General features: G+C 52.3%; 115 protein-coding genes (1 of these 115 running past the window's edge). 64 read left to right on the plus strand and 51 right to left on the minus strand.

All coding sequences use genetic code 11. The features are described 5' to 3' along the window. Positions 1-90: 90 nt before the first annotated feature. The 3 genes from FYJ64_RS02335 to FYJ64_RS02345 are packed head-to-tail and all read right to left on the minus strand — an operon-like array spanning position 91 to position 2,721. Positions 91-234: a hypothetical protein gene (locus FYJ64_RS02335; protein ID WP_154573655.1), complete on the minus strand. Its 144-nt coding sequence runs from the start codon at positions 232-234 to the stop codon at positions 91-93. Beyond that, a complete protein-coding gene (locus FYJ64_RS02340; protein WP_154573656.1) occupies positions 231-1,724 on the minus strand; it encodes a B12-binding domain-containing radical SAM protein in 1,494 nt (497 codons plus the stop codon). The genes FYJ64_RS02335 and FYJ64_RS02340 overlap by 4 nt, the downstream gene beginning before the upstream one ends. A 55-nt stretch (positions 1,725-1,779) precedes the next feature. Further along, a complete protein-coding gene (locus FYJ64_RS02345; protein WP_154573657.1) occupies positions 1,780-2,721 on the minus strand; it encodes a LysO family transporter in 942 nt (313 codons plus the stop codon). A gap of 376 nt (positions 2,722-3,097) precedes the next feature. Between FYJ64_RS02345 and FYJ64_RS02350 the strand changes: the two genes are divergently transcribed. Next, positions 3,098-3,736 (plus strand): LytTR family DNA-binding domain-containing protein, encoded by a 639-nt coding sequence (locus FYJ64_RS02350; protein WP_206045510.1) that lies wholly within the window; start codon positions 3,098-3,100, stop codon positions 3,734-3,736. Positions 3,737-3,754: 18 nt separating this feature from the next. Here FYJ64_RS02350 and FYJ64_RS02355 read toward each other — a convergent pair whose 3' ends face one another. Together FYJ64_RS02355 and aroB are read right to left on the minus strand one after the other, a co-directional pair. After that, a complete protein-coding gene (locus FYJ64_RS02355; RefSeq protein ID WP_154573659.1) occupies positions 3,755-4,138 on the minus strand; it encodes a RidA family protein in 384 nt (127 codons plus the stop codon). 57 nt (positions 4,139-4,195) lie between these two features. After that, positions 4,196-5,251 (minus strand): 3-dehydroquinate synthase, encoded by a 1,056-nt coding sequence (aroB, locus tag FYJ64_RS02360; RefSeq protein ID WP_154573660.1) that lies wholly within the window; start codon positions 5,249-5,251, stop codon positions 4,196-4,198. Positions 5,252-5,343: 92 nt separating this feature from the next. Between aroB and FYJ64_RS02365 the strand changes: the two genes are divergently transcribed. The 5 genes from FYJ64_RS02365 to FYJ64_RS02385 all read left to right on the plus strand — a co-directional run bounded on the left by FYJ64_RS02365 (position 5,344) and on the right by FYJ64_RS02385 (position 9,144). After that, positions 5,344-6,081, plus strand: a complete 738-nt coding sequence (locus FYJ64_RS02365; protein ID WP_321040746.1) for a SanA/YdcF family protein — start codon at positions 5,344-5,346, stop codon at positions 6,079-6,081. Between the two features lie 394 nt (positions 6,082-6,475). Further along, entirely contained in the window at positions 6,476-6,631 is a 156-nt protein-coding gene (locus tag FYJ64_RS11765; RefSeq protein ID WP_407928755.1) for a hypothetical protein, read from the plus strand. Continuing rightward, on the plus strand, positions 6,612-6,977 hold the full coding sequence (locus FYJ64_RS02375) for a type II toxin-antitoxin system HicB family antitoxin (protein WP_465250605.1): 366 nt from the start codon (positions 6,612-6,614) through the stop codon (positions 6,975-6,977). The genes FYJ64_RS11765 and FYJ64_RS02375 overlap by 20 nt, the downstream gene beginning before the upstream one ends. Before the next feature lie 103 nt (positions 6,978-7,080). After that, on the plus strand, positions 7,081-7,383 hold the full coding sequence (locus FYJ64_RS02380; protein WP_154573662.1) for a hypothetical protein: 303 nt from the start codon (positions 7,081-7,083) through the stop codon (positions 7,381-7,383). Positions 7,384-7,635: 252 nt separating this feature from the next. Further along, positions 7,636-9,144 (plus strand): DUF438 domain-containing protein, encoded by a 1,509-nt coding sequence (locus tag FYJ64_RS02385; RefSeq protein WP_407928756.1) that lies wholly within the window; start codon positions 7,636-7,638, stop codon positions 9,142-9,144. 47 nt (positions 9,145-9,191) lie between these two features. Here the strand turns inward: FYJ64_RS02385 and FYJ64_RS02390 are convergent, their stop codons facing one another. Then, positions 9,192-9,860, minus strand: a complete 669-nt coding sequence (locus FYJ64_RS02390; RefSeq protein ID WP_154573663.1) for a Crp/Fnr family transcriptional regulator — start codon at positions 9,858-9,860, stop codon at positions 9,192-9,194. A 154-nt stretch (positions 9,861-10,014) separates the two neighbouring features. On the opposite strand from FYJ64_RS02390, the gene eno reads away from it, so the two are divergent. Continuing rightward, complete coding sequence (gene eno / locus FYJ64_RS02395) at positions 10,015-11,340, plus strand: phosphopyruvate hydratase (protein WP_154573664.1); 1,326 nt, start codon at positions 10,015-10,017, stop codon at positions 11,338-11,340. A gap of 138 nt (positions 11,341-11,478) precedes the next feature. Here the strand turns inward: eno and trxA are convergent, their stop codons facing one another. Genes trxA through FYJ64_RS02410 form a run of 3 tightly spaced genes read right to left on the minus strand, consistent with a single transcriptional unit; the run spans position 11,479 to position 13,837 of the window. Further along, entirely contained in the window at positions 11,479-11,787 is a 309-nt protein-coding gene (trxA, locus tag FYJ64_RS02400; RefSeq protein WP_075713275.1) for a thioredoxin, read from the minus strand. Between the two features lie 17 nt (positions 11,788-11,804). After that, positions 11,805-12,557 (minus strand): lysophospholipid acyltransferase family protein, encoded by a 753-nt coding sequence (locus FYJ64_RS02405; protein WP_154573665.1) that lies wholly within the window; start codon positions 12,555-12,557, stop codon positions 11,805-11,807. Continuing rightward, positions 12,554-13,837 (minus strand): M20 metallopeptidase family protein, encoded by a 1,284-nt coding sequence (locus tag FYJ64_RS02410; protein WP_154573666.1) that lies wholly within the window; start codon positions 13,835-13,837, stop codon positions 12,554-12,556. The genes FYJ64_RS02405 and FYJ64_RS02410 overlap by 4 nt, the downstream gene beginning before the upstream one ends. 191 nt (positions 13,838-14,028) lie before the next feature. Between FYJ64_RS02410 and FYJ64_RS02415 the strand changes: the two genes are divergently transcribed. From FYJ64_RS02415 to FYJ64_RS02430, 4 genes are read left to right on the plus strand one after another with little or no spacing between them, the layout of a single operon-like run. Further along, positions 14,029-14,340, plus strand: coding sequence for a YbjQ family protein (locus FYJ64_RS02415; RefSeq protein ID WP_154573667.1), 312 nt, complete (start codon positions 14,029-14,031; stop codon positions 14,338-14,340). Then, a complete protein-coding gene (locus tag FYJ64_RS02420) occupies positions 14,315-15,025 on the plus strand; it encodes a phosphatase PAP2 family protein (protein WP_154573668.1) in 711 nt (236 codons plus the stop codon). Before FYJ64_RS02415 ends, FYJ64_RS02420 begins: the two co-directional genes overlap by 26 nt. A 2-nt stretch (positions 15,026-15,027) precedes the next feature. After that, on the plus strand, positions 15,028-16,197 hold the full coding sequence (locus FYJ64_RS02425) for a PucR family transcriptional regulator (protein WP_154573669.1): 1,170 nt from the start codon (positions 15,028-15,030) through the stop codon (positions 16,195-16,197). A gap of 11 nt (positions 16,198-16,208) precedes the next feature. Beyond that, positions 16,209-16,799, plus strand: a complete 591-nt coding sequence (locus FYJ64_RS02430; protein WP_154573670.1) for a flavin reductase — start codon at positions 16,209-16,211, stop codon at positions 16,797-16,799. A gap of 411 nt (positions 16,800-17,210) precedes the next feature. Here the strand turns inward: FYJ64_RS02430 and FYJ64_RS02435 are convergent, their stop codons facing one another. Beyond that, a complete protein-coding gene (locus tag FYJ64_RS02435; RefSeq protein WP_154573671.1) occupies positions 17,211-18,137 on the minus strand; it encodes a hypothetical protein in 927 nt (308 codons plus the stop codon). 432 nt (positions 18,138-18,569) lie between these two features. Between FYJ64_RS02435 and FYJ64_RS02440 the strand changes: the two genes are divergently transcribed. The 6 genes from FYJ64_RS02440 (at position 18,570) to rpsR (ending at position 22,496) form a co-directional block, all read left to right on the plus strand. Beyond that, positions 18,570-19,490, plus strand: coding sequence for a sugar phosphate nucleotidyltransferase (locus tag FYJ64_RS02440; RefSeq protein ID WP_154573672.1), 921 nt, complete (start codon positions 18,570-18,572; stop codon positions 19,488-19,490). A 234-nt stretch (positions 19,491-19,724) separates the two neighbouring features. After that, on the plus strand, positions 19,725-20,060 hold the full coding sequence (locus FYJ64_RS02445) for a PadR family transcriptional regulator (protein ID WP_154573673.1): 336 nt from the start codon (positions 19,725-19,727) through the stop codon (positions 20,058-20,060). Further along, positions 20,057-21,319: a DUF2812 domain-containing protein gene (locus FYJ64_RS02450; RefSeq protein WP_154573674.1), complete on the plus strand. Its 1,263-nt coding sequence runs from the start codon at positions 20,057-20,059 to the stop codon at positions 21,317-21,319. The genes FYJ64_RS02445 and FYJ64_RS02450 overlap by 4 nt, the downstream gene beginning before the upstream one ends. 157 nt (positions 21,320-21,476) lie before the next feature. Further along, the gene (gene rpsF / locus FYJ64_RS02455; RefSeq protein WP_154573675.1) at positions 21,477-21,767 is read left to right on the plus strand and encodes a 30S ribosomal protein S6; all 291 of its coding nucleotides are present in this window, start codon (positions 21,477-21,479) and stop codon (positions 21,765-21,767) included. A 32-nt stretch (positions 21,768-21,799) separates the two neighbouring features. Then, a complete protein-coding gene (locus tag FYJ64_RS02460; RefSeq protein WP_154573676.1) occupies positions 21,800-22,243 on the plus strand; it encodes a single-stranded DNA-binding protein in 444 nt (147 codons plus the stop codon). A 19-nt stretch (positions 22,244-22,262) separates the two neighbouring features. Further along, positions 22,263-22,496 (plus strand): 30S ribosomal protein S18, encoded by a 234-nt coding sequence (gene rpsR, locus FYJ64_RS02465; RefSeq protein ID WP_075713248.1) that lies wholly within the window; start codon positions 22,263-22,265, stop codon positions 22,494-22,496. Positions 22,497-22,715: 219 nt separating this feature from the next. Here rpsR and FYJ64_RS02470 read toward each other — a convergent pair whose 3' ends face one another. Next, positions 22,716-23,279, minus strand: coding sequence for a ferredoxin domain-containing protein (locus FYJ64_RS02470; RefSeq protein ID WP_154573677.1), 564 nt, complete (start codon positions 23,277-23,279; stop codon positions 22,716-22,718). 98 nt (positions 23,280-23,377) lie between these two features. Here FYJ64_RS02470 and FYJ64_RS11615 point away from each other — a divergent pair, with 98 nt between their 5' ends. The 7 genes from FYJ64_RS11615 to FYJ64_RS02500 all read left to right on the plus strand — a co-directional run bounded on the left by FYJ64_RS11615 (position 23,378) and on the right by FYJ64_RS02500 (position 31,280). Then, positions 23,378-23,509, plus strand: coding sequence for a hypothetical protein (locus FYJ64_RS11615; protein ID WP_268891384.1), 132 nt, complete (start codon positions 23,378-23,380; stop codon positions 23,507-23,509). Between the two features lie 266 nt (positions 23,510-23,775). Further along, the gene (gene hutH / locus FYJ64_RS02475; RefSeq protein ID WP_154573678.1) at positions 23,776-25,317 is read left to right on the plus strand and encodes a histidine ammonia-lyase; all 1,542 of its coding nucleotides are present in this window, start codon (positions 23,776-23,778) and stop codon (positions 25,315-25,317) included. 12 nt (positions 25,318-25,329) lie between these two features. Beyond that, positions 25,330-27,354, plus strand: coding sequence for a urocanate hydratase (locus tag FYJ64_RS02480; protein WP_154573679.1), 2,025 nt, complete (start codon positions 25,330-25,332; stop codon positions 27,352-27,354). Between the two features lie 8 nt (positions 27,355-27,362). Beyond that, a complete protein-coding gene (gene hutI / locus FYJ64_RS02485) occupies positions 27,363-28,601 on the plus strand; it encodes an imidazolonepropionase (RefSeq protein ID WP_154573680.1) in 1,239 nt (412 codons plus the stop codon). Beyond that, positions 28,598-29,224, plus strand: a complete 627-nt coding sequence (locus FYJ64_RS02490) for a cyclodeaminase/cyclohydrolase family protein (RefSeq protein ID WP_154573681.1) — start codon at positions 28,598-28,600, stop codon at positions 29,222-29,224. The genes hutI and FYJ64_RS02490 overlap by 4 nt, the downstream gene beginning before the upstream one ends. Positions 29,225-29,449: 225 nt before the next feature. Beyond that, the gene (ftcD, locus tag FYJ64_RS02495) at positions 29,450-30,358 is read left to right on the plus strand and encodes a glutamate formimidoyltransferase (protein WP_154573682.1); all 909 of its coding nucleotides are present in this window, start codon (positions 29,450-29,452) and stop codon (positions 30,356-30,358) included. 253 nt (positions 30,359-30,611) lie between these two features. Then, complete coding sequence (locus FYJ64_RS02500) at positions 30,612-31,280, plus strand: GntR family transcriptional regulator (RefSeq protein ID WP_154573683.1); 669 nt, start codon at positions 30,612-30,614, stop codon at positions 31,278-31,280. Positions 31,281-31,593: 313 nt separating this feature from the next. Here the strand turns inward: FYJ64_RS02500 and FYJ64_RS02505 are convergent, their stop codons facing one another. From FYJ64_RS02505 to rffA, 13 genes are all read right to left on the minus strand, one after another. Continuing rightward, the gene (locus FYJ64_RS02505) at positions 31,594-32,022 is read right to left on the minus strand and encodes a DUF4430 domain-containing protein (RefSeq protein ID WP_154573684.1); all 429 of its coding nucleotides are present in this window, start codon (positions 32,020-32,022) and stop codon (positions 31,594-31,596) included. 9 nt (positions 32,023-32,031) lie between these two features. Further along, the gene (locus tag FYJ64_RS02510) at positions 32,032-32,892 is read right to left on the minus strand and encodes an amidohydrolase family protein (RefSeq protein WP_154573685.1); all 861 of its coding nucleotides are present in this window, start codon (positions 32,890-32,892) and stop codon (positions 32,032-32,034) included. Between the two features lie 199 nt (positions 32,893-33,091). Beyond that, the gene (locus tag FYJ64_RS02515; RefSeq protein ID WP_154573686.1) at positions 33,092-33,865 is read right to left on the minus strand and encodes an HAD-IIA family hydrolase; all 774 of its coding nucleotides are present in this window, start codon (positions 33,863-33,865) and stop codon (positions 33,092-33,094) included. A 214-nt stretch (positions 33,866-34,079) separates the two neighbouring features. Further along, a complete protein-coding gene (locus tag FYJ64_RS02520; protein ID WP_206045511.1) occupies positions 34,080-34,877 on the minus strand; it encodes an EcsC family protein in 798 nt (265 codons plus the stop codon). A gap of 307 nt (positions 34,878-35,184) precedes the next feature. Then, positions 35,185-35,736, minus strand: a complete 552-nt coding sequence (locus tag FYJ64_RS02525; protein ID WP_154573688.1) for a 2-oxoacid:acceptor oxidoreductase family protein — start codon at positions 35,734-35,736, stop codon at positions 35,185-35,187. Further along, entirely contained in the window at positions 35,736-36,560 is an 825-nt protein-coding gene (locus FYJ64_RS02530) for a 2-oxoacid:ferredoxin oxidoreductase subunit beta (RefSeq protein WP_154573689.1), read from the minus strand. Before FYJ64_RS02530 ends, FYJ64_RS02525 begins: the two co-directional genes overlap by 1 nt. Position 36,561: 1 nt before the next feature. After that, the gene (locus FYJ64_RS02535; protein WP_154573690.1) at positions 36,562-37,704 is read right to left on the minus strand and encodes a 2-oxoacid:acceptor oxidoreductase subunit alpha; all 1,143 of its coding nucleotides are present in this window, start codon (positions 37,702-37,704) and stop codon (positions 36,562-36,564) included. 2 nt (positions 37,705-37,706) lie between these two features. Continuing rightward, positions 37,707-37,901 carry a 4Fe-4S dicluster domain-containing protein gene (locus FYJ64_RS02540; RefSeq protein ID WP_075713219.1) on the minus strand — a complete coding sequence of 65 codons (195 nt, stop codon included), beginning with the start codon at positions 37,899-37,901 and terminating at the stop codon, positions 37,707-37,709. An 888-nt stretch (positions 37,902-38,789) separates the two neighbouring features. After that, a complete protein-coding gene (locus tag FYJ64_RS02545) occupies positions 38,790-41,582 on the minus strand; it encodes a sulfatase-like hydrolase/transferase (RefSeq protein ID WP_154573691.1) in 2,793 nt (930 codons plus the stop codon). A 247-nt stretch (positions 41,583-41,829) separates the two neighbouring features. Further along, positions 41,830-42,849: a dTDP-glucose 4,6-dehydratase gene (gene rfbB, locus FYJ64_RS02550; protein ID WP_154573692.1), complete on the minus strand. Its 1,020-nt coding sequence runs from the start codon at positions 42,847-42,849 to the stop codon at positions 41,830-41,832. Between the two features lie 128 nt (positions 42,850-42,977). Then, positions 42,978-43,850, minus strand: a complete 873-nt coding sequence (gene rfbA, locus FYJ64_RS02555; protein WP_154573693.1) for a glucose-1-phosphate thymidylyltransferase RfbA — start codon at positions 43,848-43,850, stop codon at positions 42,978-42,980. A 121-nt stretch (positions 43,851-43,971) separates the two neighbouring features. Continuing rightward, positions 43,972-46,869: a YfhO family protein gene (locus FYJ64_RS02560; RefSeq protein WP_154573694.1), complete on the minus strand. Its 2,898-nt coding sequence runs from the start codon at positions 46,867-46,869 to the stop codon at positions 43,972-43,974. Then, complete coding sequence (rffA, locus tag FYJ64_RS02565; protein WP_154573695.1) at positions 46,838-47,974, minus strand: dTDP-4-amino-4,6-dideoxygalactose transaminase; 1,137 nt, start codon at positions 47,972-47,974, stop codon at positions 46,838-46,840. The genes FYJ64_RS02560 and rffA overlap by 32 nt, the downstream gene beginning before the upstream one ends. Before the next feature lie 166 nt (positions 47,975-48,140). Between rffA and FYJ64_RS02570 the strand changes: the two genes are divergently transcribed. From FYJ64_RS02570 to FYJ64_RS02580, 3 genes are all read left to right on the plus strand, one after another. Continuing rightward, positions 48,141-49,214, plus strand: coding sequence for a glycosyltransferase (locus tag FYJ64_RS02570; RefSeq protein WP_154573696.1), 1,074 nt, complete (start codon positions 48,141-48,143; stop codon positions 49,212-49,214). Then, entirely contained in the window at positions 49,211-50,422 is a 1,212-nt protein-coding gene (locus FYJ64_RS02575; RefSeq protein ID WP_154573697.1) for an ATP-grasp domain-containing protein, read from the plus strand. The genes FYJ64_RS02570 and FYJ64_RS02575 overlap by 4 nt, the downstream gene beginning before the upstream one ends. 65 nt (positions 50,423-50,487) lie before the next feature. Further along, on the plus strand, positions 50,488-51,156 hold the full coding sequence (locus tag FYJ64_RS02580; protein WP_154573698.1) for a hypothetical protein: 669 nt from the start codon (positions 50,488-50,490) through the stop codon (positions 51,154-51,156). Between the two features lie 28 nt (positions 51,157-51,184). Here FYJ64_RS02580 and FYJ64_RS02585 read toward each other — a convergent pair whose 3' ends face one another. From FYJ64_RS02585 to FYJ64_RS02615, 7 genes are all read right to left on the minus strand, one after another. Next, positions 51,185-51,946, minus strand: a complete 762-nt coding sequence (locus FYJ64_RS02585) for an ABC transporter ATP-binding protein (protein WP_154573699.1) — start codon at positions 51,944-51,946, stop codon at positions 51,185-51,187. After that, a complete protein-coding gene (locus tag FYJ64_RS02590) occupies positions 51,946-52,320 on the minus strand; it encodes a hypothetical protein (protein WP_154573700.1) in 375 nt (124 codons plus the stop codon). The genes FYJ64_RS02585 and FYJ64_RS02590 overlap by 1 nt, the downstream gene beginning before the upstream one ends. Before the next feature lie 9 nt (positions 52,321-52,329). Continuing rightward, entirely contained in the window at positions 52,330-53,172 is an 843-nt protein-coding gene (locus FYJ64_RS02595; RefSeq protein WP_154573701.1) for a carbohydrate ABC transporter permease, read from the minus strand. After that, positions 53,165-54,013 (minus strand): carbohydrate ABC transporter permease, encoded by an 849-nt coding sequence (locus FYJ64_RS02600; RefSeq protein ID WP_154573702.1) that lies wholly within the window; start codon positions 54,011-54,013, stop codon positions 53,165-53,167. The genes FYJ64_RS02595 and FYJ64_RS02600 overlap by 8 nt, the downstream gene beginning before the upstream one ends. Positions 54,014-54,025: 12 nt before the next feature. Continuing rightward, entirely contained in the window at positions 54,026-55,009 is a 984-nt protein-coding gene (locus FYJ64_RS02605) for a hypothetical protein (RefSeq protein ID WP_154573703.1), read from the minus strand. Positions 55,010-55,063: 54 nt separating this feature from the next. Continuing rightward, a complete protein-coding gene (locus tag FYJ64_RS02610) occupies positions 55,064-56,365 on the minus strand; it encodes a hypothetical protein (RefSeq protein ID WP_154573704.1) in 1,302 nt (433 codons plus the stop codon). Positions 56,366-56,428: 63 nt separating this feature from the next. Next, positions 56,429-57,433 carry a hypothetical protein gene (locus FYJ64_RS02615; RefSeq protein ID WP_154573705.1) on the minus strand — a complete coding sequence of 335 codons (1,005 nt, stop codon included), beginning with the start codon at positions 57,431-57,433 and terminating at the stop codon, positions 56,429-56,431. Positions 57,434-58,149: 716 nt separating this feature from the next. Between FYJ64_RS02615 and FYJ64_RS02620 the strand changes: the two genes are divergently transcribed. After that, a complete protein-coding gene (locus FYJ64_RS02620) occupies positions 58,150-59,442 on the plus strand; it encodes an ATP-binding protein (RefSeq protein WP_154573706.1) in 1,293 nt (430 codons plus the stop codon). A gap of 295 nt (positions 59,443-59,737) precedes the next feature. Beyond that, positions 59,738-60,106, plus strand: coding sequence for a DUF6054 family protein (locus tag FYJ64_RS02625; RefSeq protein WP_154573707.1), 369 nt, complete (start codon positions 59,738-59,740; stop codon positions 60,104-60,106). 94 nt (positions 60,107-60,200) lie between these two features. Here the strand turns inward: FYJ64_RS02625 and FYJ64_RS02630 are convergent, their stop codons facing one another. Both FYJ64_RS02630 and FYJ64_RS02635 read right to left on the minus strand, forming a co-directional pair. After that, positions 60,201-61,490: a phenylacetate--CoA ligase family protein gene (locus FYJ64_RS02630; RefSeq protein ID WP_154573708.1), complete on the minus strand. Its 1,290-nt coding sequence runs from the start codon at positions 61,488-61,490 to the stop codon at positions 60,201-60,203. Between the two features lie 130 nt (positions 61,491-61,620). Continuing rightward, entirely contained in the window at positions 61,621-63,003 is a 1,383-nt protein-coding gene (locus FYJ64_RS02635) for a hypothetical protein (RefSeq protein ID WP_154573709.1), read from the minus strand. Positions 63,004-63,380: 377 nt separating this feature from the next. Between FYJ64_RS02635 and FYJ64_RS02640 the strand changes: the two genes are divergently transcribed. After that, positions 63,381-64,973 (plus strand): L,D-transpeptidase family protein, encoded by a 1,593-nt coding sequence (locus FYJ64_RS02640; RefSeq protein WP_154573710.1) that lies wholly within the window; start codon positions 63,381-63,383, stop codon positions 64,971-64,973. 90 nt (positions 64,974-65,063) lie between these two features. After that, positions 65,064-66,077 (plus strand): NlpC/P60 family protein, encoded by a 1,014-nt coding sequence (locus FYJ64_RS02645; RefSeq protein ID WP_154573711.1) that lies wholly within the window; start codon positions 65,064-65,066, stop codon positions 66,075-66,077. Positions 66,078-66,128: 51 nt separating this feature from the next. Here FYJ64_RS02645 and FYJ64_RS02650 read toward each other — a convergent pair whose 3' ends face one another. Together FYJ64_RS02650 and FYJ64_RS02655 are read right to left on the minus strand one after the other, a co-directional pair. Beyond that, positions 66,129-67,424: a lipopolysaccharide biosynthesis protein gene (locus FYJ64_RS02650; RefSeq protein WP_154573712.1), complete on the minus strand. Its 1,296-nt coding sequence runs from the start codon at positions 67,422-67,424 to the stop codon at positions 66,129-66,131. A gap of 112 nt (positions 67,425-67,536) precedes the next feature. Further along, the gene (locus FYJ64_RS02655) at positions 67,537-68,907 is read right to left on the minus strand and encodes a fibronectin type III domain-containing protein (protein ID WP_154573713.1); all 1,371 of its coding nucleotides are present in this window, start codon (positions 68,905-68,907) and stop codon (positions 67,537-67,539) included. 304 nt (positions 68,908-69,211) lie between these two features. On the opposite strand from FYJ64_RS02655, the gene FYJ64_RS02660 reads away from it, so the two are divergent. Genes FYJ64_RS02660 through FYJ64_RS02685 form a run of 6 tightly spaced genes read left to right on the plus strand, consistent with a single transcriptional unit; the run spans position 69,212 to position 73,908 of the window. Further along, positions 69,212-69,409 carry a hypothetical protein gene (locus FYJ64_RS02660; protein ID WP_154573714.1) on the plus strand — a complete coding sequence of 66 codons (198 nt, stop codon included), beginning with the start codon at positions 69,212-69,214 and terminating at the stop codon, positions 69,407-69,409. 9 nt (positions 69,410-69,418) lie between these two features. Beyond that, the gene (yfcE, locus tag FYJ64_RS02665) at positions 69,419-70,036 is read left to right on the plus strand and encodes a phosphodiesterase (protein ID WP_465250607.1); all 618 of its coding nucleotides are present in this window, start codon (positions 69,419-69,421) and stop codon (positions 70,034-70,036) included. Continuing rightward, positions 70,033-70,824, plus strand: coding sequence for an HAD family hydrolase (locus tag FYJ64_RS02670; RefSeq protein ID WP_235897092.1), 792 nt, complete (start codon positions 70,033-70,035; stop codon positions 70,822-70,824). The genes yfcE and FYJ64_RS02670 overlap by 4 nt, the downstream gene beginning before the upstream one ends. Then, the gene (locus tag FYJ64_RS02675; protein ID WP_154573715.1) at positions 70,814-71,521 is read left to right on the plus strand and encodes a response regulator transcription factor; all 708 of its coding nucleotides are present in this window, start codon (positions 70,814-70,816) and stop codon (positions 71,519-71,521) included. Before FYJ64_RS02670 ends, FYJ64_RS02675 begins: the two co-directional genes overlap by 11 nt. Next, complete coding sequence (locus FYJ64_RS02680) at positions 71,514-73,208, plus strand: HAMP domain-containing sensor histidine kinase (protein WP_206045512.1); 1,695 nt, start codon at positions 71,514-71,516, stop codon at positions 73,206-73,208. The genes FYJ64_RS02675 and FYJ64_RS02680 overlap by 8 nt, the downstream gene beginning before the upstream one ends. Then, the gene (locus FYJ64_RS02685; RefSeq protein WP_154573717.1) at positions 73,177-73,908 is read left to right on the plus strand and encodes a beta/alpha barrel domain-containing protein; all 732 of its coding nucleotides are present in this window, start codon (positions 73,177-73,179) and stop codon (positions 73,906-73,908) included. The genes FYJ64_RS02680 and FYJ64_RS02685 overlap by 32 nt, the downstream gene beginning before the upstream one ends. Here the strand turns inward: FYJ64_RS02685 and FYJ64_RS02690 are convergent. From FYJ64_RS02690 to FYJ64_RS02705, 4 genes are all read right to left on the minus strand, one after another. Continuing rightward, a complete protein-coding gene (locus FYJ64_RS02690) occupies positions 73,905-74,516 on the minus strand; it encodes a hypothetical protein (protein WP_154573718.1) in 612 nt (203 codons plus the stop codon). The genes FYJ64_RS02685 and FYJ64_RS02690 overlap by 4 nt on opposite strands. Positions 74,517-74,605: 89 nt before the next feature. Next, positions 74,606-74,995 (minus strand): DUF6120 family protein, encoded by a 390-nt coding sequence (locus tag FYJ64_RS02695; protein ID WP_268891385.1) that lies wholly within the window; start codon positions 74,993-74,995, stop codon positions 74,606-74,608. 228 nt (positions 74,996-75,223) lie between these two features. Beyond that, positions 75,224-75,613, minus strand: a complete 390-nt coding sequence (locus tag FYJ64_RS02700; RefSeq protein ID WP_154573720.1) for a DUF6120 family protein — start codon at positions 75,611-75,613, stop codon at positions 75,224-75,226. Beyond that, on the minus strand, positions 75,610-75,966 hold the full coding sequence (locus FYJ64_RS02705) for a PadR family transcriptional regulator (RefSeq protein WP_154573721.1): 357 nt from the start codon (positions 75,964-75,966) through the stop codon (positions 75,610-75,612). Before FYJ64_RS02705 ends, FYJ64_RS02700 begins: the two co-directional genes overlap by 4 nt. Positions 75,967-76,120: 154 nt before the next feature. On the opposite strand from FYJ64_RS02705, the gene FYJ64_RS02710 reads away from it, so the two are divergent. Beyond that, positions 76,121-77,182 (plus strand): alpha/beta hydrolase, encoded by a 1,062-nt coding sequence (locus FYJ64_RS02710; protein ID WP_154573722.1) that lies wholly within the window; start codon positions 76,121-76,123, stop codon positions 77,180-77,182. A 36-nt stretch (positions 77,183-77,218) separates the two neighbouring features. Here the strand turns inward: FYJ64_RS02710 and FYJ64_RS02715 are convergent, their stop codons facing one another. The 4 genes from FYJ64_RS02715 to FYJ64_RS02730 form a co-directional block, all read right to left on the minus strand. After that, positions 77,219-77,488 carry a type II toxin-antitoxin system RelE family toxin gene (locus tag FYJ64_RS02715; protein WP_328596979.1) on the minus strand — a complete coding sequence of 90 codons (270 nt, stop codon included), beginning with the start codon at positions 77,486-77,488 and terminating at the stop codon, positions 77,219-77,221. 3 nt (positions 77,489-77,491) lie between these two features. Beyond that, positions 77,492-77,716, minus strand: coding sequence for a type II toxin-antitoxin system RelB family antitoxin (gene relB / locus FYJ64_RS02720; RefSeq protein ID WP_154573723.1), 225 nt, complete (start codon positions 77,714-77,716; stop codon positions 77,492-77,494). 130 nt (positions 77,717-77,846) lie between these two features. Beyond that, positions 77,847-79,208 (minus strand): NCS2 family permease, encoded by a 1,362-nt coding sequence (locus tag FYJ64_RS02725; protein WP_154573724.1) that lies wholly within the window; start codon positions 79,206-79,208, stop codon positions 77,847-77,849. Positions 79,209-79,456: 248 nt separating this feature from the next. Then, positions 79,457-80,386 (minus strand): DMT family transporter, encoded by a 930-nt coding sequence (locus tag FYJ64_RS02730; protein WP_154573725.1) that lies wholly within the window; start codon positions 80,384-80,386, stop codon positions 79,457-79,459. Between the two features lie 151 nt (positions 80,387-80,537). Between FYJ64_RS02730 and cobT the strand changes: the two genes are divergently transcribed. The 12 genes from cobT (at position 80,538) to FYJ64_RS02790 (ending at position 91,211) form a co-directional block, all read left to right on the plus strand. Next, positions 80,538-81,680 (plus strand): nicotinate-nucleotide--dimethylbenzimidazole phosphoribosyltransferase, encoded by a 1,143-nt coding sequence (cobT, locus tag FYJ64_RS02735; RefSeq protein ID WP_154573726.1) that lies wholly within the window; start codon positions 80,538-80,540, stop codon positions 81,678-81,680. Next, complete coding sequence (locus FYJ64_RS02740) at positions 81,680-82,216, plus strand: bifunctional adenosylcobinamide kinase/adenosylcobinamide-phosphate guanylyltransferase (protein WP_154573727.1); 537 nt, start codon at positions 81,680-81,682, stop codon at positions 82,214-82,216. The genes cobT and FYJ64_RS02740 overlap by 1 nt, the downstream gene beginning before the upstream one ends. Then, the gene (locus tag FYJ64_RS02745; RefSeq protein ID WP_154573728.1) at positions 82,213-83,010 is read left to right on the plus strand and encodes an adenosylcobinamide-GDP ribazoletransferase; all 798 of its coding nucleotides are present in this window, start codon (positions 82,213-82,215) and stop codon (positions 83,008-83,010) included. Before FYJ64_RS02740 ends, FYJ64_RS02745 begins: the two co-directional genes overlap by 4 nt. A 151-nt stretch (positions 83,011-83,161) precedes the next feature. Continuing rightward, a complete protein-coding gene (locus FYJ64_RS02750) occupies positions 83,162-83,554 on the plus strand; it encodes a bifunctional adenosylcobinamide kinase/adenosylcobinamide-phosphate guanylyltransferase (protein ID WP_206045513.1) in 393 nt (130 codons plus the stop codon). Beyond that, positions 83,554-85,272, plus strand: coding sequence for an aldo/keto reductase (locus tag FYJ64_RS11710; RefSeq protein ID WP_154573730.1), 1,719 nt, complete (start codon positions 83,554-83,556; stop codon positions 85,270-85,272). Before FYJ64_RS02750 ends, FYJ64_RS11710 begins: the two co-directional genes overlap by 1 nt. A 313-nt stretch (positions 85,273-85,585) precedes the next feature. Further along, positions 85,586-86,674, plus strand: coding sequence for a DUF883 family protein (locus FYJ64_RS02760; RefSeq protein ID WP_154573731.1), 1,089 nt, complete (start codon positions 85,586-85,588; stop codon positions 86,672-86,674). Between the two features lie 439 nt (positions 86,675-87,113). Next, positions 87,114-88,001, plus strand: coding sequence for an SPL family radical SAM protein (locus FYJ64_RS02765; RefSeq protein ID WP_154573732.1), 888 nt, complete (start codon positions 87,114-87,116; stop codon positions 87,999-88,001). A gap of 393 nt (positions 88,002-88,394) precedes the next feature. Beyond that, on the plus strand, positions 88,395-88,739 hold the full coding sequence (locus tag FYJ64_RS02770; RefSeq protein ID WP_154573733.1) for a hypothetical protein: 345 nt from the start codon (positions 88,395-88,397) through the stop codon (positions 88,737-88,739). Further along, positions 88,679-89,152: a UPF0236 family transposase-like protein gene (locus tag FYJ64_RS02775; protein ID WP_268891387.1), complete on the plus strand. Its 474-nt coding sequence runs from the start codon at positions 88,679-88,681 to the stop codon at positions 89,150-89,152. Before FYJ64_RS02770 ends, FYJ64_RS02775 begins: the two co-directional genes overlap by 61 nt. Then, entirely contained in the window at positions 89,116-89,517 is a 402-nt protein-coding gene (locus FYJ64_RS11770) for a UPF0236 family transposase-like protein (protein WP_154573735.1), read from the plus strand. The genes FYJ64_RS02775 and FYJ64_RS11770 overlap by 37 nt, the downstream gene beginning before the upstream one ends. A gap of 86 nt (positions 89,518-89,603) precedes the next feature. Further along, positions 89,604-90,080 carry an IS1096 element passenger TnpR family protein gene (locus tag FYJ64_RS02785; protein ID WP_154573736.1) on the plus strand — a complete coding sequence of 159 codons (477 nt, stop codon included), beginning with the start codon at positions 89,604-89,606 and terminating at the stop codon, positions 90,078-90,080. A 213-nt stretch (positions 90,081-90,293) separates the two neighbouring features. Further along, a complete protein-coding gene (locus FYJ64_RS02790) occupies positions 90,294-91,211 on the plus strand; it encodes a S66 peptidase family protein (RefSeq protein WP_206045514.1) in 918 nt (305 codons plus the stop codon). Between the two features lie 156 nt (positions 91,212-91,367). Here FYJ64_RS02790 and FYJ64_RS02795 read toward each other — a convergent pair whose 3' ends face one another. The 5 genes from FYJ64_RS02795 to FYJ64_RS02815 all read right to left on the minus strand — a co-directional run bounded on the left by FYJ64_RS02795 (position 91,368) and on the right by FYJ64_RS02815 (position 98,078). After that, positions 91,368-92,135: a gamma-glutamyl-gamma-aminobutyrate hydrolase family protein gene (locus tag FYJ64_RS02795; protein ID WP_154573738.1), complete on the minus strand. Its 768-nt coding sequence runs from the start codon at positions 92,133-92,135 to the stop codon at positions 91,368-91,370. Positions 92,136-92,198: 63 nt separating this feature from the next. Beyond that, positions 92,199-93,329: an alanine racemase gene (alr, locus tag FYJ64_RS02800; protein WP_154573739.1), complete on the minus strand. Its 1,131-nt coding sequence runs from the start codon at positions 93,327-93,329 to the stop codon at positions 92,199-92,201. A gap of 121 nt (positions 93,330-93,450) precedes the next feature. Next, entirely contained in the window at positions 93,451-95,079 is a 1,629-nt protein-coding gene (locus FYJ64_RS02805) for a sigma-54 interaction domain-containing protein (protein ID WP_154573740.1), read from the minus strand. 150 nt (positions 95,080-95,229) lie between these two features. Beyond that, the gene (locus tag FYJ64_RS02810; protein WP_154573741.1) at positions 95,230-96,624 is read right to left on the minus strand and encodes an MATE family efflux transporter; all 1,395 of its coding nucleotides are present in this window, start codon (positions 96,622-96,624) and stop codon (positions 95,230-95,232) included. Positions 96,625-96,644: 20 nt separating this feature from the next. Further along, positions 96,645-98,078 (minus strand): serine hydrolase domain-containing protein, encoded by a 1,434-nt coding sequence (locus FYJ64_RS02815; RefSeq protein ID WP_154573742.1) that lies wholly within the window; start codon positions 98,076-98,078, stop codon positions 96,645-96,647. A 435-nt stretch (positions 98,079-98,513) separates the two neighbouring features. Here FYJ64_RS02815 and FYJ64_RS02820 point away from each other — a divergent pair, with 435 nt between their 5' ends. From FYJ64_RS02820 to FYJ64_RS02855, 8 genes are all read left to right on the plus strand, one after another. Beyond that, the gene (locus tag FYJ64_RS02820; RefSeq protein WP_154573743.1) at positions 98,514-99,452 is read left to right on the plus strand and encodes an ABC transporter permease; all 939 of its coding nucleotides are present in this window, start codon (positions 98,514-98,516) and stop codon (positions 99,450-99,452) included. Then, on the plus strand, positions 99,452-100,300 hold the full coding sequence (locus FYJ64_RS02825) for an ABC transporter permease (RefSeq protein ID WP_154573744.1): 849 nt from the start codon (positions 99,452-99,454) through the stop codon (positions 100,298-100,300). Before FYJ64_RS02820 ends, FYJ64_RS02825 begins: the two co-directional genes overlap by 1 nt. Before the next feature lie 13 nt (positions 100,301-100,313). Continuing rightward, positions 100,314-101,291: an ABC transporter ATP-binding protein gene (locus FYJ64_RS02830; protein ID WP_154573745.1), complete on the plus strand. Its 978-nt coding sequence runs from the start codon at positions 100,314-100,316 to the stop codon at positions 101,289-101,291. Further along, positions 101,288-102,304, plus strand: coding sequence for an ABC transporter ATP-binding protein (locus FYJ64_RS02835; RefSeq protein WP_154573746.1), 1,017 nt, complete (start codon positions 101,288-101,290; stop codon positions 102,302-102,304). The genes FYJ64_RS02830 and FYJ64_RS02835 overlap by 4 nt, the downstream gene beginning before the upstream one ends. Positions 102,305-102,337: 33 nt before the next feature. Beyond that, positions 102,338-103,975 (plus strand): ABC transporter substrate-binding protein, encoded by a 1,638-nt coding sequence (locus tag FYJ64_RS02840; protein WP_154573747.1) that lies wholly within the window; start codon positions 102,338-102,340, stop codon positions 103,973-103,975. Between the two features lie 79 nt (positions 103,976-104,054). Next, on the plus strand, positions 104,055-104,849 hold the full coding sequence (locus tag FYJ64_RS02845) for a M55 family metallopeptidase (protein ID WP_154573748.1): 795 nt from the start codon (positions 104,055-104,057) through the stop codon (positions 104,847-104,849). A 27-nt stretch (positions 104,850-104,876) separates the two neighbouring features. Continuing rightward, positions 104,877-105,725, plus strand: coding sequence for a diaminopimelate epimerase (dapF, locus tag FYJ64_RS02850; RefSeq protein WP_154573749.1), 849 nt, complete (start codon positions 104,877-104,879; stop codon positions 105,723-105,725). A gap of 255 nt (positions 105,726-105,980) precedes the next feature. After that, entirely contained in the window at positions 105,981-107,843 is a 1,863-nt protein-coding gene (locus tag FYJ64_RS02855) for a sigma-54 interaction domain-containing protein (protein ID WP_154573750.1), read from the plus strand. Between the two features lie 6 nt (positions 107,844-107,849). Here FYJ64_RS02855 and FYJ64_RS02860 read toward each other — a convergent pair whose 3' ends face one another. Continuing rightward, positions 107,850-108,425, minus strand: a complete 576-nt coding sequence (locus FYJ64_RS02860) for a M15 family metallopeptidase (protein ID WP_206045515.1) — start codon at positions 108,423-108,425, stop codon at positions 107,850-107,852. A 111-nt stretch (positions 108,426-108,536) separates the two neighbouring features. Between FYJ64_RS02860 and FYJ64_RS02865 the strand changes: the two genes are divergently transcribed. Both FYJ64_RS02865 and FYJ64_RS02870 read left to right on the plus strand, forming a co-directional pair. Continuing rightward, entirely contained in the window at positions 108,537-109,499 is a 963-nt protein-coding gene (locus FYJ64_RS02865; RefSeq protein ID WP_206045516.1) for a dipeptidase, read from the plus strand. Positions 109,500-109,512: 13 nt separating this feature from the next. Beyond that, complete coding sequence (locus FYJ64_RS02870) at positions 109,513-109,743, plus strand: hypothetical protein (protein WP_154573753.1); 231 nt, start codon at positions 109,513-109,515, stop codon at positions 109,741-109,743. Positions 109,744-109,825: 82 nt separating this feature from the next. Here FYJ64_RS02870 and FYJ64_RS02875 read toward each other — a convergent pair whose 3' ends face one another. Then, positions 109,826-110,335 (minus strand): hypothetical protein, encoded by a 510-nt coding sequence (locus FYJ64_RS02875; protein ID WP_154573754.1) that lies wholly within the window; start codon positions 110,333-110,335, stop codon positions 109,826-109,828. Between the two features lie 15 nt (positions 110,336-110,350). Continuing rightward, positions 110,351-110,950 carry a hypothetical protein gene (locus FYJ64_RS02880; protein WP_154573755.1) on the minus strand — a complete coding sequence of 200 codons (600 nt, stop codon included), beginning with the start codon at positions 110,948-110,950 and terminating at the stop codon, positions 110,351-110,353. Positions 110,951-111,382: 432 nt separating this feature from the next. Between FYJ64_RS02880 and FYJ64_RS02885 the strand changes: the two genes are divergently transcribed. The 4 genes in view from FYJ64_RS02885 to lysA are tightly spaced (at most 30 nt apart) and all read left to right on the plus strand, a layout consistent with a single transcriptional unit that may run on beyond the window. Then, positions 111,383-112,150, plus strand: coding sequence for a nucleoside recognition domain-containing protein (locus FYJ64_RS02885; protein ID WP_154573756.1), 768 nt, complete (start codon positions 111,383-111,385; stop codon positions 112,148-112,150). Positions 112,151-112,162: 12 nt separating this feature from the next. Next, positions 112,163-112,699 carry a spore maturation protein gene (locus tag FYJ64_RS02890; protein ID WP_154573757.1) on the plus strand — a complete coding sequence of 179 codons (537 nt, stop codon included), beginning with the start codon at positions 112,163-112,165 and terminating at the stop codon, positions 112,697-112,699. 22 nt (positions 112,700-112,721) lie between these two features. Continuing rightward, complete coding sequence (locus FYJ64_RS02895; protein WP_154573758.1) at positions 112,722-113,645, plus strand: S66 peptidase family protein; 924 nt, start codon at positions 112,722-112,724, stop codon at positions 113,643-113,645. A 30-nt stretch (positions 113,646-113,675) separates the two neighbouring features. Continuing rightward, positions 113,676-114,464, plus strand: the 5' portion of a protein-coding gene (lysA, locus tag FYJ64_RS02900; RefSeq protein WP_154573759.1) for a diaminopimelate decarboxylase. The gene runs 489 nt beyond the window's last position; 789 of the gene's 1,278 nt are visible here — the first part of the coding sequence; it begins with the start codon at positions 113,676-113,678; its stop codon lies beyond the right edge, outside the window.

A 114,464-nucleotide genomic window follows, 5' to 3' on the forward strand; every position in this document is an offset into this window, starting at 1 on the left:
AATGGTGGTTTCCACCGCCGGAACGGCGGTGCCGTTGAACCGGAATACACGTATTTATGATTTCCACCGGCCGGACTGGTGATTTCCAGTTCACCGGATTTGCGCTTTCAGCGCACCGGAATATTCATCATATTCTCGGGGGTCGATGCAAAATTGCTTTTTAAATGTATTGTCAATATCGCTTTTAATATGTTCATCAATATAATGTGTTTTCTTCTCAAACAATGCTTTCATAATAAATTCTCCTTTTCTCTTCGTTTGTCGTATTCATTTGCAACGGCCATTAACGCATACTCCCACAGAGCGTAAATGTGATCAGATGATAATTCTTTTGTTTCAACTGCTGGTCTGCTATATCCTAACTCATCTGAATTCATCCAGTATTCGCTGAAGTTTTTACTAATAATTGATAAGCCATAGTTATCGGGAGCATACCATATTGGCGATCCGGGATAAGGGACAGGGACTCCTATATGAGACACTTCTGTTAGATTTTCTCGGACAAAATAGCATATTCTATTAATAGTTGAAACAGCCTCTTCAAAATTTCTGTCACCAAGTCCCATGATCCAATATGTTATAGGTTCTAATCCACATTTCCTTATCAATTTGCATTGAACTTCAGCCTCATCTGCTAATATTGGCTTGCCCATCCTATCAAGATTTCTTTGAGTACCATTTTCAACACCTAGACCAACCTGTTTGCATCCTGCACGTTTCATTAATGTAAGATCTTCTTCGTCAAGACTGCCAACTGTTGTTTGACACCACCATTTTACATGCGATAAGCCTCTTGCAATTAGTTCTTTGCAAATTGCATGGACATGAGATTTTCGGGTCATAAAGGTCAAATCACCAAAACAATAAAATGGCATCTCATATTTTTGATATGTATATTCGATTTCGTCAACGACTTTGACAGGATCTCTATAGAACACATCATAGTTATCATATGCGTGGTTATAGAATGCATCACAGGAGCAAAATGCACAATGAAATGGACATCCTTTGCTTGTAAAGAATCTTGGCATGAGAGGAAGTGACTCTGAGCACATTAGACTGTAAGCAGGGTAAGGGAGAGCATCAAGATCCACTTCGTCTATCTCTCTCTTTGACGTTCTTACGACCTCGCCATTCTCATTCTTGAAGTATATTCCTTTTATCGCAGATAATTCACCGTTGCCGATGATGATTGTATTAGCCAAGTCTACAATAGATTTGTTTCCTTCACCTAACAATATAGCATCGACATTTTTTTCCAGAATAAAAGCTTCTCCATATAACGTTGGATGCATTCCCCCATAAGCAACTATAGAGCGCGGAAAGAGATTGTGTATAATTTCACCAATATTTAATGCATTTGCAACAGCGACCGTTATAGTTGAAATCCCGTATAGTTTAGCTCTATTACAAGCTATTGCTTTTTGGATGTCAGATTTATCAATCATTCTGCTTTCAGTTCTTCTAAGGAACATGTCATACGCTTGAAAATCCAAAACCTCTACAGAAAACTTCGCCTCGATTAATGATGCAGCCAGACTAAATAAACCGTGATTTACCTCGTTTGGAGTATCACCTAATGGCTCTTTATTCTCCATCGAAGCCCAGTATGAACGAACGACCTCATTTTGTTCGCTCGAAAGGATTCTCATCAGAAAATTAGGTTGGATTAATACAACATCAACGTCCTTGGGGGTAAATAGAATTTCATTAATACTCCGCATAATGTTCCTCCTCTTAGTTCTTAACTTCACAAAACAAAATACAACAATACTCGAATCATAATGTTATAATAAAGTTAGACATTATAGGCAATAATATAGGAACGATGAAAGTCAGCACAGTTCCCGTCAGCAAAGTTACAATACTCAAATTGATACCAACAAACTTAGTAACAGGAGCAAGCATTGTATCCATATCTCCTGCTGCACCTCCGGCTATAGGGCTTCCGGGGCTGATTCTTATTAGTAATGGCATTATCAGTACCGTGATAAATTCTCTTAGTAAATTGACTATGAAACCATATGCGCCGGGCGCAAGTCCATAGGTCTGCGTCATGTATGCACCTGTTATACTATAGAAGCTCATCCCACAAGCGGAAACTACAGGTATTTCCATTGGTATATCAAGAAACAAAGATGAGAAGAAACCACCGGTAATGCTGCCGACAAGAATAGCAAATGGAAGCCATAAAATGCGGAATCCAAGTGTTCGCAAATTATGAAAAACTTCCTTATTGCTTCCCTGAGATATTCCTACACAAACATAGAGGATAATCAAGGCGATTGTAAAAGCAGCGTTTGTAAATGATGAAGATATTGTGCTTCGCATAATAATTCCGGTTATTAGTCCTGCAATCAGACAAGCGGGCATGAGCCACACCAAATGACTGGCAGGGTGATTGCTGTCAACATCCGACGTATCCATATGATCCGATGAGGAACTATAGTTTTCGAGAGATAAAACTGTTTTCTCACAGATGAAAGTAAGAAGAACACTGAAAAAAATTGCAGAGAGTGCAATTACTATGCAATTGGCACCAATTTTCGGAAATTCGCGCACAACTGACTCATCTATACCTATCCCAATGCCAATACACAGCATCAGCAGAACTAAGGCAGTAGTCGATATGATGTCTGCAAGTTTTTGAAATTGTGGATATTTTATCAGCAATCCCAGGACTGTCCCAGCGCCTAAACTGATGAATGGTAATACTGTCAAATGAAGCACCTCCTTTTTAAAAGAAAATATCACATGAATTTATAGAGTTCAATTAATGATACCTGAAATGCAGTTATCTGTACTTGAAATGCAAGGTTCCGAATATTAAAATGATATAAAGTAAAAAGAAAGGTAGACGATATACCGATTGCTCCATCATTATACAGCTTAAGCAACAAGATGGATAATTCCTTACTAGCTGTAAGGACTATTAACCATAAATATATTGTAGTAGATTGGAGGAAATATTGTGATAAATATTCTGATTCTTTGTAACCGTTTCCAGGAGCTGATAGAAGCCTCCAACAATATAAGGAGATGTACGGATAACTCTATGTGTATTATTTCGACCACTAATGTTCAAGAGGCAAAATCTATGGTAGAAAAACAGTCGTTTATCATTGATATTTTCGTAGTCGCTATGTACTTAAAATCAGGTAGCGGATACAGTTTTGAGAAAGAAGTTCGAAAGAATACTATTTATACCAATACTCCGTTCGTGTTCCTTACAAGCAATGAGCAGGACCTCAGTTTATATTCAGGACTGTTTTCGTATGAAGCGCATAAAAAGCGCGTTTTTTCATCTCTTCCAATAGACGCTCTCGATATTCAAAGCAAGTTTTGTTTATACCTGGACGCTATTATTGCTAAACAGATTAAAAGAGATTCGGCGAAAGAGACAATACGCTTGGAAGGTATAGCAGGTTCTGTCAACATCCCGATTAGCGAGATAGTATATATGGAGATCCAAAACAAACTCTGTACTATATACACATTTACAGGTAAATATCTCTTGCATAGAACCAGTTTGACAAAGGTGCTTAATGAGATAAATTCAGAAAATATTATTCGTGCACATCGATTTTATGCAATAAACCTCAAACAGATTAAACATATTGAGTATATTTCATCGAGAAAACATATTGCCCATTTCAGGAAGAGTTCATTGACGTGTCCCATTAGTAGTAAATATATGGAAAACGAGATATTGCGGAATAAAAAAACCACCGGCTGAGCGGTGGTAGTAATGCTGCTATCTGATGACAGCAATTGCTTCGATCTCGATCAGTGCGTCCTTCGGCAGTCTGGCGACCTGAACCGCGGAGCGGGAAGGGAACACGCCGCCCGGGAAATAGGTGGCGTAGATCTCGTTGACCGTTGTGAAATCATTCATATCCGCAAGGAAGCAGGTGGTTTTCACCATGTTCTCCAGGCTGCTTCCGGCTTCTTCCAATACAGCTTCCAGATTAGCGAAGACCTGCCGGGTCTGCGCTTCAATGCCGCCCTCCACAATCTGACCGCTGTCGGGATCAAGCGGGATCTGACCGGATGTGAAAACGAAATTGTCAATGATGTTTGCCTGCGCGTAAGGGCCGATGGCCGCAGGCGCTTTCTTTGTTGCTACTACTGTGCGCATTTTTACCTCCTCGCGGTTCTTCAATGGCATACGAAGTGTATATAAGGGATTATTGCGTCATCCCGGGTAATCCTCCATCCCCAGACGCAGGAACCTGCCCAGGTCAGACAGGGAAATTTTCTGCAGACGGCATTTGCCGATGGATTCCGGAATGACCATGGCGATACTGTCGCCGTGGATTTTCTTATCGTTCAGCGCGTATTTATAGAGCTCTTCGGCGGTGTACGGAATCGAAAGGTCGAAGCCGAAGCGGCTCAGGGTTTCCCGCAGGAAACCGCTGGCGTCGAAATCGGTCAGTCCCATTTTGTAAGCGGCGTATGACTCCATGACCATGCCCTTCGCGACGGCCAGACCGTGAGAGGTGTTATAGGAACTGAGCCGTTCAATGCTGTGTCCGACGGTATGACCGAAATTCAGCAGCTGGCGGATTCCGGTGTCACGCTCGTCCGCCTCCACGATGGATTTTTTTATAGATACGCAGCGCTCGATGACACTGCCGTAATCCTTTTTCAGAACTTTATCGATGAGGTTCGCTTCCATTATCATGCCGCTCTTCACCGCTTCTGCGACGCCGTCAAGCATCTCCTGTTCCGGCAGGGTCCTGAACGTGTCGTAATCGCAGATTACCATGGAGGGCTGCCAGAACGCTCCCGCCAGATTTTTCCCGTAAAGGAGATTCAGCCCGGTTTTGCCGCCTACAGAGGAATCCACCGCCGCCAGATAGGTGGTCGGCACCTGGATGTATTTGATTCCCCGCAGATAGGTGGCCGCAGCGAAGCCGGAAAGATCTCCGACCACGCCGCCTCCCAGAGCGATAATCAGGTCGCTTCTGGAAAGCCCCTCCTCTGCCAGTGATTCCAGGATGTTTGTATACGTCGTGATATTTTTGGAATGCTCGCCTTCCGGAAAGACGATTTTAGAAGTCTGGTATCCTGCCTCGATCAGCGAGGAAATTACAACCTGAGAATAGATTGTATTTACCTTGCTGTCCGTAACTAAACACGCTTTACACGGCTCCACACATTCCCGGACATAGGAGCCGGTATTCGCCAGAATATCCTGCCCGATCAGGATATCGTAAGGTCTTCTGGTTGTTACAGCAAATCGGTTCATTCTCTACACTACCCTTCCTAAACACACATATCTGTGCTATAATAATAGACAATTTGATTTTAACATATTCCATTCTGTTTTGCAAAAAAGGAGTGTATGTATTGCAGAGAATCAGGAAATTCATCAAAATAGCGCTTATCATTCTGATCGTCGCCGCGGTTGTCCTCGGGCTGGCTGTTGTGACGGTCAATTCGTATGTTGTGAACAAAGAAAAATCGTATATTGTCAAGGCGGTAAAGGGTGCGGATGAAGACGATGCGAAGCTCAGCAGCGCGCAGAAGAAACGGCTGCAGGAGCTGGATCCGGATTGTATCATGGTGCTCGGCTGCGGAATTGTGGACTATAATACGCCCACCCGCATGCTGAAGGACCGTCTGGACGTGGCCATCGCCCTCTATCAGCAGGGCGTCGCTCCCAAGATCCTTCTAACCGGTGATAACGGGACTGTTTCCCACAATGAGATTCACGTCATGCTGACCTACACCAAGAAGGCCGGCGTGCCGGAGAAAGATATCTTCTGCGACCATGCGGGTTTCTCTACCTATGATTCCATGTACCGCGCCCGGTCAATTTTCCAGGTGAAGAACATGGTCGTCGTGACTCAGAGCTATCACATGTACCGGTCGCTGTATATCGCCCGGAAACTGGGTCTCAGCGCGCTGGGCGTTTCCGCGGATCAGAAGACCTATCACGGACAGTCCGCCCGGGAGTTCCGCGAGGTGCTGGCGAGGAACAAAGACTTTCTCAAATGTATCAGAAAGCCCTCCTCCGTGCTGGGCGGCGAAGCGATTCCGATTACGGGAAGCGGCGTCTCCAGCCATGGAGAGTGACGGCGATGATTTTACAAAAAATGCTGTACAAAGGAGAATTCTCTCAGGTATTCCTGATCCCTGGAATGATCGGCATAGTCGGGCGTGAAACCCGGCTGTGCCGTTATTTATTTGTGCGCCCGGCGAGCACATGTTCTAACAGATGAAAGCCTTGAATCCGCCGGCAGCGGGAGGGATACAGATCATAAATGAAAAGATCAAAGTTGAATAAGAATGTATGGATTATCAATTATCAGAAAAAATTGACACCATATACGATACCACATATAATAGAAACAGGAGGTATAAGAAATGTCAAAATGGGACAAACTGATAGCACGTATATGCAGTCTATCGAAAGACCTCCGGTTTAATGAACTGCGGAAGGTATTGGAAAGCTACGGATATGAAATGAATGCTCCGAGAAGTGGAAGCAGCCCATTATACGTTCAGAAAGCAGGGCTGTATGCCGATTACTGTACCGAAGCACGAACCAGTCAAGAAAGTATATGTAGAAATGGTAAGGCAGATTGTAGAAGGCGAGGCGAAGAATGATGAAGACGCTGAATGATTATATGGCAATGTCCTATCGAATGGAAATTGTAGAAGACAAAGATGAAGGCGGATTTGTGGCTTCTTATCCGGATCTGCCCGGCTGTATTACCTGTGGAGAAACTGTGGAAAGCGCGGCAGCTAATGCCTTGGATGCGAAAAAAGCATGGATTGAAGCAGCGTTGGAAGCCGGAATGGAGATTTATGAGCCAGACAGTCTGGAATGTTATTCCGGGCAGTTCAAACTGAGAATTCCACGAAGCTTGCACAGATCACTGACAGAGCACTCGCAGAGAGAGGGAATCAGCATGAATCAGTATTGCGTATATCTTCTCTCTAAAAATGATGCGGTGTACTCGAAATAACGGCTGAGATTGCCTTTGAAAATGTGTGTAATAAATTGACATTTTAAGGTATCTGCAATAGTAAAATAGGTCAGGGGGAGGGACAGAATGTCAGGATATTTTCGTGGCGCTGACCGGTGCGCAATATTATCTGTCGGATAAAGGTGTTATTGTGACAGAAGCGGATCTGGACGGAAGAGCGGATCTTTACTCTGTTTCCATGAAAGACGGCAGAATCGTTTCGGTCGATCCCGCGTATGATGATATGGGAGAACGCGCTGAAGATTATCCGGTCATGATGATTCTGAAGGGGAAACTTCTCAGTATCGGGAGCTCCTATCGGTCGTATGTGAAAGATGATCTGAAGGAAGCTGTGAAGAGGCTGAAAACAGATAAGGTGGAAAAGCAGCTGAAGAAATATCAGTAACGCAGTGACAGCTGTCGTTACCATTACGCTACTTCGTTTCTGCGGGATTGTCCATAGCTCCGATTTATGATACAGGACATCATCCTCTCACAACAGAATAAGTTGGCGACCTTATACGCCTGCGTATAACTGTATTTTAAAAATACAAAGCCGAAAGTTTTTCTGCAGAAAGAATTCCTCCGTTGTAGCAACAACCGACACTTTGTGGAAAACACGGTATGATACACGCAGAGTCTGACAAAGGAGGACAGGATGATGAGCAAAACAATTGATATGAGGCGCTCTGTCTACGAGCTTGTTTCAGAGTACCCGGAGCTTCAGGATATTATGGCGGAACTGGGATTTACGGAGATTAAAAAACCTGCTGTGCTGCATTCGGTGGGAAAGCTGATGACCATTCCGCGAGGAGCAAAAATGAAGAATATCCACATGGATAAGGTGATTGCAGTTTTGATGGAGCACGGCTTTACCCTGTCAGGCGAGATGCCGGCAGAGGCAAAGGATGAAGCGCCAAAGACGCCGATTGCCGATGCGACAGAGGAGACTCCCGTCTCTCGCACAGAACAGCTCAAGGCATATCTGCGCCGTCTGGGTGAGGGGGAATCTCTGGAGAGTGTACGGGCGGATTTTGTGGAGAAATTTCAAGATGTAGATGCTTCCGAGATTATGCAGGCCGAGCAGGAACTGATGCGTGAAGGCACGCCGCCGGAGGAGGTTCAGAAGCTCTGCGACGTTCACTCCGCACTGTTCCACGGCACTACGCGAGAGGAACAGATCGCCAGTGCAGAGAAGGAGGTCATGGCGTCTGTACAGCGGGCGAAGGAATTGGCAGCGCAGAAGGACTACGGAAGCAAAAATGAACGGATGGCTGAGCTGGCGGCTGTTCCCGGCCACCCGCTACATACTTTGACACGGGAGAATGAGGTTCTGTCCGGCTGGCTCACGGAGGCAAAGGCACGCCTGGATGCCCACGAGGAGCTGGGCGAACTGTTTTCCCGTATCCGGGAGCTCTCCGTTCACTATGCAAAAAAAGGAGATCTTCTGTACCCGCTGCTGAAGGTGAATTATGAGATATCCGGTCCCTCTGATGTGATGTGGACCGTGGACGACGAAATTCGTGATGAGCTGGCGGAGATCAGTAAGATTGATGTCCATGACGCGGCGTGGGAGAAGCGGCTGCGAGCTGCGCTGCAGCGGGCAGAGGAGATGATCTATAAGGAAAACAACATACTCTTTCCGATCTGTGCGGTGAACTTCTCCGAAGCGGAGTGGCACGGTATTTACCGGGATTCTCAGGACTATGATGACTGCCTGGGCGTGAAGGGCGATGTCTGGTCAGCGGCTGAGGCGACGGCAGAGACAGTCCCTGCGCATGGAGGAGAGGTCGTCATGCCCGGAGGTCATATGAGCATCGAGCAGCTCACAGCTCTTTTGAACACTATCCCGGTGGAGATTACTTTTGTGGATGCGGACAACTACAACCGCTACTTCAACGAGGGCCCCAAGGTGTTCAAGCGCCCCGGAATGGCCATCGATCGGGAGGTGTTCTCCTGTCACCCGCCGAAGATCGAGCCTCTGGTACGCGCTATTATCGATGATTTCCGGAATGACCGAAGAGACAGCGTTCCCGTCTGGATGGAGAAGAATGGGCGCACCTTCCTTGTCACCTATCTGGCGGTGCGGGATAAGGAACGAAAGTATCTTGGCACCGTAGAGGTTGTACAGGATATGGAGTTTGCGAAAGAGCATTTTGTGCAATAAATACGGACGGACCGCAGGGGTCGTCTATCCTGTATCTGCTGTTGTCGTTACATGTCCAGTTCTTTCAGCAGCGTGAATTCGCTTCGGTGAAAACGGATCAGACCATCCTGCTGCATCTTGCTCAGCTCGTTGGACAAGGCGCTGCGATCCACGCTTAGATAGTCCGCCAGCTGTTGGCGGGAATAGGGGATCGTGAAGTGATTTCTTCCGTGGTGCTGTGCCTGTTCTGATAGATACAGGGAGAGCCGCTCGCGGATTGTCTTGGGGGCTGTCTGCATCATCCGGGTGGAGAGGGAGAGATTTTTCTCCGCGGAGAGGCGAATCAGATTGCGGATGATCTGATGATGCCAGGCGCAGCTCCTCCTGCAGGTTGTCAGCAGTTTATTAAGGTTGAGAAACAGGATCATGCAATCTTCGGCTGCCACCACATCCACCAGCAGCTCCCGCTCCGGAAGTGCGGCATAGGTCTCTCCAAAGACCTGGCCGGCCTCAAAGTGGCCGAAAATATTGCTGCCGCCCCAGTAGAAATTCACCATTACGTTGATGCTGCCGGAGACCACCACACCCAATTCGGAGATCGTCTCTCCCGCCCGGCAGATCATTTCGCCTTTGGCATAACGTTTTTCTCGTGCCTGAAGGCAGGGCAGCAACAGCTGCAGCTCTTTTATCTGGATGTCGCGGAATAATTCGACATGTGAAAGAACAGTTGTATCCATCAAAACCTCCAAAACCTCCGTGTGCTTTTATTCTAACATACTGAGTCGCGTTTTTCTACTATAGCGGAAGCGCACAAAGCGTTAAGGATGGAATGCAGAAGGCGATCCCTCCTGCGAAATAGCGCCGTGATTGCGCGCAGAAAGGACAGAAATTATGACGAATAAATGTAATTTGCAGATCGAAAATGTCATTGGCCGAGAGGTACTGGATTCCCGAGGCAACCCGACAGTAGAGGCAGAGGTCTCACTTGCAGACGGGACCGTCGGTCGGGGTATGGTTCCCAGCGGTGCGTCCACAGGACAGTTTGAGGCACTGGAACTACGGGACGGAGACACTGCCCGCTATGGCGGCAAGGGTGTTCAGAAAGCGGTAGAGCATATCAACACGACAATCAGGGAGAAACTTTCCGGGGTCGACTCCTCTGACATCTATGCAGTAGATGCCGCTATGCGAGAGGCAGACGGAACCAGAGACAAATCAAACCTCGGGGCCAACGCCATCCTGGCGGTGTCTATCGCTGCTGCCCGAGCGGCTGCGGATTCTCAGAACCTGCCATTGTATCGCTTTCTCGGAGGCATTAATGGCAACCGACTTCCTGTTCCGATGATGAATATTCTCAATGGCGGCGCGCACGCCGGAAATTCCGTGGACACACAGGAATTCATGATTATGCCGGTGGGGGCTTCCAGCTTCCGTGAGGCCTTGCGCTGGTGTGCAGAGGTTTTTCATGCGCTTTCAGGGATTCTGAAAGCAGAGGGCAAATCCACTTCTGTAGGAGATGAAGGAGGCTTTGCTCCTGATTTAGATGGTGATGAAGAAGCCGTTGAGCTCATCCTGAGGGCTGTCCGGACGGCCGGCTATACGCCGGGTAAGGATTTCGTTCTGGCTCTCGATGCCGCGGCTTCGGAGTGGAAGTTTGCAGAAAATGGAGAGGCTGTTGCAGGCATGTATCGCCAGCCTAAATCCGGCAGAGTGTTTTCCTCGCAGGAACTGATAGACCACTGGGCATCTCTGGTGGACAAGTACCCCATCCGTTCCATCGAGGATGGGCTGGATGAAGAGGATTGGGACGGGTGGCGGCTCATGACGCAGAAACTGGGAGACCACATTCAATTGGTGGGCGACGATCTGTTTGTCACCAACACGGAGCGACTGTCTAAAGGGGTTGAGTACGGTGCAGGCAATGCTATCTTAATCAAACTGAATCAGATCGGCTCGCTCTCCGAAACTCTGGAAGCAATAAAAATGGCGCACAGGGCCGGTTATACCGCTGTTGTTTCCCACCGCTCAGGCGAGACGGAAGATACGACCATCGCGGATCTGGCTGTTGCTCTGAACACCGGTCAGATCAAGACCGGTGCACCGTCCCGCTCCGAGCGAGTCGCCAAGTACAACCAGCTCCTGCGGATTGAAGAGGAGCTCGGTGCGAATGCATGCTATCCGGGGTGGAACAGCTTTCGCACGGGACCGGCTGTATGAGGTTGAACAGCGGCTGCCGGGCAAAGGTGCTCAAGCAGTCGCTGTTTTATAGATGATTTCACAAAAAAAGCTGCAGCACATTGGCTGCAGCCCGGAGAACAGGTACCGGCCCTTCCGCTGATACCTGTTCTTTGTTCACTAAAGATTGTGCTGCTTCACGAGCTCGTCTTTGGGGTAGGCGCCCATCACCTTGCTGCGGAGATCTCCGTTCTCCACAACCATGGTGACCGGAATGCTCATGATGCCGAACTTCGCGGCCAACGCGGGATTTTCGTCCACATTGACCTTGCCGAATTTGTATTTGTCCCCATACTCCTGCTCCAGCTCCTCTACGGTCGGGCCCAGCTTGACGCAGAAACCGCACCAGGGTGCCCAGAAGTCCAGAAATACCGGAACGTCAGACTGCATTACTTCCTTCTCGAAATTATCCTGTGTAACTGTAAGCATAATATTGCCTCTCTTTCTTATTTCTGTCCGTGTTCATTCTCCTGTTCCTGTTTCAGCGCCGAACGGATTGTCTCCTCTACCGCCGCCTCTACGCCGGAAAGATCCCGGCGTGACAGGTTGCGGGTTTCCACGGGAGGATGAATCGTCACGCTGATAACGGACGGCTGCACATATCCCTTTTCCTCGAAAACATGATAGCTGCCGTTAATGGTGACCGGAACGATGGGGGCCTTGGCCTTGGTGGCAAGCTTGAAGCTGCCCGGCTTGAACGGACCCATTTCCGGTCCTCTGCTGCGTGTTCCCTCCGGAAAGATTACCAGGTTGTAGCCGTTCTTCACGAGACTGGCGCCGTCAGAGATGGATTTCAGCGCTTCCTTGGCGCTCCCTCTCTGAATATAAAGCCCGCGAATCATCCTGATCCATTTGCCGAAGTAAGGAACCTTCTCTAGTGTGTTCTTGGCAATGAATCCAATCTGGCGGCCTTCCGCGGCGATGAACATCGCTATAATATCTGCATACCCCTGATGATTGGAAATAAACACAAAGCCGTCTTTATCAGGAATATTTTCCCGTCCGGTGACGCGGATGTCCATCCGGAATTTCTCGGCGACGTCCTTCGCCCAGATTAAGGTGGAGGAGGCGATTTCCTCCCGCTCCTTCACAGCGTCTCCCTCCGCGCGGGCCTTTTCGATGCCTTTGGAATAGAAATTGAAATGGATAATCGTATGCATAAGCCGGATTCCGTCCGGAAGATTTCGTAACCTGCTCATTCTCTCGTCTCCTTTGCTCCGTCTGTATTCTCTTTTGTCGTGTCGGCTGCCTCGGCGGTGCCGTTAGCTGTATTATCCTTTGTCGCATTGGCCATCTCTGGCGCCTTCATGATTTCCATCACCCCGAACACCTCCATCACGATGCCGGTATGGATGCAGTTCTCGTCAGGGTCGAAGGTCCCGGAATGCAGCGGCGCGGCCTTCCGGTCTCCGGGACGCTGAGCACCGACGTTGAAGTACAGCCCCCGGGACGACTGACAGAAGTAGGAAAAATCGTCTGCGCCCAGGCTGGGGTGATCGGAGACGGACACGTTTTCCGCTCCCAGCTCACGGACAGCGACGGATTGTGTTACTTCCAGGAGTCTGTCGTCGTTCGTCAGCGTCGGATAGCTGTCGCTGAATTCCACATCGCAGGTCGCGCCGGCAGATTCGCAGATGCCCCTGCAGACGGTCGCCACCTGCTCCTTGATGTAATCTCTGAGATCCATATCCAGAACCCGGATGATACCCGACATCTTTGTTTCAGAGGGGATGATGTTCTCCTTGGTGCCGCTGTGCATCTCACCCACGGTAATCAGCGCAGTCGCCGCCGGATCCAGTCTGCGTGTGATGACAGACTGCAGTGCCAGCACGATCTCGCAGGCCGGGATCAGAGGATCTACGCCGGTGTGCGGATGCGCGCCGTGGCAGGCCTTTCCGTGAACGGTAACAAAGAATTCTGTTGAGGCTGCGTTCATGCAGCCCCGGATGAACTGTACCGTGCCGCAGGGGAGCAGTGGATCATTATGCAGTCCGATAACAAAGGGAACAGAGGGATCCTTCAGGCACCCCGCCTGAATCATGGGCCAGGCGCCCCCGGTGGTTTCCTCAGCCGGCTCAAAGAACAGTCGGACGCTGTACTCCAGTTCGTTTTCGACGGCCTTCAGAACCCGGGCCGTTCCCAGAAGCGTCGCTGTATGGAGGTCGTGTCCGCAGGCGTGCATGACGCCGGGGATTTCAGACTTGAAGGGAGATTCTGTGCGTTCCTCTACCGGCAGAGCGTCGATGTCCGCCCTGATACCTACCGCAGTTTTCCGGTTTCTTCCGTAAATCGTGGCGATTATGCCGTGTCCTGCCACATGCCTGCGATACTCCACTCCCATCGCGTCCAGTTCCCGGCAGATCAGCTCCTCCGTCTCCGCCTCCCGGCCGCTGAGCTCCGGACGGCGATGAAGGGCGCGGCGGATCTGCACAGCCTGATGAAACGCGTCTTCAATAACCTGATAAATGTCCTTTGTCATATCAACCTCCGTGATGATGTGTTCAATCTGCTGAAAATGCCTAATATGATTATCTTATTTTCCGCAGAAAAAGGCAACCCTGAAATTATGTTATTTGCCTTGCGCGTGAACAGCGTGTATAATGGAAGATGGTGAAGAGGTCAGTATTCTTCAGATGAGGTTGGTATTATCAGAGACGGAGGTTTGAACAAATGAAGCTAAGCAATCTGAATCACATTCCGGGACAGGAATTTGACGTTCTGGGACTTGTCAAGGGGAACACTGTGCAGTCCAAGCATATCGGGAAGGATATCGGAGCCGGACTGAAAACGCTGGTTGGCGGTGAGATCAAAGGCTATACGGAGATGCTCCAGGAGGCCAGGCAGATCGCCACCCAGAGAATGGTGGGGGAGGCGGAAGCGCTGCATGCGGACGCTGTAATCAACGTGCGGTTCTCCTCTTCTCAGATTATGGAAGGAGCAGCGGAAGTAATTGCCTATGGAACAGCGGTTAAATTCAGATAATTATCATATACGGGGACGGCTTATCCTTGCGGCGCTGGGAGCACTTTGTTTCAGCATGATCGCGCTGCAGGTGACCGCCGGGAATACCGCGGCCTTCGACCATACCGTGGATTATGCGGTTTACGGTCTGCGGTCCGGTTTCACTGAGGCGGTACTGATCCCCATTACATATATGGGAAATGCGGCGACTATTGTGACGGTCATCGCGGTATTGGTACTGATCCCCCGGAGCCGGCTGAGAATCGGCGTCCCGGCGGCGGTAACCGGAACGGTGGTGCTGATTTTCTATAAATGTCTGAAAGCCGGTTTCGCCAGAGAGCGTCCGGACGAGGCGCTGCGGCTGATCACGCAGGGCGGATTTTCCTTCCCCAGCGGCCATTCCATGAACGGAATCGTCTGCTACGGGATGATCATATTCCTGGTGCGCAGAAGCTGCCGGAGAAGGCGGGCGGCCGACATAACGACGGCGCTACTTACCCTGCTCATTCTGCTCATAGGCTTCAGCAGAATCTTTGTAGGCGTGCATTATGTCACAGACGTTCTGGGAGGCTGGAGCATGGGACTCTGCTGCCTGATGCTGGCGACGGTCGTCATGGACCGCCTGGTCTATCCGAGGTATCCCGGACTGCTGGCAGAGCCGGGAACAAAAGAAATGCAGACACAAGAAACGCAGATGAGAGGCTAATCATGGCTGTAACGGTGAGAGATCTTCTGAAACTGGAAACAACGAGGGATTTTCAGCTGGTCGCCGGAGGGAAGGGTCTGGATCTTCCTGTGAATCGGGTGGAAATCCTGGATTTTGAGTTCATGGAGGAAGGACAGGCGTACCGGAGCAGGAGTTTTGAGGGAAACAGCCTCGTGCTGACCAGTTTTCTCTACGCAAAGGACAGGCCGGAGCTCATTCTTGACGGAATCCGCAGGCTCTGGCAGTACCATGTCCACGCTGTCGCTTATAAGCCGGTAATCTATCGGGAGCTTCCCCAGGAGGCGCTGGATTACGCGGATCGGGTCGGGTTTCCTGTTTTCGTGTTCGGCAGCGACGCCTGGTTCGAGGACATCGTATCCGATGTCAAGGCTCTGGAGCAGAAGACAGGGAAGCAGGAGATCGTGGAGCCGTTGCTGGAAAGCATGATGGACCGCTATTTCAGCAGCAGGGAAAGAGAGGAAGCGGCGGAGCTGGTGAATCCCACCTTCCGTATCTATTTTCGCGCTTACTACGCCCGGTGCCGGGAACGCAGCAGGGAAGAGGTCGCGGAAACCCTGAAGGATCTTCACCTGACCGGACAACTGCAGCAGTGCGCCTTTGTGTGCCGATTCCGCCGCGGATATATGATCATGGTCTCCGGGGATTTTCCCCGGGAACGGGATTTCGAGGAGAAGAGAGATCGGATTTTCGCCCTTCTGGGGCTTGAACTGAACAAAGTCATTATGGGCGTCAGTGAGATCCGCCGCCTGCTTCCGGATTTCGACACCTGTATCATGGAAGCCTACTGGGCGGAGATTTTCGCGGAAATTGAGGGGCGGGACGCCCGGCGCTTCGATGAGCTGAGGGCGGACCGGCTGTTTATTCCATGGCCGGAGTCACCCATGACCGGCGAATATTCGGCAGAATATCTGAAGCCTCTCTTTGTAAACGGTGATGACAAAAGCGAGGAGCTGCTGTCCACGGCTGTCGCTTACGTCCTTGCGGGCGGCGACATGCAGGCTGCCGCAGAGCGTATGTTTTGTCACAAAAATACAATCCGCTATCGTGTCGGAAAGCTGCAGGAGAAGCTGGATCCGGAAACCTCGGAGAAGGTCTTTTTCCAGAACCTGTCTGCTGCGGTGAAAATATATCTATTGATGAAAGAAAAATAGGAGGTTGAAGCATGAGTGCGATTTTCAAACTGACTTACGGGCTGTTCGTGCTGAGCGCAAAGGACGGAGAGAAGGACAACGCCTGTATTATCAACACGGCGCTGCAGGTGACGTCCAATCCGCTGCAGGTATCGGTGACGGTGAACAAGGCAAACTTCACGCACGATATGATCATGAAGACAGGTGAGTTTAATCTGTCGATTCTGTCTCAGGACACGCCTTTCGAGGTATTCCAGCACTTCGGTATGCAGAGCGGCCGGGATGTGAACAAGTTCGAGGGGGACGTGCTGCGGACAGACAACGGAATCGCCTATATCGGCGGAGTCAGCAACGCGGTGATCTCTGTGAAGGTCAACAAGACACTGGATGTCGGAACGCATACCATCTTCGTGGGAGAAGTGACGGAGGAGCACGTGCTGTCGGACGTTCCGTCGGTTACTTATCAGTACTACTTCGACCACATCAAGCCGAAGCCGGAGGCGACCAAGAAGAAGGGTTTTGTATGCAAGATCTGCGGATATGTCTATGAGGGAGACACACTTCCGGAGGATTTCATCTGTCCGATCTGCAAGCACGGCGCAGAGGATTTCGAACCGCTGTAGGCCGCGCACAAAGGATTTCGCGGGCGGCTCCGGAGCACCCGGAGAATGAGCCGGATGCTCCTTCGCCCGCCGAAACAGCCGGAACGGTGGACGGAGCATCGGAAAGCACACCCGGATGCTCCGCCGTCCGCCGGAATATACGGATGCCCGCAGTGGCAGCATCCGGACGGCAGAAAACCGGGACCGCGTCATTTTCAGACGAGATCCCGGTTTTCGTTTGTGGAGATGTTCAAAAGTCGTTTGCTTTATGATAGGCAGGGATTCGGAAACGGCCGAATCCCTGAGTATAGGCATCAAACAGTGTCTGCCGGTGCAACAGCTGTTGGATTGTGCGCTGAAGAACTGCTGACAGACTGACTGCAGCATCCGTTAAGCATCCGTTAAGTCCGATGGGGACTTAGTGAGCGGACACTATTTATACCGGAGCTGATACGCGCCGGAGGAATTCCCTAGTCTGCTCACCTTGACGTTAACGCTGATTGTTCTCTTCTTACCCTTCGTGCTAAGGGTCAGAACATTGCCGTTGTAGCCATTGGCGGAACGATTCATATAGATGGTTCTCTTGTATTTGAAGAAGCCCTTTGCCTTTGCGGTGACGACAACCTTCAGGGTCTCGTCGGTAGTTCCGTCGATGTAGATCTTGACCTTCCTGCTCTTCTTGGAGAACTTGTAATATTTGGAACCGCCGTTGGACAGAATATATCCCTTGCGCTTCTTGTTCTTCTTCAGTCTGGCGGCCTTCTTCTTGGATTTTCCGTATTTTCCGTCGAAGGAGGTGCTCTTGTATTGCACGGAATTGGCGTAGATTCCGTTTATGGATGTGCCGCCGCTGCTCACCTTCAGATAATAGGTGGCCTTCGCCTTGACGCCGAAGGTCACATACTTCATATATGAAGTCGCCGACTGAGCGGAAACATAGACGGAGTCGGACAGACCGCCCTTCCTGGAGTTACACAGCTGGATATTTCCGGAGGAATACTGTGAGACGGTGATGTATCCGCTGTGAGAGGGCTTAATCCGGAACCAGGTATCGCAATAATTGTAACTGCTCCCGTAGTTAATGCCGACCGCAGTGTTTTCCGGAAGGAATGAGGTGGATCCGCCGCCGACATTTTTTGCGGCAGCGGCGATTTTCGCGGAGCCTGCCCGGACTGCTCTGTCCTTCAGCGCCCCGGCGGCGGGGGTACCGGCCTTTGTGATATCGGAAGGAGCTGCTTTCGTCACGCCGGCCCCGAAGCTGTCAGCACTCGCGGCGAACAGAGACTCGGCCCCCGCGAATGAAAATGACAAGGCGATGGCAAGAGCCAGAAGCAACATACTCACTTTTCTTTTCATCATAATTTTCTTTCTCCCTTCATGGTTGATGAAGCCCTTTCTTCAGGGCTCCGGATTATAATACTTCACCTGAGGCTGTCCGGCTGATAAAATCTCAGTCTGACAACAGCATCGCAAAGTAAAATTGATGGTTCCGCCGGAGATAAATGTCTGTAAATCCGTTCAGCTCTCCGGCGCGTTCCGTTTAACATGAAATATTCTACACAAGGAATAATGCTGTTTGTAACCGCAACAAACATTATTTCACTCGATTTGGATATATCGGGGATCGGAAACGCCATGCGAGGAGAGGTCCGGAAACGGCGTGACCTTCAGCTCTGCTGAAGAGATCGTCGGACGGGGAAAGGCTGCGCGGGCGCAGGACGCGGGAGGTCAGAGGTTCTCATCGGAGAAGATTCATGGTAAAATAACAGATATAGCATGAGGAGGGAAATTATGGATAAACCAGTATTAGTGGTCATGGCCGCCGGGATGGGAAGCCGGTATGGGGGTCTCAAGCAGATCGACCCGGTAACAGAGCAGGGAGAAATTCTGCTGGATTTTTCTTTGTACGACGGAATGATGGCCGGCTTCGACCGGGTGATTTTTGTTATAAAGGAGGAGCATGAAGAGGCGTTCCGCGAGCTGCTGGACGGCCGCGCCGGGAAGTATATGAAGATAGAATACGCGTATCAGCGGCTGGAAGACCTGCCGCCGGGGTACCGGGTGCCGGAGGGCAGAATGAAGCCGTGGGGGACGTGTCATGCGGTACTCAGCGCGCGGGATCGTATCGACGGGCCCTTCGCGGTGATTAACGCGGACGACTACTACGGGCCGGGGGCGTTTGCCTCTCTCTACGATTATCTTGAGAACGGCGGGGACAAAGAAAAATACGATTTTGCCATGGTCGGCTACCGGCTGGACAAAACGCTGACGGAAAACGGTTATGTCTCCCGGGGTGTCTGCCGGGTCAGCGACTCCGGATATCTGCAGAGCGTCGTGGAGCACACGCGCATTCAGTGGCGGGGTTCGGACGTGGTATTCACTGAGGACGACGGGGCCACCTGGTCCGGGCTGGATCCGCAGGCTACTGTTTCCATGAATTTCTGGGGATTCACCAGGTCCATGCTGGATGAGATGCAGGCCGGATTCCCCGGATTCCTGGATCGCGCGCTGGCGGAAAATCCGCTGAAGGCGGAATATTTCCTGCCGTCGGTCGTCGAGGAACTGATCCGCCGGGAGAAAGCCACTGTGAAAGTGCTTCGCTCAGAGGACAAATGGTATGGCGTGACGTATAAGGAGGATAAGGAGTCCGTCATGGCGGCGCTTCAGTCCATGAAGGACAAGGGGCTGTACCCCGGAAGGCTCTGGAAATAGCGGCTTGCAGAACGGATCCGGATACGGTATGCGGCAGGCAGGAGAGCAAAGGTCTTCGCGTAGCCGCATAGATGCTTTTTCAGAAGCCGCGTGATGGTTTTTTTCGTATACCGCATACCGCATTAAATTCAATTTTCTATATTGACAATATCGAGTCTCGATGTTATGCTGAAGGCAGAATTAATATCGAGACTCGATATTTTAGTATTTTCAGGATGAAACGATGAAACGGAGATGGGAAGCGTGTCAAAAAAACCTCTGGAAATTCTGACTGAGACCATGTTCTATGTGCTGATGGCGTTTTACAGGCAGGAAATGTGCGGGACGGAGATCGCCCGTTATGTCAGGGAGCTGACGAAGGGTGAGGTCTCTATGGGGCCCGGCACCTTGTATACGATTCTGTCTCAGTTTCAGAGAGAAGATTTGATTGAAAAGACAGGTTCAGAAGGAAGAAAGATTACCTATGCGATAACAGAGCGGGGGCGGCAGATGTATCAGTCGGAGCTGCGCCGCCTGCGGCGCTGTCTGGCGGATGCAGAGGCTGCCGGAGCGGAAAGGGGAAAACTATGAGAAAGGACAGAAAATATGTTTTTGAAACGCTGATGTATCGCGATTTCGAACGAAGGGAAAGCTATTACACGGATATGGCTGCTGAGGGATGGTATTTGAAAAAATACGGATTATGTGTCACTGTCTTTGAACGTGGTGAACCTGAGCCGGGGCGGCGGTACAGGCTCCTGCCGAAAAAGGGAACTCCGGATCCGGAGAAGCGGGAGCTTTTCCTGGCAGGCGGCTGGAAACAGGTGGAAGCAAGCGGGAGCTGGGACATCTATTATACTGACGACAGCTCGGCAGAGGAACTGTTCACAGACGGAATCAGCTATCGAAGCTATATGGCGGATTTTTCCGGAGGCGAACTGCTGTGGCTCATCATCTTTCTTGTGACCGGCATCTGGATGGTATATGGAAATCTGTCAGCGCTGCTGCTGTTTAAACCGGGTACCTGGATGATGGCGGTAGATGAGGTTGGAATCTGCGTTCTGGCAGCGATGCCTGTCTTTCTGATCTGCTCTGGCGGTCTCTGGATAGACTATTTCATAACCAGTGCAGGTATTATCCGCCGCATTAAACACGGCACAGTGCGGCACGGCCTTTCCTGGAAGCGTAAAACCCGGATTGGAAGGATTGCTACGGTTCTGATTCTGGTCAGTCTGGCGGTGGTACTGGCAGGAAGCCTGTCCGGACGGGGTGACCTTTCCAGAGATGAACTTCAGAATTTTCATGCTGAACATCCTGTTCAGCTCGAGGAGATTGATCCGTCAGCGAATCGTGTCATACAGCGATGCATCCGGACAAATGTATGGGAAGATCCCAATGCGTTCGAGGCGTCTGTGGACAGCAACGTATTGTTCCGGAATAAGATTACCGTCAGTTACACGGTGGGAGACGGAAAACCGCCGATGTATCATCCGGAGACCGGTATTACAGATTTCATTTATAATCAGATGGATTATCAGGCACGGTATTATGAAGCCCGGAGCGAACGCATCGCAAGAATTTTCCTGGAGGGCGTGATCAGCGAGGATATCCGTTCAGCTGTCAGGAGCGGCGACCTGCCCTCCGACACGGACATGAACAAAATACAGCGTAATGTGCGGGGCGTGGATTATGCCGGGTACTACGGCAATGCAGACACCGCTCAGCATCTGTACCTGCGCCGCGGACGATACATTGAAATCGCTTCATACAGCGGGATGGAAGACAGCAGGTATCTGCTCAGCCGGGATCTGGACAAGTTTGTAAAAAATCTGCAGCGTCGATTACTGTGAATCCCTTTTCGTCCCGGGTCTCAGAAAATATTTATCTTGATTTTTGCCGTGCAAATGTGTATAATAATAAGGCGTATCCGCAGGGAACTGCGGGTGCATACAATCTCTGCACTGCGCGGGACGCAGTGCCATCAAGTCCACAGGGAGGTGAAATAAAATGACAAACTATGAATTGATGTTCATTATCAATCCGACTCTGGAAGAGGAGAAGAAGAACGCTGTCGTTGAGAAGGTCACAGAGATCATTACCAACGGAGGCGGCGAGGTTTCCAAAACAGATGTCTGGGGAATGAGAAAGCTGGCTTATCCGATCGAGAAGAAGGAAGAAGGCTACTACGTCGTTCTCGAGTTCCAGGCTGCTCCGGAACTGCCGAAGGAGCTGAACAGAAGGCTGAGAATTTCTGACGATGTAATGAGACATCTGGTCATCAACAAGGATGCCAAATAAAGGATGCCAGAGAGTAGAATCGAGGTGCAGGAATGAATAGTGTTCAACTGATCGGAAGACTGACCAGAGACCCGGAGGTGCGGTACACAGCGTCACAGATGGCTGTTGCGACCTTCACCATCGCGATCGACCGTCCGACGAGGGCCGGTGAGGAGAGGAAGGCTGACTTTCCCCGAATCACGGTTTTCGGAAGACAGGCGGAAACCTGTGAGAAGTATCTGACCAAGGGCCGCAAGGTTGCGATCGAGGGAAGGATCCAGACTGGAAGTTACCAGAACAAAAACGGAGAGACGGTCTACACGACGGATGTCGTTGCCAATCGGGTTGAATTCATCGATTGGGGCGGAGACCGTCAGGACGGCGGTTATCAGAATTACGCAAGACCTCAGTCCGCTCCGGCGCCGCAGAGACAGCAGGAGCCGGATGCAGCGGTTCCTCCCGCCTTCGAGGCAATCGAAGACGACGTTCCATTCTAATGAAAGGAGATCACAGATAATGGATAACAGAAGACATGGCGGACCGAGAAGAAGAAAGGTATGCCAGTTTTGTGCGGATAAATCAGAAGCAATCGATTACAAAGATGTAGAGAAGCTGAAGAAGTATGTTACCGAGAGAGGCAAGATCCTTCCGAAGCGGATCACCGGAACTTGCGCCAAGCATCAGAGAGAACTGACCACCGCAATCAAACGCGCAAGAATCGTCGCTTTGCTGCCATACGTCGCAGACTAAGCAGATCACACATATAAAGTCGCATATCAGGGAACCCCGGAAAATTCCGGGGTCCCTGTTATTTTTTTGCCTGCTGCGCGTCCGCCGGATTCATCGTATGTGTACCACCGCTGCGGCCGCCGTAGGCATTGTATTTGGATTACCCGCGGCCGTCGGTTTCATCGTGCGGTATTGCGCCGGAAACGGCTGTGTGCCGCTGTGCTCCGTCGGCCGCCGCGTCTACTCGTCTTTTCCTGAAATGAGAACAGCGCCGGGACCCCGGTCGAAGAAAATACTTTTGGCGGAAATGGAGAGCGGTATGCCGTAGCATACGCGCACGTCGGACGGGAAGATGTCCATCTGGCTCACGGCCTTTCCGACGGAATACATGACACGGTTGTCCACACGGCTGTCAGCGGCAATAGAAACCGCCGAACCGATTGCGATACCCAGATCTGTTGTGGTCAGCGCGCAGTTGCCGCCCGCTTTCCGCAGCTCTGCGCAGTTTTCAAAACCGCACATCCCGCAGTGATCCAGCCCGTGCGGAACATCGCGGACGCCGACGAGCACAACGCATTTGCATCTCTCGAGGCACCCCGCGTCCCGGGTGATGAATTCCTCGTTATATTCCTCTCCGAGCTTGCGCATTTTCCGGACGATGCGATCTTTGTCGCTGCCGGAGGCGATGGCGGCAACCACCTTATCCTGACCGCTGGCCTTCGGCGCAGTTTTGATTGCCGCAACCATTTTCTCTGCTGTGGCGAGAGCGAGCTCCGCTTCCATATCTTCTACATATCTAAGCATATTTTCCTCCTCCTGCCCGACTTTTGTTAGCAGGCCTTCTATACTGTCTATTATAACGCAGGCGCAGAGGAATTTCCACCGGGGAGCACTGCATATTTATGAAAACGGGGGCTCTTGTTCCGGAAACAAAGGCTTTCTGGATGGGCTCCGGTGCGGCCATGCGCCGCAGAAGTCTGAAAAATCCAGTAATAGGAACGCTTCAGCCGGCAATCGAGATGACAGAATATTAACGATTTAATAATTATCCACGATAAAACGCTAAAACTTTAGCAGAACACAGTGATAAAGTATTTGCGGAAAACAGAGGAAAAAATTGGGAGAAAAGGCTGAATCCTCGTAAAAAACACAAATTATTCTCAAAAAAGTATAGCAGAGGGAAGGCAAAAAAGGTATAATAATCTCTATCGGAAAGAGAAGGATGTAAAGTTATATTTATTCGATTCTGTAACTAATTATTCGTAAAAGCAGAATCAGCATTCAATGAGGAGATTTTATTATGGCAGTAGTAATCAACGGAAAGGACCTTACAGTAGAAGAAGTAATCCGCGTTTGCCGCGGGATGGAGAAAGTCAGCATCTCTCCGGATGCAGAGAAGAGAGTGAACAAGGCGAGAGCCTACATCGACAAAAAACTGGACGAAGGCGCGATCATTTACGGCCTGACGACAGGATTCGGCAAATTCGCGAACGTTTTCATCGATCGCGACGAGACGACCGCGCTGCAGCATAACCTGATCATCAGCCACACCTGCGGTTTGGGCGAGCCCTACGAACAGAAATACGTGAGAGCGGCGATGCTTCTCCGCTGCAATGCTTTGTCCCGGGGAAATTCCGGGATCCGGTTCTCCACGATTCAGACGATGGTGGACATGCTGAATGCGGGCATCCATCCTCAGATCCCCTGCAAGGGAAGCCTGGGAGCCTCCGGCGACCTGGCGCCGCTTTCCTTTATCGCACTGGGTCTCATCGGACTTGGGAACGTCGAATATAAAGGTCAGATCATGCCGGCGGCAGAGGCCATGGAGAAGGAAGGCATCCGGCCGGTGGAGCTGGCGGCCAAGGAAGGACTTGCGCTGAACAACGGAACACAGATGATGACCGCCGTCGGCGTGAATGTTTTGTGGGATGCAATGCACCTGATGAAGGTGGCCGACCTGGCGGCTGCAATGACCGCAGAAGCGCTTCACGGTATTACCAAGGCGTATGATCCTAAAGTTCACGAGCTTCGCGGACACAAAGGACAGATCGAGTCGGCGGAGAACCTGCGGACCCTGCTGAAGGGAAGCAAGAACGCCATGAGAGTGCAGAATACCAAGGTGCAGGATCCGTATACGCTCCGGTGCGTTCCGCAGATCCACGGCGCCAGCAGAGACGCCATCGAATATGTGTACGAGGCGGTGTCCAGAGAAATCAACGCAGTGACCGACAATCCCATCGTGTTCCCGGATGACGATGATGTTATTTCCGGCGGCAACTTCCACGGACAGCCGATGGCACTGGCCTTCGACTTCCTGAAAATCGCCATATCTGAGCTGGCGGACGTTTCCGAACGCCGGGCGGAGCGGATGATCAACCCGGCGCTTTCAGAGGGACTGCCCGGATTCCTGACGCTGCATGCGGGCGTCTGCTCCGGCTTCATGATCGCTCAGTATGCGGCGGCATCTATGGTTTCAGAGAACAAAATCTATGACCATCCGGCCTGCGTGGACTCCATTCCGTCCTCCGGCAATCAGGAGGATCACGTTTCCATGGGAACGACATCGGCGAGAACGGCGGCGATGGTTCTGGACAATGCGGAGAAGGTGCTGGGAATCGAGATTGCCACGGCGGCTCAGGCGATCTGGCTGCGAGAGAAGATCGGAGAGAGTAAGATTTCCAACCTGGCACCGGCGACGAAGGCTGCTTATGAATATATCAGAACAAAGTCAGAACCCATCGATCAGGATGTGATCATGCACGACGAGCTGGTGAAATTTGATGAAATGATTAAAGACAACAGCCTGCTGGAGGCTGTGGAAAAAGAGGTTACACTGAAATAGGAGGCGACGTATATGCTTAACAACAATGAGATAAAAGGCGCAATGAAAATTCAGCTGGGAAATGAATATCCCGATTATCCGGAATTTCAGGAGGGAATCCGGAGAGCGCCGGACCGGGGATTCAGGCTTACTAAGGCGCAGGCTAAAATCGCGCTGAAGAACGCTCTGCGTTATGTGCCGGAAGAGCTGCACGAGAAGCTGGCGCCGGAGTTCATGGAAGAACTGACAACATACGGCCGTGTATATGCGTACCGTTATCGTCCGGAAGGCAGAATCTACGGAAAGCCCATCGATGAATATCAGGGAAAGTGTCTGGCCGGGAAGGCCTTCCAGGTCATGATCGATAACAATTTGGATTTCGAGGTGGCTCTGTATCCCTATGAGCTGGTCACCTACGGCGAGACTGGATCCGTCTGCCAGAACTGGCTTCAGTACCGGCTGATCAAGAAATATCTGGAGGAACTGACGGAGGAGCAGACGCTGGTCGTAGAGTCCGGAAATCCGCTGGGGCTGTTCCCCTCCAAACCGGACGCGCCCCGCGTCATCATCACTAACGCTCTGATGATCGGAGAATACGATAATCTGGAGGATTGGGAAATCGCAGAAGAAATGGGTGTGGCCAACTATGGACAGATGACCGCCGGCGGCTGGATGTACATCGGACCGCAGGGCATCGTTCACGGGACCTTCAACACGATTCTCAACGCCGGCAGAAAGTACCTGGGCGTTGCGGAGCAGGACGACCTGGCCGGACATACCTTTGTATCCTCAGGACTGGGCGGAATGAGCGGTGCGCAGCCGAAGGCCGCAAACATCGCCAACGCTGTGGGAATCTTCGCCGAGGTGGATTACTCCCGCATTGAGACACGGCACGACCAGGGATGGGTGGACGTGGTCATGGATGACATTGACGAGATTTTCCGGCTGGCCAATGAGAAGAAGGCGGCGAAGGAGGGAATCTCCATCGCATACCATGGAAATATCGTGGACCTGCTGGAGGCCGCGGTCGAGAAGGATTTCAAGATCGATCTTCTGTCCGATCAGACTTCCTGCCATAACGTGTATAACGGCGGCTACTGCCCGGCGGGCATGAGCTTCGAGGAGCGCACAGAGCTCCTGCACAGCGACAGAGAGGAATTCCGCAGGCAGGTGGACAAAACCCTGCGCAGGCATTTCGAGGCGATTCGCACCCTGACGGAGAGAGGAAGCTACTTCTTTGACTACGGCAATTCCTTCATGAAGGCTATGTATGATTCCGGCATTAAGGAAATGTCGAAGAACGGAGTGGACGACAAAGACGGGTTCATCTGGCCTTCCTATGTAGAAGACATCATGGGTCCGGTGCTGTTTGATTACGGCTATGGCCCCTTCCGCTGGGTCTGCCTCTCCGGAAAACCGGAGGATCTGGCTGCGACGGACAAAGCGGCGATGGACACCATCGACCCGAACCGCAGGGCGCAGGACAGAGACAACTGGGTATGGATCCGCGATGCCGAGAAAAACAAGCTGGTGGTCGGAACCCAGGCCCGCATACTTTATCAGGATGCGGAAGGGCGCCGGGACATCGCGCTGGCCTTTAACAAGCTGGTTCGGGAGGGCAAATGCGGCCCGATCATGATGGGTCGGGATCATCACGACGTATCCGGTACAGATTCCCCGTTCCGTGAGACCTCCAACATCAAGGACGGCTCCAATGTCATGGCGGATATGGCAGTGCAGTGCTACGCCGGTAATGCGGCCAGAGGAATGTCTCTCTGTGCGCTGCATAACGGCGGAGGCGTCGGTATCGGAAAAGCTGTCAACGGCGGCTTCGGTCTGCTGCTGGACGGCTCCGAGCGTGTGGATGAGATCATTCGCTCCGCCATCATGTGGGACGTGATGGGCGGCGTGGCACGGAGAAGCTGGGCCAGAAACGAGAACGCTCTCTCCACCGCGGCTGCGTACAACAAAAATTATGACGGAAAGGGCCATATCACACTTCCGTTCCTGGCAGACGACGGGCTGGTGGAAAGCGTCGTTGATCGATTTGTAAAATAGGAGATTGTATGTCTACATTACTGATAAAAAACATCGGCACTCTGCAGACTCCGGTGGGCAGCTACAGCCACCGGGGTGCGGAGCAGGGCGAAAACCGGAAACTCCGGGACGCGGCTGTCTATATCCGGGACGGCGTGATCACTGAGATTACCGACGGAGGCGATCTTCCTCTTGGATCGGAGAGCGCGGACGTGGTTCTGGATGCGAATTACCGGCTGGTCACGCCGGGTCTGGTGGACGGACATACCCATATGGTTTTCGGTGGTTACCGACAGCATGAGGTGGCGATGAAGCTGAAAGGCGCCACCTATCTGGATATCCTCCGGGCCGGTGGCGGAATCCTGGACACGGTACGGAAGACCAGAGAGGCGGACGAGGCAGACCTCTGCTACAAGACCGGAAAATTTCTGGACGAGATGATGAACCACGGCGTCACAACCTGCGAGGCCAAGAGCGGCTACGGGCTTGATTTCAACAGTGAGATGAAGATGCTGGAAGTCATCGGGCGCCTGAATGAGTCTCATGCCATGGATGTGGTCCCCACATTTATGGGACCGCACGCGATTCCCGAGGAGTACAAAGGCAGGCCCGATGATTTCATCGACATGATCTGCGGGGAGATGCTCCCCTATGTGAAGGAGCATAAGCTGGCGGAATTCGCGGACATCTTCTGCGAGGATTCCGTGTTCAACTATGAGCAGAGCCGGAAATATCTTCTGCGGGCGAAGGAACTGGGCTTCGGACTGCGGATTCATGCGGATGAAATTGAAGCTATCGGAGGCTCCCGTCTGGCGGGAGAACTGGGCTGCGTCAGTGCGGAGCACCTGATTTCCATCGATGAAGATGGACTGGAATCGATGGCAAAGGGAGGGACTATAGCAATGTGTCTTCCCGCGACATCCTTCTATCTGGGCGCAAATTATGCGCCGGCCCGCCGGATGATTGAAATGGGGATTCCGGTGGCCTGCGCCAGCGACTTCAATCCGGGGTCCTGCCCGTCGATGAATCTTCAGTTTGTAATGAATCTGGCGTGTCTGAAATACAGGCTGCTGCCGGAGGAGGTTCTGACTGCTGTGACTATTAACCCGGCCTGTGCGATAGGCAGAGGCGACCGGGTAGGAACGCTGGAGGTTGGGAAACAGGCGGATCTCGTGATCTGGGATGCGCCGGATATGGAAATGCTCTGTTATCGCTTTGGCTCAAATATGACCGCGAGGGTCGTCAAGAAAGGAAAAATTATAAAATGAAATTAGTCGACATGAAGGTGAATGAATTTCTGGACGTGCTGAAATCTGACGCGCCGGCACCCGGCGGCGGTTCTGTAAGCGCCCTTTCGGGCGCGGAGGGCTGTGCTTTGTTCGTGATGGTCGCTGATCTCACGCTGGGAAAGGAAAAGTATGCGGATTTCCAGGACACCTGCGCCGCGGCGAAGGAGAAGGGGCTGCCTTTGTACCGGGAGCTCACGGCTGCGGTGGACAAAGATACAGACGCCTACAACCTGATCTCAGATGCGTTTAAACTCCCGAAGGGCACCGAAGAAGAGAAAGCGGCACGGAAGAAGGCTATCGCGGACGGAACGCTGGTAGCGACGGAGGTTCCCTTCCGCACGATGCAGCTGGGGTATGAGGGTCTGAAGATTGCGGAAACACTGGTCGGGCATTCCAACCCGAACTGCGCCAGCGACCTGGGCGTCGGCATTCTGCAGCTCCGGTCCTGTGTGTTCGGAGCGTGGATGAATGTCCTGATTAATCTTCCGGGCGTCAAGGACGCGGAGAAGGCTTCCTACTTCGGCGCGGAGGGACAGAAAATGTATGAGGAAGCGTCGGTGATTTCCTCCCGCTGCTTCAGCGCTATCACAGAATCGTTATAACCTGCGGCAAGGCGGCGAACGCCGACACATGCTGCGATGGAGAACCACAATGCGGCGAACGGCGAACGCCGGCAATCGCTGCGGTGCCGCGCTGCAATGCGGCAAGACAGCGAGCGCCGCGACCGATGTCGCAGCGGGGAACCGTATAACCCCGTGATAAAATATGCCTGCCGGAACCGAAAGGCGGCGGACAGAATCATTTGTACTTCAAAAGGAGAAAATGCAATGGCACAGATTATCGAAAGTATTCCAAACATCAGCGAAGGGAGACGGCCGGAGGTGGTAGAGGCCTGTGTGGACGAGATCCGCAACACGCCCGGCTGCACTCTGCTTGACTATTCCTCTGATGAAAGTCATAATAGGAGTGTCATCACATATATCGGTGATGCAAAGGCAGTAGAAGAAGCAAGCGTCAAGCTGGTGAAGAAAGCCGCGGAGCTGATCGACCTGAATCATCATGAGGGCGAGCATCCCCGGATGGGTGCGGTGGACGTCATGCCGTTCCTCCCCATCAAGGACTGCACGACGGAGGACTGCATCGAGCTTTCCAAAGTGGTCGGTAAACGCATCGCAGACGAGGCGGGAGTTCCGGTGTTCCTTTATGAGGAATCCGCGACGCGTCCGGAGCGGCAGAACCTCGTGAAAATCCGCAAGGGGCAGTTCGAGGGCATGGCGGAGAAGGTTCAGGAACCGGACTGGGAACCGGATTTCGGTGGACGCAGAATCCATCCGACCGCCGGCGTAACGGCAGTCGGCGCCAGACCGCCGCTTGTGGCGTTTAACCTGGATCTGGATACGGACGACGTGCAGATCGCAAAGAACATTGCTAAGATCATCCGCGAAAAAGACGGCGGATTCAAGTGCGTCAAGTCCATGGGCTTTGAAATCGAGGATGAGGAAACCGGCCGCAAATATGCACAGGTTTCCTGCAATATGACGAATTTCGAGCAGACGCCTCTTTACCGCGTGGTGGAGACAGTGAAATTCGAGGCGGCACGTTACGGCGTTCACGTCACCAAAACCGAGATCATCGGCCTCTGCCCGATGAAGGCGATGGTGGACTGCGCACAGTATTATATGCAGACCAACGATTTTGATTTCGAGAAACAGATTCTGGAGAATCACATCATCTGATCGGAAACGAATCCGCACGGCCGGCCGGTTGGCCCGCAACAGTGAGGAAAGTTACGGCCGGCCGGTTGGCCCACAAAAGTGAGGAAAGCTGCGACCGGCCGGTTGGCCCGCAGCAACCGCAACTGTTGCGACTAGTCGATTGCCTCACGAAATCTGCGACCGGCCTCGCGCGGTCGCTGAATCGGGTTTCGACCCGACGCCGCATGACTGCCCTGAATCACTGAGGGCAGTTTTTTTGTATCAGGAGAAGAAAATGACGGAACGAAAAAAATTTACTCTGGAATTCTCGCTGTCCCGCGAAATTGCAGGCATTCTCCGAGACCGGATTCTGCACGGGGAATACGGAATCGGCGAGCAGCTGAAGGAAAACAGGATCGCCGGCGAACTGAGGGTCAGCCGGACGCCGGTGCGTGAGGCATTCAAAATCCTGGAGGATGAGGGTCTTGTAGAATACAGAAAAAACCGCGGCTGCTTCGCACAGGGAATAACCCGACAGGATCTTGAAGATATCTACGCGGTGCGAAAGGCGCTGGAAGGTCTGGCGGTGGAATGGGCCTGCAGGCATATGACACCGGACTACGTGCAGCGGCTCACGGACCATTGCGATCTGATGGATTTTTACGCCGGCCGCGAGGATGCGCCGCAGGTTCTGGAACTGAACGAGGGCTTCCACGATATAATTTATGAAGCTGCTGGGAGTCGTTTCATGGCCCGGGTCCTTCGCTCCTACAAAGGATACATCCGCATGAACCGCCGCAATGTCTTTTATGAGGAGAAAAATCTTCGGGAAATCTCTGCAGAGCACAAAGCCATTCGGGATGCGCTTGCCGCTGGGGATGAGGAGGCGGCGCGGCAGGCCATGTCCCGCCATCTGGATGAATCTCGCCGTCGCGCCGAAGCGAGCCTGGCACGGATGGAATAGCGGCAGACAGGATTATTTGCGTTGGCGTGGCAGCGAGCCGCACCGCAGAATTCTTGCGTTGGCAAGGCGAGGCCGCGGCGGTGGGCCGTGAGGTCTTGTGTTGCCGGACCATGCTGAGCCCTCACCGCGAAGGCATAGAAGAACACATAGAAAAAGAGACCCATCGAAGGATGAGACTCTTTTCCTGAAAGTGTGTGTATTCAATAAAAGAAGGAAAGTTGGTATATAAAATACCAAACTCGATTGAACAACCATAGTATAAGGTATTTATGTGAAGATTGCGTGAAGGAACGCAGTCGATTCGCATTTTTAGTTATTTTTTTGTATAATACCAGATAATGTTATCCCCGTCCTTCAAGTCGTAATCCTGAGGATTGTCACTGACCTCTTTACCGTTGATTTTGTACTTCCACACATATTTTTTCTTCAGCTCACCGTTGTTGATCCCGTTGATTCCCTGCACCTCATTATTTGTGGTATCGACGAGAAGTTGTATCTCGCTGATATTGCAGTATAGCTCCGTAGCCTCCAGCACCGAAGAATCCTCTTCCGCCTTGAACTTGAAGTTCTCCAGGTCCGGTTTGTTCGCCTTTCCCGGATAGTCAATAGAAATCAGGAGATTAATCGGGTTGACGACAGATTCCTCGGCAGAAGAGCTGCTTTTGTCCCTGCATCCGGTAACGCACACGGCAAGCCCCAGCGCCAGCGCGCAGATAAATATAATTGAAAACTTTTTTTTCATAATTTCCCCCTAAAACATCTGATTCGACAACAGATCATAAAGTTCCTCCATGGCCTGGTCATAAGCGTTGTAAACAATATTGCCCTCGTTTATGATCAGATCGGCGTGCGAATGAGCGAAGGCCTTCAGATCCTTCTCGTACGGGTCCTCGTCGAAGACGGTGAAGTTTGCCTTCTTCCCGACTTCAATCGTTCCCATATCCTCCAGCCGGCCGATATTCTCCGCCGCGGTGCGGGTCAGGCGCAGGATGGCGTCCTGCACGCTTTCGCTGTCATCATACACAGGATTGAACAAAAGCAGGCTGGTGCGCGGGTTTTCCAGAATTGCATCGAAGCAGCCGTCATAGAGCTCCTTCTCAAAGGCGGTCTGCCAGGACACATCGTAAATAATCGATGAGTCTTCAGTTCCAATGATTCTGCGGAATGGCGCTCTCCTTCTATCGCCGGGGCCGTGGAGACAAAGCACGCATACTCCTTTGTCGTTCAAATAGTCTACAGCCTCCCCGACCCAGTACAGCACCTCCGACTCCCCGAATTCCGGGTCCGTCTCCGCCGCATTGTCAAAAGCGTCAATGGCAGGCGCACTGTAGGTGTCGATAAATCCCGGAAAAACAACAGCACCGTCAAGGTCGTGAAGCTCCGCCTCCCGCAGCAGCTCTTCACTGAAATCATCATATCGTCCGACCGCTGTAATGACGCCGTCCTCGCAACAGATCGCGTCCACCGCCGATGACGGGGAAGACTGCGGGGAGCCCACATCCACTGCCGCCGACGAGCGTGTCGACGAGGGCTCGGAAGCGTTTTCCTTTGTATTCGCCGATGACGACGGCACCATCGTGTGGAAGCGTCCATTGTAATATATTTTCTTCATTAAATGAGTCCCTCCGTTTCTACACCGAACATCTTATCATAAAAAAGCCCTGTTGTTAACAGAAATTGTCGGGTGGTGTATAACTGTGAGGTGAGAAATATGTGCGGTCAGTCGGGCGGAATGCTCGCGAAATGTTAACGAAATAGCGAAGCGCGATGTGCATGGGTCGCCGCACCGCCATGCGTGGCGATTTTGCAGGTTATTTTGCGATGTCACCTACGCCGTTGAGGATGAGACGGGGACGATAAGGGAAGAGGCTGACCTGTTCGCGGCTGGTAACGCCGGACAGAACAAGAACTGTATCCAGGCCGCTCTCGATGCCGGCGATGATGTCAGTATCCATGCGGTCGCCGATCATGGCAGCGTCTTCCGAGTGGACGCCCAGAATCCGGAGACCGGTTCGCATCATCAGCGGATTGGGTTTGCCGACAAAATATGCCTGCTTGCCGGTGGCCATTTCAATCGGCGAGATCAGAGCCCGGCATGCAGGAACGATTCCCAGATCGGAGGGGCCGGTCACATCAGAATTGGTTCCGATAAGGCGAGCGCCCTCCCGCACTAGAGAAACCGCCTTGCAGATCGTCTCATAGTTATAATTTTGTACCTCGCCCACAATCACATAATCAGGATTGCGGTCGGAGATGGCAACGCCGCATTCGTAGAGCGCTCCCACCAGTCCTGGTTCGCCGATGACGTAGGCGGTGCAGTGTTCCATCTGCTGGCTGACAAATCTGGCGGTTGCAAGTGCGCTGGTATAGAAATGCTCCTTGTCGACGTTCAGCCCCATTCGGGAAAGCTTCATCTGGAGTTCCAAAGGCGTTTTGCCGCTGGCGTTGGTCAGAAAAAGGTATTCCTTGTCCTCTCGCTGAAGCCATTCCACGAACTCCTTTACGCCCGGAAGCAGCACATTTCCGTGATAGATAACGCCGTCCATGTCGCATATGAATCCTTTTTTGTTTTTCAACTGTTCCATTTTTTCTCCTTTCCCGTTGATGATAGCACTACAAAGTAAAATTGATGTCTTTGTCGGAGTTAAATGTATGTAAATTTCCTTATACGGCAGTATGCGTCCTTACGCGTGTGCCCGGAGTGGCCCTTGGAGCTTCACCGGTCGGCCTCGGGTCATGAAAGCACTGACCATCGCCGTCCACGAGTCATGCGAACGCTGGTTGGCGGACATCTGCGAGTCATGCAAGCGCCGGACCGTCCAGCGGATCGCTGTGATCGATGAGGAACCGGCGATGATACTTCAGCTGAGCGTATTTTGTGATTTTGTTCATGTAAATCGCGTCGTATGCACCGCCCACTGCGCCCACCACGGGGACGCCCTGCAGAAATTTCATATACAGGAGCTCTGTGGAAAGGGCCGCGGAGGACTTGCGGATCTGGGCGCGCTGATCGTAGTCCTTCGGAAGCTCGGGGCGGTCCAGAAACCGGTTGATCTGTGCGTTCTGCTTATCCAGCTCCTTGCCGCAGCACAGAGAGGCCTCGATGATGCGCAGAATGAAATATTTTTCCTGCGGCGTGTCGTAGCTGTAGCCGAAGTGGAGTGCGATCTCATAGATTCCCTTGAGCATCGTGGCGGTGAACAAAGGAATGTCCGGGAGGCCTACGCCCAGGATGCCCATGCCGATTCCGGCTCCTCCGGAGAACAAAAGATTACGGCCGCCTGCGGCTCCGGCTTTGTTGGAGATGTGGCGCAGAGATTCCCGGTCGCCCCGGGACAGAGCTTCCTCACGCTCCTCCACAAAGGATTCCTCAATGCCGTTTTTGTTGTAGGTCTTTTCGATGACGCCGGTGCCCTTCTCGAATATCAGTTCAAAAGCCTTGGAAAACGCGAGATCCAATTTGTCCTGAAGAGCGTCCGGAATATGTTTTTCCAGAAGCCGGTTCAGACGGGATTCCTTCCTGAACCGCCCTTTCTGAAGATACTCGTATTCCTGCCGCTGCATGCGGTTCCATTCTTTCTGCCATGGTGTGGTCATGATCACTTCCTCCTCTTTCAGAATAGTATAACACGTAATACGAAAAGAAGGAGGAGATATTGTGAGGAGAGTCTGATAATCCCTGCGCATCGAATTTGGCATCAGTGCGCCGTGGTATGCGGGATTCCTGCCGCGGCCGCGAGCCGCTGGGACCGAGGGACACGGCCTGCCGCGGCAGCCGGATTCCTCTCTGCAGCTCGAACCAATGCAGCGGGAACCTTTCGGTTCTGTTCCGTCTTGCACCTGTTTCGTCTTGAACCTGTTCTGCCTTGCGCCTATTCTGTCTTGAACCTGTTCTGTCTTGCGCCTATTCTGTCTTGCGCCGGTCCTGTACAAGTTTGGCGCCCAGGCGAACCGCTTTCAGGTTCAGCGCTTCGGTGCCCCGTGGGATATGGGCGAGGACCGCTTCCTCCATGGATTTCTGGGAGGCCAGATGCAGTGCCTCATTTACCGCTCCGCACGCGATGATGTTGGCCGAAACTTTTTTTCCGATCACATCGATGGCGGACTGGATGATGGGAAGCTGCAGCACCTCATGCTTCTGGGAAATCCGCTCCGGCACCCGGACGGAGTCGTCCACGATGATGGCGGCGCCAGGGGCGAGCTTCTTGCTGAATTTGTCGAAAGAATTCTGCGACAGGGACAAAAGGAAGGTCGGCGTCTCGATCTTGGTATAGTTAATCGGCTTATCGTCTACGATGGTCTCGGCTTTACAGAGTCCGCCCCGCGCTTCCGGTCCGTAGGACTGGGACTGGACAACCTGTTTGCCGTCCAGGAAGGCGGCCTCTGCCATGATAATGGTTCCCAGGATGACACCCTGGCCGCCGGAACCTGTGAATCTCAGCTGTTCTTTCGCCATTACCGGTCACCTCCTGCGATATGGATGATCTTATCGTATTCCTCAACGTACTCCGGACGGCCTTCTACGCGGCTGAACTCACCGAGAAGTACCTTTCCCTCGAGCTCAGCAGGCTCCATTTTCGCCGCCTTTTTTATGTCGATACAGTTTTGTTCCTGCCAGTGCATCATATCCACGGCGGATCCTTTTTTGTTCTTGCGGCCGTAGTAGGTCGGGCAGATGCTGACGCCCTCGATTACGGAAAATCCTTTGTGCCGGATGCCGTTCTCGATGAGGCGGATCATCTGCGGAACGTGGAAGCAGTCTCCCCTTGCCGTGTAGGTCGCGCCGGCAGCCTCGGACAGCTTAGGAAGGTCGAAATCCCCGTCGATGTTTCCATAGGGTGCCGTCGTTCCCTTCTCGCCGGTCGGCGTCGTGGGGGAATACTGCCCGCCGGTCATGCCGTAGATGTTGTTGTTGAAAATCACAACGGTCATATCGATGTTCCGCCGGCAGGCGTGGATCAGGTGGTTTCCGCCGATCGCCGCCGCGTCTCCGTCTCCGGTCACGACGATGACGTGGAGCTCGGGGCGGGCCATTTTGATTCCGGTGGCAAAGGCGATGGCTCTCCCGTGGGTGGTGTGCAGAGTGTTGTAGTTCATGTATCCCGCCGCCCGTGAGGAACAGCCGATTCCGCTGACGATGGCAACCCGTTCCTTGGGAAGGCCCACGTTATAGATGGCCTGGCAGACGTCCCGCATCAGAATGCCGTGGCCGCAGCCGGGGCACCAGATGTGAGGGAGTCTTCTGGTCCGCATGGTTTCCTGTACTAATTTGCTTGGCATATTATTCATCCCCCTCTTCTATTTTTTTGATGATTTCGGTGGGGCTGATGGCGGTGCCGTTGACCTTGCCGATAAATTCCACCTTTGTATCTCCCTTAATGATTCCCTCTACGGTCAGCAGAACCTGTCCGTAATTATGCTCCACCACGATGAGACGGCGCAGCTGACGGGCTCTTGATACGAGCTCGTATTCCGGGAAGGGCCAGAGTGTGACGGGACGGAACATTCCGACGTTGTAGCCCATGTCCCGGGCCTCGTCCACGGCTTCGCGGACGGCTCGTGTGGTGCCGCCGTAGCAGACGATGCCGATATCGGCGTCCTCCATCTGGTATTCCTCGTAATCGAGGATCCCGCTGTATTTGTATATCTGGATCTTTTTCATGATGCGGTCATTCTCTTCTCCGGCAATCTGATTGTCGTTGGTGGGGAATCCGGCCTCGTCATGGAACAGTCCGGTGATGTTGTAAAGGTGTCCGTCTCCGAAGGAGGTCATGTGCGGAACGTACTGGCCTTCGCCGAAGGCGTAAGGCATAGAGTTGATCATGTGGGTGTTCCGGTTATGGATTTCCAGTTCGTCCGGCGGAATGATCTCGCAGCCTTCCCGCATATGTCCGACGATTTCGTCCATCAGCAGGATCACCGGGGTGCGGAACCGTTCGGCCAGGTTGAAGGCGCGGACGGTCTGGTTGAAGGTGTCCTGGACGGAGCACGGGCATATGGCAATGACGGGATGATCTCCGTGGGTACCCCATTTGGCCTGCATCACGTCGCCCTGCGAGGGGGATGTGGGAAGGCCGGTGGAGGGACCGGACCGCATGACGTCGACGATAACGATCGGGATTTCCGCGATGGTGGCGTAGCCGATGTTCTCCTGCTTCAGGGAAAATCCCGGACCAGAGGTCGCCGTCATGGATTTTGTGCCTGCCACAGACGCGCCCAGCGCCGCCGCTATGCTGGCAATCTCGTCCTCCATCTGCATAAATTTACCGCCGACCTGCGGCAGACGTACTGCGCTGCGCTCTGCGATTTCCGTGGACGGGGTTATGGGGTAGCCCGCGAAAAACCGCATTCCGGCGGCCAGAGCACCCTCAACGCAGGCCTCGTTTCCCTGCAGGAGCTGGAATCGTTTCTGTTTCTCCGCCATCTCTACGCCTCCTCTACCCAGATTGCATAATCCGGACACCGCTGTTCGCAGAGGCCGCAACATATGCAGTCGTCAGGGTTTTCGACGACAACTTTTTCCTGCCGTATTATCAGCACTTTCTTGGGACAGAACTCCGCACAGTAGCCGCAGCCCTTGCACCACTCGGGCTCTGTGCATAGTTTTTTTCCTTTTAGCATTTTCCTCGTTTCTCCTTCAACTCTGATGAATGATAAGGTTTCTGTACTGAATATATCACAAATGAAGATGCCGCCCGCGGAAAAAACATTATAAATACAATTATACATTCGGAAACGATTTATAACGGTAAAGTGTTGAAATTGCGAGGATTGCGGGGCGAGTCGATGAGTACGGCGAGAGGGTCGGCGAGGGGCGGCGAGAGGGTCGGCGAGGGGCAGAGAGAGGGTCGGCGAGGGGCGAAATGTGCGGAAACGGGGCGGTGAGAAGGTCGGCGAGGGGCGGATAGTCGGCGAGCGGGGCGCGGGGGATCACTGATGGGTTTCCTGTATGGAGGTTAAAGAATTACAAAATGTGATTAAATGAGAGCAGTGGGAGTTGCCATATCGCAAATTGGCGATTGCAAAGGCGCTTAAAAGTACCTTGATTGGAAAATCTGCCACAAATCGCCAAAAAATCCAAAAATGTGGCAGAATCCTCGCGTAAGATTTACATTTTTTGCCAGTAAACGCATAAAAATATACAGTGAGTTCATGTTTAGCCGGTTTTACACGGCAGGATTTTGCAAAATCGGGTACGAATGCCGTAATTTCAATACTCTAATTTTGTAATATATGTTATACATACTAAAAAAGCCCTAAAATCTGCCACATTTCTCGAAAAAAATCAAAAATGTGGCAGATCAGAGTGCGTCTAACTCAAATGGCGCTACTGTGAACAGTTCGGGTTCGTTCAGACCCGGAGTTAAATTTCGGGTTCGTTCAGGCCTTGAGTTAAGACGACTATATCTGTGCGGGTCTGCCGAAAACCGGATTGAGCCTTGAATACCAGAGTTCTGTTCTGAAACGGCCCCGCTGACGTTTTCGTCTAACGGGGCCTTGGCTGTTTCATCATTTCTTTTTACTTTTTTTCTTCAGATAGAAGAAATCGTTCACTCTGTTTTTTGTATCGACGGTATTGTTATACTGAAGAATGTGGTACTGATTCAGGTATTTGCGGTATTTGCTGCCGGCAGTTGCGGAGTAGAATTTCCCGTTGTCGCCCATGTAGGCAACGGCGCTTGTGACGGGAACCTTTTTCTGCAGAGAGAGCAGATACTTGTCGTATCCGGTCATTTTTCCACCGATTAGCTTCAGGATATATGGGCCGATGTAGTTGGCACTGATCTGCAGTCCATCGGTGCCGCCGTTTGCGGACCCACCTGAAGCTGATGCCGCGTAGGTGGTGATTTTCGAGGCGTAGTCGCTGTCGTAGTTGGTCCAGATCATGAAGGGTACCTTGTATTTGCAGAGCTGTTTTTCCACATCGGAGACCCCGGTCATGCGTTCCTTCAGGGTGTCGTAGAAGGTGGCGCCGACGTGGGGTTCGTGGTCGCCGAAGAGGACGATCATTGTCGGCTCATCGGTGTTCCGGAAGTAGGTGATCAGGTTCTTCAGGGCCTCGTCTGTCTTTTTGGCCAGGTTGATGTATTGCTCGGTCTGCTCGTCGGCCAGGCTGCCGTCGGTGACGGTGACCTCCTTTTCCACATAGCCGCTGGTCAGTTTGAAGTCGCTGTGGTTCTGGATGGTGACATTGAACATGAAGAACGGAGCAGAACTTCCCTTTTCTCTGTGTGCCTCGTAGTTTCTGCGGATCTGACGGAAATCTTCCTCATCGGAAATATAGGCCCGGATTTTCTCCGGATCCTTCAGATTCTCCTGAGAGATGTACTTCTCGAATCCCAGCAGCGGGTAGACGCGGTTCCGGTTGTAGGAGGTCCGGACGCCGGGGTGGAAGGCGATATTGCCCCGGTACCCCTGAGCTTCAAGAGCGTAGGCCAGGGAGGGCATCTTGCTGCGGATATTCGTGTTATACGGCACAGCGTTCAGCGGGTAGAACTGCATGCTGTTGCCCGTCAGGCATTCGAACTCTGTGTCGGCTGTGCGGCCGCCGAAAATCGAGGGGTACAGGACGCCCTTGACGGTGTTCTTTTTCAGGCTGTGGTAGAAGGGCAGGTAATCGCCTGAGGTCTGCACATTTCCTACCAGGCTGAAATCAGCAAAGGCCTCGTCCATGATGACGATGATGTTAGGCGTTTCCTTCGAGACCGTCGCGGAGCCGTCCGTGGTGTCAGAGGTGTACTTCGATGCGATGGATTTTACTTTGTTCACAGAGTAGCCGGATGGTTTCTCTATCCGAGAGTTTTTTACGGTGTATACAAAACCTACTACGGATCCGTGGCGGTGGTAACCGCCTTTCGCATTGAAGCCGGAGACGAATACGCCGTGATGGTTCAGAAAGTTGGTATTCAGCACCACGCCGTAGAACCAGCCGCCCCAGAGCCCGCAGGCCACCAGAAGCACGGCCCGGTAGCGGATCCGCAGGCCCCGGACGCTTTTCAGCGAGAGCACCAGCGCCAGGAAAACCAGGGTCATGACGATAAGCCAGAGAGATCGTTTGCTGAAGGAGATCGTATAATTTGCCGCAACGTCCATAGCTGTGCCGATGGAACTGAAATCCGTGGCGATTAACGGGTCGTTCCGGAACAGAATCAGGAAATAGTTCGCCATGCAGAAGGCAAAGGTCAGGAACGTGGTCAGCAGTGAGGCAATCTGCGTCCGGTTGAAAATCAGATAGAAAATCGCCATGATCATAATTAAAATCGTGATCGTCATCAGCCCGTCGAAGTCAAAGAAGATATTTTTAGGACGGAAGATGGTTCGCAGGCCCTTGCCGTCTGACTTCTGCACCAGCCAGTAGCAGAAGAAGGGCGTGATGACGAACATTAGCCTGGAGACGGCCCGGTTCACATCGATGCGCTCTCGCCATTTTTCGTTCTTCACGCGGCGGCGCAGCGCTTCGCTGATATGGTTCAGCGGCAGTAGAATCAGCAGCAGTGCGATGAGCATACAGCCGAAGAAGAAGTACAGCAGTGTTTTCGATAAATGCAGGTAGTTGACGCCGCAGAGGAGCTGCGTCTTACCGAAGCTCTTTCCGTCGACGGTGAGCTCAGCCCCGGAGTAGGTTCCTCTTGCCAGATAGATTCCGAAAACAGAGCCGGAGGAAGCCCGTACCCCGTCGCCTTTAATCTGTATCGTATAACGCTCACCCTTTTTCAGGGTGTATCCGTCCGAGGTTTTAGCGGAGACCTTGCTGCCTGCCACGCGGTTGGCGTTTACCGCCGTGGAGTCCTGGGTGAAGTCGAAGGCCGTCAGCGTGTCGTTTAGAGTCAGCCCCGCGGAGAGGGAGGAGGAACAGATTTTGTTCCCGCTGCCGTCCAGCACAGAGACAGTGATGCGTCCTGCGGTAGCGGTGCTGCCGGGGTTGTGAAAGAATAACTGAAGGCGCTTGATTTTGTCATCTCTGGCCACAAAGGTCTGCCGGATGGTCTGTGACCCCTTCAGTCTGATGTAATCGGTGTGCGGTCTGCGAAGGTAGTAGGAAATGAGGTCGTCGTTGTTTCCGCTGATTTTGTCCAACTTGCTGTAGTCGCGCTGTGTGACTTCCTTCCCATCTTCAATGACAGTCGTGCGGAGAGTCTTCGTCAGCTTGTGGGAAGTCCCTCCGTCATAGCGCACATTATACAGGTATGTCAGCGGATAGCGCATGCTGTCGATTTCATAGATAAGAAACAGGCAGCATAAAATCAGCAGTACAATTGAAATGACTTTTTTGACACGGATTTCCTTCAGAATTGCTTTCATAAAAACAGTATTTCCTTCCCTTCTATATCCCGTTGATTCGTTCGTCGTCGCGCCGCTGGCCGCAGCCCGTTCGCAAACTTGCCGGCGCCGGTGAACCTCTCCTTCGCTCGCCGCCGGCCGCGAACCTGCCGTCGCTCGCGAACTCGCTGGATGTCGCTTCTCCTGAAGCTGCAGACTTGTCGGCGCCCGTGGACTCTGAGCTCGCGAACCAGCTGTTCGCCGAGTCCTCCTCGTAGCCCGGCCGCCGTCACCGGTTGCGGTACATCTTCTCGTAGTATTGACGGTAGTTGCCGCTGACGATGTGTTCCCACCAGGAGCGGTTTTCCATATACCAGTCGATGGTGCGACGAATTCCGTCTTCGAATCGGGTGTCCGGCAGCCAGCCCAGCTCCCGGCTGATTTTAGCAGGATCGATGGCGTAGCGCAGATCGTGGCCTTTGCGGTCGCCGACGAAGGTAATCAGGCTTTCCGATTTGTTCAGCTGGCGGAGAATCGTTTTCACCACCTCTAGATTGGCCTTCTCATTGTGGCCGCCGATATTGTAGACTTCACCGTCCTGTCCGTCTGTCAGGATGAGATCAATGGCCTTGCAGTGATCCTCCACATACAGCCAGTCCCGGACATTCTGCCCGGTTCCGTAGACGGGCAGCGCTTTGTCAGAGAGGGCGTTGATGATCATCAGCGGGATCAGCTTTTCCGGGAACTGCCAGGGGCCGTAGTTGTTGGAGCAGCGGCTGATGGTGACCGGAAGACCGTAGGTCCGGTGATAGGCCATGACCAGAAGATCAGCTGAGGCCTTGCTGGCGGAATACGGGCTGGAGGCGGTCAGCGGCGTGGTCTCTGTGAAGAACAGATCGGGCCTGTCCAGCGGCAGGTCGCCGTACACCTCATCGGTACCCACCTGGTGGAACCGGCGGATTCCCGTCCGGCGGCAGGCGTCCATCAGAACCTGCGTACCCAGGACATTTGTCTTCAGGAAGATGCTGGGGTCTTCGATGGAGCGGTCCACGTGAGATTCCGCGGCAAAGTTGACGACCATGTCGAAGTGCCCCTGACTGAATAAGTCATTTACAAAATCACGGTCGGCGATGTCTCCCCGGACAAAGTCAAATCCGGCTTTGTTCCTGACGGAGTCCAGCGTTTCAAGGTTCCCCGCATAGGTGAGCTTGTCCAGACAGGTGATCTGCCAGTCCGGATGATGATCCGCCAGATAAAAAATAAAATTGGAGCCGATGAAACCGGCTCCTCCGGTCACTAATATATGCATGCTTCTCTCCTTCAATATGTTCGGCATGTTCGCGGCGGCCTCTGCGCGTTTTCGCCGCTTCTGCGTGCTCGCTCGCGTCTCTGCGCATTCGCAGCTGGCTAGCCGACTCTCCACGTTCGCGGTCGCCTCTATACGTTCGCATCCGGCAGGGACAGAAGGTACTGGCCGTAATCGGTCATGCTCAGGCTTTCTCCGATGGCGCGCAGCTTTGCATCGTCGATGAAACCTCTGCGCCAGGCGATTTCCTCCAGGCAGGAGATGTAGAAGCCCTGACGCGACTGAACCGCCTCTACGAACTGGGCAGCCTTCAGCATTCCTTCCGGCGTGCCGGTATCCAGCCACGCCATGCCCCGTCCCATCAGTATCACCTTCAGCCGCCCCGCATCCAGATATGCGTTGTTGACGGAAGTGATTTCCAGTTCGCCCCGCGCCGAGGGGCGGATTTCCTTCGCGATGCGGACGACGTCATTGTCATAGAAATACAGTCCGGGAACCGCGAAGCTACTTTTGGGGTTTTCCGGCTTTTCCTCGATGGAAATGACATTATGGTTTTCATCGAATTCCACCACGCCGAATGCCCGGGGATTCCGTACCGGGTAGCCGAAGATTGCGGCACCCTCACGATGCTCTTTGGCCATGTTCAGAAGCCGGGTGAAATCCTGACCGTAGAAGACGTTGTCTCCCAGCACCAGACATACGCGGTCATTTCCGATAAAGTCCGCGCCGATGATGAAAGCGTCAGCCAGCCCCCGGGGCTTCTCCTGAATCCGGTAGCTGAAATTCAGCCCCAGCCTGCTGCCGTCGCCCAGGAGCTCTTCGTAAGCGCCGATGTCCTCCGGCGTCGAGATTATCAGAATGTCCCGTATTCCCGCCAGCATCAGCACAGAGATCGGATAATAGATCAGTGGTTTGTCGTAAATCGGCAGAAGCTGCTTGGATACGGCCCGGGTCATGGGGTAGAGCCGGGTGCCCTTTCCGCCGGCTAGAACGATTCCTTTCATAAATGATAACTCCTTACTTTGCGACAAAATATTTCTGCGGCAGTTCGTTTCCTGCGGGGGTGTCCTCTCCCGCGGCGCTGCTGACAAACTGCCGTCAGCGCTCATTACGTCCGGCAGGGACTTAATGAGCAGGCTGTTTATTCCGTGCCCCGCGCCTTCTGCGCAGAACCTCGATAATGATTATGGCAAGAATGCCGATAATTGTCAACAGTCCGGCGGGACGGAGCACCACCGGAATGTACTGCAGCTCCACGGCGTGCTTTCCGGCGCTTACCCGCACTCCGGTGAAGGCCAGGTCGGTGTCCCGGATTTTCGATACCGGTTTTCCGTCGATACGGACCTTCCAGCCCGGATTGTCCAGAATGGACAGGAAGAGGACGGAGTCCTTCTGCGCATTCACCGTTCCCTTCACACGGTCATTGGTGAAGCCGGTGATGCGGTAGCGGTTCTGTTGCAGCTTCGGTGCGTTTTCCTGATAAACATCCATCGGAACGGCGTAGACCTTCAGACTCCGGAAGCTGTATTCCCCAAGATTGTCAATGCGGATGCGGATCTGCCCCGAGGCGTCTTTATAATAACCGAGGTTGATGTTGTAATCGTCGATGTCTGTCAGAGCCTGATTCTTCCCCTTCCGGCACATAGCGTCCTTCTCCACGAGGCCTCTGGAGGCGTAGATGGTGAAGGCTTCGTCATCGACAAAGGATGCCCGGTTGATTTTGTCGGTAAGGGTGACGGCGCTGCCGGAGCGTCCGGCCAGTCGTTCCCGTTCCTCATAGGTATTGGTCCGGCGTGTCAGTCCCCGGAAGGACAGAACCAGCTGGCAGTTCGCGGCGTCCGCGCTCCGGGGAACGTCGATGGTGAAGCTGCCGCCGCGGCCCTTCACCGTCATGGAGGACTTGCGGACAATCAGGCTCTTCTGGTCCCGGATCCGGTAGTTCAGGGAGCGGATGGACGTTTTGATGTCGGAGGCCTTCAGATGAGTCAGTCCTCGGACCTGTGAGACAGATTCGTTGGGAACGACCGCGGCCTGCAGCAGAACCTGTTCCCGCACAAGGGGCGGATACTTCATCAGTTCCGACTCAGTGATGTAGCCGGAGAAGGTGGTTCCGAGACCGATGGAGTACCGGTTTTTCAGGACCTGTACTCCATCGACCGTGCGGTCATAGGTGAAGCCGAAGGGGGCGTAGTCCGAAGCTCCCGGGCGCTTGGTGCTGCTGTCTCCGAGAAAGTATTTCACGCCCGTCAGCAGATCCAGAGCAGCCCGGTTGTCGTTGGAGAAGCTGGTGGTCCGGTCGAAATACCCGGCATTGTTGCCCATGGCTTTGTTAAACAGGAGCCACCTGCGGCTGATGGTCGAGAAGTACATATAGACAGAACGGTTCCCGAAATACAGATTCTCGTTGGCCTGAACCCGTGCCACACGAGTGTCGTTGTTGCCGTCCACCTGGTCGGTGCGGAAGAAGGAAGAGTCCTGCTGCTGCAGCGTCTGAGCGGCCCTCTGGGTGGACTGAGCGAAGTTTTCGCGGATGCCGCCCACCCTGGCGTAATGGTACAGCGAATTGCTGAACCAGGGGAAGACATTGAAATTCTCCGCACCCATGACGCTGATCATAGTCAGCAGGATAACAGCGGTACCCAGCAGCTGTTTTCTGCGGCGTTCTGTGAGCCGGCGCAGAAAGTCCGTGTGCTTCCAGAGCCAGAGGCAGAGGAGAATCAGGAATCCGAACAGAAGGCTGACCGCGGTGGCGCAGGCGTCGTTCAGTGCCGCGATTTTCAGCCACAGATAGCAGACGCCGATGTTCCAGACACCGAGAAGAGCCAGCCAGAGAGCCATGAGGCGGAGTCCCCGTTTAGAGGTGAACTCCTCCTGCCCGAGAGTTTCGACGGCGGCCCAGACCAGGAAGAACACCAGCACGAAGAACCAGCGCCCCACGCTGTAGCTGAAGCCGTTGAAGAATTTTCCGGTCACCGGGAAGAACGCCGCGATGAAGAGGATCCCGGCCATGACGGCGGCGGTGCTTCCCCGGCGGATGTTCTTTACCGCGAGGGGCAGAACCATCACACACAGAATCGGCATATACAGGTAGGTGTAGTAGGTGCTGGTTCTGGCGATGGACGTGAACGACAGCAGCCAGTTCAGGTAAGCCTTCAGCGTGTACATGACGGTATGAGGCTCGTAGGCGGCGCTCGTGGTTGCGTCGGACAGCGACAGCACCATGGAGAAGGCGAAGACGGAGGATATTAATATCCCTGCGACGCCGCAGATACAGTAATAGCCGGCAGCGCGCAGGAATGCGCCGGGGCTCTTTCCTTTGTTGTAATGAAAGTAGCGGAGCACAAAATACAGGACGGCGGTGACGCCTCCTACGTAGGTCCACGTCACGCCGGATACAAAAAACAGAAAGACGGAAAGGATGAACAGGAGAGGGGATTTCCCCTTCAGGAGCCGTTCCGCGCCCATGATCAGGAGGGGAAGTACGACTGCCGCGTTCAGGAAAGCGCCCTGTGCGCCCGCGGCTACGACCATCCAGCCCGAGAAGGTATAGCAGAGAGCTCCGGCGACCCGCTGGCTCCCGTTCAGAGAGACCTCCCGGGCGAAGAAAAGGAAGGTGACGCCGGCAAGGTACTGGCGGAAGACCGTGACCAGGTCGTAGGCCACGTCCAGATATTTCTCCGGCACGGCTACGATCAGCCAGGTCAGCGGGTTGGCCAGCTTGCTTTTCAGCAGTTCAAAGTAATCGTCACCCAGGCCCAGGCTCCAGGACCAGAACCCCTTTCCGTTTCCGGAGAACAGGGCGGCGAAGTATTCCCGGATGCTGGCGTAGGCCGGGTAGGTCTGGGCGATACCGTCGAAGTTCCCGTGGTTGGTCCGCAGGAAGGTTACATGAAAATACAGGAAGCAGAGGTAGACCCCCAGCGCCGTGATGATGAACAGCAGGGTGTAGAGGAGAAACTGCTTCCTGAAGGCAGAACGGTTTTCCGCCGTGTTATCGGGATTGATAAAAGCTTCTGATTGCATCCGTCACTACCTCAATGTTCTCTTCGCTCAGTCCGTAATACATCGGCAGTCTTACGAGCCGCTGACTTTCCTTTGTGGTATATCGGTCCTCGCCGTGGAACCGGCCGAATTTCCGGCCCGCCCGGGCGGAATGCAGGGGTACGTAGTGGAACACCGCGGAGATCCCCCGCTCTCCCAGATACCGGATCAGCGCCGTGCGCTCCTCCAGATCCGCGGTTTTCAGATAGAACATATGGGCGTTGTGCCGGCACTCGTCCGGAATGTACGGAAGCCGTATGCGGCCGCTGTCCTCAAGGGGTTTGAGCATCGTGTAATAGCGATTCCAGCTCGTCAGACGGTCACAGTTGATTTCCTCCGCCAGCAGAAGCTGCGGATACAGATAGGCCGCGTTCAGCTCGCTGGGAAGATAGGAGGAACCCACGTCCACCCAGGAGTATTTGTCCACCTGGCCCCGCAGGAAACGGCTGCGGTCGGTGCCCTTCTCCCGGACGATTTCCGCCCGCTCCAGATCCTTCTTGTCGCGGATCAGAATCGCGCCGCCCTCGCCCATGCTGTAATTCTTGGTTTCATGGAAGCTGAAACAGCCGTAGTCTCCGATGGTTCCAAGCGCCCTGCCCCGGTAGAAGGCCATGACGCCCTGAGCCGCGTCTTCCACCACCTTCAGGCTGTGTCGGCGGGCGATGTCCATGATGACGTCCATCTCGCACCCTACGCCGGCGTAATGAACCGGAACGATGGCGCGGGTCTTCTCCGTGATCGCGTCCTCAATCAGCGTCTCGTCGATGTTCATCGTGTCGGGCCGGATGTCCACGAACACCAGGCGTGCTCCCCGGAGAACAAAGGCGTTGGCGGTGGATACAAAGGTATAGGAGGGGAGAATAACTTCATCTCCCGGCTGAATGTCCGCCAGAAGAGCCGACATCTCGAGGGCGGAGGAGCAGGAGGTGGTCAGGAGAACGCCGGGAGATCCGGTCTGCTCCTTCAGCCAGTCGCTGCATTTCCTCGTGAATTCGCCGTCGCCGCAGATTTTTCCGCTGTCGATGGCCCGGCAGATGGCTTCCTTCTCTCTGCCGGTATATGGTGGTACGTTGAATTTAATATGCATAAAAATGTCCTTTGGAATGTCCTTTGTTTCAGTGATGCGATCTGCACAGAGATCATGTCCATTATACCATAAGCAGAGGGCAAAATCATTGAATTTCTGTTATTTTCGTGTATAATTGATGGTATGAAATCTAAGGCGGCCGCGGGCCGCGGTAAGGAATGAAGGTATGTATTCGATTGTAATCCCATGCTATAAATCGTCCCACACCATCCGTCAGGTGGTGGAACTGACTGCAGAGAAGATGACGGAAATCGGGCGGACGCCCTTTGAGTTCGTCCTTGTGGACGACTATTCTCCGGACGGGGGAGAGACCGTCTGCGAGCTGCGGGCGCTGGCGGATGACTACGACTTTGTGAAGGTAGTGGAGCTCGCCATGAACAGTGGACAGCATAACGCGATTATGGCGGGGCTGAATTACGCGGAGGGCGACGTGCTCATCGGGATGGACGACGACATGCAGACCCATCCCTCACAGCTTCCGATTCTGTTCGAGGAGTTTGACAAAGGCTTCGATATCGTATACGGCTACTACCCGGAGAAGAAACACTCCGGCTTCAGGAACTTCGGCAGTTGGGTAAACTATATGTCGGTGCGGGTTCTGATCGGCAAGCCGAAGGACATGAAGACCTCCAGCTTCTGGATTATCCGCGGATTCGTCCGGGACTATATCATCCAGTACAAAAGCCGGTACACTCATCTTCAGGGGCTGTTCCTGCGGACCACGCGGAATATCTCCTGTGTGCCGATCAAGCACTTCGACCGCGCCTACGGCACGTCCGGCTACACGCTGAAAAAGCTTCTGGGGCTCTGGTCCAACATCATGGGCTACAGCATCGTACCGCTGCGGATTGCCACACGGTTCGGCGCGGTAATCGCGGCGGCAGGTCTCATCGGGGCGATCGTCGTGTTCATCCGCAAACTGATGCTCCCGTCTACTGCCGTGGGCTGGTCGTCCATGATGTGCGCCATATTCTTTTTCTCCGGCGTGATCATGATGTTCCTGGGACTTATCGGTGAGTACATCGGCAGGATGTTCCTGACAATGAGCAACAATCCGCAGTTCGTGGTGCGGAATATCTATACAGGCGGAGAGGTCGCTGCGATAAAGCATGACATAGGCGGTGCGGCCGCCGCAGAGCGCGCGGCTGACGGCAGCACGAATCACACAGATGACGGCGGCGCGGAGGTCACAGACGGTGCGGCCGCCGTGGCGCCCGCGGGAAAGGACGGACGGAAATGAAGAAGATACTGATTCTGGGAGCGGGGATCTATCAGGTTCCTCTGATCCGCGCGGCAAAGCGCATGGGCCTGTACACCATCGTGGCCAGCATACCCGGAAACTACCCCGGATTTCCGCTGGCGGACAAGGTCTGCTATGAGAACACAGTGGATCACGAGGCGATTCTGAAGATTGCCCGGGAAGAGAATGTTGACGGCATCGTCACTGCCGGAACTGACGTGGCGGTGATCACCATCGGCCGGGTATGCGACGCGCTGGGGCTGAGGGGGCTTTCCGCAGAGGCCGCGGAAATCGCATCCAACAAACTGGCCATGAAGTCCCGCTATGAGGAATATGGAGTGCGGACCGCCCGGTTCCGCAAGATTCCCTTCGCGCGGGAGGATTATGAGGAACTGCTGGAGGGACTGGAGTTTCCTCTGATTTTCAAGTCGGTGGATTCTTCCGGCAGCCGGGGAATCACACGGGTGGACTCGCCGGCGGATTTCCGGGAGGCCCGGCATAACGCGCTGGAAAATACCCGGTCCGATTATTTCATCGCAGAGGAATTCATTGAAGGAGATGAGTTCGGTGCACAGGCCTTTGTACAGGACGGAAAGGTGGAGTTCATTCTTCCTCACGGCGACTACGTGTTCAGAGGAGACACCGGCGTGCCGGTGGGCCACTATGCGCCGTTTGAAACAGACCGCGCATGCGCCCCGGACGTCCGGGAGCAGCTGGAGAAGGCCATCGCAGCCATGAAGCTGGACAACTGTGCCATCAACGCCGACTTCATCATGCGTGACGGCAAAACCTATGTGCTGGAGCTGGGCGGGCGTTCCGGCGCGACCTGTCTTGCGGAGCTGGTTTCCATCTATTACGGCTTCGATTACTATGAGAAGATCCTCCGCGTCGCGCTGGGAGAGCATGTGGACTTCCGGGCGACAAAGGACGATTCCGGCAGACCGCGGCTGACGCCGAACGCCAGCATGCTGCTCACCAGCGACAGAGACGGGGTGATTTTGTCACAGGAAAACCGCAACGATCCGTCAGATCCGGACATCGTACAGATTCAGTTCGATTATGCGCCCGGAGACAGCGTTCACGCCTTCCGGGTGGGACCTCACCGCATCGGGCATGTGATTACAAAGGGCGATACGCTGGAGGCTGCCGTGGCGAAACTCCATCAGGCTCTGGAGCATATCGATATCAGGGTAGCCGGGGAGGAGTGAAATGACCGCTTCGATGGAAACATGATGTAAATGGTGCAGTCATGTCAGTAAGATATTTAAGTGAATTGGAACAAATGCACTGTCCGTCTGCAGAGCGCGCTGTTGAGCAGGTTGATCGGTGTCTGGATGAGATGCTGGATGAGTTTGACGACGGCAGTTTGTTGTCAGAATATGTCTATCGGGTTTCTCTCAGGCGGGAGGAATGTCTGGAACTTCTGTCCGGCAACCGTGAAATACTTAAGTCCCCGCAATTATTGGGAAACTGGCTTAAAGAGCGTATATGGGAATATCCGGAGGAATACATAATCAAGATGTCAGGAGCATTATCAAAAATCACAGAATACATGACAACTATACCGCAAGAACGACAGTTCTCCTTGAAAGACACTCAGGCTGAACAGGCACTGAAAAACATTTTTTTTCAGTATGACTGGATAATTCGCGAGATGATGGATGAACTGAAACGAGCTCATCCGGATTTTCACCCCGCCAGTGAATATGCATTGAAATATGATCTTTCCTATGACGAGGCGGAATCCCTCAAAATATATATGTGGAAAAATCAAAGCAAGACAGAAACCGAAAAGAAGGAGTTTCTGGCGCAGTGGTTTTCTGATGTAAAGGGGGAACATCTTTCGGAGGCAGAACTCAGTGATATTATCGTGAGTTTCGGAAATGCCTCGTTACCGGACTATGAGGAAACAATGAGGAAAGTGAAAGCCTTCAGAGAATAAGGTCAGGAACGCTTTTCTTAGCCTCCGTTCAGAGTTCCTTCAGAACTGCCGCGCGCTCTGCGATATATTCTTTCAGTTGTGCGCAGAAAAATTCTTCAACGAAGGAATCAGCAGGCCGGCGGTAGATTTCCCGCGGCGTGCCTGTCTGATGCACGACGCCGTCTCCCATCACGATAATCCGGTCGGCAAGAGTCAGCGCCTCAATCTGGTCGTGGGTAACATACACCGTTGTGATTCCCAGCTGCCGGTGCAGCCGTCGTATTTCCCTGCGGATCTGTCCTCTCAGCCTGGCGTCCAGATTCGACAGCGGTTCGTCCATCAGAAAAAGCCGGGGCTGACGCACGATCGCCCGTCCCATGGCAACACGCTGTTTCTCTCCGCCGGAAAGCTTCCGGACGTTCCGCGGGAGGAGCTCTGTCAGATTGAGCAGTGCGGCCGTTTCCGCAACCTTTTGCTGTATCTCGTCCTTCGGAAGCTTTCGCATTCGCAGCGGAAACGCGATATTCTCAAACACACTCATGCCGGCGTACAGTGCGTAATCCTGAAAGACCATGGCGATGTTCCGCCCTCCGGGACTGATTGCCGCGATGTCCTCACCGTCCAGCAGAACCTGCCCTGTATCGGGAGTCTCAAGTCCGGCGATGAGGCGGAGAGTCGTGGATTTTCCGCAGCCGGAGGGACCGACGATGACGATGAATTCCCCGTCGGCAACCCGGAGATTCATTTCGCGCACCACGGGAGTGCCCTTTGTAAAAGCCTTGCTGATATTGTTCAGAACCAGAGTCGCCATTATTTCTCCTCCTCATCCAGTCGGACCTTCATACCGTCCTCCATTTCCCGGCTGCAGCGGAGTGCGATCTGATTCAGCTGCTCCGCGCCCTTCGCCTGTATTTTCTTTCCTTTCGTCGCCTTCACGCGGACCGGGTATCTGCTGAGGACGAGGGCTTCCCCGAGTATGGTTTCCTTCGGCACGACCCAGTAGACAAAGGCTTTTCCGGATTCGTCGTAATGCACCGCAGAGGAATCCACCCATCCGTCCCGGTCGGCCTCCCCGGCGGTGATTACGGGCAGAAGTGCCCGGGCGGTATACTGCGAGGTGAAGGTGAAGACAATCATGACAGCCAGAAACGCGACTGCGATGCCGATTAATATTTTCCGTTCCATTCAGGACACCTACCTTTTTACGCCCATCGCGGCGATACCGCCCTCCAGGGCGGGCTGCCCGATGCGGAAGATCAGGATTGCCGGGAACATGGCAATGAGGGAGGCGACAAAGGCGATCCCGGCGTTATCGACAGAAATTGATGGGATGAACAGTGACAGCGGCCATTTGGCAGGGGAATCCAGAAACGCCATCGGAGGTTCGATGATGCTCCAGTATTCCAGAAACTGCAGCATCATGGCTGCGGCGATTCCTGCGCGTCCTGCGGGCAGACCGATACGCAGAAAGATATCCGGTTCTCCGGCGCCGTCCAGCCGTGCCGCCTCCACCACGGAGGACGGAATTCCCCGGAAGAAGTTGTACTCAATGAAAACCGGAAAAGTCGAGAAGACTCCGGGAAGGATGACAGCCGGAAGGCTGTTCAGAAGTCCCATCGCACCCAGATGAATGTATTCCGGGAGCATGAGCACCTGGAAAGGGAGCATCATCAGGATGATGTACAGCGTAAACAGCAGGCCTCTGCCGCGGAATCTGTATTGCGCGAATCCCCAGGCCGCCGGAGCCGCAATCAGCAGCTGTCCCAGCAGCACGCCTCCCGTGATCAGCACCGTGTTCCAGAAGAGGCTGAAAAATCCGGGCTGGAACAGGAACAGCTCCCGGAAAGATTCCGGGGAAACCTTTCGGGGAAACAAAGCCCAGTCCACATAGCCCCCGCCTTTGTAGAAGAGCAGCTCCGACAGCCGTGAGGACAGCTCATCGCCGCTCATCAGAGAGCCTGTGAGGATGAAGAGCACAGGATAACACATGACAAAGGCGAGAATCGCCAGCAGTGTGAAGACAACAGCTCTACGCATCAGTCTCACCTCGCATTTCCCATGTTCTCTGCAGGAGCAGAATCAACAGAATCAGGATTGCTGAATCGATGGTCGCGCCCGCAGCCATTTTGTCGGTGTCCAGGCTCAGGAACCAGTTGTTGAAGAGGTTCTGTATCATATAGATGCTGCTGTCGGGATAGTCCCCCGCCACCAGGTAGGCCTCCCTGAACACCTTGAAGGAATTCAGAAGCGCAAGCACGATGATTACAAAGGATGCACCACGGATATGAGGCAGAATCACATACCGCAGCTGCGCCAGAGGCCCCGCCGCATCCAGCCGGGCAGCTTCCGTCGATGACCGGGGGACTGTGGAGAGCGCCGCCAGCCACAGAATAAGGTTGTACCCGAGATTCCTCCAGATATAGCTGCCCACCAGGATCCAGAACGCGATGCCACTGTCCATCCAGTGAACTGCCACATGACCGCTGCCGGTAAGTATTCCGTTGAGAATTCCCTGCTGGTCGAACAGAAACCGCCACATCAGGACGACGGAGGCGGTGGGAATCGCCATGGGGATGAGAAAACCTGTCTTCAGGACTCCCGCCCCCCTCGGGCCTTCAAACAGGAACAGAGCGATCAGGAGTGACCCGATGAGAAGAAGCGGTATACAGACCAGATCAAACAGAAAGGTGTTCTTCATCGCAAGCCGGAAGGCTTCGTTGCAGATCACTTCCCGGTAATTGTCCAGCCCTGCGAACCGCCCGTCCGACGTCCGCCAGAAGGAGCGGAACAGCACGTCAATGTACGGCACCAGAAGGAAGAGACTGACGCCGGCGAGAGAGGGCAGTATGAATTTAACAGGATGGAATTCACGGAGCATATTCTTCCCCTCCTACTTTTCCTTGAGTGTATATCGGTAAAGACTGCATGAATCCCCGGAGGAGGAGTAGACTGAGGCATAGATCGTGGAACTGTCCTTTGCTGCGGAGTCAACAAAAGTGATATCCTTGTTCCCGAAACTCACATCCTCCTTGTCAGCCAGCCTCTGTGACCCGTCCTTTGTAAACCGCATGATGCCGTTGCGATCCAGATAAAACCCTGCGATTTCTTCGGAATCACTGGAGTATACGGCATACTCCCGCTCGTTTCCGACGGCCTTTTGTTTATCCATATACTGAAAGAGGGCGCCGGCAATTTTCCCGATGGAGACCTGTTTCCCCGTGCCGGCGTCGCAGCACGCTGCTCCGCCGTTCAGGCCTTTGAGGTACAGGATGTTTCCGGACTGAGCGATGTCCGCAACGCCACTGCAGTTCTTCAAAGAGATGTCCTTCACTTTGCCGGTCCGGTAATCACAACTTCTGAACTGATATTCCGGCGTGGCCGTGAATATCCTGCTGCTGCCTGAAAGCCCTGCCTGCAAGATTGTCCGGGCCTTGTCACCGGACGCCCTGCCGATAATACCCTTCTTCAAATCGTACAGTGCGGATTCGTCGGTAAAGGCGCCGGACAGGTTTTCCTGCCGCAGATAACTCCATGAGACCCATATCTGCCCGGCGTGAAAGTCTGCCGTTGCCTCCAGGCGGGCCATTCCCGGCGGTGCTGTGTATTTCTCCTTCCAGACAGACTCCCAGCTTTTCCCGTCATCCTTTGTGCGGAAGCATAGTACGCTGATATTCCTCTCGCCATGTTTTTTTACTCCGCACAGGTACAGGCTGTCGTTTTCCCACGAAATCGAGGAAATGTATGACAGCTTTTCCGGCGGAGAAATTTTCTTTTCCGTCATTTTCTGTGCGCCGTTTTTATCTGCGCATCCGGTGGGGAGCATCAGAAGCAGTGCTGCGGCGACGGACAAAATGATTAAGAGTGGTTTCTTCACACTAAGCCTCCATAGATAAAAGCTTCTAAACCTGATAATGGTGCAGGCAGCTAATCATTCCGAACGGACAATACGGATCCTGTTTACCGCCCGCTCTACGGCTGCGTCCAGAGTCTGGTTTCCGTTTATATATTCGTTCGCTTCCGTCATCACAATGTCCATCAGAACGCCGTCTGTAACACGGCTGGTGAGTCTGTCGCCGAGGTCGCGGGTCAGCAGCCGGACTGTACGGGAGCGCAGCGCAGGGAGAGTCAAAGTGTTGTATTCCGAAATCCAGTCGGATTCAGTGGTGCACCTCATAATCTCAGACAGGGAGTTCAGATCGGAGGGGAGCAGGGAACTGTCGCTGACCAGCCGCTGCCCTTCCTCTGACATCAGATACCGGAGATATTTCACCGCAGTGCTCCGGTGCGCTCCATTTTTGTTGACGGCTACGATGCAGCAGGGCATGGAAATGATGCGGCCGTTTTCCTCAGCCAGCCTGTACCGGAGACGGTCCTTATCTGACAGCAGCTGCAAAAGCTGAAAGTCTTCAATGCTGCAGAGATAGTCCATGGAAACTCCGGTTCCTCCGTGCCCGATTCCCTCGAAGGAAAAGAGGGGGTTCAGCTGCATATTCAACCGCTGGAAGGATGCTGCTTCGTATTTCTGACGGCTCCGGTCGCGCAGGCGCTGCAGGGACTGATAGAAATCGCGGAGCAGACGGCGGTCGCTGCTTCGGACTCCTGTGAGCCGCGGCTCAACATACAGTCTGCAGGCGATTGCGGCAATGTTATCATAGGCGTTCCCGAAGTACAGGTTGTTTTTCTGTGCGAAACGGAGAAGTGTTCCTAATCCGGATGTGTTCGGCAGATCCTTTCCCGCAGATCCGTCGGCAGCGTATACGAAAAGGGTCTGTGCGGCGGGGAGGGCGAAGCATTTGTCCTCCGATGTAAACTGCTGCTTCACCTCGGCGGGAACGCCGGAGTCTCCGGCAATTGACCGGAGATCCAGCAGTTTTCCGGATTTTATGTACGGAGTCGGATCCATATCGTCCAGGATGAGGATGTCCGGTCCCGTGCTGCTCATCAGTTCCAGATTGATTTTCTTCCGGGCGTCGCCGGCGTCCATCTCGTAATCTGTTACGACCTGTCGTATATCCGCTGTGATCCCGCAGTCTGATGCGGCGCTTGTCAGAAGACCGCTGAGATTATCATCGCCGTTCATCATGCAGATTTTCAGATCCGCAGCCTCCGTTCCGGAAGGGCGGTGATATGCGTAAAGCATCAGCGTGGAAGTCAGCGCGAATACGAGTGCGAGTATGATGACGCGCGGGATTGCGCTTACTGTATGATTGTATTTTTTCATCGTCCTCATCGGCCGCCCTCCTTTCCGATTTAACCGCGCCGGTTCACGCGTATATCCCGAAGGTCAGCGGGATTATTTTTCCTGCCGGTATTGAATCAGCCGAAGTCCGTTCCAGAAGGTGTCGTCATTGTATGGAACAAAGAATTCGTCAGAATCACGGACGAAGAATCGGTCAAAGGTGTATTTATTTTCTCCCAGTGTTTTGGAAGGCGATTCTCCCACCTGAGTTCTGGTGTCGCCGGCAAAGCGGTAGATCCCTTCCCGCGTAAGTGCAAAGCACAGGGTTTCTTTTTCCGGTGTCTGAACTACACGCCAGAGATATTTTGATCCGTCAGCAAGCTTTTTCTGGTCTGAAAAATATTCCTTCTCGTCCTTCCATACGGCTTTGACGGAGTCCGGGGCAGTCAGGGTTTTGTAATTGCGGGTGTCGAGGCATTTGCCTTCGACGTAGATCCTTCCGCCGGCAAGCTGGAAATCATAATCGTATTCGTTGTCAGCGACAATTTTATATTTGCCGGTTTGGCCGTTGAAATGAAGGATTTTGGCGAGACATTCGTCGTCATCGATATCCATAGTGCCGTACCCGGAGTATTCGGAATCCATTACTACATGAGCAATGTTCATCTGCGGTGGAAGCTTCAGCGTCGTCAGGCGTTTTCCGCGATAATCGAACATCTCTCCGGAACGGACCTCTGCACGCACATCCTTGACGGAGCGTCCGGTTTCAATGGCACTCATCACGGCGATGCCGCTGCTGCTCATGGAGAAATTCACGTCCAGAGAAAGAAAATTCGGCACATCCGGGCAGGTGTATGTCTTCTTCAGTATTCTCGTCCAGGAGGAGCCGGAATCCCGGCTTTTCAAAACAACGGCTGTAACGCTGCGCGCGTTCTGCTCCCGGACTCCGCCGACGTAGATGTCGTTGCCGTCAAAGTACATTTCCTCAATGCGGTTCAGGTTTTCCGGGAGCTTGAGTTCTTTTGCTTTGTAGAATGTCTCCGTGTCCGAGCCTTTGTCACCGCACCCAGCCAGAAAAAACAGCAGGATGCAGAGCAGAAGACTCAACAGACATTTCACAGCAGATGAGAATTCCGTCCGCTGTAGGGATGTTAAGGTTGTTTTTTTCATAAAATATCACCGTCGTTTTACCGATTCAGTCAGTCATTTTCAGTGCTTTTTCATTGTCCGTCCGGTAGCAGGCTTTCGCATCGATATGCGGATTGAAAAATTTATCATACCACAGCAGATAACCGGGAAACTGTCGGTTTCTGCTTGCAGTTGAATTCGTTCGCTGTAGCGCGGTTAACAAATCGTTGTCAGCGACCATTAAGTTTGATACAGACTAATGGGCGGGGACACGACCGTATTTGGGTATACCGAAAAGAAGAGCCATACGGCTCTTCGGGGAATCAGATTTTTGTAAACAAAGAAATCAATCGTTAAGTTCCAAAAGAGAACAACTCCCCAATACCACAAAACTAGTGTACACTATTTTTAGACTATTGTCAATTAATCGTATTTTAAATAAATATTCAATATATATTCAATATATATGATGATTATGCACAAACTGGATTTGTGAAGAAGACAGAGAATTTTTCAAGCCGCAGGAACCTGGCAGGTACGAAACCGGACCGGCTTCTTTGTGAAAATGTGCATTATGATGCCGAAATTATGTGTAAAAATGTGTTTTATACTGCTGAAATTGTATGTAAAAATGTGTTTAATCCGCGTTGAAAATCGTGTAAAAACGTGATAACATTGCCTTAGAGTAATAGAAGGAGGCGAACACATTGAAACGAAAGGCTATTGATAAGCTCATTCAATGGAAATCCGATTCTGAACGAAAACCTCTGATTCTCCGAGGGGCGCGTCAGGTCGGCAAAACCTGGCTGATGAAAGAGTTCGGAGAATGTGAATATGACAGTTTTGTATATTTCAACTTCGATGAAGAAGAGGAATTGAAATCTATATTTGAAAAAAACAAGAATCCCTACCGGATTGTTGAACTTCTTTCACTGATTTCAGGAAAGAAGATAGTTCCGGAGGATACACTTATTATTCTTGACGAGATACAGGAATGCCCTGAAGCTTTAAATTCCTTAAAATATTTCAGGGAAGACGCGGGGGAATATCATATTGTTACTGCAGGAAGCCTGCTGGGAACACTTCTTGCGGCCCCTAAGTCTTATCCAGTGGGGCAGGTTAATCTTCTCGACATATTTCCCATGACCTTTGACGAGTACCTGGCGGCAACAGACATCAGTCTCTGTTCATATTATAATGACATACGTAAAGATCAGGAGATAGAGGGAATATTCCATAATCGCCTTACAGATGCCTATAAAAATTATCTGATTATAGGCGGCATGCCAGAATGCGTTGCATCGTGGATAAAATATGGGGATCCCGAGAGGCTTTCCAAAATTCAGCACGAACTCATTGAAATATATGAGAACGACTTTTCCAAGCATAACGGAAAAGTAAACAGCGGGCGAATCCTTATGGTTTTTCGCAGTATAGCATCACAGCTGGCTAAACCGAACGAGAAATTCATGTATGGTGCCGTACGCGAGGGAGGACGGGCACGTGATTTCGAGGAAGCAATCGAATGGCTCGTTTCTGCCGGGATACTGAACCGGGTCTATAATGTTTCCAAGGCGGAGCATCCATTATCTGCGTTCGATAAACTTGACCACTTCAAGCTGTTTATGTTTGATACCGGATTACTTAAGACTATGGCAGGTGTTGATAATAGCGCAATTCTGCTTAAATCCCACTACCAGTTTAAGGGACCGCTGACGGAAAACTATGTACTTCAGCAGCTGAGGGGGTGTCTTTCTGTGCAGCCAAGATACTATTCCGGCAGAAACGGCGAGATTGATTTCATTATTCAGAACGGTACTGAAATAATTCCTGTTGAGGTAAAAGGCGGAGAAGACAAGAAAGCCGGCTCGTTAAAAAAATATATTGCCGCGAATAATCCTGAATCTGCTGTCCGCTTTTCAATGCGCGGGTACAGACATGATGGGAAAATAACGAATATCCCTCTGTATCTCGCCGGTAAACTGATGGAACTGATTTAACCAAGATATACCCGGGAGAGAGGATTTGCCTGCTCCGCGTTTTGATAAAAAAAGAAAAAATTTTTATTTTGCTGTCCCCTTTTGCCCCTCTTTTACGTTTCTATGTATGAAGGGGTGAAAGAGACGGGCGCCGTCTCTTCAATACAGCCTCCGGATCCGGATATCAAGGATTCGCGTTCCGGAGAGTTTTGTTCAAAAGGGCAGAAGTTATTGCAGAAAGACTGTGAAAAGAAAGAGGTGATGCCATGCGCAGCAGAAAAAGATATTTGTTCCCGATAAGAAAGGAGTCTGTGCGATGAGCATTACAACGATTAAGATGAGACGCCAGGCGCAGGGCGAACTGAAAGATGTCGCGTCTGCGTTTCGGAGGAAATATAATGAAACGTTTGCCGAGTTTCTGACGGAGACGTGGCTTGAGGGAACAGACCTCACTGTCTGTCAGATGCTGTATGAGCGGTTTTATTTCAGGAACAGCAGCTACGCCACTGTCATCATTCTCCTCAGCGAACAGGACGGTGAGCAGAGAGTCCTGATTAACGGATGCGGAGGCGGCGATGGCCTGTTCAACATAAGTCTGGGCGCAAACAACAGCTTTGCGTATAAGACGAAGGACTATTTTCAGGCGCAGGGCTTTGAGGTGCTGTCCGAGGAGCGGAGAAGGTGAGAGGCGGTCGGCTCGCGCCTCGCGGTTCTGTGTCCGCGCCGTCTCGCCGACTGTCCCGCGCTTCTCGTCCGTCTCGCGCTGAATGCCGCGCCGCCTATTTTACCTTGCAGACAATCATCCGAAGCTTGCCGTTCTCGTCCGGCGGAATGGAGTCCATCCAGTCGTACTCGATTCGGAAGGGATGCTTGAATTTTCTGTTCAGATCTGCGGTGAGCTGTGCGGCTACTTCATCTCTGGTGCGTTCGGATTCTTCTTTGTTATAGACGCACTGGATCCGGATCATATCGTAGGATTCCTGGATGAAGCGGATCTGCAGGATGTCGGTGCAGTGAGCGATGATGGGCGCGATTTCGAAGAATGTGGTGACTTCTCCGGTCTCATACCGGAAGAAATCGTTCATTCTGCCCTGCACGCCGGTGATGAACCGGACGCCGTTCCGGGTCACGGATGTGGCTTTGTCACCGATGGAGTAATTAATCAGCGGCAGGTCGGTCTTGTACAGCGGCGTTACCACGATCTTGCCATCGTCGGCCGGCCGGTCGTTGTCGTCGTAGATGTTTACCACAAAGGAATCGTTGTGGACCACGTACTCCGGGCTCTCGCCGATCTTCACCATGCAGGCGCCGGTCTCGGCTGTTCCGTAGGAGTCGATGATGCCGGGGCCCAGAACCTCCTTGAACAGCCGGCGGGCGATGTCGTCGGTTTTTTCTCCGGTGGGCACAAAGAACTTCGGCTGATATATTTTGCTGCCATGCTGTCTGCAGTACAGGCAGAGCCGCATGAGCTCGGTTTTGTTCATGTAAAGGAAGTCCGGCTTGTATTCATTGACCTGCCGGATCATTTCCTCCTCCGGCGCGTACTGATCCAGAAACCCGCGGCGCAGGATGCCCAGGCGCTGGAGCGCGGTGTCGTAGCCGGCGGAAACGCTGTGCGCGCTCTTGCGGCTCATGGTTTTGCCGAGGAAGGGGTTGTAGCCTGCCAGCATCATGACCCGGAACCAGTTGGCCATCATGTAGGCCTTTTCCCTGGGCGACAAAAGAATCATCAGCGGTTCGCCGGACGATCCGCTGGTGGTGTCGTGGTACCAGTTGTCATACCTGGGGTTCTTCGCTTCTTCTTTCATCCAGACGCGCAGCTCTTCCTTATGCAACAAAGGCAGACGTGTGAGGTCCGCACCGGTCCGGATGTCCTCCGGCTTCACGCCTGCAGCGTCGAACCGCTCTTTGTAGAACGGGATCCTGTACGCCTTCCGCACGAGTCTGCGAACGCGCCGATCCTGAATTCTTTTGACTCCGGAGAAGTCCTCCGGGATTTTTTTCTTCATCTTGGCCAGATCCGTGAAAATCAGCAGATTGACCAGCTTCTTTTCCAAATTCTCAAACATAGTTCCATTATAGCATCAAAGTGTCGTCTTATCCAGTAATATCCTGCGGCGAACCGGTGGTCAGGCAGGCCGGCCGAGACGTACCGCAGACCTCGTGTGCGAACAGGCCCGAAGCGCCGGCGAACCGCGGTCACATCATGTAGTGATGCCCCCGCAGCAGCAGCTGGAAGTAATACAATTGGCAAACCACGTGAAGCCCCAGCAGCACAAGTCCCAGAACGAAGTACAGCCGCCGCAGACCCGGACGCCGCTGCAGGAACTGCGGGTCCCTGCAGTTTTCCGCGAATTTCCAGATACTTAGCAGAAACAGCAGGTATGCGCCCGCCTTTTTTCCCCAGGCGAAATTACCGTGAGCGGCTCGCCGTCCCGTCTCGCTGAACGTGAAATGCTCTGCGATGCCGATGAGCAGCAGCAGCCATCCGGAGGCATAGCGGATATCCCGCAGGGCCGGAAGGTTGAAGAGGAGCACCAGCAGAGGGAACAGAAGACCGGCCAGAAGGCTCAGAGGAACGGAGAAGTCCTGGTTGAAATAGGCCCGACCGAACTGGATGATCACACTGCCGTCTCCGCCGGAGGCGGCGGCCGATGCGGCAGCTCCGGCCGCTTCTGAAGCGCCCGCGCCGGCGGTTCCCGAAGCACCGCCGAACATGGCTTTGTTCAGGTAGAGAAAATAGACCATTCCCGGAAGGGCGGAGCACCCGAGAATCAGAACGCTGCGAAACCGCCTCCCGACACTTCCGCATTCCCTCCTGCCGAAAATCAGATCCCGGAGCAGGATCGCCGCCATCAGCGGATAGAAAATCATGATGAAGCTGGGCTTGGCCCACGCCGAGGCCAGAAACGCTAGGCTCAGCAGCAGCCACTGCCCGGGGGAAATCTGCCGGAAATACCGCTCCCGGATGCGGAAAAACAGCAGAAGTGCAAGCACCGCGAGCGGCATCATCATAATCTGCGTCGGACTCTGCCAGGCGTACTTGCTCAGTGTTTTCTCGTAGAAATACGGCATCAGCTGCGGAATGTAGACGGGACCGGAGAACAAAGCCGCGATAGAGGCTGCCTCCAGCAGCCGCCGGTCGGCAGAAGCGTCTGCACAGCATCCCGTCGCCGTATCACCAACATCTGGGAACGGCGTACATGTTTCCCGGAATCCGGGGGCGCCAGTGCCTGAGAGTCTGCCCCCGTTTTCCGCGAACCTGCTGCAGAACAGATAGCGCAGCAGCAGGTAGTTTGCGACAATCGTCAGCGAGACTGCAAGCCCCAGAAGGACAGCGATTCCTAGTGTATTTCCGCACAGATCCATAAGGTGGGCGAACAGCCAGTTGACGGCGCGCGTCGGAGTGGGATTCCGCCGGGCGATTTTTACATACAAAGACACGTCGGACATATATCCGCCGCCGTACCGGATTGACTGGCGCCAAGCCAGAAAAGCCTCAGCCAGGAAAACCGCGGCACATATCATGACATACAGCAGATCCGGCCTGCTCTGATTCTTCACGTTCCAAACATTTTTCATACGCTTATTTTTACACAGAGTTCGGAAAATAGCAAGGAATATCAGCGAATACAGAAGTGAAAAGGACGCGTACCGTCAAATCAGCTGCCGTCATCGCCATACCGGATTGCGGCTTCACCTTTTACCGCATTAGCACTTTTTGTTCAGGCCCTCGCTGCGGACGTTTTCGCCGTGCTCCGCCGAGGCTTTTTTTTGCAGCGCCCCTCCCCGGCCGTTTTGCACCTCTCTGTGACCCTTGCGCTCTTCGCCCCGGCCGTTTTTTGTTGATATTGGCACCCTGATATGGTAAACTACATTATATATACAAGTGAGTATAGGGAAGATGCATGTGTGATCTGGAAGTCGAACACATTAATGCAGTAAGGAGAGATAAAAGAATGCACAGAAAGAGACTGAAGAAGATTGTCTGCATGGTTCTGACGGTCGCGATGATCGGCACGACGTTCGTGGCAGTGCCTGCGTTTGCTGAGGATATTCAGGAAGGACAGAACACATCGGAAGCGCAGACAGAGAATAACAGCGCCGTGGCGGGAAGCGGATCTGCGGAGGCAGAGACGCCGGATAAAGCCTCGGTCAGCTCAGCTGAAACACAGAGCAGAGCTCCGCTGAAACTGAGCGCGAAGCCGGTAACATCGGACGCCGCTCAGAATATGCCGGGACAGTTTGCAGTGAAATTCACAGGCACCTGGATGGATCCCGCACAGCAGAAGAAGCTGACGGACGCCGGCTGGACTCTGACCTACGAACTGAAAGACCAGAACGATAAAGTCCTGACGAAGGTCGCAGACATTGCGGACTTTGTTTATAAGATCCAGGGCAGCGAGACAAAGTATAAGCTTGTCTGCACGGCCGAGAAGCAGGGAGAGACCGCGCAGGTTTTCGAATCCGCCCTGCTCGGTGCATACAGATTTCTGTCTGCGCCGACCGGCGTCAGCGTGAAGTGTCCCAAGAGCGACAATAATGTTACGATTAAATGGAAGAAGGTAAGCGGCGCATCGGGATATCTGATTTACCGCACGACAAGCAAGTCGGGGATTCCTGCGAAGCAGACGAAGACCGTCAGCAGCGGAAAGACGACCTCCTACGTCGATAAGAATCGTTCCGGAAAGAAAACCTATTACTATTATGTGAGAGCGATTTACAAAGGAAGCAGCAACGGCTCGAGCTATCAGACAGCCTCTGAGCCTTCCGCCCGCAAGTCGGTCACAGTGAACTGGTACCTGACCTGCAGCGTCAGAACCATCAAGTGGTATACGACGACAAAGACCAGTGCGAAGCTGTATACGTCCAAAACTGGGGGTAAGAGCAAGGGAACGCTCAAAAAGGGAACCTATGTGAGGGTGACTGATAAATATCCGAGAAAACTTCTGAACTGGGATGTCCCCAAAAGAATTTACGTCAAGCAGCTGAAGGACGGAAAGAGCGGCAAGGTCATCCGGAAAGGATGGGTCCGCTGGAAGGACTGCAAGACCGTGAAGGGCGATGTTCCGTACAGCAAAAAACTGGACAAAAACAACGACTGGACGAAGAAGGTAAAGGAAAAATGGGTCAACAAAAAGAAATACGGAAGCAAGACCCGTTACCTCATCTGGATCAGCCAGTACACGCAGCATGTCACGATCTTCAAGGGCAGGAAGGGACACTGGAAGGTGTATAAATCCTTCCGCTGCTGCAGCGGCAAGTTCCAGCAGCCAACGCCGAAGAGCAAGAGTTTTACGATTCATAAACACAAGATGAAGCGGACACGTCTGACGAAGCACGGCAATCCGTATTATTACACGCACTTGTCCTTCTTCACAGGAGGGGATTCCTTTCATACCATTTGCTGGTATGAAGGGACACGCAGAGTGCTCAAGGGAATGAGCAACAGCGGACAGCCGAATACCCGGGGCTGCGTCCGTCTGGACGAAAAATACGCCGTCTGGATTTACAAGCATATTCCGAATGGAACGAAGGTAATCAGCTACTGATCTGCGGCGAGAATCTCGCATCCCCGTGCGGGTGAGTTAAAGTTTCATTTATGAAACGGCAGTTATTTCCAAAAGGAGTGAGAAAGATCGATGGTCAGAAAACACAGTAAATTAGCTATTGCGATTTTGATTGTGGCCGCGCTGATTGCCACGGGAATCGTCGCGCTGGTGCTGATGATGCCGCGCGCGGCCTATGCCAACGGCACCGTTGTGAATGAGCCCTACTCGATTCTGATCGGAGGAAAAGAGGTTGCGGTTGTCAACGGGAAGTCCACCGGGAAAAAGGTCATGAAGGATGTGGCCGCCAGTTACACGCCCAAGGGCGCCGTTTTGAAGAAGGTTTCCTATGACACAAAGGTAAAGATTCAGGAGCGGAAACTGTCCCTGTTCGAGGATGCGCCTACGGTGAAGACCAGAACGGAAGCTGTACAGGCGATTCTGGACGGGAATACAGAAGAGGATCCGATGTTTACTGTGACGACGGTCTCTGAGAAATACAAGACAAAGAAAACTGACCGGAAAGTTACTTTCAAATATGACTCTACGCTGTCCGCCTTCGAGAGCAAGGTGCAGGACAAAGGAAAGGCCGGAACCAGCAGACTTACTTACCGTCTGACAAGCAAGAACGGTAAACTGGTCTCCAGGAAGAAGACTGCCGTGAAGGTTCTGGAGGAGCCGGAAAACGCGGTGGTTCTGACCGGAAACCAGAATATGCCGACAGACCTCAAATGGTCTGACTATGACGAGTATACAAGCAAACTGAACGATGAGCTTGGCGTGAAGATCTCCAAAGAAGGAATTCGCTATCTGGGAAATCCGTATAAGCTGGGCGGAAACGACCTGTATCACGGAATCGACTGCGTAGCCTTTGTCAGAGCGATGTACCAGAAATACGGCATTACTCTTCCCAAAGGCCGCACGGCCATCGGACATTACGGACGCGCTGTATCGCTTTCTCAGGCGAAGGCCGGCGACATCGTCTACTACGGAAATCACGTCGCGATTTACATGGGGAACGGAAAGGTTATCCATGCGATTCGCAAGGGAATCAGCATTTCCAAAGTGAACTTCCGGAAGATTGTATCCATACGGCGGGGCTACTAACCGAAAGACAGGAGCTGACTGAAGAAAACAAAAAACTGGGGTTCAAAGCTGTCAGGCGTTTTGCAGATTTCTGCGGGCATCGGACAGCTTTTTGAATGTCAGGACTGCCAGCAGCACGGCCAGAATCGTCATGATTACTGCGTACAGGGTTGCCGCTCCCAGTATTCCGTGGTTTCTGACAAGGATACCGGACAGGACGAAAGCGGCCAGCGCCGCTATGCCGTAACATACCAGGAGGAAGTTCTGTTCACGGATAATCGTGACGACGGTGCTGAAAAAAGTGGCGTATGCCAGCGCGCCGCCGCCTATCATGACGATACAGAGTTCGGTCCGGTAGGCGTGAAGATCCACGCCGAAGATCCAGGACAGGATCGGGATTCCGATCGTCCATGCGACTGCAAGACCAAGCACAGTGAGTCCGAGGACGAGCAGCAGCTGCTGACGGATCCGGCGATTCAGTTCGCGGAAGGCTTCGCGGGTGCCGGACAGCCACAGCTCTGCATAAGATGTCAGAATGGGATTGAAAATGAAGTTGGCGATGAGCATGACCATGAAAGCGGGCATGAAGATAATATTATAGACGGCCTGGATCTCTTCTGTGAGATAGGCGTCGATGGCATACTTCGGAGCGTTACTGATATACATGTTCAGAAACAGGCTGATGAAGATGGGAAAGCCGTCGATGAGCAGCGTGCGGAATTTCCCGCGGCTGATGGAGGGACGGTAGGATGTGCAGTAGCGACGACCGGCGTTGACAGTCGTCAGCATCATTCCGATGACGGAGACCGCGACGCAGACGATGCTGGAAAGCAGGAGGTTATGCGTCACCGCCAGTGCGGCAATTAATCCCAGAACCTCCAGGACATAGCGGATGGAAGAGCATTTTGTGGCCACATCCAGCCGATCCTTCTGCTGCATATTCCCGTGGATTACGTCAGTATAGGCCTGCACCAGCTTCAGCATACACATCAGAAAAACGACGGCGGCCTTCTCCGGGCCGTAGCCCTTGAAGCCGATACCGTAGACGCAGTAGGCGCCAGAAGCGACGATCATGGCGCCGCAGGTGACAAAGCGCATGGCCTGGTATTCCTGGAAACTGTATTTTTCATGAATATCCGAGGCCTGGAAACGACGCAGACCGTAGAGGCCCACATAGAGCATCAGGCTTGCAACAGCAAAAGCGATGCTGAAGACCCCGGCGTCGTAGACGCCGTTGGTCCGGGTCATCACCATCAGGATGACCGGACTCTGCAGGGCAGAAAGCATCGCGTTTATGGCGTTCCACAGATAGGAACTTCTTCTGATGTTGCCGGTTTTCTCCAGCAGATCACAGATTTTATTCAGCATATTGGTCCGTTGTTGTTATCGTGTTCATCGTACATCTGTCGTATGCGGCGTGTGTCTGTTGTGCTTGCCGCGCATTTGTGCTGCGGCGCGCAATTCGGCGGCTGGGAACGCGTCAGTTGACCAGAATGTATCCGATGTTTCCGGCTTTTGCCTTTGTATAATACATACTCTTGGTCACCTTGGACTTGGAGGTGGAGTAGGCACTGAAGCTTTTCACGATGCTGCTCACCGTATTGACGTTGCCGTTTTTGGCCGTGTCAAACTTCACGAGCCGGTTGTCCTTTCCCCATTTGCCGCTGCTCTGTTTCAGCGAGTCGCCCATGATGACATCGCCGTTTTCATCCAATCCCAGCATGACCATGGTGTGCGTGCCGCCGGCGTAATTGTTCTTGCCGGGCAGCGTGACGATGACCGGATTACCTTCCTTGAGATGAGCAGTGATCTCTTTTTCAGCGTTCGCGACAGTATATTTGTAGACGTACTTGTTTTTCACGCCGTAGTAGGTGAGGATTGTGGAGATGCCTTTCAGGTTGACCGGCATTTGCTTGCTCAGGGATTTGCTCATATTCGCATTCACTGCGTCAGTGCCGAAGACGGTCCGCTCCACTTCCTCGATGACTCTGTCCGGCGTGTAGTCTGCAAGCGCCGGAACGGTGGCGTTCAGCACGGTGGTCAGTGAGCAGGTGGAACAGCCGTGCGCCTTCAGATAGGCCTGATATTCCGGATATGTGTAATCCAGAGCAGTGGAATTCTGATAGTAGAGCTTGTAGTTGTAGGTGTAGCCGTCGCTGTTGGTGACGGTCGGATTGGTGACGTTGGCGTCAGTGTTCTTCGGCGCAACAAAGGTGACCTTGCTTTTGTCCGCGAGAGTGCGGCGGATATAATTAAAGGGCTGATCACATGCTGCGCAGACGCCGGTGGTGTGGGTGGTCTTACCGGTGAGCCGGCGTGCAGTTTTCTTGGGAATTTCGTGGGAGTGGGTCATGGGAATGATTTTGGTTCCCGTCACAGCGCCGTTGGAGGGATCCAGGTAAGTCTTCACGCCCGATTCGCAGGTCGGCTTCGTGGTGACCCTTCCGGCATAGGAAAAGACCCAGCATTTCTTCACACTGCTCCATTTTCCGTAATAACGGGATTTTCCCTTCTGTTTATATGCGCGAACCTTAATGTAATATACCTTGCCCCGGATCAGATCGGTGAAGGTCGTCTGCGTCGCACTCTTCCCCTTTAGAATCAGAATTCTTTTATTATGAGTGAATTTTTTATTTGTCGCAACTTTAATCTGGTAGCCCGAGCAGGAGACCTTATTCCAATTCACGTCCAACCGGCTTTCCTCCTTGCTGGCGGTGTAGGAGATCTTCGTCTGTGCGGGTTTCTTTGTCGCGGCAAAGGCCTTGCTCGTCATAACCGCGGCCGAAAACGTGAAAGCGATTCCGGCACAGAGCAGGGCAACAATAATATTCCGCTTCAACGTACTGTTCATATCAACCTCGTTTCTTTCGATTCCGGATGAATACTCTGAAACAGCGCGCGGAAGAACCCGCGCGGCATTCTGTCCCCTTATTATAATGGTTAACAATAAAAATTACAAGTGTTTCGTGCCCAACTGCCGGATATTCGCGTTTTTTTGCAGTTTTCCCGCGTTTTTTGTGCTTTCCGGGGGCGCACATTTCTTCGCAGAGGGATGAAACCGAACATCGCAGGGAGAACCAGAACCGAATATCATGAATTGAAGGGAACCGTAGAATATGGTATAATTTTTTCTATAAAATCAGAGGTGACGAATTATGACGAGAGAAGAAATCACGAATCTGGACGGCAAGATCATCGACCGTAAAATGCTGAATGAAATTCAGCAGTCGGAGGAGGTCAAGGCCATCCGGGACAACGGTATGGACGGCCGGCGGATCGGAAAACGCTGGTATGTTGTGGTCTTTAACGACGGATACGGCGTCAGCGTTTACGTCAGTACTTTCGCGAGATAGGAGGGACGGATGCCTGCAAATAAAGGAAAGGAAACGACAGGAACAGCGGAAGCGGAGAAGTCGCCGGGAGCGGAGGAGCGGACGAAGCTCATGATTGCGTCTGACATTCACGGGTCGGCGTATTACTGTAGGCGTATGCTTGAGGCTTTCCGGACATCCGGTGCGGAGCGGCTTCTGCTGCTGGGCGACATTCTGTATCACGGACCGCGGAATGATCTGCCGCGGGACTATGCACCGAAAGACGTTATCGGGATGCTTAATCCGTATGCGGACCGGATCCTCTGCGTGAGAGGCAACTGCGAGGCAGAGGTGGATCAGATGGTGCTGGACTTCCCGGTTCTGGCGGATTATGCTTTGTTCATGACGGAGCGTCTTACGATCTACGCTACCCACGGACACATCTGGAACCTGGAGCACAGGCCGCCGATGATTCCGGGGACAATTCTGCTGAATGGGCACACCCATGTGCCCCGGTGCGAGGAATATCCGGATTTCCTGTACATGAATCCGGGGTCGGTGTCCATACCGAAGGAGGACAGTCCCCACAGTTATATGCTGCTGGAGGAAGAGACGTTTACGTGGATTGATCTTGAAACAGGAAAGGAATACAGGAAGTATCAGATATGAATCAGAAGAACTGCAACAGAATGATTGACGGCGTTATCTTCGATGTGGACGGCACGCTGCTGGACACGATGCCGGTGTGGCATGATGCGGGGGCACGCTTTCTGGCTACGCTGGGAATACAGGCTGAGCCCGGACTGGGAGATCTGCTGTTCGAGGAAACGGTGGAAACCGGTGCGCAGTATCTGATCGACCATTACGGACTGAGCATGTCGATTCCGGAAATTGCCCGGGGAATCGATGAACAGGTGGAGCAGTTTTACTTTCGCGAGGCAGATTTCAAACCCGGTGCCCGGGAACTTCTTCAGCAGATGTACGACGTGGGGATTCATCTGACGGTGGCGACCTCCACGCATCGGAGATGTATAGAGGCGGCGTTTGACCGGCTGGGTATTCGGGGGTTGTTCGAGGGAATCTTCACCTGCAGTGAGGTGGGGGCGACAAAGAACAATCCGGCGATTTTTTATGCGGCGGAGGATTGCATGCAGACGCAACCGGAGTACACATGGGTATTCGAGGATGGGCTCTATGCGATCCGAACCGCTGAGGCGGCAGGTTTTCGGACGGTCGGGGTTTATGATCCGGTCAGCGAAAAGGACCGGGAGGAAATCATACGGACGGCGGATTTCTATTATGAGAGCCTGGCAGATTTCGACCTGCTGTGCAGCGGAGACGACGAAGAAGCTGTGGCAGGCGTCAGTATGAGCGGTGTGCCGTGCATCGGTGCAAAAGATGCGGCAGGCACCGGCGTGTGTGCCGAAGCCGGAAGAAGGAGCGAAAATGAGTCATAACAGAATTCTGGTGGTGGACGACGATCCCGATATCCGGAAGGTGCTGTCGGTGCTTCTCGGCAGCGAGGGATTTGCCGTGGAGGAAGCGGAGAACGGCCGGAAGGCGGTGGAGCGCGTGCTTGCCGGACCGTCGCCTGATCTGATGATTCTGGACATCATGATGCCCGGGATGGACGGGCTGGAGGTCTGCGCCAGGGTGCGGGAAACTTCGTCGGTTCCTATTTTGTTCCTCACTGCGAAATCGCAGGATCAGGACAAGGTGGCGGCGTATACCAGCGGCGGCGACGATTTCCTGGTGAAACCGTTCTCCCAGACGGAGCTGCTGATGAAGGTGAAGTCCCTTATCCGGCGCCACACGGAATATAACACGTATCCTGCCCGTTACGCGGACGAGAATACACAGGTGCTGGCGGAGGACGTGGTGGTGGATATCCGGACCCGCTCTGTGCGCCGGAACGGCACCCGGATCAACCTGACCGACAAGGAGTTCGACATTCTCCGGTACTTCATGGAGCATCGGGGAGAGGTGGTGCAGAACAAAGATCTCTATGAAAGTGTCTGGGGCGAGAAATATCTTCCGTCCGCCGGGAACACGATTATGGTGCACGTGCTGAACCTCCGGAAAAAGCTGGAGGATGATGTGCGCAAGTCGAAAATTATCAAGACTGTCTGGGGAAAGGGTTACCGGATTGAATAAATGCAGAGCGAAAATCAGATACTGGTGGCGCCGGCGTTATCTGTCGCTGAACTTCAAGCTGATCGTGGCTGTGCTTGTTGCGGCGGTATTCGCGGTCGGCGGGTTTCTGGCGTCCTCTGTGCTTGAAGACTTTGTTGCGGAGAAATATTATCTCTCGGACAAAGCCAGGGCGAAGGCGGTCGGGGAACGCTACCGCGAACTGAAAGCCTTTGTGAAAAGGAATCATGTCAGGGCGACGGATACGCGGGCGCTGCAGAAATGGCTCGCAGGGAAAAGCTATACTCAACTGCTGGTCTGGGATAATAACAAAGACGTGTTCAGCGGCGGCTGGATCGTGGATTCCAGCGATACACGAGGTGCACAGGATGGCAGTCTGACGGTGCAGAAGAACAGAGCGAGAACGACAGAATCGGATACTATGAAGCATCTGAGCCCTGAAGACTTCAAGGAGGATGTCTATAACCGATACGTGACGTTTGCAGACGGGACGTACTATACATATATTAATGTCAACGGGGAGAAGCGATGGTACTATATCATGGATATAGTTGCGATCTTAATTGCGGCGGTGCTTTTCCTGATGACTATCCTCATCTATAACAGCAGGGTGCTGGAGCGGGTCAGCGACCTTTCCGACGCCGTCCGGAAAATCAGCGAAGGAGATCTGAACCGGCGCATTGTTCCGGGACATCGGGACGAGATCGGGGAACTGGCTGCGAGCGTGGATGTGATGCGTACCGCGATTCTTGAGAAGATGGGAAATGAGAAGGCAGCATGGGACGCCAATACACAGCTGATTACTTCTATGTCGCATGATATCCGGACGCCGCTGACCTCCCTGATCGGCTATCTGGATATTATTGAGAGCGGAAAGTTTGAGTCCCGTGAGGAACTGGACCGGTACATAGGATCCTGCCGGGAAAAGGCGTTCCAGCTGAAGGATCTTTCCGACAGGCTGTTCCGGTATTTTCTCGTTTTCGGCAAGCAGGAGCAGGAGATCAGGCTGGAGCGGATGGATGCAGGAATTCTGTTTCAGCAGCTTCTGGTGGAGCATGTGGCGGAGACTATCGGCTGCGGGTTCAATGTGAATCTGCAGTACAATGTGCCGGAGGGGTTTCTGGTGGATGTGGATATCTCATCCATGAGGAGACTCTTTGACAATCTGTTTTCAAATATCATGAAGTATGCGGATCACTCTTTCTCTGTGGAAATAAAGGCAGATCTGATTCTGGACAGAATCAAGCTGGTGCTGCAGAATCATATCCATGAAGAGGCGAAGAAGGTGGAGAGCACCAAAATCGGTGTCCGGACCTGCAAGCGGCTCTGTGAGGACATGAACGGCGCCTTTCACGCCATGGAAGAGGAGAAGATTTATACAACAGAAATCCTGTTTCCGGTGGTGGAGATGAATGTTACGGAGGATGCGCTGGACCGGCAGCTTTTCGGAACGGCGGAGGCATCTCCGGGACAGGAGCGACCGGTGTCAGATCCGGAGGAACCGGCATCGGAGCCGAAGCGATCGGAGTCTGAACCGGCAAAGACGCCTTCGGGGGCAGATGATATGAACGGAATATGTAATCGGGCAGGCCGCATGGACAATGCATATGACGATCAGCCAGGTTATGCAGATAGTGCAGATAATGAAGGGGGATGCAATGATGACTTACAAGGACATACCGAGAATTAACGGAACATTGAGAGCCAAGTCGATTCAGATGCCTGAGGTGATCTGGAGCGCCAAGGGGATGGTGGTGCTGGGCCGCAGGATTAAATCCTGCATTTTCACTACGGACATCGCCATCATACGTAATTGTAATGCGGATGCGGTGCTTGCTGTATATCCGTTTACGCCGCAGCAGATCATCAATACGACGATTATCAATACCGCGTCGATTCCTGTGTTCTGCGGCGTGGGTGGCGGAACGACACAGGGCGTGCGAACCGCGCTGATCGCCAAGGATGCGGAGGCAGACGGCGCATACGGAGTAGTTGTCAATTCGCCGATGAAGAATGGAAATATCGAGATGATCAAGAGAGTAATCGATATTCCGGTCATCGCTACAGTGGTCAATGAAAATACAGATATTGAAGCACGGCTGGATGCGGGAGCATCAATTCTGAACGTATCTGCCGCGGCTAAAACGCCGGAGCTGGTCAGACATATCCGTGCGGAATTTCCGGGGGTGCCCATCATTGCCACGGGAGGGCCCACGGACGATACCATCCGGGAGACCATCGCGGCGGGTGCAAACACGATTAGTTATACTCCGCCGGGACTGGATGACATCTTCAGCGCTATGATGACGGAATACCGAAAGGAAGCGGCCAGAGTGGATTCTCCGGAGGAGAAGGAAATGATTCTGGAGGAGATGCTGGAACTGATTTAATACGGGCGGCGCAGTTCTTTCCCTGCTTTGAAGGAACGGCGCGATCTGTTTTCAGAGGAATAACGGCGTTCTTTAGCTCCGTTGCGGTGCGCCCGCCTGTAGAAATGTCCCGAGGCCGTGCAGGTCAGTGTGACCGTTTTGTGGATCGTCTGCACCGCCTCTCCGTTTTCATAGCGTTTGGCGGTTGCGGATGCAATGGCCCTGTTCCTGACTTTCCTGGCGGTGCGATTGGATACTTTCCATCTTTTGTTCCTGGATTTGGCTGTGACTCGGGAGGAAAGGCAGGTCGAAGAGCCTTTGCCGTACCGGAAGGTGCCGGTGACTTTCACAAACCACAAAACGGAGCCGGATGCGCTGCGGTAACGTGTGGTTTTGGATTTTTTCACAGTATAGACGCCTGACGGAGCAAAAATCCTTGACGAGGTAAGCGCTCCCGGCTGGCTCGGGGCGGTCTCGACGATGGTTTCATAATAACTTCCGTCAGGAAGCCGCCGGATGCTGATACTCTGTTCGCCGTCTGCAGCGAGGATCGGCTGAACCGTCAGGAACAGCAGGAAAACAGCGGTCAGCAGTCCTGTTATTTGGATTGTCATTCTTTTTCTGCGCATTTTTCTTCTCCTGTGATTGGATGTGTATGCTCGTTCAAGTGATTAAATATGTATATTTTTCAGATTTATATCAGTCCGTGCGGTGAGATCTATTCGATTACAGTTTCCTCTGTCACCGCAATAGAGTCGAGTCCGGTGTAGAAATTATAGAAAACAAAACCAATTTTCGCTGCCGACAGTATGAAGGCGACCAGAAGAATCACTGCCAGGAAGCGGCGGAAACGTTTCCATCGTCTGAGGTAGCGGTAAAGATCTTCATTTTCCATCGCGTCCAGATACGATTTTACGACGTCCTTCGCCGAGCCGAATCTGCTGGTAATCTCTGAGATTGAAGCGTTTGCATGCTCCTCGGCGTACATTCGGATCTCTCGCTGCAGCGCTTTTACATAGCGGCGCTCCGCCCCGGCATAGACTGGAAACAACAGCCGTATATTTCGAAAATAGGTGTTCAGTTCAGTGTCAAGGGTGCTTTTTTTCAAACCGTTTCAACCTTCCTAATCTTCCTGCGGTATTCCGCGGAATTCACCGATAACTCGCAGCGCAGTGCCTGCGACATTTCGCGGCGTTCTCCGGCAGCTCACGACTCGTGCCTGCGGCCTTCCGCGGCGTTCTCCGGCAGCTCACGACTCGTGCCTGCGGCCTTCCGCGGCGTTCTCCGGCAGCTCACGACTCGTGCCTGCGGCCTTCCGCAGCCGCCCGGCGACAGACTATCTGCTCCCGGTCAGAGTTGTGACAATGCGGGGGTGGTGGTTACAGATGTATCGGGAAACTTCGACCATTCCCCATTGGACCTCTACGGTAAGAATGACCAGCAGCATGATGATGACAATGACGCGCCGGATCATCCTCCATGCGGAAAGATGATGAAAAAGCTCCGATGTGTCCATGGCGTCCAGATAGTTGGAAACCACGTCCCGGGGTGTGCCGAACCGCCGGATGACTGCCTGCAGATCACAGGTTTCGCTCTCCTCCGCAAAGGCGAGGACCCGTTCCCGGAACATGCGCAGAAACTGCTTCTCCCGCCGGGTGAAGACGGGCATCAGAAGACGGATCTGGCGGAAATAACTGCTGAGCTCCCGTGACAGTTTCCTGTTCATTTTCCCTGCTCCTCCGGCAATGTGTCGCATTCCAGAATTCGCTGGATGCCGCGGGTAATCTGACGGTAATCATCCAAAAGGACAGCGAGACGTTCCCGTCCGGGGTCCTCAAGATGATAGTACACCCGGAGGCGGCGTTTTCCGACGATGACCTCCCGCTCTGAAAGATACCCTTTCTCACGAAGCTTGTAGACAGTGGGATACAAAGTACTTTCCTGCACGTCAACATCGCCCCCGGAAATCTCCCGGATCAGACTCGTCAGCTGATACCCGTATAGATCTTTCTTTTCTAACAGATAGAGAACCAGCATTTCCACGGTTCCCATCTTAAAACTGCTTCGTCCTCTGGCCATAGGAATCCCTTTCGTTATACTTTCTTCTTCAGTATACAGGAGATAATATGAATAAACAATACTTTTTAAAACATAGTATATATTGACAATAGAGAATATTTTGATTAAAATGAAATGAAAGCAATCTCAGAAGGCAGACAGGAAAGGGGTTGGAATGAGAATATCATCAGAAAGGAAACGGGTAAACCACAGGAGGGGACGGCGGCTTGGGGCCGTCATTCTTATTCTCGCGGCTGTGGCGGCAGGCTGCGGCGCGGTTCTGCACCATCAGCAGGTGACAGAGCAGAGGAAGGCGGAAGCTGCGGCGAGGAAAGCAGCGCTGCAGAAGGAAATGATAACAGAAATTCAGCAGATGCCGTCATCATATAAGAGCAGCGCCGACCGGCGCGGAACACTGACGACGATTGATTATGACACACAGCTGATCGACGGAAGCGGACGGACAGTTCGGAAAGAGGCGACCGTATATCTGCCGTATCACTATGACTCTTCGAAAAAATATAACGTACTCTACCTTTGTCACGGATACGGAGGCTCTGAAACGACCTGGCTCGGTACGAAGCTCCTTCCGCACACGTTCAAAAATGTCTTGGATAATATGATCGGGAACGGGAAAATTGCGCCGCTCATCGTCGTCACCCCGACGTATACAAAGGAATATACAGACTATTACACGGAACTGAACGGCATGGTGGATGAAATCGCAGATTACCTGATGCCGGCGGTAGAGAAAAAATACAGCACCTATGCGGCGGATACGACGCCGAAGGGGTTTCGCGCCTCTCGCGGACACCGGGCGATCGGCGGCTTTTCCATGGGCGGCTGCACGACCTGGCGGGCGTTCCGGGACCGTATCGGCTATTTCAAATATTATCTGCCGATCAGCATGCCTTTGTATTACGACGAGGCAGGATATAATGAGAGTGAGAACGCCGCGACTTCGCCGGCGCTTGCTGAGTCAGCGCGTAAATCCGGTTACGGAAAGGACGGCTATTATATCTTCGCGGCTTCCGGCAGCGACGATTTCATGTGCGCGGCAACAAAGGGCGTTGTGGACACCCTGAAGGGTTATCCCGACGTGTTCACATACACGGACACCGGGTTTTATGATGGGAACCTGAGCTTCACCGAGTTCGCCGGACGCTCCCATCACTACTACTATACCTATCCGTATCTTTACAACGGGCTGATGCGTTTCTTCCGGGATTACAAATAAAACAGCGTCTGCCGGAACCCGACGGGCAGACGCTGCCTATCTGTGTCTGTATACCTCTCTGCGATGAGCTATCTCGAAAAGAAAAATCGATATCCGCGTATCGTCAATCTCGGCAAACAATCTGTAGTCTCCCACTCTGTACCGCCATATGCCGCTGAGATTTCCGGTGAGAGCTTTTCCGTGCTGCCTCGGGTCGTCACAATCCACAAGATTCTTCACAATCCAGTTCCTTATGACCCGGGATGTGCTTTTATCTAATTTCTTCAGCTGTTTCACTGCGGATTCACTGAACTCGACTGTATACACGGTTTATACCTCCAGCATTTTCCAAACCTCGGTATGGTCATATCTCTTCTCGTTTTTCGACCTGTTCAGCGCGTTGAGAATGCGATCCTCGTCGAGTGAGAAATCAGCTTCAATTTTTTCCATGACAGCATCCCTGATAAACTGGGATAAGTTGAGATTGTTGACTGATGCATACTCATGAATCAGCTTGTTCTCCTCAGGAGATACTCTTACCGATATTGTGCTCATAATGTCACCCCTCCCTGCATTACTTGTAATACATTATATCTTCGTTTACCAGATCTGTCAAGTACTCACTATTTCACGAAAAAAGGAGTGTGAAGAACAACTCCTCACACTCCATGAAAATTATCCTTTGTTATACAACCAGGGTGATGATGCGGGCCACGAACAGGAAGAAGCAGATCCACATGATTCCGTTGATCTCCTTCGCTTTTCCGGTCAGAAGCTTCAGCAGCACCCAGGAGAGCATACCGAACATGATTCCGTTGGCGATGGAATAGGTGAAGGGCATCATGACGATGGCCATGAACCCGGAAACGACATCCGCCAGATCGGTATCTGTGTCAAACACCATGTTCTTGACTGAGCTCAGCATCAGCAGGCCGACCCAGAGAAGTGCCGGCGTTGTGGCGAAGCTGGGGATTGCCAGGAAGATGGGGGACAGCAGCAGGGAAACAAAGAACAGTACGCCTGTGGTCAGTGAGGTCAGACCGGTTCTTCCGCCGGACGCGACGCCCGCGCTGGACTCGACATAGGAAGTGACTGTGGAGGTTCCCATGCAGGCGCCTGCGACTGTTCCGATGGCATCGGACAGCAGAGCCTGTTTGGCTCTCGGGAGTTTGCCGTTCTCATCCAGAAGGTTGCCCTTGGAGGCGACGCCGATGAGAGTTCCGGCGGTATCGAAAATATCAACGAACAGGAAGGAGAACACGATGACGACGAAGTCCATGACGTGTGTGCCGATCCAGTCGAAGTCGAATGCGAACAGGTTCATCTTGGCAGGCAGGAATCCGCCGGCAAAACTCGGAATCAGAGAATAGACTCCTGCGTCAATATCTACCTTGTACCAGCCTGCACCCTGCGCGATAATTCCAAGGATCCAGGTGGCCAGGATTCCGATGAGGATGTCTCCCTTCACCCGATAGTGGTGAAGAACGGCGATGATGATCAGACCGATCATGGCCAGGACGAATTCCGGAGAGCCGACCTTGCCCATGGTGACCAGTGTGGACTGATCGCCGATCACGATGCCCGCACCCTTCAGACCGACAATGACGATGAAGAGACCGATTCCGGAAGTGATGCCGTATTTCAGGTTCATCGGGATGTCGTTGACCAGTTTTTCGCGGAACTGGGTCAGAGAGAGCAGGATGAAAATGATACCTTCACAGAGTACCGCCGCCAGAGCGATCTTCCAGGGATCCTGAATGCCTGCCTTGGCCATCGGAACGCAGACGCTGAATGCGAAATAGGCGTTCAGGCCCATGCCGGAAGCCAGAGCGACCGGATAATTTGCGTAAAATGCCATGATCAATGTGGCGAATCCGGCGGAGACAGCGGTAGCCGTGAAGACTGCGGCGCTGTTCATACCGGAGGCGGACAGGATGTTGGGATTAACGGCGAGAATGTAGACCATCGCCAGGAAAGTGGTCACGCCGGCGGTAACTTCAGTCCGCACATCCGTGCCATTCTCCTTCAGCTTGAAAAATTTTTCCATAAACTCTTTCTCCTTTTAGTTGAATGAATGATAAAAAGACACTAATTATTATATACGCCTTCAGAAGGCGGATTCAAGAAGTTATTCGTCTCTGCCCTTCGGAAATGACGAATATTTTTTCGGTTTCAGCAAAAACACGAACAAAATGCAAACGATATGGGTAGACTATCCGCATTTTGTTCGTGTTTAATGAATGCGTTAGAAACGCAGTTTCAGAGGACTCAATTTTGTTCAGGGGCAACTCCCGTTCAGCGGCTCTTCGCCGCCAGCCGTTCCTCCCTGGAGGGAAGCTGGGACATTACGACCGCCGCGAAGATCAGTGCGCATCCCAGATAACCGCGCACAGCCATACTCTCGTGCAGCATAATCGCCCCGGTGATGACGGAGAATACAGACTCCAGGCAGAGTATCAGCGACGCCTCCGACGGATCTGCGTCAGCCTGCGCCACGATCTGCAGGGTGTAGGCGATACCGCAGGAGAAGACACCCGCATACAGAATCGGGAACCAGCTGTGAAGAATCGCCGTCATGCTCGGCTCTTCGAAGATGAACATGCACACGATTCCGATCGTGCCCGCGGTCAGAAACTGGATGCAGGACATCTTGACGCCGTTGGTCTTCGGCGAGAAATAATCGATAACCATGATGTGCACGGCGAAGGCGAAGGCGCAGAGCAGGACGAAGAAATCTCCCCGCTGAATGCGGAACGCTTCTCCCGGCGTCATGCACAGCAGATACAGCCCGGTCACGCCCAGGATCACACAGAGCCAGATGATTTTCTTCACGCGCTTGCCGGTCGCGATGGCTAGAAACGGTACGATGACCGCATATAGCGACGTGATGAAACCGGATTTGCCGGCAGTGGTGAAAAAGATGCCGTACTGCTGAAGCGTCGAGGCGATGAACAGCACGATTCCGCAGCTGAGACCGCCGGCCAGAAGAACCTTCCGGTCTGCAGCCTTCTGCACCGGGTCGGGGGCTTCGCCGTTTCCTTTCTTCTTCTGCATGGAATCCAGAATCAGAATCACGGGAAGCAGGGCCAGACCGCCGATAAAGATCCGTATGCCGTTAAACGTAAAGGTTCCGATATCTGCGCCCACCTTCTGGGCGACAAAGGCGGATCCCCATATGAATGCTGTCAGAAGCAGCAGAATGTCACTTTTCAGTCTTTTGTTCATAAACTCAATAACCTTTCTTCATCAAGTACACTTATGTAAGTATATTTACATTATATTTACGGGAGTTCCGACTTTCAAGATGCGCGACTTTTTTTCTGGACAAAAATATGATAAGATATTTGTATTCAAAACAAAGCGAGGAGCTTGCGTCATGATTTGTGAAAAAGATGAAAAAGGTATAGAGGCGCTCAGCCGGGAGATCTGTCCGCCTGACCGGGAGGCGATGGAGAAGGCGGCGGCTCGGCAGGAGGAACTTGCGAAGGTTCCCGGCAGTCTCGGACGGCTGGAGGATATTTCCATACGGATGGCGGGAATCACAGGAAATGTGACGGGCAACGACCTGCGGAAGCAGTGCATCGCCGTGTTCTGCGGTGATAACGGCGTTGTGGCGGAGGGCGTGGCTTCTGCGCCACAGACTGTTACTTTGTGCCAGACCATCAACTTTACCCGGCGGATTACCGGAATGAGCGCGCAGGCCCGCTACTTCGGCATCGATGTGCTGGACGTGGACATGGGCGTCGCGGAGGATATCCCGGAGGAGCTGTACACGGACAGCATGCTGACGGAGGACGGGAGCATCCCGGTGAAGATCGTGAACCGGAGCATCGCGCGGGGAACAAAGAACCTGGCGAAGGAGCCGGCGATGACGCGCCGGCAGGCGATACAGGGAATCCTGACCGGATTCGAGGCGGCGGATGCCATGAAAAAGGCGGGGATTCAGCTTTGCGGCATCGGCGAAATGGGAATCGGAAACACGACGACCAGCTCGTGTCTGCTGAGCGCGGTGACCGGCGTAGAGGCGGAGGATCTGGTGGGCCGCGGCGGCGGGCTGAATAATGAAGGCCTTGAAACGAAAATCCGCATTGTCCGCGACGCCGGCGAGCGGTGCCGGGATATGGATCCCATCGGCAAGCTGGCTGCCGTCGGCGGGTTCGATCTGTGTGCCATGACCGGATGTTATCTGGGCGCTGCCCGCAACCGCATGCCGGTGGTAATCGACGGATTTATCTCCATTGTGGCGGCCGTGATGGCGAGGGAGATTCAGCCGCTGGTCACCCATTATATGTTCGCCTCTCATAAATCCACGGAGTTGGGTTATAACACCGCGATGGAACGCCTCGGACTGAAGCCCATGTTCGATCTGGGAATGCGTCTGGGCGAGGGTAGCGGCTGCCCTGTTGCCTTCAAGATAATGGAAGCGGGCTGCGCGTCCATGGATCTGATGAAGACTCTGGCGGAGGGCTCTATCGACGCCGGATATCTGGAGGAAATCAAGAAAGGAAACTTTTTCTGATGAATATTTTTGTCAGCGGAGGATGCAAAAACGGGAAATCCCTTCACGCTCAGGAGCTGGCCCGGGATATGGCGGCGGACCGCGGAGCCGCGTTGTACTACGTGGCAACCATGATTCCGACGGATCAGGAGGACCGGACCAGAATCCGCAGACACCTGGCGGCCAGAGACGGCTGGGGGTTCGCGACTCTGGAACAGGGGACAGATCTCTGCGCTCTTCTGGAGAGACCGGATGTGGACAGAAACGGCGTGTTTCTGATGGACAGCGTGACGGCGCTTCTGTCCAACGAGATGTTTCCGCCGGAGGGAGAGTATGACCCGGATGCGGGAGCACGGGTTGCCGCAGACCTCGAGCGGTTCGCGCGGGGAACCGGGAGCACGGTGTTCGTCTCGGATTATATCTATTCGGACGCCAGAGTGTTTGACTCGGTGACGGAAAATTACCGGCATGCGCTGGCCCTCTGCGACCGGACTCTGGCGGCGGTCTGCGACCGGGTCATTGAAACGGGTTTCGGATTTTTCAAGGAGCTGAAATGAAATTTATAACGGCTTTTTTCATGGCGTGGGGGAATTTCATTACGCTTCCCTGCCCGTACAAAAAATGGGACGGCGGGCTGAAGAACATGATGCTGGCGTTCCTGCCTCTGACCGGTGCGGTTATCGGGAGCATATGGGGACTGGTGATCTGGAGCATGCGGAGCATCGACGTGGTGCGGCCGCAGGGCCTCGCAGTTCCCTCGCCTCTGGCGGCGGTTCTGGCTGTGTTTCTGCTGTTCGCTCTCTGCGGGTTCATGCATTTGGACGGCTTCATGGACTGCAACGACGCAATTCTCTCCCGCCGGCCCATGGAGGATAAACAGAGGATTCTGAAGGATTCCACGGTGGGAGCATTCGCCGTGGTGGCACTGATGTTTTTGCTGCTGGCGTGGTATGCGTGTATGAATGTATGCTGGAACAAAGTTCCATGTGTAGTGCTCTTCATGATTCCGGTGCTCAGCCGCAGCCTGTCGGGTGCTGCCGTGATGCGGCACAGGCCGCTCGGAACCAGTCAGTACAGGGAGGATTACCGGCAGCCGGGAAAGTGGAAATGGCATATGATGGACGGCGTTTTATGCGCGATCTGTGTTCTGCCCGCGCTGGCACTGGCGTATCGGCAGAGCTTTCTCCGTCCGGCCGCACTCATGATCATCGTAATGGTGATGACAGCGGGGATTGCCGGGCGCTATGCACGGAAACAGCTGGGCGGCATGAGCGGCGACATCGCGGGATATATGATCTGCTGGTCGGAGCTTGCGGGAATCCTGACGTTGGCGGTGACCGCGGGAAACTGAACGGACAGACACGCAGAGCCGCCCCGGACTTTGTTCGGCGACACCGGTGAGAATGCGGAAACTCGAACGGACAGACACGCAGAGTCGCCCCGGACTTTGTTCGATGACGTCGGAGCGACTGTGGGAAATCAAGAGAAGGAGAAGACAACATATGATATTGATATTTGGCGGAGCGTTCCAGGGCAAGCTGGATTACGCAAAGGAAACATACGGGCTGTCGGACGGAGAGATATTCGACTGCGCCGAGAACGACGGCAGCTACTGGCCGTCCGTGGACCTGAACGCGAGGGCGCTGAACCATTTCGACCGTTTTGTGCTGGCCTGCGTCAGGGAAGGCATCGAGGCCAAGGAATATTTGGTGTCCAACGTGGACGCGCTGAGCGACAAAATCATACTGGCGGATGATGTGACCCAAGGGGTCGTACCGATGAACAGGGATGAGCGCGCCTGGCGGGAGGAGGTCGGACGTTGTCTGGTCTACCTCGGAAAGCATGCGGAGCATGTGATCCGGGTCTATTGCGGAATTCCGCAGGTGGTGAAATAATGGTGTCCAGACTGATTCTGCTGCGTCACGGTCTGACAGAGGGGAACCTGAAGGGCTGGTTTTACGGCGGGGTTGACATTCCGCTGGCACCGCAGGGGAGAGAGGCGCTCTGCCGTCTTCGTGACAAAGGCGTTTACCCTGAGGTTCCGGACGACGCTCAGTTCATCGTTTCCGGACTGGAAAGAACCGTGGAAACCTTGCGGATTCTCTATGGAGAGCGGGAGTACAAAGTAATTCCCGAACTGCAGGAGATGCGGTTCGGCGAATTCGAGTGCCATACCTACGATGAGATGAAGGGCAATTGGAAGTTTGACCGTTGGATTCTTGATGAAACAGGCGATGCGGAGCCGCCCGGAGGGGAGTCCCGCAATGAGTTCCGCAGCCGTGTATCTGCCGGCAGAAAGAAGCTGATAGGACTCCATCGGCTGAAAATGTGGTCGCACAGGCACGGCGGACAGGATGCGGTCACGGTGACGGTCTGCCACGGCGGGGTGATTGCCGCAATGATGATGGAACTGTTTCCCGATGTAAACGGTAACATGTGGGACTGGATTCCCGAGCCGGGATTTGGATACATCGTGGAAATACAGGAAGGAGAAGCAGTGAGTTACGAAAAAATTACGGACATCAGACGGCTGGGCTTCGGGCTCATGCGTCTGCCGATGAAGGAAAAGGAAATCGATATCGAAACTGTGAAGCAGATGGTCGATCTGTTCATGAAACGCGGCTATAATTATTTTGATACGGCTTACAGTTACCACAACGGAGAGTCGGAGGCCGCGGTGAAGGAGGCGCTGGTGGATCGCTATCCCAGAGACAGTTTCTATCTCGCCACCAAGCTCCCGGCTTTTCTGGCGAAGAGTGAGGAGGAGGCGAAGGAGATTTTTGAGACATCTCTGCGGCGCACAGGAGCGGGCTACTTCGACTATTATCTGCTTCACAACCTCGGCGAGGACAGAACGCATTTCTATGAGGATTATCACCTCTGGGACTTTGTGAAGGAAAAGAAGGAGGAAGGAAAGATCCGCAACTTCGGGTTTTCTTTCCACGACAAAGCAGAACGCCTCGAGGAGGTGCTGGCCGCGCACAGCGACGTTGATTTTGTACAGCTCCAGATCAACTACATGGACTGGGAGGATGAAGCGGTGGAGGCCCGGAAATGCTATGAAGTTGCAAGGGCATACGCCAAGCCGATTATCGTGATGGAACCGGTGAGGGGCGGAAATCTGGTCAACCTTCCCGAGGGTCCGGCGAAGCTCCTGGAGGCGGCTGATCCGCAGGCCGGTCAGGCGTCCTGGGCGCTGCGGTTCGCGCTGGGACTGCCCGGAGTTCTGACGGTGCTCAGCGGCATGTCGGATCTGGCGCAGATGGAGGATAATCTGAACACCGCCGACAATGGTAAGCCTCTGACAAAGGATGAACAGGCGCTCCTGGAAAAGGTGGCGGAGGAGATGCGCAGCCTGCCCAGCATCCCCTGTACAAACTGCGGTTACTGCGTCAAAGGCTGTCCTCAGGGAATCGTGATTCCGGGAATTTTCAAGGCTATGAACAATCGCAGCCTGTATCATGATCCGGGTGCACAGGGAACCTACAAGTGGCAGACCCGTGACGGCGGCGTGGCCTCCAGATGCATCGAATGCGGGCAGTGTGAGGAAGTCTGTCCACAGCACATCGGCATCATTCAGGAACTGGCGGCTGCTGCGGAAATCTTCGAGTAGCATTGCCGGCAGCGCACGCCGGCCGGCCGACATGCGCGAATGACACTGTGTGCCGCTGGGCGCCGCACGCCGATAACGACGGCCGCCGACAACGAGACGGCGAACAAAGTCAAATCCGGCCGGCGATGCCGGAAGACTGGCGACGACGCACGCCACTGCACAATGTTCGGCGACGCACGCCCATGACGCCGGTCGCCGACAACGCGCGGTATTCGCGAAACCGCACGCGGCAGAGCATGCCGCGCTGTGCGAAAAACATATGAAGAAGCTTTTGTAAAAAACACGGAGGGATATACGGAAGGAGTACGACGATATGAATGACAGAGAACTGGCGAACCTGACACGTGAACAGCTGATTAAACTGCTGCGGGGAGCGACGGAGGACAAAGAAGCGCTGGAGCAGGAGATGGATGTCACCAGAGCGCAGGCGAATAAACTTTTGGCGGAATCACAGGAAAAACTGAACAGTACTAGACGACAGCTCAACTCAGTAAAAAAGCAGTATGAAGAGGCTGCGAAGCAGCTCTCGGAGGCGCAGGAAAAACTGAAGAATCGTCAAATTACGATGGATAAAGCGGGGTCTATTGCGGAGGCGACCGCATCTCTGAGCGGTATCTTTGAGAAGGCGCAGGAGACCGCAAATGATTATCTTTCCAATATCCGTACGATGCAGCAGCGCACCGCGGCAGAGGTTGCCGCACTGAAGAACGCGGCGGTGGAGGAAGGCAAGAAGGCTCTCGCTGAGGCCAACGCCAGACGCAAGGCAGCGGCAGATGAAGCGGCCGGTGCGCGTAAGAAAGCGGAGGCGGAAGCCGCGGAGACAAAGAAACAGGCGGAAGAGGAAGCCGTAGGCATCAGATATGCAGCCAAAATGGATGCGGAGGCAAAAAAAGCGGAAGCAGCCAAGGAAATTGAAACGAAAAAAGCGGCGGCTGATAAGGAAATTGAAACAAAGAAAGCGACGGCGGCCAGAGAAATCGAGACTAGGAAAGCGGAAGCAGACAGAGAAATCGTAAAGCTCCGCCAGAAGGCAGAGGAAGACGCCCGTACCGCAGTTGCTGAGGCAATGGTCCGTCAGCAGCGCATCAATGAGAAAATTCAGCAGAAGGCGGACGCTGAGCGGAAAGAAGCGGAATCCCTCCTTTCTCAGGCGGAGGTTCTGCGGACGCAGGCTGAGCAGGTACTGAAGGATTCCAAAAGCCGGGCTCAGGAGGAACTGGCAGAGGCCCGTAAACGTGCCGATGCTCAGGTTGCCGCCGCAAGAAAACGTGCTGACGCCCAGGTTGAAGAAGCACGCGCCAAGGCAGACGCCAAAATCGCCCTGGCCGAGCAGAAGAGCCACGAGCTGATCGACGCAACACGCAAACAGTGCGAAGAACTCCTGGCCAGATTCAGAGGCTGAGGAATTCAATGCCCTCGCAAAAGGTGCTGAAATGTTTTCACACGAGGTGGTGAAATGTTCTCTCGAGAGATGCTGGAATGTTCTCGCAGCAGATGCAGGAATGCTTTCGCAAGAGGTGCCGGAGTAAACTTGCAATAGTTTCGGAAAACACCCTGACGGATATTCGACACCGATTTCGCTACCCCCGCTTGGCTATAGACGTCGCCAACCTGTCCACTCACGAGAGTCACTGACTGGTCCGGTTCTGGCTGTCGTAAATTCGTCAATCTCAGGCATCTCCAACCTGTCTGCCCTCGGCCGTCACCCTCCCGGGGTTTGTATCATGTTAAATGGAATCACTGAAGAAGTTGACCGTCAGCGCCGTGGCACACAACCCGGTGGCAGCGTGCACCGTCAGAACCGGCAGAGCGGAACGCCGATTTGGCAGGAGGAACGTCGAATGCACTTTGTAACAGCGAAAGGAATTTTGTCTCCGCGAAACGGAATGAACCTGTACAGGGGTTGTACTCACGGCTGTATTTACTGTGATTCCAGAAGCCGGTGTTACCATATGGATCATGATTTTGAAGATGTCGAGGTCAAGGAAAACGCCACGGAGCTGCTGGAGATCGCACTGCGGCAGAAGCGGAAAAAATGCATGCTGGCGACAGGTTCTATGACTGATCCTTACATTCCTCTGGAGGCTGAACTGGGGAATGTCCGGAAGGCGCTGGAGCTTGCCGCACGATACGGATTTGGGTTTACTTTGATCACAAAATCAGACCGGGTGCTGCGGGATCTCGATCTGCTGAGGGCAATCAATGAGAAAACAAAATGTGTTGTGCAGATGACGCTGACAACCTGCGATGAAACACTCTGCTGCCGGATTGAACCGAATGTGAGCACGACGAAGGAACGTGCGGCTACCCTGCGAAAGCTGAATGAGGCGGGTATTCCGACTGTCGTCTGGCTCTGTCCGATCCTTCCTTTTATCAATGACACGGAAGAGAATATCCGGGGCATCATTGATTATTGTGCGGAGGCGAAGGTACGCGGAGTGATCTGTTTCGGAATGGGGATGACACTTCGCGAAGGCAGCCGCGAGTACTTCTACCGCCAGCTGGACCGGCTTTTCCCCGGAATGAAGGAAAAATACATACGGACTTACGGAATGCGGTACCAGCTAGAAAGCCCGCGCGCCGATATGCTGATGGATCTGTTCCACAGCTTGTGCGAAGAAAAGGGAATACTGCATGACAACGATCAGATTTTCAAATACCTCAGCACCTTTGAAGAAAAGAATGAATCCGTGCAGTTGGATCTGTTCGAGAATTTGATGACCGTCTGACTTTATCGTGCCCGCCTCTCTCCGGTCTTCATGCTCCCGGAGTTACCGCGTCCGACCCTTGTGCACCTGACTTTATTGCAGCGGGTTCTCGTGCGGCCGGTCTGCATGCACCTGACTTTATTGCAGCGGGCCCTCGTGCGGCTGGTCTCATGCTTCGGACTTTATCGCATCGGGCCCTCGTGCGCCGATACATTGTCTATGCATGCGTTTAATACATTTTTTTCACACGTGGATCCCTCACGGCGGTAGTGTAAAATAAGTGTGGAACTTTTCCGAGGGATTTAGAAAAAAGGAAATAGAGGTCAACTCTTTGTGTTGAAATAGAATTTGCAAAAAAAAAACACGAAGGGAGCGACCTCTATGAATTGCAGTAATAGTATACACCAGATCGCAATGGATTTGGGAAGAAAAAACATAAAAAGAACAGAAAACGGTGAGATTCAGGATCTGGATCTCATGGCGAAGGACATTGCCGAGGATTGCCGCACATCAGCCAGAGCTATGGTGGAAGCGACACTGAAGTATCTGAATGAATCTATTCGCGAGGACAAAAGCGAACGTAAACAGCGAAATCAGCCGTCAGACGGTGAGAAACCATACAGGTTCCGGAAAAACAGCCGGACGAGAAACGAAGTCCGGAAGTCCTGCACATATACGCAGACGAAGACCATGTCCATATGCAGAAACCGAAGAAGGAGAGGGGAAAACAAAATCAGATCGTCCCGCTGGTCACAGTGAGCGAGGGAATTGAGAAAGTGAGCGAACGGCGAAACCGGACGATCCGGCCGATGCACTTTGTGGATGAAGAGTTTAACGGAAAGCAGTTGTGGGAAAGCGTAGAAGGCTATATAGCCAAGGCGTATGATACGGAAACGCTCAAACACACTTATGTACATGGAGGCGGCGAAAAATGGATTGAAAAGGGGCTGAACGCATTCAAACGAACAAAACATATCATAGATGGATATCATTACCAGAAGGAACTGGATCGAATCTGCAAGCGGTTTTCGAAGAGAAATGTGAGGACAGTCATTACAACCGCAATCACAAACGACGATAAACACAAAGTGGATCACTTTCTGCACACGTTGATGGAGGCGCGCCGGAAGAAGATGTGGCGGCAGCGAAAAGTTTTGGAACATATCTGCTGAATCAGTGGGTTCCGATTCGGAATTATGTCACACTGGATATTCCGGGAAGTTGTACGGAAGGTCAGATCAGTCATGTACTCTCCGAACGATTCAGCCGGAATCCGATGGGATGGAGCAGGAAAGGACTGGCGAAACTGAGCAAAATCAGGGTCTTGAAACTTAATGGACAAAAAATCACAGCGGCTGATTCCAGAGGCGAACAAGAGGAGACCTACCGGGAATATGGCGAGCGAATGATACAGGAATACTTGAAGGGATGTACAGACTGGAGTGTATTTGAGCGAGAAGTCCCCATCTACGATACAAACGCAGGAATGCAGAGACTGCTGCAGGCGTATGGACAGAATCACGGGGCTTTAAATTAGAAGCAAATTAAAAATACAAGAGAGTTGTCAACCGAAAAACTCCACAATAAGTTGACACCGCCGAATACAAGTGTGCGATAGAATAGATGCAGGATGAATGTCTTGAATATATCAACGATCGGAATCCGGATATTGTTCCGATCGCGGACGAACTTACATATTACTACGATTATGGTGATGGCTGGGAAGTAAAGATTACATGCGAGGAAGGTTATCATGCCGTCTGGGAAAATGATGACTTTGACTATACTGCGGCAGATGAACATGAGATCTTGGAACACATACTGTCAATTGATGAGGAAGCGGCTTTTTATGACAGCAGCAGTGAAAAAGTTTCGGAAGACTTGCAGAACACGCTTAATGAGATTCAGTATCTGAGAAAACCTCTCTGTGTATATGCAGATGGGTTAAATGTTATGGATGATGTCGGCGGATACGGAGGGTATATTGATTTCCTGGAAACGATCCATGGCGCAGATCGTTATGCTGCAAAAGAGATGCGCGACTGGGCAAGGCGGATGGGATGGACGGGGAGAACGAGTAAGCCCGAGAACATGCTGTAGTCTGCCGGACAATACCCTCGGGTCACCGCCCCGCATGACCGGCGGGATCGGCCGGGTTCATCTATTGACGTAGACGGTGGAAACCTGGAGTCAAAAGCTTTAAACGCATCGGAAATTCACGAAAAACTCTGATTGGTACGATAGTTGCTTTATTTTTGTGCTGTAAAATATTTCTGAAGGCCTGTCGTGGAATAAAGCGCAAAGGAGGGTATGATGAAATTTCCGAGGAAGCTTATGAAAGGCGGTACTATCGGGTTGGTGAGCCCAAGCTCGCCGGTGGATCGCCAGAGAGAAGAGGCGTGTATTAAAGTAATTGAAGATATGGGATACCGCGTGAAGGCGGCGGATAATATCGCGATGGGAGCGGACGGATATCTGGCCGGACCTGACCGCCGCAGGGCAGACGGGGTGAACGAGATGTTCAGGGACCCCGAGGTGGATGCGATTTTCTGTGTCCGGGGAGGAGACGGAAGCGCTCGAATTATGGAGTATCTGGACTGGGATGCGATTGCGTCGAATCCGAAAATTTTCGTCGGCTACAGTGATGTCACCAACCTGCATCTGATGCTGTCGCAGAAATGCGGGATGGTTTCGTTTCATGGCCCCATGGTTTCATCAAACATTGTGGATCATTTTGATGATGTAACGAGGAGCAGTCTGTTTGATACGATAAACGCAACAGAGGATTTTTTGTATCGGAATCCTGCGGAGCTTGAGATCGGAGTACTATGTCCCGGCAAGGCTTCCGGACCGCTTACGGGCGGAAATCTCACACTTCTGGCCGCATCGATCGGAACACCGTATGAAGTGGATACAGAGGGAAAGATTCTTTTCATTGAAGAGGTACACACCCATCTGAGCAATATGGACCGGCTGATGAGCCAGCTGCGCAACTCAGGGAAACTTGCCCGGGCGAAGGGAATTCTCCTCGGGCAGTTTACGGATTGTGAGAGTGACGGAGGCGATTATCTCATGTACGATATGTTCTGGGATATGACTGCGGATCTCGATATTCCGGTAATGTACGGGATTTCTTCGGGGCACGGATTTCCCATGACCACACTGCCGATCGGAGCACAGTGCAGCATAGACACAGAGGACAGAACCATACGGTTTCATGTGGAAAGATGAATCGATGAAATAAACTGCTAAATTCGAAGAGACGAAAACGGAGAATATCAGAAAAAGAAAGAGCTGCGCGCTGAACATGATGCAGTGGTGTCATGGTTCGTTCACGATACATCACGTCTGATGCGGCAGCTCATCCCCGTTATGAAAGATATAGAGTTATATTGCGGACGCATATGAGCCGCGCGACGCGCGGTCGGCGGCAGATGCGCGGATAAAAGCCTGCATGACCGGGAGCATACTGTCTGATGCAGTCAGCATCATTTCCGGATGCCATTGTAAACCCCAGACAAACTGACTCCCCTCGTATATGATCGCTTCTGTTACGCCGTCCTCCGCTCTTGCAACCTCCTTCAGCCCTTTTCCGAGAGATTTGATCGCCTGGTGATGGAAACTGTTGACCCAGAATTCACTGCCGAGCAGTCTGGCAATCGGCGAATCCTCATCGCAGGTCACGCGATGAGAGAGCGTGGCCTTGGGCGCTATGGTGTAGTGGCGCTGTGTCGTGGGAATTTCTTTAAGATCCTGGTACAAAGTGCCGCCCAGTGCGACGTTTATGATCTGACATCCTTTGCAAATGCCCAGAATAGGTTTTCCGGAGGCAAAAACCAGGTTAAAAACGTCCAGTTGAAACCGGTCTGTAGGAGGATGAATCACACCCAGACCTTCGTGACACGGCTCGTTGTAGAATTGAGGAGCGAGGTCAATGTCACCCGGAAACAGAAAACCGTCGCACAGCCCCACATAGGGAGTCAGATCCAGCGGAATGTCAATCAGAGGAATCTGTACGGGAATCCCGCCGCCTTTGATCACTGCCTGCACGTAGTCAGTGCAGACAGAACTCCGGATAAATTCCGGATTATCATCATTTCTTGTATTCACGATCCCGATAAAGGGACGGCTGCTGTTCTCTCTTGTATTGGACACTTTCTTTTCCTTTCTCTTTGAATGAGAGTCGTTCGAAGAAATCCGAACGGGATCAGCAATGGTTTATTCTGACGGATCATTGATATAGATCCGTTCGGGTCGCGTCCCCAGACTGACCAGAATATCATTTTTGATTGTGCCGGTCAGTTTGGAGGCTTCTTCCGCGGTCATCGCGCCGTCACTTCCGTCACTGAGTATGATCGCGAGATCCCCGGGCGCAACATCCGGAATGTCGGTGACATCCACGATGCACTGATCCATGCACATGACGCCGATCAGCGGAGCCTTTTCCCCGTGAATGGAGACGTAGCCTTTACCCTGTATACTTCGGAAGAGTCCGTCGACATATCCGAAGGGAAGCGTGGCGACGATACTGGGACGCTGAGCGCGCCATACATAGTCGTAACTGACGCCTTCGCCGGGCTGCAGGCGATGCAGTTCCGAGACTCTGGTCAGAAAACGGACTGCAGGAACTACAGGAAGGTATCCTAGGTGAAAAGAGTGCATTCCGTAAATCAGTGACCCCGGCCGGACCATATTCAGCCGGTATTCGGGGTAGTCTACACACGCGATACTGTCAGAGATGTGCTTGTATTGAAAACTCAGTCCGTCCCGCTCCAGGGTGCGCACAAAGTCTGTAAAGCTGTGAAATTGTTTTTCATTCTCTTCGCGGTTTGTCAGGGCGAGGTGAGAGAAGATACCCTCGATTTCCAGATTCGGCAGCTTCGTCATTCGGAGAATTTCTTTACGGTATGCTTCGCCGGGAACCTGCCCAAGACGGTGTAGTCCGGTATCAACCTTGAGATGTACCTTGGCAATTGTGTTCTGCTTTTCGGCATATCGGCTGAGCAGCCGGGCCTGATCATAGGAAAATATGGTCTGCGTGATATGGTTTTCGATAACATAGTGAAGATACTGATCCGGTGTGTGTCCGAGAATAAATACAGGGTAATCCGGATACACGGATCGAAGTTCCATTGCTTCGCTCAACGTGGCGACAGCCAGATATGCGGCACCGGCGTCCATCAGAGTTCTGGCGATCCGAACGGCACCGTGGCCGTATGCGTCTGCTTTGACCACAGCCATTACAGACACGTCAGGACCGTTCATTTCACGGATCTTCAGAAAGTTGTCATAGAGTTTTTGCAGATCGATTTCGATGATTGTGTCACGATATGTTCCGGTTGTTTTCATATGGATATCAGTTCCTTCCTCAAAATGCAGTATGAGATCAACAGAAACGGGCTTCTGTAACAGTTAAATATGACTATATATAATGCAATAATTATGCCGCATATCAGAAGAAAGGACGAATTCAGGAAGGGTTTCTGTGCAGCCATTCCGCACCGGCGGAAGTGATGGTCGTCCCTTGCCGCCCCCGGCCGATCGTGATATATCCGTCCTGTTTCAGACCGTCCAGAATATTGCGGAGACGGCCGTCGCTGATGAGGATGTCCCGGTCCCGCAGCTGATTTAGAATTGAGGTGCGTCCCAGAGCATGGCGCGTATTCTGGCATGCATAAAGGAGGTCGAGGATTTCGGCCCGGATATGACGGTCGCTGTTCAGATCCACGGACGAAACGTGCCGCAGCCGATGATTTCCGGGTTGAAAAAGTGTCGGAGGAAGTGTTCCGAAGGTAGTAAAATAAATGGACGCGTTTTCCAGCTCACGGACATTTCCCGGCCAGTCATACTGCTTCAGTGCCTCCTTTTGTCTGGCTCGGATATTCTCGTATTTGCTGCCGAGGAATTCCTGAAACAGTGGAAGGATGTCTTCCCGGCGGTTTCTGAGCGGCGGAATCCAGATCGGAATTACGTTGAGCCGGTAATACAGGTCGTTGCGGAATGAGCCTGCGCTGACCAGCGCCTGCAGATCACGATTTGTCGCCGCTATGACGCGAACGTCGACGTCTATGATTTTGTCACCGCCGATTCTCATGATCTGCCGCTCCTGAAGCATACGGAGAAGACTGGACTGCATTTTAGGCGAAATATCGGCGATTTCATCCAGGAATATCGTTCCGTGATTCGCCTGCTCGAAGAGACCGGTCTTGCCGCGTTTGCCGGGGCCGGTGAAGGAGTTCGGATCATAACCGAAAAGCTCGCTTTCCAGCAGAGATTCAGGGAGCGCGGAGCAGTTAATGGCAACAAATGGATTAGAACTGCGGTGTGACGCATTGTGGATAGACTGAGCGAAAAGTTCTTTCCCTGTACCGCTTTCACCGGTCAGCAGAAGGGTATGATTCGTTTCCGCCGCTCTCTCCGCAGTTTGAATGCACTCGTCCATAACGCGGCTCTGGTGTATGATGTCGGAGAATCTATGTTTGGCAAACAGTCCCTTGTCATGGATTTTTCGTGAGACGGTGCTTTCGATATCGCGGATTTTCCCGGCGTCGATCATCTTGATATAGTAGCCGATATTTAAATCCCGGAGATAGAGCGGGTAGCGGCTGACAAGGTAATTGATCCCCTCGTGGGTGATGACATGTTCTTCGGCGGGAGCGCTTCCTTGAATCTGGCGGACAGCCTCTGCGTCAAAATAATCCTTCAGACTGCTTCTGAGAGTGGGACTTCCGTGAAGGATCCGGTTGGCGGGTTCGTTGGTAAAGACAATGCGTTCCCGGGAATCGATGGTGATGAAGGCGAAAGGGGAACTGCCCAGAATCCGGTCGATGATCTGTGACTTAATATAATTATCCACAAAGTGAGCCTGCATATCATTTTCACAGGTGACGATTTCGCTGAGGTATTTAATCAGCCGCGACTCAATCACTTCGTTGTTGAGATGGATGCGGTTGGTCAGCTGAAGCAGAGAATCGAAGCTGATTTCTCTATAACTGCAGTCCAGCACATTTGTGATAAAGGGCGGAACAAGCTGGCGCTCATGAAAAGTGATAGCGTCAGTGCCGGTGCGGGTGTTATAGATAATCTCGATTTTTTTCATGATGCGTTCTGCTCCTGTAGCTGTTCTTCTTTTTCTTTTACAAAAATAAGGATGGCTCCTGCGGCTTCCTTATACTCAATTATAGCCGGTGGAGAAAATCTTTCAAGAACGGCAACAGGATTTAATGAGATTTTATCCTATTAATCCTATTTAATCCAATTTGTGCATCCATTTTCCGCTTCGCATCCGGAGCAGGCAGCAGCACGCTCGGACGACCCAGTCTGCCGCCATAGGGATCCAGATTCCTACGAGCCCGGCCTGAAACATATGAATCATGATAACCGCCAGTGTGATGCGGACGACCCACATTCCGGCAACGCCGATAACAAAGGGTCCGACGGTATCGCCGCCGCCCCGCAGGATTCCGGAGACGACATTGGTAATTCCGACGGCGGGTTCGGCGAGAGCCTGAATCCGCAGAACCTGAGCGCCTGCGGCAATTACGCCGGCATCGCGGATGAAGAGTCCCATGAGTTCGGGAGCGAATATATACAGGAGAACCGCGCAGGCAGAAATGAGAATAACCCCGTCCAGGATACAGTCGCGGCTGTAGGTTTTAGCCAACTCGGGACGGTTCGCGCCGAGGGACTGAGCGATAAGGGTGGTTGCGGATACTCCGAAGGAGTAAGCAGGCATATAGCAGATCTGTTCAGCGGTGTTGGCGAGCTGATGCGCTGCCAGGGCAGAGGTTCCGAGACCGGTGGCAAGCATGGTGACGACAAGCTGACCGCCTGAGATGGTAATGCGTTCCAGTGCTGTGGGAATTCCGAGGGTCAGAGCCTGTTTTTGGATTTTCCGGTCCAGTCTGAAACGGTCGTGGAGAGAGATTGAGACGCTCAGGTCAGGATCGAAGATCCTGTGAATGATCATAATTCCGCAGACCGCGGCTCCGGCGGCAGTGCCGAGAGCAGCGCCCGAAACGCCCAGACCGGCGCCCCATACACGGAAAGGAATTCCGAAAAGGACGATGGTGCGTGGCTGATAGATGAAGAAGAAATTTCCGACAATGTTCACCGCATTGTTGAGAATGCTGTATATCATCGGAGAGCGGGAATCGCCGGCTCCCCGTATGATTCCGCCGCCGACAAACAGGAACATGTCGAATACGTAGACCGCACCGGTGATCCGGAAATAATTGACGGAGTCCTGGCGGATGGAAGCATTTGCACCCATCCAGCCGGGGAGAAAGGGTGCGATGAGAAACTCGACCAGAAGGGTGATGATCAGTCCGAACCCGACCATTGTCAGAAAGGACTGGCGCACGATTTCCTTTGCTTCTGCGAAATCGCGGTATCCGACGGCCCTGGAAACTAAAACAGAGAAACCGACACTTACTCCCATCATGAGTCCGCCGATGAGCCATATGGTGGAGGTGACAACTGCTATCGATGCTGTAGCATCCACACCGATAGAGCCTACCATGGCGGTATCTACGTAATTGACCATCATGCTGAGAAGCTGCTCAACGATGATGGGCCATGTGAGGATCAATACGGTTCGGCGTGAGGACAGACGATTATTCAGGATGTCGATTTCTCTGCTCATAGTTTTGCTAAGCCTTTTTTTTAGGCCCTCCTCTGATAGACTCGTGTGTAATTCCGGACGGCCCAGGCTTTACCGCCACGGAGAAGAAATCTGGAAACGCCCAGATGTTCTTCCGGTCTGGAGACACTGCGCCGGCTGAAGAGTGTGTCACCACAGTATACCAGAAGCTGCGGTTCTCCGTCAAAATTCGCGTACAGGTTCCCGCCGAGATCTGCGGTCACACTGAAAATGGAGGGCGTCGCCTCCTCGCTGGTATAGATGCCGGTCAGCATTTCCGGTTCACTAAAACGTGTTCCGACAGGATGTGCCCATACATGGGAGGTTTCGAGGGGCAGTCCCAGAATCAGATTATAGAGAACCCACTGAAATTCTTCTGTAGAAACGTCTCCGAGATTGCAGAGGGCAGTCATTCCGTAGCCGCCGTGAATTCCGTCGTCCATAATCAGACCACCGTAGGTGGATACTCCGTGGAGTCCGCCTGCGTGCTCGCAGATTACGCGTCCGGCCATGGTTCGTTTGTTCAGTCCGAGGCAGTAGAATGGCTCTGCGGTTTCCGGAAATTCATGCCCGATCAGGATATCCACGGCTTCTGCCGGGATCACCTGCCGTCCGTCAAACATTCCTTTGGCAGCCAGCATCTGATAATATCTGGAAATGTCTCGGGCGGTGGATTTGACACAGGCGCAGCCCCGGAACGGGGGGAGTACAGACCAGATATCATCGGCGTAAAGCTTATGGTTGTCATCGTAATCGAACAGCTGTGTGATATTGCCTCCGGCAAGCGCTATCGCCTCGCTTCCGTCCAGATCAAGGACGCTGCGAGTCATGCCGAGCGGTTCGAATATCCGCTCTTTCAGGAACTGCTCCAGCGGGATTCCGGCAGCCTGATCCACAACATAGGACAGAATTGCATATGCATCGTTTGAATAGCTCATGCACTCCCCCGGTGCTCCAAGAGGCTCGTAATCGTGGCTGTCGGATATATAATCGATCACCTGATCGATGGTTTCCATTTTGTTTGGAGCGGTCTTTTTCAGATATTCCGAGGAAACTGAACTGCGTTCCGGGGTGTTCATTACGATGGACCATTCCAAAGGCGCAATAGGAGGAATTCCGGCCGTATGCATGGCTAGATGCCGCAGCGTCACACATTCCCTGGGCGTTCCCGGAATTCTGAACGCAGGGAAATATTTGATTACGGGATCGTCGAAATTCAGTTTTCCTTCTGTTTGAAGAATGGCACAGCTTAGAGCGGTCAGTGATTTACTCATTGAGGCGATGCCGTATACGGTGTCAGGGTCGGCGGGTCTGGTTTTGTCAAAGTCGGCGAAGCCGTAACCCTTTTCGAAAATAATTCCTTCCGGGCCCCGGATGCATACGGTTACGCTTGGGAATCCCGAAGTCTGGAATTTCTCTGACAGATATTGATCGAGCCGGGTAATGTCGTATTTCATAAGGTGCCTCCGTAATAAGATATAGATTCGTGTTGTTTCCTGTATTGTTGCACAATAATCTCGAGATATAAGAATACAATTTTCATGCCAATGGGGGTCTTCTTTAAGGCACAAAGAATAGGCTTCGAGTGGAAAAAAAGACTGCGCAAGGGCCGCCGAATATGTTTACTGCATTATTTATTGATATCTCAAGCATATTCGATGGCTGAGCACGCATTAATTAGGGCTATAGGTGGCGAAAGGGGTAGGCTGCAAGGAAAAACTGCGAGAAGAATTTATGAAAAATCTGTGAATTTTTTGCGTGGATGGTATGGAACTTGCAACACTTATGAGATGATTTTGAAAACTTGCTTGCGCGTGAATTGTCCTGAAAGCCGGACTTGTAGTGTGTGTAGTAAGAAAAAAATATTACAGACAAAGGAGATGGTTATGTAGATGAGAGATTATATCATTAAAAGACTGCTGATCGGAATACTGTTACTGTTTTCAGTTTCTGTTCTCGTCTTCGCTATGCTGTTCCTGATGCCGGGCGATCCGGTTACGGTTATGGCGGGACCCTTGGCGAAGGCGTCTGAACTCGAGGGGCTGAGACATCAGTACGGACTGGATCGGCCGATTGTGGAACAATATATCACCTGGCTTTCTAAGATGTTTCACGGAGATTTTGGAATATCCTATAAATACAGACTGCCGGTATGGCAGCTGTTGCAGTCCGCGATTCCGGTGAGTCTGTACCTCACGATAATCACGCTGATTATTGAGTATATCGTGGCGATCCCGCTGGGACTGCTCTGCGCATACAAAAAGGATAGCCTTTTTGATCATATTACAGTGAATGTCACGCTGGTGCTGACTGCGGTTCCGTCTTTCTGGCTCGGCGTTCTGATGATCCTGGTTTTTGCGGTCAAACTGCAGTGGCTTCCGGTCAGCGGGTTTGAATCCTGGCAGAACTATGTCCTGCCGATCTGTACTGGTTTCCTCGGCGGAATCGCGTCGACTCTGCGACTGGTTAAATCGGAGGCTATTGATGCGCTGCATGAGAAATATGTGGTGACTGCATATGCGAAAGGACTGAAGAAAAGAGAGGTCCTCTATAAGCATGTGCTGAGAACTTCACTTATTGTTGTTACCGTTAATGTTTTTATGTCCGTCCCCTGGCTGATTTCAGGTTATATTGTCATTGAGAAAATCTTCGGAATCCCGGGCATGGGAAATCTGATGGTAGAGTCCATTGTCAAGCAGGACTTCAACGTAATACAGGGAACAATTATGATTATTACAGCTCTGACGGTTCTCTGCAACATTCTGAGTGACATAGTGCTCGGCATCCTGGATCCGCGAATCAGAATATCAGTAACCGGAGGTGATCAATAATGAATGAAAGTCCATTCAGAGAATTTTGGAAATCCTGTTATAAGAACGGAAATTTTATGGTCGGATCGATTATGATCCTGAGTGTGATTTTCATCGCAATTTTTGCGAATCAGATTGCACCGTATTCATATACGGATATTCATGAATCTGATATCCTGACCGCCCCCTGTGCGCAGTATATTTTCGGTACTGATGATATGGGGCGGGATCTGTTCAGCAGAATTGTATTCGGCACTAGGATTACGCTGGAGGTAGCTATTATCGGAGCCGGACTGCAGCTGATCGTCGGTGTTTTAGTTGGTCTTCTCTGTGGGTACTACGGTGGAGCCGCAGACAGAGCGCTGACCTTTGTTGCTGATCTGACCTGGTGTATCCCCGGAATGATCATGGCGCTGGCGGTGGTGACGATTATCGGATCGGGCCTGATCAAGGCCATCATCGCGATTTCCATTGTAGCGTGGGCGGCTTACGCCCGAATGGTCCGGGCCAAGACTATGTCAATAAAAAATATGGCGTTTATTGAAACAGGCAGATCCTTCGGTGAATCGGACTGGTCGCTGATGTTCCGATATATTCTGCCGAATATCGTTCCGATTTTGATTGTAACCGTGTCAATGCAGCTGCCGGGAACGATTTTGTCAACTACGACACTGAGTTTTCTGGGCGTCGGTTCACAGCCACCGTCGCCTGACTGGGGTCTGATGGTCGCGGAAGGCATAAATTTCGTGGAACAGGGACCGTGGATGGCCATTTTCCCGGGCCTCGCACTAGTATATGTTGTCCTTGGGTTCAACATCATGGGAGAAGGGCTGAGAGATCTTCTGGATCCGCGAATGAAGTCACAGTAGGGAGGAGAGCAATATGAATGAAGAACTATTGAGAATCGACAACCTGTCTGTGGATTACAAAGTCAGGGACGGATTTTTGTCAGCTGTAAAGAATGCATCCTTTGAAATCAGGAAAAAAGAGATCTTTGCGATTGTCGGCGAGTCCGGATGTGGAAAATCCACGATTGCCCATTCAATTCTCAGACTGCTTCCGGAGCATAACGAAATCATAAAAGGACAGATAATGTTCAAGGGGAAGGATCTGAATCAGGCAACAGAAAAAGAGTTGGAGGCTGTAAGGGGGAAGCAGATCGGAATGATCTTCCAGAATCCTCTTGATTCCCTGAATCCGGTGTACACTACAGGGAAACAGGTGGAGGAGGGAATTCTGATTGATAAAATCCCCAGAGAAGAGGCTTGGAATCGTGTAATCGAGATGTATAAGGATGTGAAGATGCCGGATGCTGAGCGTCGGGCAAAAAGCTATCCGCACGAGTTGTCAGGCGGCATGCGGCAGCGTGTTATGATCGCCATGATGCTTGCAAGAGATCCGAATCTCCTGATCGCGGACGAGCCGACGACAGCGCTGGATGTGACGATCGAGGCACAGATTCTCAGACTGATCAAGCAGTTGAGAGATGAATATGGAACTGCGGTCATGCTGATTACGCATAATTTCGGGCTCGTAGCGGAGATTGCGGATTATGTGGCCGTTATGTACGCGGGCATGATTGTGGAAACCGGGACAGTATATGATATTTTCGATCATCCTATGCATCCGTACTCAAGTCTGCTGATGAAGGCGCTTCCGCGGATGACGAAGAAGGAAGGACGTCTGACGACGATTGATGGAAGTGTGCCCCGGCTGACCAGCGACAAACCGGGATGCCGTTTTGCGAATCGCTGTCCATTTGCGAAGGAACGTTGTTTTAATGAGGATCCGGACATCAGAAAGATCTCGGAGACGCATAACGTCAGATGCTTTTTGGAAAAGGGGGTGGATGTACGATGAAAGAAGCGCAGATTGAACTGACCCATGTCAAGAAGTATTTTGAGATAACAAAGGGAATTATCAAGCAGAAAAAAACCTATGTCAAGGCTGTAGACGATGTCACGATGACTATCAATAAAGGTGAAATCGTCGGACTTGTGGGAGAGTCCGGAAGTGGAAAAACCACACTTGCCCGGGTGATTCTCAACCTTACGAAGCCGACGGGCGGCACCGTGATATTCGATCATGTAGATCTGTCGAAGGCAACGAAGCAGGAAAAGAAAGAATTTCACACCAAGGTGTCCGTTGTTTTCCAGGATCCTGCGTCGAACCTGAATCCCCGGGAAACCGTGCAGAGTTCGATTATGCGACCGCTGGTAATCCACGGAGTGCCGAAAGCCGAGGCGAGGGAGAAAGCGAAGGAAACCCTGGACATGGTCAAGATGGATCAGCGGTATCTGAATAGTTATCCGCACCAGTTGTCCGGCGGTCAGCTTCAGAGAATTGCTATCGCGAGAGCGCTTGCGATGAATCCGAAAATCATGATTTTGGATGAGCCTACTTCGGCGCTGGATGTTTCCGTGCAGGCACAGATTCTGAATCTGCTGCTGGATCTGCAGGAGAAATTCAACCTGACTTATCTTGTCATAACGCATGATCTGAATGTTATCCGCTATATCAGTGACAAGATCGCAGTCATGTATCTTGGCCGTCTGGTGGAATTCGGACCGACTGAAGAGGTGACGCAGAATCCGAAACATCCGTATACGCAGGGTCTGATGGCGGCGGCACCGATTCTTGATCCACATCTGAGAGGACGTAAGGAATACATCATGAAGGGTGAACCGGGAAGTCTGGTCAACCTGCCTGAAGGATGCCATTTTCATCCCAGATGTCCGTTTGCAACAGACCGGTGTAAAACTACAGCTCCTGGCGGATATTTATTATCCGATGAACATAAAGTGGCCTGTCATTTATGCGAGCAGGAGGCCGTTGGCATTGACCGGGAGGTTTTCCCGGATTCAACAAAGTAGAACTCATAGTTTACAGTAAAGGAGTGAGAGATTATGAAGAAGAAATTGTTGGTCGTGCTGTTGGCGACGGTTGTCGCGATTGCTTTTTCCTTTACAGGATGCGGCAGCAAGGACAAAGGAGGCAGTTCGGCCGCGGACAAGGAGAAAACCAAGGCAGGAGGGAAAACGCTGATTATCAAGGACGGTTCCTGGTCCGGGATCGATCTCTTCCAGGTGTCAGACTGGAACGACATGCAGTGCCTGGTTGCGGATTCTGTTCTTACTAAGGATCCCAAGACCGGGAAAGCGATGCCGGGAATCGCTTCCAAATCTGTCTGGAGCAAGGATGGCAAAACCTGGACGCTGACGTTCCCCAAGGGGATGAAATATTCTACGGGCAAAGAACTGGAGCCGGAAGATTTTGTTGCAAGTGTCAAATACGGACTGAAGGTAAGCCCGTACAAGGACGGATACTCCAATATCAAGAACATGGAAATCAAGGGCAGAAAAGTAATTGTCCACTTCAAGAAGTTCCATGCTGATACGGAATTCAACTTTATGACATGCTTCACAGGCATCATTGACAAGGATGAAATCGATTCGATGACAAAAGACGATATGCTGTGGGGATGCCACCCCTATGGCGCCTACTACGTCGACAAGTATGAGCCGGGTGCATATGTGATCCTGAAGGCTAATCCGGGATATAAGACAAATAATCCCAAGGTGAAGAACAAAGGCGTGTGCCCGATCAAGAGGATCAAGATCGTGTTCTCCGGAGAAGACTTCACACTGGCGAAGGGCGTGCAGAACGGAGATTATGACGTCCTGTCCACTGTACCTGCGAATTATTACAAGGAACTGAAGAAGTCTGACAAAGTGACTGTCAAGGAAGCTGCGGGCGCGCAGGTCTATTATGCGGAGCTCAATACGACAAAGGGAGCGCTGAAGGATGCGAAGGTCCGGGAAGCGATCATCCGCGCGATTGACAGAGAGACGATGGTGAAACATCTGAATTCTTACGAGAAACCGGCATACAGTCTGATCCTGGATAAGTGTCTGAATTACGACTCGAGTGTTCCGTCATGGTACAAAGCAAAATACGGATATAACAAGGATGCGGCACTGAAGTTGCTGAAAGAAGCCGGATATAAGAAAAACAAAGACGGAATCATGGAAAAGAACGGAAAAACGTTGTCCTTTACTTTCGATGACAGAGATGATACAGTTGCGAAGAGAGTAGGGCAGTCGATTCAGAAGGATCTGAAGGCGATCGGAATCGAGATGAAGATTTCAACTCAGGAATGGTCCTACGTTAATCAGGATGTCGTAGATGGGAATTTCGATATAGCGTATCTGGGACTCGGCTGGTCAGAACCGTTCCTGCTGATGGATAATTTCTGCATGAGACAGGAGAAGGAAAAAGACATGGTTTCCAATCTCGATCCTAAGGGTCAGAAGGCTCTGATCCAGAAAGCCAGAGAGACTGTGGACTATGAGGCCCGTACTCCGATCATCACCCAGCTGCAGAAGAAGCTTTTCGATTACAAGACCATTATTCCGCTTTTGGCTGAAAACAATTACCGCTGCTGGAGATCTGAGATCAAGGGAGTGGTATGGGCTACGAACGGCGACTTCTACCTTAATGATGTCAAGACAGACAAGAACGGCAACTTCAGGAATGTCAAATAGTTAATACAGATGAACGATATCACCGCCTGATTTGTAATCAGGCGGTGAACCGCGCAATGAATTCAGGAGGTTTGTTTGAATGAAAGTATTTATCAGCGTTGATATAGAGGGCGTCACCGGCGTCACAAGCTGGAAGGAAACGGAAAAAGGAAACGAGGAGTACGACCGTGCGGCTGTCCAGATGAAAAAAGAAGCACTGGCAGCCTGCCAGGGCGCGCTTGACGCCGGGGCGGATGAGATATGGGTAAAGGACTCCCATGATACCGGAAGAAATCTGTGGATTGACGAATTTCCGGAGCAGGTCAGACTGATCCGCGGATGGATGTATACACCGGATTCCATGGTGGCGGGAGTTGACGGAAGCTTCGATGCGGCCCTGTGCGTGGGCTATCATTCCGCCGGAGGAACAGGAGGCAATCCCCTGTCACATACGATGACTTCGGACGGGTTGTTCTGGACGAAACTGAACGGTGAATATATGTCTGAGCTGATGCTCCATACGCTTGTCTGCGCCGGGTACGGGGTTCCGATGATTTTTGTCAGCGGTGATGAAGAACTCTGTGACACTTCAAAGGAACAGATCCCCGGTCTGCTCACAGTGCCGACAAAGAAAGGTATCGGCGGCGCAACGATCAACCGCAATCCTCAGGTTGTGTGCCGGGAGATCCGGGAGACTGTGAAGCGGGCTTTGGGAATGGATCATACGCTGATCAACACGAACCGGGATTTCAGGCTGGAGGTCTGCTACCGTCAGCATCCGGACGCTCTGAAGGCCAGCCATTACCCCGGAGCGAAGCTTGAGGATCCCTTTACCGTGAGCTTTGAAACGGACTGCCTCAGGGATCTGCTCACCGCGTTTTATCTGATTCATTAAAGGGAAGGAAATGTGTGGCAGCAGCATATGAGAATTGATTTTACCAAGATGCAGGGTGCCGGAAACGATTTCATTCTGATTGACAACCGGGACGGAAGATTCCCGGAGACACTCTGCCCCCGGATCGCGAAACAGCTCTGCCGCCGGAGATTTTCTGTCGGGGCGGACGGTATGATGTTTGTAGAACGCCCGCGGGAAAACGGCGATTATCGTATGGTTTTCTATAATTCTGACGGAAGTCCGGGCGAAATGTGCGGAAACGGAGCGCGATGTGTTGCCCGGTACGGCTATGAGCACGGCCTGGCCGGTGAGACGCAGAATATCGAGACGACGGCCGGCCTTGTGCGGGGGCGGAGGATCGATGAGGAACGATATCGCATTCGGCTGAACGATGTGAGCGTCATGAAACTGGGAGTGAAACCGGAAACCGAGGCGGGGGCCGAAGACGGGGTCATTTTCTGCGATTATGTCGAGCTCGGGAATCCCGGAATTCCCCATGCGGTCGTTGAGGTCCCCGGTCGGGAAATGCTTGCTCCCGAAAGCCTGAGGAAGACTGCGGAGGCAATTCGCCATTCTCCGGCGTTTCCCAGGGGCGCAAATGTTAATTTTTACTTCGCAGGCGACGACGGGACGGTGGAGGAACTGACATTTGAGCGCGGAGTGGAAGATTTTACTTATGCGTGCGGTACGGGAACCGGATCGGTGGCAGCGGTACTGACGAAACGCGGACGGATCGGAGAGGGAACAGTTCGTTTTCATATGCCCGGCGGATTTCTGGACATAGAGGTCTGCAAAGACCGTCAGACAGATAAAATTACAGATTTGTATCTTACCGGAAGTGCTGTGATTGTAGCGGAAGGAACGGCAATCTTCTGATTCCCTCAGAAGGATGACAGAACTGCTCGATGCGTTTATCGCAGAGCAGTTTTTTTCAATGAGGGAATTTTTTTGACCAAATTATTCAGATAATTTGCATTCCGAAATGATCGGTTGTAGAATAAAAGATAACGGCGGGCTATTCCCGCACAGAAAATGATATCGGCCGCTGTCGGATAACAGGCAGACGGCGATGGCGCAGCCGAGCAGCGCAGCCGGATTTCGCATAAAAAATAGTCAGGGTACGGAAAGTATATGGAACAGCAGGAGATCATCAGACACATTCGCTTGGTCAGCAGAATGATGGACCAGATCAATTACGGAATCGTTTACGTGGATCGTGAGAAACGGATTCAGGTTTGTAATGACAAAGCAAAGGGATTCACGGGTATTATGTTTGACGCACCTTTTTCCCACGATGAAGGGGTGATCAGCGAGGGCGACATCGTGATTATCGCGGACAACAGCGTGGGAGAGGATGACGGCGGTCTATGCAGCGAGGATTTGCAGAGTCTGAATATTCATGACGGCGGAATCAGCCAGGGAGATATTCTCTTGGCGGTTGGTGTATATCGGAATGCTGAGATCGAGCCGGCATACAAATATGTACACCAGCATCATCTGGCGATGCCGGTGCGGCTACAGGAAAATTATCTGGGGTTCAAAATCTGCGCAGAGGTGGATACGGAACGCAGGATTACAGCGATTACGGTGAATGACGTGGTTCACGAGCTCGAATTTTTTTCCAGTGTCGGCAACATCGTTGTCGTGGACGGGAAATATGGGAACATCAAGTTCTTTCAGGCAAAGGGATACAGCGTGCGTAACGAGGATCTCGCAAATATCCTGAGAGGGCAGCCTTTTCAGAGTAAAGGGGGAACCTCGTATGAAATCGATGTCACGGGACGCCCCTATTTGGATTTCTTTGATGAGTCGCCCCTGACGGAGAAGATGTTCCGCGCCCTGGAAGGAGAACCGATCTCTGTCCGCAATACGATACAGGAGATTAATAAGAGACCGTTTATCTGTACGATTCTGACGGCGGAGGAAGAGGAAACCGGACGGATCTTCGGCGTTATGCTTCTGATTCAGGCGGTGGACAGTCTGGAGGCGCTGGTAGAGGAGAAGAACAGGCTGATTGAGCAACTGGAAAACGTCGGAAACAAGGAAACCCGGCGTCAGGATTTTCATGTGCCTGAGGAGGCGGTGAGAAGTTTTGTCGGCAACAGTTCCAAGGCAGAGGAGACAAAGTATCTTGCTTATAAAGCTTCCCAGAACCGGTTTAATACATTGATTACAGGAGAGAGCGGAACTGGGAAGTCGATTCTTGCCCGTGCGATTCACCGGATGGGAATGCCGGAAGCTCCTTTTGTGGAGGTGAACTGTAATGCAATTGCGCCGTCTCTTTTCGAGAGCGAACTGTTCGGGTATGTCGGAGGAGCCTTTACGGGCGCGCGGAGCGAGGGAAAGAAAGGGTTCTTTGAGGAGGCTGACGGCGGAACGATTTTTCTGGACGAAATCGGAGATATCCCGCTGACGATTCAGGTCAAGCTTCTGCATGTGCTGCAGAACAAGATTATTTACAAGGTGGGATCCTCGAAGCCGGTCAAGGTAGACGTCAGGGTGATCGCCGCCACGAATCAGAATCTGGAAGAGGAGGTTCGCAGAGGGACTTTCCGTCAGGATCTGTATTACAGAATCAATGTTTTTCAGATTCAGATCCCGCCGCTGAGAGAACGGCAGTCCGATCTGTATCTGCTGATCAATCAGATTCTGGAGACTACATGCAGGCGTTACGGCCTGCCGCCCAAGAAATTTTCCAGTGACGCCTTGAAAGTGATGTTGGCGTACAACTGGCCGGGCAATGTCCGGGAACTGGAGAATGTAGTAGAGCGGGCGGCGATGCTCTGCGATTCGAATATAATCTACAGCGAATACCTGTCTGTCGGCAGCGGGGACACCCCCACCTCCATGAAGGAACTTCTGGCCAGAGAAGAGGCAAGAATACTCGAGTCCACATTAATTCGCTGTAACGGCGATAAAAACAGGGCGATGAAGGAGCTGGGGATGTCTCGAAGCGTTTTCTACGACCGTCTGAAGCAATACGGACAGGAATAAATCCGGTTACTCGTCGAAAGCGTAGTCAGAATAAGGCGCCGGTTCTACAGTATGGTCATAAAAATGCCACCATTCCCCCTCGTAAGGGGTGAACCCGCATTGAACCATTACATTTCGTAGGAGCTCGGCGTTCCGACGAGCCTCGCCGTGAGTTTCCGGACAGTCCAGCCTTGCCCGCGGAGAGAAATCGTCGAATTCGCTGGGCATGACTGCGTTTCTGCCGTCGGGATCAGTCAGCGTCACATCGACGCACTGACCGTTCATATGGGAATTCTTGAATTCCTGTATTGTGGACATATCAGGCGGACGGGCTACAAAATTGTTGTCCGGACAGAGATTCCAGAACTTTTGCTGTGCACTTACCGGGCGATAAGCGTCCCAGATTTTCAGACCGAAGCCATGGCGTTTCAGCAGATCCTTTGCCTGGATGAGCCTATGTGCCGTAGATTCGTCAACATAGCATTCCCTGAAGTCATACACGACTTCGCCGGTGAAATTGTCCGGCGTTGAGTATCGGAGATCGATGAAAAAGTCATCGTCGAGATCCTTCAGCCGAACTAGATTTCCGTATTTTCTTATCATGATACTGATACCTCCCTGCCCGTATATCATGCAAGGAGCATGCCGCTGGCACGGACTTTGCTTTATATATCTCATATACAAAGAAATATCATCGAGGAGGGACACATAGATATGGACACGAGAGAAATGAAATTACTGGACATGCATTGCGACACGTTAATTGAATGCTGGCGCCATGATGATCGGACGATGCGTCATGGACCGGGCCATCTGAGTCTGGATCTTATGCTGCAGAATCACGGAATGGCTCAATTCTTCGCAATTTATCTGTCGCGTATTGAGATGCAGACGATGGAGCCTTATGAGATATTTCAGAAGGTGTACGATAACTATCGTATGGAAATGAGCAGGAACACAGATGTGATCCGCAGCGCCTTCAGCGCGGAAGATATTGAAAAGAATGCCTCGGAAGGCTTCCTGTCCGCTTTCCTGACTATTGAGGACGGCGTTTTCATCGGAGACCATATGGAACGCCTCCGGGAAGTGTATGACAAAGGCGTGCGTCTGATCACGCTGATCTGGGGATTTCCGAACACCGTGGGATATCCCTGCAGCGATGATCCGGAGGAAAATGCCAGAGGGCTTACTGAATTCGGAATGCAGGTGATAGAGGAAATGAACCGGATCGGGCTTATTATCGACGTTTCTCATATGTCGGAGGGAGGCTTCTACGATGTGGCGAAATACAGTAAAAAGCCGTTTATGGCAACGCATTCCTGCGCGAAGGCTCTGTGTGGGCACAAAAGAAATCTGACCGATGATCAGCTCAGAGTAATCGGCGAAACCGGGAGCGTTGTCGGCGTGAATTTTGAGTCTTCTTTCCTGAAAGACGGGTCGAGTTATGCGACAGTAGAACAGATTATGCGGCATCTGGATTACATGGTGAACAAAGCGGGCATCGATCATGTAGGGTTCGGTTCGGATTTCGACGGAATCGACAGCGCCGGGGAACTGAAGGATTACTCAGGATACAGCCGGGTTCTTGCGGAAATGGAGAAAAAATACACTGATGATGAGATTGACAAGCTGACTCATCTGAATGTACTGGCGACGATGAGAAGCATCATCGGATAGGAGGATGATTCACATGATGGATTTTTTCAATATGATTCATGACAGCATAGGCTGGAAAATCGTAGGGATCGCACTGATCGTATGGGCTTTCTACACGCTTCTGAGACATCCTGACCGCGTGCTGATCGATTCGATTATGCACAAAAAGGTGACGGAATATGAAGAGGAACAGAGGCAGAAGAAAGCAGCCTTGTATGAAACAAAGAACGGCGGAACTCCGGAGGAATTCAGTGACCTGAGTTAATGAAAATGGAAGAAAAGACGCCCCGCACGCTGATTATGCGGCGGCGTCTTTTTGATTGTGCACCATGTGTGCGCCATAGGCGTTATTCTGCGGTATCAGCGTCATCAAACAGATCCTCATTATGGAGATCTGTGAGAAGCCCGTTTATGCCCGATTCAATGGTGCGGAACTGTTTCTTTGTAATAGTCGCCGGGTAATATTCCACACTTCGGCCGTCCTTCAGCTGAAATTGTACGCGTGCGCCCCTGAGACTGTCTTTTTCCGGATCCAGCTGATTTCCGGAGCCGTCACAGAGATTCACAGACTCCAGTTCATGGAGATCAAATACAGAATTTCCACCGTGTCTGACATCGGTGTCGGGAACGATGACCTGATTCTTTCTGACTTCAAAGCCTGCAGAAACCACCCGCATCATGATCAGCACAGAAAACAGAAGGAACGTGCCGAAGAAGATAAAGGGCAGCAGCCAGATGCGACCGTCTCCGTTCAGGATACGGCCGAGAGAGAATGCGGTGATTCCCGTATTTGCGGCCATGATGAGGGCACTGAGCAGCAGCCCTTTTTTGTTGATCACATTAAATTTTTTATTCATGTCAGGATTTCCTTCTCAGTGATTCGACATCAGAACGATAACGGTATACAGCGGGGTGCGGCAGTTCAGGATTATGCAGATCGCCAGGAATCCGTAAACGATTCCCAGAATGTTGTGGATCTTCCCGTATCCGGGCATCACTTTATATGTCTTTGTTATATGAGCTCCCTGACTTGACAGATATCGAAGAAACTTGTCAAAAGCTACAACCTCGATCACGCCGCCGCGGAAGAAGGGAATATAAAAGCAGGCCTGTTTTTTGTCTGTGACCGGACCGCGATACAGCCAGGCACCTCTGGGATCGCAGACAACGTTAGAAATGTCTTCCAGTGAAACGCTGCGCTCTCTGCGCAGCAGACCGTTCCGATAGGTCAGTGTGCTTCTGGTGTAGGTCAGATGGAAGAAGCGGTGCTGAAAGAACAGGCATCCCAGGCACAAGTAGACAAGAAGATATATTCCGAAGGTGAGAGGATAGTTGAAGCGGTCGTAATATTTATCGATATGGAAGACCATGATCTGGATGATAACGATCAGATAGAGCGTTGCCAGCAGCCCGATCGTGATAAACAGAAATTGTCTCGCCAGTGTGATGAATGTATAGTCGATTTTTCTCATAACAGAACCTCTGAACAGATAATCATGTGCAGTATCGTATCGGTATCATTTTACTACAACAGGACATAAATGCAAATAATATACCACGGGTGGGAAGCAGATTCATGTGACACAGAGACCTTTTTTGACAGGGTGTCCTGAAAACAGGATTATGTGTCCTAAATGTAGGACGGAATTATCGGAATTTTCGACATACGAACCGGCACACCAAAAGGAAATCAAGGGGCGGTTTCTTATTGTTTAGGGTGCATCTTAAACGTGGAATGATTCATGGCATGGAATTTGCGGACAACGCAGTGGTAGAGTTGTATTGTCGGAAAGGAGGCTATTTCGGAATCTGATCAAAAAGGACCGCGAGGAGGCGGTCGAGACGGAATTTTAAAAGTTCAATTTTGATTTATCTTAGTTTATTAGACAGGAGGATACTGACTTATGATGAATTATATCTGGGCAGGTCTCGTAGTCATCGCTGTCATCGCCGGCGGCGTTACGGGGACTATGAACGACGTGCTGAACAATCTGTTTGACTTCGCGCAGACAGCAGTTGACATCTCCCTGGGACTGATCGGAATCATGGCGTTTTTCTGCGGTCTCATGAGAGTTATGGAGAAGGCCGGCATGTGCGAGGCGCTTGGTAAGGCGATCTCACCGGTCATGCGGCTACTGTTCCCGGAGGTCCCGGCGGATCATCCGGCAAACTCGATCATGGCGATCTATTTTGCGGCAAATATCCTGGGAATCGGTAATGCGGCAACGCCGTTCGGTCTGAGATCCATGCAGGAACTGCAGACATTGAATAAGACAAAGGATATTGCCAGTGACGCACAGGCAATGCTTCTGGCGGTTGCAACGACGTCGATCACACTGATCCCTGTTACAGCGATTGCATTCCGTGCAAAGATCCAGACGGAAGGCGCAGCCGAAATCGTGGTACCGGTAATCATTGCTACGACGATTTCTACAGTCACCGGAATCTTCTTCACCATTATCTTTGGAAAGACGAAGAGATGGAACTACCAGGCGTGTATTGACAGAGAAATCGCGGCGGGAACGATTCAGATCAACGAGAATTATATCGGGCCGGATCCCATCGTGCTGCCGGATGACTACGTTTCTGCGGAAGACAGAGATGAAAGCTATGTCGCCAAAGTAGAAAAGGCGGTTGAGGAAGAGCAGAAAGAGGCTAAAGAGGAGAAATAAGGAGGGAACAAAATGACACATGTATTTGAAGTAATATCGACCTGGGCAATCCCAGTCGTCATCGCATTTGTTGCCTTCTGGGCAATGTTTGTGAAGCGGGTTCCGGTCTATTCGGAATTCACGGAGGGTGCCAAAGACGGCTTCACCACAGCCGTTATGATTATTCCATATCTGGTGACCATGTTATGCGCCATCGGTATGTTCCGGGCGTCGGGCGCAATGGACTGGTTATGTGACATCCTCAATCCTGTTACCAGTTTGATCGGTCTTCCTGGAGAGGTTCTGCCGATGGCAATTATGAGATCCTTCTCCGGAGGAGGTGCAGAGGGTATGATGGTTGACCTGCTGAAGCAATACGGTACTCAGTCACAGATCGGACGAATCGCTTCGGTCGCTCTGGGATCCACGGAAACTACATTCTATGTAGTAGCAGTTTACTTCGGCTCTGTCGGCATTTCCAAGACCAGACAGGCGATCGCAGCAGGACTGCTGGGCGACTTGGCATCCCTGATCGCAGCCACAGTTATCGTAAATATCATGTGGTTCTAAACTTCGGAATCTGGAGAAAAATATGAAATATCCGAACAAACTTAATCCCGGAGATACTGTGGGCATTATCTGCCCCAGTTCTCCGATCAGTGAAGAACGGCTTGCGCAGTGTGCTGCCGTAATGGAAAAGCTGGGATATCATGTAATTGCATCCGACAACAATACAACCAATATCGGAGGGTATCTTGCTGATTCGGGAGAGGCTCGTGCCCGGGAACTGCATAAAATGTTTGAAAATCCGGAAATCAGAGCGATTTTCTGTATCCGGGGCGGTGACGGCGGAAACAGGGTGATGGAATATCTGGATGCTGAGCTGATCAGACGAAATCCCAAAATTTTTGTCGGATACAGTGATATTACGAATTTCCATGCGTTTCTGACACAGAAATGCGGCATGGTTACGTTCCATGGGCCGATGGTTTCCTCGAATATTGTGGATGATTTCGACCCGGAAACCAGCGCCAGTCTGTTTCAGGCAATCAATGCAGACCTTGACTATGATTTCAGTAATCCGGCGGGATATGATATCAAAGTATTACAGCCTGGGAAGGCCAGAGGAATGCTGACTGGAGGAAATCTGGCTGTGATGATGGCAGGAATCGGAACGCCGTATGAAATTGATGTGAAAGACAGAATTCTCTTCATTGAAGAGGTTCATGAGAGCATGGCGCATATTGACCGGATGCTGTTTCACCTGAGAAACAGCGGAAAACTGGAGGCGGCGAACGGTATTATTCTGGGGCAGTTTACAAATTGTGAGAATGAGGATGTGCCGGAATACGGAGTTTTGGAGATTATGCGAGAAGCCTTAGACGGCATCGACACGCCGGTCCTGTACAATATTCAGACGGGACACGGGAATCCGATGATGACCATCCCCTTTGGTGCAGAATGTTCGTTCGACACAGAGACGAAAAAGATTCACTTCAGCGTAGAAAGGGAATGACAAGAGATGTATGTGCAACAGGAGGTGTAAATGATAAAAGAAGTAAAGAACAATGTACTGTACTTTGACGGATGTAATACTGTGGAACTGGCGAAAAAGTACGGGACGCCGCTTTATGTCTATTCTGAGTCGGATATACACGCCCGAATCAGAGAACTGAAGGAAACCTTTCTTGATCGATATCCCGGAGCCAGAGTAGCGTATGCTGGGAAAGCATTCCTTCCTCTGTCGATGGCGAGAATCATCAGAGATGAGGACATATGCGTAGACGTAGTATCGGGAGGAGAACTGTATACCGCACTGAAAGCGGGCGTTCCGGCGGAACACATTGAATTCAATGGAAATAACAAGCTGCGGAATGAGCTGGAGATGGCAGTGGAAAGTGAGATTGGCAGAATCATCGTCGACGGACTTCAGGAAATGAATGTCATCGAGGAAATCTGCAGAGCGAAGGGAAAGACTGCCCGCATCCTGATCCGGATTACGCCGAACGTCAAGGTCAGTTCCCATGACTACATCGTGACCGGAAAGAAGGACTCTAAATTCGGAATTCCTCAGGATGACGACATTCTGATGCCGCTGATTCGTCAGGCAATTGAATCTCCGGTTCTGGATTTCTACGGAATTCACTTTCATATCGGTTCGCAGCTCTTTGAAAATGAGTTCCATTTGGAGGCGACGCAGGTCGCACTGGAACTCGTGAAAAAGATTAAAGAAAAATTCGGCTATGACATCCGGGAAATCAATGTAGGAGGCGGTTTTGGCGCAACTTACACCGATGAAGAACGTAAACCGTATTCCTATTTCCTCGATCCCATC

It is taken from the genome of Hornefia butyriciproducens (genome assembly GCF_009695915.1).
GTDB lineage: Bacteria > Bacillota > Clostridia > Peptostreptococcales > Anaerovoracaceae > Aminicella > Aminicella butyriciproducens.

Coding starts and splice junctions, on each gene's coding strand:
- FYJ64_RS11765 (WP_407928755.1), top strand. CDS start 6,476: ATGCTCCGAGAAGTGGAAGCAGCCCATTATACGTTCAGAAAGCAGGGC.
- FYJ64_RS02375 (WP_465250605.1), top strand. CDS start 6,612: ATGATGAAGACGCTGAATGATTATATGGCAATGTCCTATCGAATGGAA.
- FYJ64_RS02870 (WP_154573753.1), top strand. CDS start 109,513: ATGATGGATTTTTTCAATATGATTCATGACAGCATAGGCTGGAAAATC.
- FYJ64_RS02790 (WP_206045514.1), top strand. CDS start 90,294: ATGAAATTTCCGAGGAAGCTTATGAAAGGCGGTACTATCGGGTTGGTG.
- FYJ64_RS02540 (WP_075713219.1), bottom strand. CDS start 37,901: ATGCTAAAAGGAAAAAAACTATGCACAGAGCCCGAGTGGTGCAAGGGC.
- FYJ64_RS02450 (WP_154573674.1), top strand. CDS start 20,057: ATGAGAAAGGACAGAAAATATGTTTTTGAAACGCTGATGTATCGCGAT.
- rfbA (WP_154573693.1), bottom strand. CDS start 43,850: ATGAAAGGAATCGTTCTAGCCGGCGGAAAGGGCACCCGGCTCTACCCC.
- FYJ64_RS02545 (WP_154573691.1), bottom strand. CDS start 41,582: ATGAAAGCAATTCTGAAGGAAATCCGTGTCAAAAAAGTCATTTCAATT.
- hutH (WP_154573678.1), top strand. CDS start 23,776: ATGGCAGTAGTAATCAACGGAAAGGACCTTACAGTAGAAGAAGTAATC.
- FYJ64_RS02430 (WP_154573670.1), top strand. CDS start 16,209: ATGAGTGCGATTTTCAAACTGACTTACGGGCTGTTCGTGCTGAGCGCA.
- FYJ64_RS02700 (WP_154573720.1), bottom strand. CDS start 75,613: ATGAACAGGAAACTGTCACGGGAGCTCAGCAGTTATTTCCGCCAGATC.
- rfbB (WP_154573692.1), bottom strand. CDS start 42,849: ATGCATATATTAGTGACCGGAGGAGCCGGTTTCATCGGCTCCAATTTT.
- FYJ64_RS02390 (WP_154573663.1), bottom strand. CDS start 9,860: ATGGATACAACTGTTCTTTCACATGTCGAATTATTCCGCGACATCCAG.
- FYJ64_RS02575 (WP_154573697.1), top strand. CDS start 49,211: ATGAAGAAGATACTGATTCTGGGAGCGGGGATCTATCAGGTTCCTCTG.
- FYJ64_RS02825 (WP_154573744.1), top strand. CDS start 99,452: ATGAATGAAAGTCCATTCAGAGAATTTTGGAAATCCTGTTATAAGAAC.
- FYJ64_RS02810 (WP_154573741.1), bottom strand. CDS start 96,624: ATGAGCAGAGAAATCGACATCCTGAATAATCGTCTGTCCTCACGCCGA.
- FYJ64_RS02860 (WP_206045515.1), bottom strand. CDS start 108,425: ATGATAAGAAAATACGGAAATCTAGTTCGGCTGAAGGATCTCGACGAT.
- ftcD (WP_154573682.1), top strand. CDS start 29,450: ATGGCACAGATTATCGAAAGTATTCCAAACATCAGCGAAGGGAGACGG.
- FYJ64_RS02765 (WP_154573732.1), top strand. CDS start 87,114: ATGCACTTTGTAACAGCGAAAGGAATTTTGTCTCCGCGAAACGGAATG.
- alr (WP_154573739.1), bottom strand. CDS start 93,329: ATGAAAACAACCGGAACATATCGTGACACAATCATCGAAATCGATCTG.
- FYJ64_RS02350 (WP_206045510.1), top strand. CDS start 3,098: ATGGTAGAAAAACAGTCGTTTATCATTGATATTTTCGTAGTCGCTATG.
- FYJ64_RS02820 (WP_154573743.1), top strand. CDS start 98,514: ATGAGAGATTATATCATTAAAAGACTGCTGATCGGAATACTGTTACTG.
- FYJ64_RS02855 (WP_154573750.1), top strand. CDS start 105,981: ATGGAACAGCAGGAGATCATCAGACACATTCGCTTGGTCAGCAGAATG.
- FYJ64_RS11710 (WP_154573730.1), top strand. CDS start 83,554: ATGGTGTCCAGACTGATTCTGCTGCGTCACGGTCTGACAGAGGGGAAC.
- FYJ64_RS02600 (WP_154573702.1), bottom strand. CDS start 54,013: ATGCTCCGTGAATTCCATCCTGTTAAATTCATACTGCCCTCTCTCGCC.
- FYJ64_RS02645 (WP_154573711.1), top strand. CDS start 65,064: ATGGTCAGAAAACACAGTAAATTAGCTATTGCGATTTTGATTGTGGCC.
- FYJ64_RS02650 (WP_154573712.1), bottom strand. CDS start 67,424: ATGCTGAATAAAATCTGTGATCTGCTGGAGAAAACCGGCAACATCAGA.
- FYJ64_RS02775 (WP_268891387.1), top strand. CDS start 88,679: ATGCAGAAACCGAAGAAGGAGAGGGGAAAACAAAATCAGATCGTCCCG.
- FYJ64_RS02675 (WP_154573715.1), top strand. CDS start 70,814: ATGAGTCATAACAGAATTCTGGTGGTGGACGACGATCCCGATATCCGG.
- FYJ64_RS02425 (WP_154573669.1), top strand. CDS start 15,028: ATGGCTGTAACGGTGAGAGATCTTCTGAAACTGGAAACAACGAGGGAT.
- FYJ64_RS02505 (WP_154573684.1), bottom strand. CDS start 32,022: ATGAAAAAAAAGTTTTCAATTATATTTATCTGCGCGCTGGCGCTGGGG.
- FYJ64_RS02745 (WP_154573728.1), top strand. CDS start 82,213: ATGAAATTTATAACGGCTTTTTTCATGGCGTGGGGGAATTTCATTACG.
- FYJ64_RS02660 (WP_154573714.1), top strand. CDS start 69,212: ATGACGAGAGAAGAAATCACGAATCTGGACGGCAAGATCATCGACCGT.
- FYJ64_RS02760 (WP_154573731.1), top strand. CDS start 85,586: ATGAATGACAGAGAACTGGCGAACCTGACACGTGAACAGCTGATTAAA.
- FYJ64_RS02470 (WP_154573677.1), bottom strand. CDS start 23,279: ATGCTTAGATATGTAGAAGATATGGAAGCGGAGCTCGCTCTCGCCACA.
- FYJ64_RS02515 (WP_154573686.1), bottom strand. CDS start 33,865: ATGGAACAGTTGAAAAACAAAAAAGGATTCATATGCGACATGGACGGC.
- FYJ64_RS02435 (WP_154573671.1), bottom strand. CDS start 18,137: ATGATGAAAAGAAAAGTGAGTATGTTGCTTCTGGCTCTTGCCATCGCC.
- hutI (WP_154573680.1), top strand. CDS start 27,363: ATGTCTACATTACTGATAAAAAACATCGGCACTCTGCAGACTCCGGTG.
- FYJ64_RS02510 (WP_154573685.1), bottom strand. CDS start 32,892: ATGAAGAAAATATATTACAATGGACGCTTCCACACGATGGTGCCGTCG.
- FYJ64_RS02480 (WP_154573679.1), top strand. CDS start 25,330: ATGCTTAACAACAATGAGATAAAAGGCGCAATGAAAATTCAGCTGGGA.
- FYJ64_RS02885 (WP_154573756.1), top strand. CDS start 111,383: ATGATGAATTATATCTGGGCAGGTCTCGTAGTCATCGCTGTCATCGCC.
- FYJ64_RS02445 (WP_154573673.1), top strand. CDS start 19,725: ATGGGAAGCGTGTCAAAAAAACCTCTGGAAATTCTGACTGAGACCATG.
- FYJ64_RS02635 (WP_154573709.1), bottom strand. CDS start 63,003: ATGAAAAATGTTTGGAACGTGAAGAATCAGAGCAGGCCGGATCTGCTG.
- FYJ64_RS02890 (WP_154573757.1), top strand. CDS start 112,163: ATGACACATGTATTTGAAGTAATATCGACCTGGGCAATCCCAGTCGTC.
- FYJ64_RS02490 (WP_154573681.1), top strand. CDS start 28,598: ATGAAATTAGTCGACATGAAGGTGAATGAATTTCTGGACGTGCTGAAA.
- FYJ64_RS02705 (WP_154573721.1), bottom strand. CDS start 75,966: ATGGCCAGAGGACGAAGCAGTTTTAAGATGGGAACCGTGGAAATGCTG.
- FYJ64_RS02655 (WP_154573713.1), bottom strand. CDS start 68,907: ATGAACAGTACGTTGAAGCGGAATATTATTGTTGCCCTGCTCTGTGCC.
- FYJ64_RS02530 (WP_154573689.1), bottom strand. CDS start 36,560: ATGCCAAGCAAATTAGTACAGGAAACCATGCGGACCAGAAGACTCCCT.
- FYJ64_RS02525 (WP_154573688.1), bottom strand. CDS start 35,736: ATGGCGAAAGAACAGCTGAGATTCACAGGTTCCGGCGGCCAGGGTGTC.
- FYJ64_RS02815 (WP_154573742.1), bottom strand. CDS start 98,078: ATGAAATACGACATTACCCGGCTCGATCAATATCTGTCAGAGAAATTC.
- FYJ64_RS02865 (WP_206045516.1), top strand. CDS start 108,537: ATGGACACGAGAGAAATGAAATTACTGGACATGCATTGCGACACGTTA.
- FYJ64_RS02785 (WP_154573736.1), top strand. CDS start 89,604: ATGCAGGATGAATGTCTTGAATATATCAACGATCGGAATCCGGATATT.
- FYJ64_RS02770 (WP_154573733.1), top strand. CDS start 88,395: ATGGATTTGGGAAGAAAAAACATAAAAAGAACAGAAAACGGTGAGATT.
- FYJ64_RS02730 (WP_154573725.1), bottom strand. CDS start 80,386: ATGAACAAAAGACTGAAAAGTGACATTCTGCTGCTTCTGACAGCATTC.
- FYJ64_RS02835 (WP_154573746.1), top strand. CDS start 101,288: ATGAAAGAAGCGCAGATTGAACTGACCCATGTCAAGAAGTATTTTGAG.
- relB (WP_154573723.1), bottom strand. CDS start 77,716: ATGAGCACAATATCGGTAAGAGTATCTCCTGAGGAGAACAAGCTGATT.
- FYJ64_RS02560 (WP_154573694.1), bottom strand. CDS start 46,869: ATGCAATCAGAAGCTTTTATCAATCCCGATAACACGGCGGAAAACCGT.
- FYJ64_RS02670 (WP_235897092.1), top strand. CDS start 70,033: ATGAATCAGAAGAACTGCAACAGAATGATTGACGGCGTTATCTTCGAT.
- rpsR (WP_075713248.1), top strand. CDS start 22,263: ATGGATAACAGAAGACATGGCGGACCGAGAAGAAGAAAGGTATGCCAG.
- FYJ64_RS02625 (WP_154573707.1), top strand. CDS start 59,738: ATGAGCATTACAACGATTAAGATGAGACGCCAGGCGCAGGGCGAACTG.
- FYJ64_RS02685 (WP_154573717.1), top strand. CDS start 73,177: ATGATGACTTACAAGGACATACCGAGAATTAACGGAACATTGAGAGCC.
- eno (WP_154573664.1), top strand. CDS start 10,015: ATGACGAATAAATGTAATTTGCAGATCGAAAATGTCATTGGCCGAGAG.
- FYJ64_RS02595 (WP_154573701.1), bottom strand. CDS start 53,172: ATGCGTAGAGCTGTTGTCTTCACACTGCTGGCGATTCTCGCCTTTGTC.
- FYJ64_RS02640 (WP_154573710.1), top strand. CDS start 63,381: ATGCACAGAAAGAGACTGAAGAAGATTGTCTGCATGGTTCTGACGGTC.
- FYJ64_RS02845 (WP_154573748.1), top strand. CDS start 104,055: ATGAAAGTATTTATCAGCGTTGATATAGAGGGCGTCACCGGCGTCACA.
- FYJ64_RS02740 (WP_154573727.1), top strand. CDS start 81,680: ATGAATATTTTTGTCAGCGGAGGATGCAAAAACGGGAAATCCCTTCAC.
- dapF (WP_154573749.1), top strand. CDS start 104,877: ATGAGAATTGATTTTACCAAGATGCAGGGTGCCGGAAACGATTTCATT.
- FYJ64_RS02500 (WP_154573683.1), top strand. CDS start 30,612: ATGACGGAACGAAAAAAATTTACTCTGGAATTCTCGCTGTCCCGCGAA.
- FYJ64_RS02750 (WP_206045513.1), top strand. CDS start 83,162: ATGATATTGATATTTGGCGGAGCGTTCCAGGGCAAGCTGGATTACGCA.
- FYJ64_RS02520 (WP_206045511.1), bottom strand. CDS start 34,877: ATGACCACACCATGGCAGAAAGAATGGAACCGCATGCAGCGGCAGGAA.
- FYJ64_RS02570 (WP_154573696.1), top strand. CDS start 48,141: ATGTATTCGATTGTAATCCCATGCTATAAATCGTCCCACACCATCCGT.
- FYJ64_RS02895 (WP_154573758.1), top strand. CDS start 112,722: ATGAAATATCCGAACAAACTTAATCCCGGAGATACTGTGGGCATTATC.
- FYJ64_RS02460 (WP_154573676.1), top strand. CDS start 21,800: ATGAATAGTGTTCAACTGATCGGAAGACTGACCAGAGACCCGGAGGTG.
- yfcE (WP_465250607.1), top strand. CDS start 69,419: ATGCCTGCAAATAAAGGAAAGGAAACGACAGGAACAGCGGAAGCGGAG.
- FYJ64_RS02420 (WP_154573668.1), top strand. CDS start 14,315: ATGGAACAGCGGTTAAATTCAGATAATTATCATATACGGGGACGGCTT.
- FYJ64_RS02805 (WP_154573740.1), bottom strand. CDS start 95,079: ATGAAAAAAATCGAGATTATCTATAACACCCGCACCGGCACTGACGCT.
- FYJ64_RS02405 (WP_154573665.1), bottom strand. CDS start 12,557: ATGAGCAGGTTACGAAATCTTCCGGACGGAATCCGGCTTATGCATACG.
- FYJ64_RS02385 (WP_407928756.1), top strand. CDS start 7,636: ATGATGAGCAAAACAATTGATATGAGGCGCTCTGTCTACGAGCTTGTT.
- FYJ64_RS02630 (WP_154573708.1), bottom strand. CDS start 61,490: ATGTTTGAGAATTTGGAAAAGAAGCTGGTCAATCTGCTGATTTTCACG.
- FYJ64_RS02355 (WP_154573659.1), bottom strand. CDS start 4,138: ATGCGCACAGTAGTAGCAACAAAGAAAGCGCCTGCGGCCATCGGCCCT.
- FYJ64_RS02340 (WP_154573656.1), bottom strand. CDS start 1,724: ATGCGGAGTATTAATGAAATTCTATTTACCCCCAAGGACGTTGATGTT.
- cobT (WP_154573726.1), top strand. CDS start 80,538: ATGATTTGTGAAAAAGATGAAAAAGGTATAGAGGCGCTCAGCCGGGAG.
- FYJ64_RS02840 (WP_154573747.1), top strand. CDS start 102,338: ATGAAGAAGAAATTGTTGGTCGTGCTGTTGGCGACGGTTGTCGCGATT.
- FYJ64_RS02880 (WP_154573755.1), bottom strand. CDS start 110,950: ATGAGAAAAATCGACTATACATTCATCACACTGGCGAGACAATTTCTG.
- FYJ64_RS02610 (WP_154573704.1), bottom strand. CDS start 56,365: ATGAGGACGATGAAAAAATACAATCATACAGTAAGCGCAATCCCGCGC.
- trxA (WP_075713275.1), bottom strand. CDS start 11,787: ATGCTTACAGTTACACAGGATAATTTCGAGAAGGAAGTAATGCAGTCT.
- FYJ64_RS02690 (WP_154573718.1), bottom strand. CDS start 74,516: ATGCGCAGAAAAAGAATGACAATCCAAATAACAGGACTGCTGACCGCT.
- rpsF (WP_154573675.1), top strand. CDS start 21,477: ATGACAAACTATGAATTGATGTTCATTATCAATCCGACTCTGGAAGAG.
- rffA (WP_154573695.1), bottom strand. CDS start 47,974: ATGCATATTAAATTCAACGTACCACCATATACCGGCAGAGAGAAGGAA.
- FYJ64_RS02725 (WP_154573724.1), bottom strand. CDS start 79,208: ATGGAAAAATTTTTCAAGCTGAAGGAGAATGGCACGGATGTGCGGACT.
- aroB (WP_154573660.1), bottom strand. CDS start 5,251: ATGAACCGATTTGCTGTAACAACCAGAAGACCTTACGATATCCTGATC.
- FYJ64_RS02535 (WP_154573690.1), bottom strand. CDS start 37,704: ATGGCGGAGAAACAGAAACGATTCCAGCTCCTGCAGGGAAACGAGGCC.
- FYJ64_RS02830 (WP_154573745.1), top strand. CDS start 100,314: ATGAATGAAGAACTATTGAGAATCGACAACCTGTCTGTGGATTACAAA.
- FYJ64_RS02415 (WP_154573667.1), top strand. CDS start 14,029: ATGAAGCTAAGCAATCTGAATCACATTCCGGGACAGGAATTTGACGTT.
- FYJ64_RS11615 (WP_268891384.1), top strand. CDS start 23,378: ATGAAAACGGGGGCTCTTGTTCCGGAAACAAAGGCTTTCTGGATGGGC.
- FYJ64_RS02410 (WP_154573666.1), bottom strand. CDS start 13,837: ATGACAAAGGACATTTATCAGGTTATTGAAGACGCGTTTCATCAGGCT.
- FYJ64_RS02590 (WP_154573700.1), bottom strand. CDS start 52,320: ATGGAACGGAAAATATTAATCGGCATCGCAGTCGCGTTTCTGGCTGTC.
- FYJ64_RS02875 (WP_154573754.1), bottom strand. CDS start 110,335: ATGAATAAAAAATTTAATGTGATCAACAAAAAAGGGCTGCTGCTCAGT.
- FYJ64_RS02585 (WP_154573699.1), bottom strand. CDS start 51,946: ATGGCGACTCTGGTTCTGAACAATATCAGCAAGGCTTTTACAAAGGGC.
- FYJ64_RS02335 (WP_154573655.1), bottom strand. CDS start 234: ATGAAAGCATTGTTTGAGAAGAAAACACATTATATTGATGAACATATT.
- FYJ64_RS02440 (WP_154573672.1), top strand. CDS start 18,570: ATGGATAAACCAGTATTAGTGGTCATGGCCGCCGGGATGGGAAGCCGG.
- FYJ64_RS02710 (WP_154573722.1), top strand. CDS start 76,121: ATGAGAATATCATCAGAAAGGAAACGGGTAAACCACAGGAGGGGACGG.